This window comes from Micromonospora sp. BQ11 (assembly GCF_052068135.1).
Lineage (GTDB): Bacteria > Actinomycetota > Actinomycetes > Mycobacteriales > Micromonosporaceae > Micromonospora.
In genome coordinates, this window is sequence record NZ_JBQHDB010000004.1 from 1 (window position 1) to 115343 (window position 115343).

Below are 115343 nucleotides of genomic sequence, written 5' to 3' on the forward strand. Positions count from 1 at the left end.
GGCGACACAAGGGTGCGCGGCACCATCAGGCGCTCAGAAGACTTTCGGGGGATCGGCACACGCTGCACCGAGCAGGGGGGGTGCTCGTCTGCGGTGCCAGGGGGATGTAACGACCGGCTACCCGCCGTCATTCCCGGGGGCCGGGGGACCGCAGGTCGGCCCGTCTGGGGCCGGGGGTGCTGCGATCGTCGTGGGGATTCAACGACCGGCCGGCCACCATCATTCCCGGGGCCCGGGCACCCGCGGCCGGAGGCTGCGTGTCCTGCTCGATCGTCCACCTGATGTAACGACCCCCGGCCAGCCACGATTCCGCCGCCGGGATGCCCCCGGTCACACCCCGAAACCGGACAGCCCGCCCAGGGCCGGACATGCGCACCCAGACCCCGGCGGGGATCGGCGAGCCGGGGTGCCCAGCGCTGACCCGCCGGTCCCGGCGGGGTGCCCGGAGATCTTGGTACGTAATGGCCCCCTCAGGGGCCGTTTCCTACCAAGATCTCCCCGGATCCCGGTGGTCGGGAGCCGAATCCCGACAGGTGGCGGCGACCGGCTCGCGTCCCGACTGACCCATCCGAGCCGGCAGAACCGGCCGCCGCCGGCCGAGTCGGCCGACGCCGGCGAGGCGGCACGTCGACAGGTGTCGCATCGACGCGTAAATGCGTTGAGCGGGTGGGTCGTGGCGGGCGAGGCTGGTTGTTCCGCCACCGTCGTGCCGTAAGGGGTCCACCATGCGTCTGCTCCGTGACATGTGGGCCACCTCGCCTCGCCGGATGGCCCTCGTGGCCTGCCTGATCGTGCTCGGCGGGGGCGGGCAGGCGGCGGCGGCCGCGCTGGCCGGGCCGGTCCTCGTGCACCGGTCGGTGGGCTTCTTCACCCTGCTCGCGGTGGCGCTGGTCGCCGCCGTGGTGAGCGACCTCGTGATCAGCCTGGTCATGGCCGGGGTGACCGCCGACTGGTCCGCCGACGTCCGCCGACGGCTGTGCCGGGTCGCCTTCGGCCAGGATCTGCCGACGCTGGAGACCACACCGGTCGGCGAGCTGCTCGACCGCATCGACGGCGACGTCTACCAGGTGGCGTCGGCGGTGCGCGCCCAGGGCGTACGCATCGTGCAGATGCTGGCGGTCGGCGTGCTGTCGATCTTCGTCGCCCTCGCCGTGTGGTGGCCGGCGGGTGTCGCGATGCTGGTGCTCGCGGTGTCGCTGGCGATCGGCCTGCGCAAACCCACCGCTCGCATCGTCCCGGCCCGGATGTCCGAGGAGGAGGCCTGGTCCGACCTCGCCGCGGTGATGGAGGAGGCGATCCACGGCCAGGACGACGTACGCACCAGCCTGGCCCGCCCGTACGTCCTGCGCCTCTACGCCCGGCGCGCGGCGGCCGTGCTCTCCCGCGGCCTGGTGGTGTGGCGGATGTCGGCGAAGGTGACCACGATCGCCGGCGCGGTCAACCGGGGCGGCATCGCGGCGGTCGTGCTCGGCGGCGCGTGGGCGCTGGCCGCCGGCCGGATCGACGGCGCGCGGCTGACCGCGGTGTGGCTGCTCGCGCTCGCGTTCGGCGCGACCGTCGAGCACGTGAGCCGGATGGTCCCCGAACTCCAGTACGCGCTGGGCGCCTGGGGCCGGGTGCAGCTGCTCCAGGACTCGCCGCAGGAGCCCACCGGCGGTGTCGCCCCCACCGACGGTGACGTGGTGGTACGGGGGCTGACCTTCCACTACCCGAGCGCCGACGGCGCACCGCGGGCCGCGCTGCGCGACGTCGACCTGACGTTCCGCCGTGGGCTGTCGTACGCGCTGGTCGGTCGGACCGGGTCGGGCAAGTCGACCCTGACCAAGGTGCTCACCCGGGCCGTCGACCTGCCAGCCGGGACGGTGTTCCTCGCCGGGCGGGACCTGCTCGACCTCGACGTGGAGGAGCTGCGCCGCTGGATCGCCGTGGTGCCGCAGCGCACCGAGATCCTCGCCGGCACGCTCGCCGAGAACGTCGCGCTGTTCGACCCGGACCTGCTCGACCACGCCGCCCGGGCGCTCGACGAGCTGGGCCTGACCGCCTGGGTCGACGAGCTGCCCGACGGTCTGGGGACCCGACTCGGCGAGGGTGGGCACGCGTTGTCCGCGGGTCAGGAGCAGCTCGTCGCCTTCGCCCGGATCCTGGTGCGCGACCCGCGCGTGGTGATCCTGGACGAGGCCACCGCGCGGCTCGACCCGGTGACCGAGGCACGGGTGCAACGGGCCACCGAGCGCCTGCTGCGCGACCGGATCGGCATCGTCATCGCCCACCGGCTCTCCTCGGTGCGGCACTGCGACGAGGTCGTGGTCATGGCCGACGGGGCGGTGGTCGAGGCGGGGCCGCTGCGCGAGTCGGAGCGGTTCGCCGAGCTGCTGGCCACCAGCCACGCCGGCGCGCTGGCCGGCGCGGGCGCACCGGGTCGGTCGGTGGTGGGCGTGGACCTGCTGGACGAGTGGGCCGACGGTGCTCTGGCGCCGACCACCGGTCCGCGCGACCCGTGGTCGTCGCCCGTACCCGGATCGTCGGATCGGAAGCCCGACGTGGCGACCCCGGCCGAGCCGGCCGCCGACGCCGCGCCGGTCGAGGCCGCGACCGACCGGGCCGCCGACGGCCCGCCGCCGACGGCGACGCTCGGCCGGACGCTGCGGGAGATCGTGCGGCTGGTCCTCAACGACCCACGGTACGGGCTGGCCGCGCTCGTGCTGTTCCTCGTCATGGTCCTCGTCGGCCTGGACGGCCCGCTGCTGCCCTGGCTGTGGGCCGACCTGGTCGACGGCGTCGGCGAGCCGTGGCTGCCGGCGGCCGGAATCGTCGCCGGGTTGCTGGTCACGCTGCCGCTGCCCTGGTACACGAGCATCTGGTTCCCGCAGTGGTGGGTACGGCAGATGCTGCGGATCAGCCTGCGTCTGGTGCACGGCCAGACCGGCCAACGCCGCGTCGGCCGGTACACCCCGGCCGAGGTGGTGGCCCAGGGCGGCGACACCGAACGGGTGGTGCAGCTCGCCGACAACGTGCTGGACCAGCTGGCGGCGATCCTCCTGGCGGTGGCCATGACGGCGATCACCGGCAGCATCGTCCCGGCGCTGTTCTTCGCCGGGACGATGGTGGTCTCCGGCCTGGTGGCGACCCTGTTCGGCCCGCGGCTGGAACGCTCCGCCCGGGCCACCGTCACCGCCCGCGCCGCGTTCGCCACCGCCCTGGTCTCCGCGCTCTCCGCGGCCCGCACCGTCAAGCTGGCCGGTGCCACCCGACCGGTGCTGGCGCACCTCGCGGCCCTCGACGTCGTCCGCAGCGACCGGCAGCGGCGGGAGATCTCCGTCCAGGTGTGGTCGCGGTCCACGCCGTCGGTGGTCAGTGGCCTGCTCCCGATCGGGGCGTGGGCGCTCCTGCTCGCCGGAGGTCTCTCCGCCGGCGCCACGCTGGTCGTGGTCTCCACCCTGGCCGCGGCGCGCTGGTTCGCGTGGACGACGGCGTCGCTGATCTCGCAGGTCCCGTCGGCCCGGGTGTGGACCCACCGCACGGCCGCGATGACCGGCATGACGGCCTACTCGGCGGCGGTCCCCGACGTGGACCTCGGCGCCGGGACCGCACCCGCGCCGGTCGTACCGCCCCGGCACCCGCTGCGGCGGCTGGAGCTGACCGGCTTCGGCGTACGCCACACCGACGGCATGACGGCCGTCCGGGACGTCGACCTGACGGTGACCCGGGGACAGCTGGTGCTGGTGGTCGGGCCGGTCGGGTCGGGCAAGTCGTCGCTGCTGCGCGCCCTCGCCGGCATCGCCCCGCACACCGGCCTGCTCACCTGGAACGGCGAGCCGGTGACCGAGCCGGAGCTGTTCCTGCGCCCGCAGCAGGTCGGGTACGTCGGGCAGCTGCCCCGGGTGCTCTCCGGGACGGTGGCCGACAACATCACCCTTGGCCACCAGGTGGACGCGGCGGCGGCGGTGTCGACCGCCCAGCTCGACCACGACCTGGCGGCCACCGGGGGCGGTCTCGGACTGCTCATCGGGCACAAGGGCACCCGGCTCTCCGGCGGGCAGCTCCAGCGCCTGGCGCTGGCCCGGGCCCTCGCCCCGCGTACCGAGCTGCTGGTCGCCGACGACGTGTCCTCGGCGCTGGACGTCACCACCGAGCTGGCGCTGTGGCAGGCGCTACGCGAGCACGGGGTGACGGTGGTCGGCTCCACCTCGAAGCGGGCGGCGCTGGTCCGCGCCGACCACGTGGTGGTGCTCCAGTCCGGCCGCGTCGCCGCCCAGGGCCCCTGGCGCGACCTGGAGGCAAACTGGTCCCACCTCGCCGGCTGAGGATGTAAGGAAGGGCCCCCCGTTAACGCCTCGCGTTGTACAGGGGGCCCTTCTTAACGGCTGAGCAGCCCTACAGGGCCCGCGTGTACTGGACGGGCCAGGCGGCGGCGGCACCGAGCTTCGCGGCGGCGCGGTGCGGCCAGTACGGGTCGCGGAGCAGTTCGCGCCCGAGCAGCACCAGGTCCGCCTCGCCGGCGGCGACGATCGCCTCGGCCTGCTCCGGCTCCACGATCAGGCCGACCGCGCCGGTGGCCACGCCGGCCTCCCGGCGTACGCGGGCGGCGAGCGGCACCTGGTAGCCGGGGCCGACGGGGACACTCGCGGTCGCCGACGCGCCGCCGGAGGAGCAGTCCACCAGGTCCACGCCGGCGCCGGCCAGCTCGGCGGCGAGCGCGACGCTGTCCTCCACCGTCCAGCCGCCGTCGACCCAGTCGGTGGCGGAGATCCGGGCCAGCACGGGGACGTCCTCGCCGACCGCCGCACGGACCGCCCGGGCGACGTCCAGGGTGAGCCGCATGCGTCCGGTCCGGTCGCCGCCCCAGGCGTCGTCACGGTGGTTGGTCAGCGGGGAGAGGAACTCGTGCAGCAGGTAGCCGTGCGCGGCGTGGATCTCCACCGCCGCGAAGCCGGCGTCGACGGCCCGGGCGGCCGCCGCGCCGAACGACTCCACCACGCGGGCGATGCCGGCCTCGTCGAGGGCGGTCGGCACCCGGTAGTCGGGCACGAACGGCTCGCCACCGGGTCCGACGGGTGTCCAGCCGCCCTCGGCGTCCGGCACGCCGCCCCGGCGCGGTGCCCACGGTCGGTACGTCGACGCCTTGAACCCGGCGTGCGCCAGTTGCACCGCCGGGACCGACCCGTGGGCGGCGACGAACGCGGTCACCGGGCGCCAGGCGTCCACGTGCGCGTCGGACCACAGGCCGGTGTCCTGGGGGGTGATCCGCCCCTCGGGCACGACGGCGGTCGCCTCGGTCAGGACCAGCCCGGCACCGCCGACGGCGCGGGTGCCGAGGTGCACCAGGTGCCAGCCGGTGGGCAGGCCGTCCGGCCCGGCCGAGTACTGGCACATCGGGGCCAGGGCGACCCGGTTCGGCAGCGTCACGGTGCGCAGCGCGAGGGGGGTGAACAGGGTGCTCATCTCGTCATCCTCTCGACACGGCCGCGGCGGGACCCAGGGGGCCCCGCCGTGGCCGTGGATCGTCAGGCCGGTACGGGGGCGAGGTCCCCGTCGCGGCTCGGCTGCCGGTCGGTCGGGACGGGCTCGGTGATCTCCCGCCGCCCGGCCGCCTCGTACGCCTCCCGGTCGAGGGTGCCCTCGCGGGCGGCGACCAGGGTCGGGACGAGCGCCTGCCCGGCCACGTTCGTGGCGGTGCGGATCATGTCCAGGATCGGGTCGATGGCCAGCAGCAGGCCCGCACCGGCCAGCGGGAGGCCCAGCGTGCTCAGGGTCAGGGTGAGCATGACGATCGCGCCGGTCAGGCCGGCGGTGGCGGCCGAGCCGACCACCGAGACGAAGGCGATCAGCAGGTAGTCGGTGACGCCCAGGTCGACCCCGAAGACCTGCGCCACGAAGATCGCGGCGAGGGCCGGGTAGATGGCGGCGCAGCCGTCCATCTTCGTGGTGGCACCGAACGGCACCGCGAAGGAGGCGTACTCGCGGGGGACGCCGAGGCGCTCGACGGAGCGCTGGGTCACCGGCATGGTGCCCACCGAGGAGCGGGAGACGAACGCCAGCTCGATCGCCGGCCAGGCGCCGGCGAAGAAGCGCAGCGGGTTGAGCCGGCCGGCCAGCACCAGCAGCAGCGGGTACACGACGAACAGCACGATGGCGCAGCCGACGTACACGGCGGTGGTGAACTTCGCGAGCGGGGCCAGCAGGTCCCAGCCGTACGAGGCGACGGCGTTGCCGATCAGGCCGAGCGTGCCGATCGGGGCGAGCCGGATCACCCACCACAGCGCCTTCTGCACGATGGCGAGAACCGACCGGTTGAACGCGACGAACGGCTCGGCGGCCTCGCCGACGAGCAGCGCGGCGGCGCCGACCACCAGGGCAAGGAAGACGATCTGGAGGACGTTGCCCTCGACGAACGCGCCGACCGGGTTGGTCGGGACGATGCCGGTGAGGAAGTCGGTCCAGGAGCCGGTCTTCTGCGGCGCGGTGGCGCCGGCGGTGTCCAGGGTGACGCCGCGGCCGGGGTCGGTGAGCAGGCCGAGGCCGATGCCGATGCCCACCGCGATCAGCGCGGTGACGCCGAACCACACCAGGGTCTTCAGGGCGAGCCGGGCGGCGTTGGCGACGCCGCGCAGGCTCACCACGCTGACCACGATCGCGGTGAAGACCAGCGGCGGTACGGCCAGCTTGAGCAGCTGGACGAAGAGACCGCCGACGGTGTCGAGGGTGCTGGTCAGCCAGGCGAGGTCGTTGGCACGGGCCAGGAAGCCGAGCGCCACGCCGAGGACGAGGCCGAGCAGGATCTGTACGGAGAAGGGGATCTTGCGCAGGGCGGAAGGCATGAGGTGTCCGGTGTCTGGAGGTCGGAACGGGGCAGCGTCAGGAGAGCGGCTGCGCCGGACAGATGCCGCTGGCCTGCAGTCGGAGGTCGACGTACAGGCGCACGGTGAGGTGCCAGACATTGGTCATCGCCGCCCGAAACTACTCGCACGACCGGACAAGTGGAAGGAGCGTCGGTCGTGACGCTCCTTACAGGCGGTGTTAAGCGGGGGCCCTTCCTCTACCGGAGGCGTTAAGCGGGGGCCCTTCCTTGCACCCTTACCGGCGGAGGGCGATGGCGGTGGCGGTGGCGACGCCCCAGAGCACGCAGACCAGGAGCAGCAGCCGCTCCAGGGCGGCGGTCAGGCCGCCGCGGCCGACGGCGAGCAGGGCCAGGGCCGTCCCGGCGGACAGCGGCAACGCCACACCGGCCGCCACGGCGGCCACCCGCCGTAGCACCGTCGGCGCGCCGGGCGTGCGGACGATCCCCACCATCGCGAGCACGAGCGCGGCCACCGCCGCGATGCTCGCCCCGCCGTGCACCAGGTCCGCGGTGGTGGCCCGCTCGTAGGGCGGCAGCGGACATCCCGCGCTGCACGCCACGGCACCGGAGACCAGCGCGAGGACGCTGCCGGCGGCGAGCAGCCCCGCGACCACCCGCAGCACCGGGGGCAGGGCCGCGGCCAGCAGCAGCACCCCGGCGGCCAGGGCGAAGACCCCGATCCGGTACGCGGCCGCGTACGGGCTGTCGGTGACGCCCGCCTCGCTCACGTACCCGGTCAGACCCGGACCCGGACCGGCGGCCACGGCGACGATCACCGCCACCGCGCCGGCCAGCGTGCTGCCGGCGGCGGCCGACGCGGCGGCGACCCGGGGCGCGCCCGGGCCCGCCGGCGGCGGTGTGGTGGTCGGGGCGCCCCGCCGCCGGTCAGCCACGCCCGTGCGGCGTGGTCCAGCCGGACAGGTCCGGGCCGAGCGGCACGATGCCGGTCGGATTGATCTGCTTGTGCGTGGCGTAGTAGTGCCGCTTGATGTGGTCGAAGTCGACCGTTTCGGAGAAACCCGGCGTCTGGAACAGTTCCCGGGCGTACGACCACAGCACCGGCATCTCGGTCAGCTTCTGCCGGTTGCACTTGAAGTGCCCGTGGTACGCCACGTCGAAGCGGACCAGGGTGGTGAAGAGCCGGACGTCGGCCTCGGTGATCGTGTCCCCCATCAGGTAGCGCCGGTCGGAGAGCCGCCCGGACAGCGCGTCCAGCCGGGCGAACAGCGCCCGGAACGCCTCGTCGTACGCCTCCTGCGAGGTGGCGAAGCCGCACCGGTAGACGCCGTTGTTCACGTCGCGGTGGATCTCGGTCATCAGCGCGTCCATCTCCGGGCGCAGCTCGACCGGGTAGAGGTCCGGCGCGTCGGGGGAGTGGAACCGCCGCCACTCGGTGGACAGGTCGAGGGTGAGCTGCGGGTAGTCGTTCGTGACCACCCGGCCGGTGACGGTGTCGACCAGCGCCGGCACGGTGACCCGGCCGGTGTAGTCGGGGTCCGTCGCCAGGTACGCCTCGGAGAGGAAGCCGATGCCGAGCACCGGGTCGAACGCGTCCTGATCGAGGCTGAACCGCCAGCCCCGCTCGTCCCGGATCGGGTCGACGGTGCCGAGTGAGATCGCGTCCTCGAGGCCGAGCAGGGTGCGCACGATCCGTGCCCGGTGCGCCCACGGGCACGCCCGGCACCAGATCAGCCGGTATCGGCCCGCCTCCAGCGGCCAGCGTCCCTCGTCGTCCGGACCTCCGCCGGGCGGGGAGGTCGAGTGCGGGGTGACCCGGCCGGTGAACCGGTTGGGTTGCCGCACGAACGCTCCGCCGCCGCTGGTCTCTGCGCTGAACTGGGCCCGGGCCATGTGGCCAAACCTATCGGCTGCCGGCGCGGATATCCTGGCGGTCGGGCGTCCCCCGCGACCCGGTGGCCGCTGCCGACCCCTCCCTTCCCACCCCCGCGAAGGACCTGACGATGACCGTGGCATACCTGGTGGCCGGTGTCCGCACCCCGATCGGCCGGTACGGCGGCGCCCTGGCCGGCGTACGCCCCGACGACCTGGCCGCCCACGTGATCCGTGAGCTGGTGGCCCGCCACCCGTCGGTCGACTGGGCCCGGGTGGACGACGTGGTGCTGGGCTGCGCCAACCAGGCCGGCGAGGACAACCGCAACGTCGCCCGCATGGCGGCGCTGCTCGGTGGCCTGCCCGAGGAGGTTCCGGGCAGCACGGTCAACCGGCTCTGCGGCTCCGGGCTGGACGCCCTCGCCTCCGCCGCCCGGTCCATCGTGGCCGGCGAGGCCGACCTGCTGGTGGCCGGTGGCGTGGAGAGCATGAGCCGGGCGCCGTTCGTGGTGCCCAAGGCGACGACCGCGTTCTCCCGCGCTGCCGAGATGTACGACACCACCATCGGCTGGCGACTGGTCAACCCGCTCATGGAGAAGGGGTGGGGCATCGACTCGATGCCGGAGACCGCTGAGAACGTCGCCGCCGAGTACGGCGTCGGCCGCTCCGAGCAGGACGAGTTCGCGTACCGCTCGCAGCAGCGCGCGGCGAAGGCCCAGGCCGACGGCCGTCTCGCCGAGGAGATCGTGCCGGTGACCGTGCCGGCCGGGCGGCGCGGCACGGCGCTCGTCGAGGTCGACGAGCACCCCCGGGAGACCTCGCTGGAGAAGCTCGCCGCGCTGCCCACCCCGTTCCGCGCCGGGGGCACGGTGACCGCCGGCAACTCCTCCGGCGTCAACGACGGCGCGGTCGCGTTGCTGGTCGCCTCCGAGGCGGCCGTCGCGCGGTACGGCCTGACGCCGCTGGCCCGGATCGGTGGTGCGGCGGCGGCCGGTGTGCCACCGCGGACCATGGGGATGGGTCCGGTGCCGGCCACCCGGAGGCTGCTCGACCGGCGCGGTCTCGCGATCGCCGACGTCGACGTGCTGGAGCTGAACGAGGCGTTCGCCGCACAGGCCGTCGCGGTGCTGCGCGAGCTGGGCCTGCCCGAGGACGCCGAGCACGTCAACACCAACGGCGGCGCCATCGCGCTGGGGCACCCGCTCGGCGCGAGCGGCGCCCGGCTGGCGCTGACCGCCGCGCTGGAGCTGCGCCGGCGCGGTGGCCGGCGGGCCCTCGCGACCATGTGCGTCGGGGTCGGCCAGGGCATCTCGCTGCTGCTGGAGAGCCCCTCCTGACGGCCGTCGTCCGCCGACCGGGACGGTTGCCGTCAGCGGCGGGTGACGACCCGGTTCCGCAGCGTCGTCACCCGCCGTCGGGGGTGGGACAGTGGCGGAAAGGGATCTCCCGTAGTGCTGCGCGACGGGCCTAGAGTGGTGACCACCACACGATCCGCGGGTCGGCCGGCCGGTCGTCGCGTGCTGGCACGCGCCGGCGCCGGTTCCCTCCCGCACCGCGGCGAGACATGGGGTAACGAAGTGCAGATGCCGGACGGACTTCCCGCCGAGATCGACCTCTCCCGGCCCAGCGCGGCCCGGGTCTACGACTACTTCCTCGGCGGCGCGCACAACTTCGAGATCGACCGGCAGCTCGCCGAGCAGATCGCCGGCATGACCCCGAACCTGGCGGCCACCATGCGGGCCGGTCGCGAGTTCCTGCGCCGGGCCGTGCGGGTGCTGCTGGAGGACGGCATCGACCAGTTCCTCGACATCGGCTCCGGCATCCCCACCGTCGGCAACGTCCACGAGGTCGCGCAGAACGCCAACCCCAAGGCGCGGGTGATCTACGTCGACATCGACCCGGTCGCGGTGGCCCACAGCCGGGAGCTGCTGGCGGGCAACGACCTGACCGGCGTGATCCACGCCGACCTGCGGGAGCCCGAGCGCATCCTCGCCGAGGCCCGCGAGCTGGGCCTGCTCGACTTCAACCGGCCCATGGGCATCCTCCTCGCCGGCGTCGTGCACTTCATCCCGCCGGCCGACCGGCCCGGCGACATCCTGGCGACCCTGCGGGCCGCCGCCGCGCCCGGCAGTTACCTGGTCGTCTCGCACTCCACCTTCGAGGACCAGCCGCAGGAGATGCTGGACGCGCAGCGGCTCTCCGCGCGTACCGACACCGAGATCACCCTGCGGTCCCGCGCCGAGGTCACCAGCTTCTTCGGCGACTGGACGATCCTCGAGCCCGGTGTGGTGCACATGCCGCTGTGGCGCCCCGACTCCCCGTCGGACGTGGACGAGAACCCGGAGCGGTTCGGCGCGTTCGGCGGCGTCGCCCGGTACGACCAGTCCGCCGGCTGATCCCATGGTCGCCCTCGGAGATCCCGGCGGGCACGACGCCAGCAGGGCGGGCGTCCAGCGGTACGCGGCCGAGTGGGCCCGCGCCGTACGCCGACTCGGTTTCGTGCCGCTCAGCGCGGTCGAGACCGAGCGGCTGCTGCACCTGCACACCGTCCGGTTGGCAGGGGCGCTGCTCGCCGAGCCGTTCTCGCCCGCTCCGGCGGAGGAGGTCGGGCGGGCCCTGGTGCAGGCGCACCTGACGGATCCCGCCGTGCTGGAGTGGTCGGTGTGCGCGCTCGGCGACGGCTTCCTCGCCCGGATCCTGCCCGACCGCGCGCACGACGACGCCCTGGCGGAGCGGGTGGCCGCGTTGCAGGGCGGGCTCGCCGCCGGTTTCGCCCGCGCCCTGCGCGACCGCACCTTCGCGCAGCAGGAACGCATCGCGCGGTCGGCGTGGCAGGCGCGGGACGAGGTCGAGCAGGCGCTGCGGGACAGCGAGGCCCGCTTCCGGGCGGTCTTCAGCGGCGCGGCCATCGGCATCGGCATCGCCGGGATCGACGGGCAGGTCATCGAGGTCAACCAGGCGTTCGCCGACATGCTCGGCTACACGACGGAGGAGTTGCGCCGGATCAACGTCGCCGCCCTGTTCCACCCGGACGACGCGGCCGGCATGTGGGAGCTGTACCAGGAGCTGATCGAGGGCAAGCACGAGAGCGTGCGGGTCGAGAAGCGCTACTACCGCAAGGACGGCACCGTGGTCTGGACCGACCTGGCCGTCTCGCTGGTCCGGCACGACGACGGCCGGCCCCGCTTCACCGTGGCGATGATCGAGGACATCACCGAGCGGTACGAGCTCCAGCAGCGGCTGCGCTTCCAGGCGCTGCACGACCCGCTCACCGGGCTGCCCAACCGCACCCTGTTCTTCGAGACCCTGGGTCTGGTCTTCGACGCCCCCGGCCCCACACGCCGGGTCGGGGTCTGCTTCCTGGACCTGGACGGGTTCAAGGCGGTCAACGACAGCCTCGGTCACGACCTCGGTGACCGGCTGCTGGTCGTCATCGCCCAGCGGCTCGCCGGGTGCGTGGCCGCCAGCGGGCACCTGGTGGCGCGGATGGGTGGCGACGAGTTCGTCATCCTGGTCGACGACGGCCCGGGTACCGACGAGGTGGTGGCCGTGGCGAAGGCGGCCCTCGCCGCGGTCTCCGCCCCGGTGCCGGTCGGCGACAAGCAGCTCGTGGTGTCGGCCAGCGTCGGCGTCGTCGAGTGCCCGGTGAGCGAGACCAGCGCGTCGGACCTGATGAAGGCCGCCGACACCACGCTCTACTGGGCGAAGGCGGAGGGCCGCGGCCGGTGGGCGGTGTACGACCCGGAGCGCAGCGCCCGGGACATCGCCCGGTCGGCGCTGGTCGCCGGGCTTCCCGCGGCCCTGGACCGGGGCGAGTTCGTGCTGCACTACCAGCCCATCGTGTCCCTGCTGGGCGGCACCATGCTCGCCGTCGAGGCGCTGGTCCGCTGGCAGCACCCCGAGCTGGGGCTCATCGGTCCGGACCGGTTCATCGGGCTGGCCGAGGAGACCGGCCTCATCGTCCGGCTGGGCGAGTGGGTGCTGCGGCGGGCCTGCCACGACGCCGAGGAGTGGCGGCGGCAGTTCCCGCAGGCCCGCCTGGTCGTCAGTGTCAACCTCGCTGCCCGCCAGGCCGACGACCCGGCCATCGTGGACGTCGTCGCCGACGCGCTGGAGTGCAGTGGCCTCCCGGCCGACCTGCTGCAACTGGAGCTGACCGAGAGCGCCGTGATGGGCACCGCGGGGGAGCCGCTGCGGTCGCTGCACCGGCTGGCCGCGCTGGGCGTACGGCTGGCGATCGACGACTTCGGCACCGGTTACTCGAACCTGGCGTACCTGCGCCGGTTGCCGATCCACTGCCTGAAGCTGGCCGGGCCCTTCGTGGAGGGGATTCGCGGTGACGGGCCGGATCCGTCGACCGACCACCGGGACGAGCGGATCGTGGACGCGCTGGTCCGGCTCGCGCACGCGCTGGAGCTGTGGGTCACCGCCGAGGCGGTGGAGACCAGGACGCAGGCCGAGCGGCTGCGCGCGTTGCGCTGCGACACCGGCCAGGGTCGCTGGTTCGGTGCGCCGGCCCCGGCCGAGGAGATCACGGCCCGACTGCGCGCGGCGGAGGCACCCGGATGAGCGTGACCGATTCGCAGGCGGTGGTCTCGGTGGTCGCCGCGCTGGCCATCCTCGCCGGCCTGGCCGGTGTGGTGGTCCCCGGCCTGCCCGCCCTTCCGCTCTGCTGGGGCGGGGTGCTGGTCTGGGCGGTCTTCGGCGGCGCGGGTAACGGCCGCTGGGCGGTGCTCGCCGCCGCCACCGTGGTCGCCGCCGGCGGCACCGTCGTCAAGTACGCGTGGCCGGGGCGGAACCTCAAGCGGACCGGGGTGCCCACCTCGTCGCTGCTGGCCGGCGGGCTGCTGGGGTTGGTCGGGTTCTTCGTCGTACCGGTGGTGGGCCTGGTGCTCGGCTTTGTCGCCGGGGTGTGGGCGGCGGAGCGGCTGCGCCTCGGTGACTCCCGGCTGGCCTGGCCGGCCACGAAGCAGGCGGTCGCCGCCGCCGGGCTGGCCATGCTTGTCGAGTTCCTCGCCGGCGCGGTCATCGCCGGCGTGTGGGTCCTCGGCCTCCTGCTCACCTGACCAGCCCACCCACCCACCCCCCCACCCCTCCGCCGGGGGGCGGCAGTCCGGTCGAGGTGTGGCGGCGCGGGGCGGTGTCGGTTCGGGTGAGAGAGAGGTGACGTGCCCCGCGCCGCCGCGGTGCCGGGCGTTGCCGAGCGCCCGGCCGGTGGCCCGTCGCGATCGGGCCTGGTCACGAGGTCAAGGATGCGGCGCAGAACTTTGCCCGGCAATGCAATTAGCGCGAATCCCGCACCGTACGCATTGACCACCTTGATCCACGGGGCGAGACTTCGCGCACTCGCAACCGGGGAACCACCGCAAGGAGGTGTCCAGTGGCCGCCACGCCCGCGCCGACCGCAGAGCAACCGATGGACGACGACTCCCGACGGCTCGCCGAACTCGGCTACCAGCAGGAACTCCGCCGCAAGTGGAGCGGCTTCTCCAACTTCGCCATCTCGTTCTCCATCATCTCGATCCTGGCCGGCTGTTTCACCACCTTCGGCCAGGCGTGGAACAACGGCGGCCCGGTCGCCGTCTCGTGGGGTTGGCCGCTCATCTCGCTGTTCATCCTGATCATCGGGTTCTGCCTGGCCGAGTTGGTGTCGGCGTACCCGACGGCGGGAGGGATCTACTGGTGGGCGGCGCGGATGGGCCGCCCGGTGCACGGGTGGTTCACCGGCTGGCTCAACCTGATCGGGCTGATCGCGGTGACCGCCTCGGTCGACTACGGCTGCGCCACGTTCCTCAACCTCACCCTGTCCGCCCTGTTCGACGGGTGGGAGGGGACGCTGCGGCAGACGTTCATGCTCTTCGTGATCATCCTCGTGCTGCACGGTCTGATCAACATCTTCGGGCACCGGATCATCGACGTCCTCCAGAACGTCTCGGTCTGGTGGCACGTGGCCGGCGCGACGGCCGTGGTGGCGATCCTGGTATTCGTGCCGAACGACCACCAGAGCTTCCAGTTCGTCTTCACCGAGCGGTTCAACAACTCCGGCTTCGCCGGCGGGGACACCGGCGGGTTGACCTTCTGGTTCTACGTGCTGCCGCTGGGTTTCCTGCTCACCCAGTACACGATCACCGGCTTCGACGCCTGCGCGCACGTCTCGGAGGAGACCCGGGGGGCCTCGAAGGCCGCCGCGCAGGGGCTGTGGCGGTCCATCTTCTACTCGGCGATCGGCGGCTGGATCCTGCTGCTGGCGTTCCTCTTCGCCGCCACCGACGTGGAGGCGGTCAACGCCGCGGGTGGCTTCTCCGGGGCGATCTTCGAATCCGCGTTGACGCCGTTCTTCTTCAAGACGGTCATCATCATCTCCACCATCGGCCAGTTCTTCTGCGGCATGAGCTGCGTGACGTCGATGTCGCGCATGGCGTACGCCTTCAGTCGGGACCGGGCGGTGCCCGGCTGGCGGCTCTGGTCGAAGGTGGACCGCAACGGCACGCCGGCCAACGCGATCATCGGTGCCACCGTCGCCGGGCTGGTGCTCACCCTGCCGGCGCTGTTCCCGAACGCGGCCGGCATCCCGGTCGCCTTCTACGCGGTGGTCTCGGTGGCGGTGATCGGCCTGTACCTGTCGTTCTTCATCCCGATCGCGCTGCGGCTGCGGATGGGCGACCGCTTCGAGCCGGGGCCGTGGACGCTGGGCCGCCGGTACCGGCTGCTCGGCTGGATCGCGGTGGTCGAGATCGCGGTGATCTCGATCTACTTCGTGCTGCCGATCGTTCCCGCCGGGGTCCCCGGCAACCCGGACTTCACCTGGTCGGCGGTGAACTACGCGCCGATCGCGGTGGGCGGGGTGCTGCTCGGCGTGGGGCTGTGGTGGTGGCTGTCGGCACGAAAGTGGTTCACCGGGCCGGTGCGTACCGTCGACCTGCCGAGCCCACGGTCCCCGGAGGCCGCGCGCGCCGACGAGCCGGCCTGACCCGCGCCGGTCGCCGGCCCCGCACCGCGCGGGGCCGGCGACCGTGCTCAGCGTGCCGCGGGCGCCGGGAACACCGGAGGCTGTGGCGTCCGACCGCCGGGCGTGAAGCGCAGGATGCGGTCGTCGTCCGGCCTCGGCGTGGTGCGGCCGTCGCGGTTGCTGGTGGCCACCCAGAGGGAGCCGTCCGGTGCCAGTTCGACCGTCCGGAGCCGGCCGAACGTCCCGACCAGCGCAGCGGCCGGTACGCCCACCCGACCGGCGTCGTCGACCGGTACGGCCCACAGCCGGGCGCCCCGCAGGGCGGCGACGTAGAGGGTGCCGGCGGCGAAGGTCGCGCCGCTGGGAGACGCCTCGGCCGGCGACCAGACCACCACCGGGTTCCGGAAGCGGGGGTCGGTGCCGACGCCCTCGACCACCGGCCAGCCGTAGTTGCCGCCGGGGACGATCCGGTTCACCTCGTCCCACCGGCCCGCGCCCAGTTCGGTGGCGAACAACCGGCCCCGCGCGTCCCAGGCGAGACCCTGCACGTTGCGGTGGCCGTAGCTGTAGACCGGCGAGCCGGGGAACGGGTTGTCCGCCGGCACCCCGCCGTCCGGGCGGATCCGCAGGATCTTGCCGTTGCGGCTGGCCAGGTCCTGCGCCAGAGCCGGCACCAGGGCGTCGCCGGTGCCGACGTAGAGCATGCCGTCGGGGCCGAACGCGATCCGGCCCCCGTCGTGGGCGCTGGCCCGGGCGACGCCGCTGAGGATCACCTGGGCCGACGACGGCCGACCCAGCCGGAACCGGACGACCCGCAGGTCCGAGGCGGTGGTGAAGCAGACGTAGACCAGCCGGTCCCGATTGAAGGTGGGGGAGACGGCCAGGCCCAGCAGACCGGCCTCCCCGCCGGCGACGACACCGGGGATCCGGGCCACCTCGCGGGGCGGGCGGCCGGGCCGGATCCGCAGGACGGTGCCCTGGTTCCGCTGGGCGACCAGCGCGCTGCCGTCCGGCAGGAAGTCCAGCCCCCAGGGCACCTCCAGGCCGGTGGCGACGACCTGCGGCCGGCTGAAGTCGTACCCGCCGGTCGCCGCCGGGGCGACACGGCCCGACGCGGGTGGCGGCTGCGCGTCCGCGCCGGCCGGCGTGAGTGGTCGGTCGGTCGCCTGGGCGTGGGCGGTGCCCAGGCCGAACGCGAGGGCGGTGACGACGGCGAGGGCGGCGGTTCGGCGCATGATGACTCCTCGGCATTGACGGTGATCGCGGGAGCGAGTAGACCTTGGTGATGGAGACCCGCTGATGAGCAGAACGCCGTTGACGCTGGAACAGTTGCGGGTCGCCGTCGCCGATGGCGAGATCGACACCGTGGTGCTCGCCCTGGTCGACATGCAGGGGCGTATGCAGGGCAAACGCTTCTACGCTCCCTACTTCCTCGATCAGGTCGTCGCCCACGGGAGCGAGGGCTGCAACTACCTGCTCGCCGTCGACGTCGACATGAACACGGTCGACGGTTACGACATGTCGAGTTGGGAACGCGGCTACGGCGACTTCGCGATGGTGCCGGACTTCGGCACGCTGCGCCGGGTGCCGTGGCAGCCGGGCACGGCACTGCTCCTGGCCGACCTGGAGTGGCTGGACGGCTCCGGCCCGGTGGTCGCCTCGCCCCGGCAGGTCCTCCGCCGCCAGCTGGAGCGGCTCGCCGCCCACGGCCTGACCGCGTACGCGGGCACCGAGCTGGAGTTCGTGCTCTTCCGCGACTCGTACGAGGAAGCCTGGCGCAGTGGTTACCGGGACCTGACCCCGGCCAACCAGTACAACGTGGACTACTCGCTGCTGGGCACCGCCCGTGTCGAGCCGCTGCTGCGCCGGATCCGCACCGAGATGGCCGGTGCCGGGCTGACGCCGGAGAGCGCCAAGGGGGAGTGCAACCTCGGCCAGCACGAGATCGCCTTCCGGTACGACGAGGCGGTGACCTGCGCCGACCACCACGTCATCTACAAGAACGGGTCAAAGGAGATCGCCGCCCAGGAGGGCGTGTCGATCACCTTCATGGCGAAGCCCAACGCGCGGGAGGGCAACTCCTGCCACATCCACTTCTCGCTGCGGGACGCCTCCGGCTCCTCGGCGATGCTCGGCGACGGGCCGGCGCACCTGAGCGTGACCGGGCAGCGGGTGCTGGCCGGACTGCTCGCCACGATGCGCGAGTTCAGCCTGCTCTTCGCCCCGAACATCAACTCCTACAAGCGGTACCAGCCCGGCTCGTTCGCCCCGACCGCGCTGCGCTGGGGGACCGACAACCGCACCTGCGCACTGCGGCTGGTCGGTCACGGGCAGGGCATGCGGGTGGAGAACCGGGTGCCCGGTGCCGACGTCAACCCGTACCTGGCGATCGCCGGCCTGGTCGCGGGGGCGGTGCACGGCATCGAGCGCGAGCTGGAGCTGGGCGAGGAGTGCACCGGCAACGCGTACGACGACGCCACGGCCGAGCGGGTCCCGGGCACCCTCCGCGACGCCCTGACCCTCTGGCAGTCCTCCGGCGTCGCGGAGGAGGCGTTCGGCCCGGAGGTGGTCGCCCACTACGCCAACGCCGCCCGGGTGGAACTCGCCGCCTTCGACGCGGCGGTGACCGACTGGGAGCTGTTCCGTGGCTTCGAACGCCTGTAAGGCACCCCCCGCGCCCCCACCCTTCTCCGCGATCTTGCACTTTATGCCGGTGCGAATGCTGCGTACCGTCATCAATCAGCAACCGGAAGTGCATGATCGCAGGGGTGCGGCGTGACGGACGTGGTGAACCCGGCCACCGGGGAGGTCGTCGCGCGGGTCGCGGCGACCTCGCTCGGGGAGACGGACGCCGCCATCGCACGGGCGGCGCGGGCGTACGAGTCGTGGCGGAACGTCGCGCCGGGGGACCGGGCCCGGCTGCTGCGGCGGTTCGCGGCCGTGGTCGACGACCACGTCGAGGAGTTGGCGGCGCTGGAGGTGCGCAACTCCGGGCACACCGTCGGCAACGCGCGCTGGGAGGCGGGCAACGTCCGGGACGTGCTCGACTACTACGCGGGCGCGCCGGAGCGGCTGACCGGCCGGCAGATCCCCGTGCCGGGTGGCCTCGACGTGACCTTCCACGAGCCGCTCGGCGTGGTCGGGGTGATCGTGCCGTGGAACTTCCCGATGCCGATCGCGGCCTGGGGCTTCGCCCCCGCCCTGGCGGCCGGCAACACGGTCGTGCTCAAGCCCGCCGAGCTGACCCCGCTCACCGCGTTGCGGCTGGCCGAGCTGGCCCACGAGGCCGGCCTGCCGGAGGGCGTGTTCACCGTGCTGCCGGGCGCGGGAAGCGTGGTGGGCGAGCGATTCGTCACCCACCCCGCCGTCCGCAAGGTGTGCTTCACCGGTTCCACCGAGGTCGGCACCCGGATCATGGCCGGCTGCGCCGCACAGGTGAAGCGGGTGACGTTGGAGCTGGGCGGCAAGAGCGCCAACCTGGTCTTCGCCGACGCGGACCTGGCGAAGGCGGCGGCCACCGCGCCGTACGCCGTCTTCGACAACGCCGGCCAGGACTGCTGCGCCCGCTCCCGGATCCTGGTCCAGCGACCGGTGTACGACCGCTTCCTGGAACTGCTCGAACCGGCCGTGCGCGCCCTGCGGGTGGAGGACCCGGCCGCCGAGACCGCCGAGATGGGCCCGCTGATCTCGGCGGGTCAGCGCGACCGGGTCGCCGGCTACGTCGACGACGCGACCGTCGCGTTCACCGGCTCCCGCCCGGACGGCCCCGGCTTCTGGTACGCCCCGACGGTCCTGCTCGCCGACTCACCCGCGGACCGGCACTGGCGGGAGGAGGTCTTCGGCCCGGTCGTCTCGGTGCTGCCGTTCGACGACGAGGCCGAGGCGGTCCGGCTCGCCAACGACACCGAGTACGGGCTGTCCGGCTCCATCTGGACCCGGGACGTGGGCCGGGCGATCCGGGTGGCGCGGGCGGTCGAGTCCGGCAACCTCAGCGTCAACTCGCACTCCTCGGTGCGGTACTGGACCCCGTTCGGCGGAATGAAGCGCTCCGGGCTCGGCCGCGAACTGGGACCGGACGCGCTGCACGCCTTCACCGACGTCAAGAACGTCTTCATCGCCACGGAGGAGTGAGCAACGTGCAGGGACGCCTGGAGGACCGGGTCGCCGTCGTGACCGGGGCGGGCAGCGGGATCGGGTTGGCCACCGTCCGGCGGTTCGCCGCCGAGGGGGCGCGGGTGGTCTGCGTCGACATCGACACCGCGGCCGGCGAGCGGGCCGCCGGCGAGGTGGGCGGCGAGTTCGTCGCGGCCGACGTCGCCGACGAGGCGTCCGTGCGGGACCTCTTCGACGGGGTGGTCGCCCGGCACGGGCGGGTGGACGTCGCCTTCAACAACGCCGGCATCTCACCGCCGGACGACGACTCGATCCTGGAGACCGGCCTGGACGCGTGGGAGCGGGTGCTGCGGGTCAACACCACCAGCGTCTACCTCTGCTGCCGGTACGTGATCCCGCACATGCGGCGGCAGGGCAAGGGCTCGATCATCAACACCGCGTCGTTCGTGGCTCTCATGGGGGCGGCGACCTCGCAGATCGCGTACACCGCCAGCAAGGGCGGCGTGCTGGCGATGACCCGGGAGCTGGGGGTGCAGTTCGCCCGGGAGGGCATCCGGGTCAACGCGCTCTGCCCCGGCCCGGTCGCCACCCCGCTGCTGCTGGAACTCTTCGCGGCCGATCCGGAGCGGGCCGCCCGCCGGCTGGTGCACGTGCCGATGGGGCGGTTCGGTGAGCCGGAGGAGATCGCCGCCGCGGTCGCCTTCCTGGCCAGCGACGACTCGTCCTTCATGACGGCCGCCCAGTTCGTGGTGGACGGGGGCATCACCGGTGCGTACGTGACGCCCCTGTGAACGCGAGGAGTGAGCCGGGTCTGCGAGCCCCGCAGTCGCGAACGGCGCCGGTCCGGTGAGCGCGAGGAGTGAGCCGGGTCTGCGAGCCCCGCAGTCGCGAACGGCGCCGGTCCGGTGAGCGCGAGGAGTGAGCCGGGTCTGCGAGCCCCGCAGTCGCGAACGGCGCCGGTCCGGTGAGCGCGAGGAGTGAGCCGGGTCTGCGAGCCCCGCAGTCGCGAACGGCGCCGGTCCGGTGAGGCCCGTCATCGGCGTCACCGCGTACGTCGAGCCGGCGAGCTGGGCGGTGTGGCGCGACGTGCCGGCGGTGCTGGTTCCGGAGGCGTACGTCCGGGCGGTGACCGCGGCGGGCGGACGGGCCGTGGTGCTGCCGCCCGACGAGCGGGACCCCGACGTGCTGGAGGTCGTCGACGGGCTGCTGCTGGCCGGGGGCGCCGACGTCGACCCGGCCCGGTACGGCCAGCTTCCCGCCCCCCGCACCGAGAGTCGCCCGGTCCGGGACGCCGGTGAGCTGACGCTGGTCGCCGGTGCGCTCGCCACCGACCTGCCGGTGCTCGGCGTGTGCCGGGGGATGCAGCTGCTCGCGGTCGCCACCGGCGGTGCCCTGCACCAGCACCTGCCCGACGTGGTCGGACACGACCGGCACCGCCCCGCCCCGGGCGTCTACGGGGAGCACCCGGTGCGCTTCGCCCCGGACACCCTGGCCGGGCGGGTGATGGCCGGGACGGACATGGTCAACTCGTACCACCACCAAGCGGTCGCCGACCCCGGACGGCTCACGGTGACCGGCTGGTCCGACGACGGGGTGGTGGAGGCGCTGGAGGACCCCGACCGACCCTTCCTCCTCGGGGTGCAGTGGCATCCGGAGAACGAGCCGGATCCGCGGCCGATCGCGGCCCTGGTCGACGCCGCCCGGGAGTGGAGCGACCGGCGACCGACCGGCCACCGGTCGCACGTGGGGCGGACGTAGGGCCGGAGACGCCTCCTGTGCTCGACTTCACATCGTGGCCCGGTCGATGGCGTGTATCCGGCCGCCAGGAACGCCGGGGCGGTCGATACGCCGACACGTTGCGGGCGCGTGACGCCGCGACGAGGCGGACGTAACCAGCGCTCTCCGCGTCGTATGCGTTACGTTGCTGGTCGGTTCGGGTAGAAGGCGGTCACGCCGATGGATCTCGGTGGGACGTGCCCGGGGGATCAACGGGCCGGGTGGGACAAGGCCGGAGCGGGAGGCTGCATGAGCTCGGTCCAGCGGGGCGCGGAGCGGGGAGGACCCTCTCTCGGCGCCGGTGACCGGGCCCTGCCGCCGCTGCTCGCCGCCGCTTTCGCCGGTGGGGGTGAGATGGGTGAGCGGCTGCGGGCCTTCGACTGGTCGACCACCCCGCTCGGCACCCCGGACACCTGGCCCTCGGCGCTGTGCCACGCGGTCAGCACGATGCTCGCCTCCCGGTCGCAGATCGCGATGTTCTGGGGTCCGGACCACCTGACCTTCTACAACGACGCCTACCTGCCCACGATCGGCGCCAAGCACCCGGCGGTGATCGGGCAGCCCGCGCGGGAGCACTGGGTGGAGACCTGGGACGTGCTCGGGCCGGTGCTGGAGGGCGTCCGCCGCACCGGCCAGCCGTACTACGGCCAGGACCACCCGTTCGTCATCGACCGGTACGGCTTCCTGGAGGACGTCTACTTCGACGTCTCGTACGACCCCGTCCGGGACCTCGACGGCGGCGTCAACGGCGTCTTCTGCATCGTCTCGGAGACCACCGGGCGAGTGCTCGGCGAGCGCCGGCTGCGCGCCCTGGCCGAGTTGGGCGGCGAGCTCGCGGAGGTCGGCAGCACCGCCGAGCTGGGTCGGTCCGCGGCGCGGGTCTTCGACCGGCACCGGGTGGATGTGCCGTTCACGCTGATCTACCTGCGGGACGCCGACGGCGGCTTCGGCCTCGCCGGTTCCAGCGGCCTCGGTGCGGACACCGCCGTCGTGCCGTCGCCGGTGTTGCTGACCGAGATCGCCGTGGACGGCGCGACCGCCACGGTCGCCGTGACGGACCTGCTCGACGCCGTGCCCCCGGACGCCGACGAGCGGGCCCTCGTGCTGCCGGTCACGGCCGCCAACGAGACGGTGGGCACGCTGGTGGCCGGTGTCTCACGCCGGCTGTCGCTCACCGACGACTACCGCAACTTCTTCGACCTGGCCGCCGCCCAGCTCTCCCGGGCCGTCGGCAAGCAGTTGGCGTACGAGCACGAGCGGGCCCGGGCCGCGGAACTGGCCGCGCTGGACCGGGCGAAGACCAACTTCTTCGCCAACGTCAGCCACGAGTTCCGCACCCCGCTGACCCTGGTGCTCGGCCCGCTGGAGGACCTGCTCGTCGACCCGGCGCTGCCCGCGCCGTACACGGATCGGCTGACCGTGATGCATCGCAACGCACTGCGGCTGCTGAAGCTGGTCAACACGGTCCTCGACTTCTCCCGGCTGGAGTCCGGCCGGCTCGCCGCCCGCTACCAACCGACCGACCTGGCCGGCTACACCGCCCGGCTGGCCAGCACGTTCCGTTCCTCCGTCGAACGGGCCGGACTACGGCTGACGGTGGACTGCCCGCCGCTGCACGCGCCGGTCCATGTGGACCGCGACATGTGGGAGAAGATCGTCCTCAACCTGGTCTCGAACGCGGTGAAGTTCACCTTCGACGGCGAGATCCGGGTGCGCGTGGGGACGGTCGGCGGGCAGGCCCGGCTGGAGGTCACCGACACCGGCGTGGGCATCCTTGCCGAGGAGCTGCCGCACGTCTTCGAACGCTTCCACCGGGTGCCGGGGGTGCGCTCGCGGACGCACGAGGGCACCGGGATCGGCCTGGCGCTGGTGCGGGAACTGGTCGAGATGCACGGCGGCCGGGTCGACGCGACCAGCCGGGTCGACGAGGGCAGCACCTTCACGGTGACCCTGCCGTTCGGCTCCGCGCACCTGCCCGCCGACCGGGTGAGCGACGTCGCGTCCGCGAGCGCGCACGAGCTGGCCCAGGCCGACCTGTACGTCGCGGAGACCGCGTTCTGGACCGACGCCGAGGGGACCGGTGCGGCAGGGGCCGCCGGAGTTGCCGGCGTGGCGTCCGCCCCGGCCGGGCGGATCCTCGTCGCCGACGACAACGTCGACCTGCGCGCGCACGTCACCCGGCTGCTCGCCCCGTCCTGGGAGGTCGTCACGGCCGCCGACGGCCTGGAGGCGCTGCGGCTCGCCGTCGAGAGCTCCTTCGACCTGGTGCTGACCGACGTGATGATGCCCCGGCTGGACGGCTTCGGTCTGGTCGCGTCTCTGCGCGCGGACCCGCGGACCCGGCACGTGCCGATCGTGCTCCTCTCCGCCCGGGCCGGCTCGGCCGAGGCGGTCGCCGGCCTCTCTGCGGGCGCGGACGACTACCTCACCAAGCCCTTCTCCGGCCAGGAGCTGATCGCCCGGGTCCGCGCGAACGTCGAGCTGGGCCAGCTGCGCGGCCAGATCATCCGCCGGCTGCGCGCCCTGGCCGACGCGGCGGTCGCGGTCAACACCGCCCGCTCCACCGCCGACGTGCTCCAGGTCGCCGCGCGGCACGCGCTGAGCCTGGCCGAGGCCGCCCGGGTCGTGGTCGACGCCGCCGGCGCGCGGTACGAGGCCGACGGCGGCGGAATCACCTCCATCGAGCCGTCCCTCCTGCTGCCGCTGACCGGCACCGCCGGGGCGCAGCTCGGCGAGCTGCGGGTCTGGCGCCAGGAGTGTGACGGCGGTGACACCGACGAGGCGGCCCTCACACAGCTGGCCCGGCTGGTCGGCGCACGGCTGGAGAACGCCCAGCTCTACGAGGCCGAGCACCGCATCGCCACCACGCTCCAGCACAGCCTGCTGCCCCGCTCCCTGCCGCAGCTTCCCGGCGCGGTGGTGGCCAGCCGCTATCTGCCCGGCAGCGCCGACGTGGAGGTGGGCGGCGACTGGTACGACGTCGTGGCGCTTCCCGACGACGAGTTGGTGCTCGTGATCGGCGACGTGGTCGGCAAGGGCGTACGGGCCGCCGCCGCGATGGGTCAGCTCCGCAACGCGCTGCGGGCGTACATCCTGGAGGGCTTCGACCCCGGCGCGTCGCTGACCCGGCTCAACCGGTTGGTCGGGTCGACCGAGGACCGGTCCTTCGCCACCGTCGTGTGCCTCTGGTTCAGTCCCCGTACCGGCCGGCTGCGGTATGCCAACGCCGGCCACCCGTCCCCACTTCTGATCCGAGGAGACGACGTGGCGTTCCTCCACGACCGGGCTCTCGGCCCGCCGGTCGGCGCGATCCCGGACACCGTCTACCGGACGGTCGAGGGAGAGCTGACACCGGGGAGCCGGCTGTTGCTCTTCACCGACGGCCTGGTCGAGGACCGGCAGCGGGGCATCGACGAGGCGCTGGCGCAGCTGCGGTCCGACGCGGCCGGCTTCGGCGACCACGTGGCGGATCTGGTCGACGCGGTCGTGGAGCGCGTCGCCGGGCGACCCCTGCGCGACGACGTGGCGGTGCTCGCCCTGGAGGCCGCCGAGCTGAACCGGTTCGCGCTGCGGCTGCCCGCCGACCCGACCCGGTTGAGCGTGCTGCGCAAGCGGCTGGAGGACTTCCTCGTGGCGCACGCCGTCGATGAGACCGACCTGTTCGATCTCACCGTGGCGGTCTCGGAGGCCGCCGCCAACGCCATCGAGCACCCGGTCGACCCGGTCGAGCCGACGATCGCCGTCGAGGTGACCATGGAGGACCGGACCGTGGTGGCCACGGTCCGGGACACCGGTCGGTGGCGGCAGTCCACCGGCACCGGTTTCCGTGGGCGCGGGCTCTCGCTGATCCGGGCGTTGGGGGAACTGTCGGTCCGTCGTACCGAGCAGGGGACGGAAGTGACGTTGCGCCGGCGGCTGCGCGGCTGAGCCCGGCCCCGGCGGTGGTCCGCCGGGTCGCCGCCCGCGGACCGGTCAGGCGCCGCGGAGCCAGGCCTGGTCGCCCAGGCCGGAGATCTCCAGCACCCGGCCGACCTGGCGCGACGGCAGCACGTCGAGTGTGCCGGGGTATTGCTGGGCGAGCCGTACGACGGCGTGGATGGCGGCCGAGTCGAAGAAGGTGACCGCGCGCAGGTCGAGCGTGACCTGTCGGGCCGGCTCGCGCAGGACGGTCTGCAGCATCGTGTCGGCGGTGGCCATGTCCACCTCGCCGGTCACCACGACACGGAGGTGATCACCGTCGAGCTCCGCGCTCGCGGAGAAGACGGGAGGTGCGCCCCCTTGATCCACGGTGACACCATGGCACAGCGGACCTGGCGGGGCAACAACCGCCAGCGGTCGGCGGTGGCGCGGGTCACCCGGAAGGCCGGCGATAGGCTTGGGTCATGACCGTCCGTGCGCCGCTGACCCCAGGCACGCTCTCCCCCTGGCGGCCTGTGCCCGCCCACATCCCGCGACCGGAGTACGTGGGCAAGTCACGTCCCCGGGAGTGGCGTGGCTCGCACGTGCAGACGGCGGAGACCATCGAGAAGATGCGCGTCGCCGGGCGGCTCGCGGCGCGGGCGACCCAGCTCGCCGGGGAGTACTGCAAGCCGGGGGTGACCACCGACGAGATCGACCGGGTGGTGCACGAGTTCCTCTGCGACCACGGCGCGTACCCCTCGACGCTGGGCTACAAGGGCTTCCCCAAGTCCTGCTGCACCAGCCTCAACGAGGTGATCTGCCACGGCATCCCGGACTCCACGGTGCTCCGGGACGGCGACATCATCAACGTGGACGTCACGGCGTACCTCGACGGGGTGCACGGCGACACCGACGCCACCTTCTGCGTGGGCGAGGTGAGCGAGGAGGCGCGCCTGCTGGTCGAGCGCACCCACGAGGCGATGATGCGCGGGATCCGGGCGGTGGCGCCGGGCCGTCAGATCAACGTGATCGGCCGCGTGATCGAGTCGTACGCGAAGCGCTTCGGCTACGGCGTGGTCCGGGACTTCACCGGCCACGGCATCGGGGAGGCGTTCCACAGTGGGCTCTTCGTGCCGCACTACGACAGCCCACGGCCCACCGACGTCATGGAACCGGGCATGACGTTCACCATCGAGCCGATGATCACCCTCGGCACCTACCAGTACGACATGTGGGACGACGGGTGGACCGTGGTGACCAAGGACCGGAAGTGGACCGCGCAGTTCGAGCACACGATCGTGGTGACCGAGGACGGCCACGAGATCCTGACCCTGCCGTGACCGACGCACCGGCGGCGCTGCGGGAGGCGCACCACGCGGACGTGTCCGGCGGCTGGTTGCGGCCGGCGGTGTTCGGCGCGATGGACGGTCTGGTCACCAACATCGCCCTGATCGCGGGCGTGGGCGGCGGCGGTGTCTCGCCCCGCAGCATCGTGCTCACCGGCACCGCGGGCCTGGTGGCCGGCGCCATCTCCATGGGCCTGGGGGAGTACACGAGCGTCCGCTCGGCCAACGAGCAGGTGGCCGCCGAGGTGGCCAAGGAGCGCCGGGAGCTGGAACGGCACCCGGAGGCGGAGGCGCGTGAGCTGGCCGAGGCGTGGGTGGCCCGGGGCCTCCCCCGGGACCTCGCCATGCAGGTCGCCGAGGCGGTGCGGCGCAACCCGGAGGAGGCCCTGCGGGTCCACGTCCGGGAGGAGCTGGGCGTCGACCCCGACGACCAGCCCAGCCCCCGGGCGGCGGCGATCTCGTCGTTCCTGTTCTTCTCCGTCGGTGCCCTGGTGCCGCTGCTGACGTACCTGTTCGGCGCGACCAGCCTGTGGCTGGCGCTGGCCGTCGGCGGGGTGGGCCTGTTCGTCGCCGGTGCCGTCGTCGCCCGCTTCACCGCCCGGTCCTGGCTGCTCAGCGGCCTGCGTCAGCTCCTGCTCGGCGCGCTGGCCGCCGCCGCCACGTACGGGATCGGCACCCTGATCGGCGTCCAGGGCGGGCTGTAGGACCGGTCAGCCGTCGAGCAGGTCGTCGACGGTGCCGTCCACCGGACGGCCCCGCGCGGCCAGCTCATCGGCCTGGCGGGCCAGCACCGCGCCCACCTCGGTCATGTCCGCGCCGGCCAGCCCGGTGCGCCGTACCGCGTCACCGGGGTCGCGGAAGTAGGTGCGGCTGAGCAGGCCGTGCACCGTCGCCGCGGCCAGTCGGGCCTCGCCGAGCATCAGCAGTGCCTGGTCCGTCTCGTACCACTCGGCCAGCCGGGCGGCCCGGGCGTGCGCCGCGCTACCCCGGTACCAGGCCCGGCGGGCGGCGGTGCTGAACTCGCCCGGTCGCGCCCGGGCCAGCCGGCCGAGGTGCTCGTCGCGCAGCGTCCGCAGCCAGCCGGTCGGGTCGTGCAGGGCCCGGGTGGTGACGTACCGGTCGGCGGTCAGCGGCCACAGCGCCGTGATCACCTGTGCCTGCCGGAGGTAGTCGTCCGCGGCCGTCACGGTCAGGTCGACCAGGACACCGTCGACGCGTCGGGTCGACGCGGGTGGTCCGCCGCCGGGCCGGTACGTCGCCACCAGCAGCCCGACCTCGCCGTCGCCCCCGCCGTCGTCGTCGCCGTGGGCCAGCGGGCCGTGCACCGCCACGGCCAGCACGTCGGCGGGGAAACGCCGCCGTACGGCGGCGGCGACCCGTTCCGCCACCGTCCACCGTGGATCGTCGAGGTACGCCTCGTCGGCCCCGTCCCGCACGTCCACGCCGCTCACCTCACGCCGGCTCGGACCGCCCGGCCCGCTGCACGGCCACGCCGGGGACGCCGTCGGTCACCGCACCAGCCTAGTCGCGGGCGTCCGGTCCGGTCGGGGCGCCGCGCCCGGTCGGCACCAGCCGGAAGATGCGGATCTCCCGGCCGCCGGCACGCTGGACGTACGTGCGGTAGGCGGGCCACTCGGCGACCAGGAGCTGCCACAGCCGTTCCCGTTCGGCGCCCGTGGCGACCTCGGCGCGCACCGGCAGCCGGCGCCCCTTGACGTCCACCTCGGCCGACGGGTCGGCGAGCAGGTTCATGGCCCAGCCGGGCTGGTGCGTCTGGCCCCAGTTGGAGCCGATCACCACGTACGCGTCGCCGTCCGGCACGTACAGCAGGGGGTTGCTGCGCGGCACGCCGGAGCGGCGGCCGGTGGTCGTGATGACCAGCGAGGGGATGAGCCCCAGTGCGACCACCCGACCCCGGGTGAGCCGGCCGACCAGACGGTCGGCGGGGACGAGCAGGCGGGCGGCGGCGCCGAACCAGCGGTGGTGACCGACGCGGCGGGTGAGGGTTCCCAGTACGGACACGGGTGTCAGTGTGCCGGTTGGCCGACCCGGGCGGCACCCCCGGAACCGGGTCCTCTCGCGGCGTCAGTCGAGACGGCGCTCGACCGGCAGCCGGGAGCGGGTGAACAGGCCGGCGCCCAGCATGGCGACCATCGGCACCACGACCAGCACGCTGAGCGTGCTCCACGGGACCACCAGCGGAAACGCGGGCTCGACCGGCCAGGTGCCGGAGTGGTGGCGGTTGAGGGCGGTCAGGATGATCAGGGCCGTTCCCAGGCCGGCGACGATCCCGAGCAGCGACCCGACCGTGGCGATCACCCCGGCCTGGCAGAGGGAGAGGACCCGGCGTACGCCCGGTCCGGCACCGACCGCCGCGAGGGTGGACAGGTCGGCGCGGCCCTCGGCCGCCGCGAGGCCGGTGGCCGCACCGGTGGCACCCACCGCGATCACCCCGGCCGCCGCGGCCAGTAGGAGCAGGAAGGGGCGGACGGGGGTCTGGACGTCCTCCTCGGCCGTCACGTGCACCCCGCCGAGCGGCCGGAGCGCGGTGGCGAACCGCTCCCGTCGCTCCGGGTCGACCACACCGTCGGCGCTGAACGCCCACCCCGTGTGCTGCGGAGTCAGGCTCAGCCGTTCGGCGGCCGGGCGGGAGAGCACGAGGCGTGGCAGGGCGAGGTCGACGTCCACCGCGTACCCGGGGACGGTGGTGGTGTCGGTGGCCGTCACCTCCGGGTTGGCCGTGCGATCCACGCCGACCGTCAACCGCCCGTCGACCACGTACCGCGGATCGGTCACCACCGCCCCTCCGGCCCGCAGCACGGCCGTGCCGGCCGCCGTCGCGGACGGATCGGCGCCGAGGAGGATCGGCAGGGACGCGCCGTCGTCCACGGTCACCTCGAAGTAGCCCCCGTAGACATCCTCCAGGTCGCCCCGGCAGCGCTCGTCCGCCCGGGCCCGCCGGCGATCGCCCTCGCTCAGCTCGACCCCCGGAAACCACGGGCAGGCCCGGTCCGGCGGCAGCACCGGCAACACCTGGCAGGCATTGCTGTCGGTGCCGCAGCCGGCCTGCACCATCGGTACGGGAGTCACCGCGCTGCCCAGGTGCGCCCGGGCGGCCTCGACGACCCGGGCCCGGTCGGGTGGGCCGGTCGGGTACCCCGGGTCCGTCCGGCTGACCAGCACGCTCCCGGCCGGCAGGTGCGGCTCGTACACCCGCGTGTTGCGGGCGTCCTCGCTGGCGATGTAGGCGCCGAGGGTGACGCTCGCGGCCACCGCCGCCATCACCGCCGAGATGGCCGGGGCGGCCGAGGACCGGTTGCGGCTGGCGTCGCGCAGGGCGATCCGGAGCGCGACCGGCAGGGCGTGGCCGAGGCGCGCTATCAGCCCGACCAGTGCCGGGGTGGCACAGACCAGGCCGAGTTCGCCGAGGACCAGGCCGGCGAGGACCACCGTCGGCGACGTCCGGTTCGCGCCCACGGCGGCGATGCCGGCACCGACCGCGACGAGCGCCGCGCCGAGTACCGGCCACCAATGCCGGTACGCCGCCGGGCTGCGCCGCCCGGCCAGTCCTGCCAACACGTCCTGCCGGGCGGCCGTCCACGCCGGCACCAGCGCGGCGAGCACGCCGGCCAGGACCGCGACGGCGGCGATCAGCAGCAGCGCCTCCGGCATGAAGCGGTATCCGCCGAAGCGCGCCTGGAACAGGTACCGCTCGCTCAGCGGTCGGACCGCGACGGCGGCGGCGACGCCGAGCAGCACGCCCACGGCGGCGCCGACCGCACCCAGCACCAGCCCGTCGGCCAGGACGATCCGACGCAGGTGAACGGCGTCCCCACCGGCCACCGCGACCAGCGCGAGGTCCCGGCGTCGTCGGCGTACGCCCACCGCGAAGGCGGGTCCGACGAGCAGCACGACCTCCAGCAGCCCGAGCCCGCCGACGAGCACGGCGGTGCTCATGCCCTCCAGGTCCATCGTCGAGGCGAACTCCCCGTACCGGGTCGCCGTACCGGGCACCGTACCGGGCGCGGGAGTACGGGCCTTCACCACGAAGCCGTGGTCGTTCAGCCGCCGGACCAGGTCGGCGTCGACGGCGCCGGGCAGGTCGACCAGCAGGGTGTGCTCCACGCCTCCCGGTCGTGCCGGTGCCTCCGGCGGCAGCGCCACGACCGGGCCGAGCTGGTCCGGGAACTCGACCACCCCGACGACCGTCCAGGTGCGGGAGCCGTCCCCGGAGGTCACCCGGTCCCCGAGGCGGACCCGGAGCCGGTCCGACGCGGCGTCGTTGACCGCGATCTCGTCCGGGCCGACCGGTGCCCGGCCGCGCAGGGACCGGGTCAGCCCACGCCCGAGCGGGTCGGTCAGATCGACGGCCCGCGCCGCCACGGTGTCGTCGACACGGTCGCCGACCAGGGCGTCGAAATAGGCCTGTCGCTGCACCGGCAGCATCCGGGACCCGGCCGGGAGCAGTTCGGCGGCCGTCGCGGGATCGACCGCACCGGTGGACACGCTCTCGCTGTCGCGTGGGCCCCACCCGTCACCCCACGCGGTCTGCACGACCGGCACCGACATGACCGGCAGCAGCTCCGCGTCGGCGGCGCCGAGCTGCTGGTCGATCCGCTCCGCCCGGGTGAGGTTCGACATGTCCCAGGTCGCCGCGGTGAACGACAGGCCGAGCACCGGCAGGACGATCATCACCAGGATCATCGCCGTACGCCCGCCTGCCCGGCGCGCCTCCCGCCGGGCCACCCGCAGCGCGACCCGCCACGACGCGACCGTGCCGGTGAACCGGGCCGGCCTCACCGACCGCTGCCGGTGAGCAGTTGCGTGACGTCGCCCAGGGGTGCGGTCGAGTCGACCAGCACCCCGTCCCGCAGGAACACCACCCGGTCCGCCCACGCGGCGTGCCGGGCCTCGTGGGTGACCAGCACCCCGGCTGCCCCGGCGTCGACCCGCTGTCGCAGCAGGTGCAGCACGGCCTCGCCGGTCTGCGAGTCCAGGGCGCCGGTCGGCTCGTCGGCGAGGACCAGCCGGCGCTCGCCGACCAGGGCCCGGGCGATGGCGACCCGCTGCTGCTGACCGCCGGAGAGCTGGTCCGGGAAGCGGTCGCCCAGGTCGGGCAGGCCCACCTCGGTCAGCGCGTCGAGGGCGAGGCGGCGGGCCTGTCGGACGCCGGTCCCGTCCAGTTCGAGGGGGAGCGCGACGTTCTCCGCCGCGGTGAGGCTGGCGATCAGGTTGAGGTTCTGGAAGATGTAGCCGACCCGACGGCGGCGCAGCTGCGCGAGGCGGCGTCGGTCCAGGTCGCCGAGCAGCTGTCCGTCCACGCGTACCTGGCCGGCGCTCGGGCTGTCCAGACCGCCGGCTAGGGCCAGCAGGGTCGACTTGCCCGACCCGGAGGGACCCATGACGGCGACCAGTTCGCCCGGCGCGACGGTGAGGCTGACCCCGCGCAGCGCGTGCACGGCCGCCGGACCGGCGCCGTGGGTGCGGTGCACCTCGCGGACGTCGAGGACCGCGCCGTCGGTCGTGGTCACCGTCGTGCCTCCTCGTCCGTACGCTCCACCGCCCCGGTGGCTCCGGCCGTCGGCGTCGTCACGGGGGAGCCGGTCACGGTCGGGCGGTGTCGCACCAGGCTGCTCTCGCAGTGGTCCAGCCAGCGGACCTCCGCCTCGGCCTGGAACACCATCGCGTCCAGCACCAGCCGCCAGGGTAGGTCCTCCGGCCGGTCGCTGGCGTACTTGAGCCGCGTCAATTCCTGGAGCGTCCGCATGGTGGCGCTGCGCTGGGTCTGCACCACCGACCGCACGTCGACGCCGGGGGTGGTGAGGGCCAGCGCGAGCTTGATGGCCAGCTCGTCCCGGGGACGGTCGGTGCGACTGATCGGGGTGGCGAACCACAGGGTCAGGTCGGCTCGGCCGGCGTCGGTGATCTCGTACGGGCGCTGCCCCGCCTCGCTCTCCGGCAACGAGCGGACCAGCCCGTCGCGTTCCAGCCGGGCGAGGGTGGTGTAGACCTGCCCGATGTTCAGCGGCCAGGTGGAACCGGTCGACTCCTCGAACGCGGCGCGCAACTGGTAGCCGTACATCTGGCCGCGCTCGAGCAGGGCGAGCAGGCCGTGGCGGATGGACATGCTCACGGAGTATGCATACCTGGTATGCGGACCGCAACCGGAGCGCTGCGCGGCGGGCGACCCGGCGTCAGGTGGGACGGCCGGGGAACGCCACCGTCGACGGGGTGATCCCCGCGATCCGCCGGAACCGGGTCGCCCGGACCGCGTAGTCCACCAGGGCGGCGAGGGCGCGGTCCCGGTCCGGGCCGGTGGTCGCCGCGACGGCCGCCCGCCAGAACGCGGCCGTGCGCTCCTCCACCTCCACCGCCAGTCGCAGCGCGCTCGTCCGGTCCGTCACCGGGTACGGCAGCGTGTACCCGGCGCGGTCCGCCGGGACGGTGCCACCGGAGGTGCTGAGCTGCACCACCAGGGCGTCGCGGCGGCGCCGGTGCGCGGCCTCCGCCTCCCGCGCGGCGGTGCGGGCGGCGTCGGTGAGGCGTACGCCGATCGGGCCGTAGGCCCAGATGGCCGCGTACTCGGCGGTCAGCGCGGCGCCGAGCGCCTCGGCGGGCCCGGTCGGCGCGGTCATCGCAGCACCTCCAGGTGCGTGGCGCGGGCGGCGACGATGGACGCGAGCAGTGCGGCGCGGTCCGCCGGAGCCTCCGCGCAGGCCTTCGTCGCGCTCTCCCGACCGGCGCGCTCGCGCTCCCGCAGGGCGGCCAGCGCGGCGGCCGGAGCACCCCCGGTCGCCGGCGACGCCGGGGCGGACGCCGTCGGCGGCGTGGTGCGGGACAGGCTCGCCAGTTCGGCGGCGTGCGCGCGGTGGGCCTCGGCGATCGGCGTGAGCCGGCCGGCGAGCGTGGGGTGCGCGGCGGCGGCGTCGGTGTGGGCCGCGGCGAGCGCGAGCGCCTCCTCGACCAGGGGCGCGAGAGGGTCGACCACCGGCGCCGGGTCCCCGTCGCGGTCGAAAGGATCACAGCCGGTCAGCGAAGCCGTCGCGCCGCCGAGCGCCAACAGGGCGCCGGCTCGCAGCAGATCACGCCGCGAATGTCCGGTTGCGCCGTCGCGCTCTGTCGTTCTTCCCGTCGCCACCGGACAAGTCAACACCATCCTGGCCGGTCCCGGGGTCATCGGCGTCGGTGCGCCGCCCGGGCCGGTGCCGGACCGGCGCGTTACGCTCTGCACGCCACCGGCGCGATCGCTCCGGTGGTGTACCGGCATGGCGTCCGACCGGACGCCGCGAGCAGGAGAAGGGTGCGCCAGATGACGCAGCGTGGCCGGGCCACCAGGCCGACGGGGCCGACCGGGCGACCGCGGCGTCCCGAGGGCCCCCGTGGCGGGGAGCGCGGACCGCGCGGCGACCTCGCCGCCCGCCGTGCCCGCCTGCGCGAGGTCATCGAACCCGTGGTCGTCGCGGCCGGTTACGACCTCGAGGACCTCTCCGTCTCCCGGGCCGGTCGCCGGCACGTCGTGCGGGTGATCGTGGACGCGGACGGCGGCGTCAACCTGGACGCGGTCGCCGACGTCTCGCGGGCCGTCTCCGCCGCGCTGGACGAGGCCGAGGAGGCCGGCGGCGACATCGTGGCCGGCGAGTACCAGCTCGAGGTGAGTTCCCCCGGCGTGGACCGGCCGCTGACGCTGCCCCGGCACTGGCGGCGCAACGTCGGCCGGCTGGTCAAGGTGACCGCCCGTGCCGCGCAGGGCGGCGACCGGCAGGTCACCGGCCGGATCCTGGCCGCGGACGACGAGCGGGTGACGCTGGAGACCGAGGGCGGCCAGGCCGATTTCACCCACTCCGCGCTCGGCCCCGGCCGCGTGCAGGTGGAGTTCACCCGCCTCGACGACGCGGTGGACGGGGCCGACGACACTGAAGATCTTGACGACTTTGACGACGACGATGATGTGGAGGACGAGGAGAGGTGAACATCGACCTCGCGGCGCTGCGCGCACTCGAGCGCGAGCGGGAGATCCCGTTCGACACGATCCTCGCGGCGATCGAGACCGCGTTGCTGACCGCCTACCGGCACACCGAGGGTGCGGAGTCCCACGCCCGGGTGGAGATCGACCGTAAGACCGGCGCGGCCCTGGTGTACGCGCAGGAGATGGACGACGACGGCACCGTGGTGCGGGAGTGGGACGACACCCCGCACGACTTCGGCCGGATCGCCGCCATGACCGCCAAGCAGGTGATCCTCCAGCGACTGCGGGAGGCCACCGACGAGGTGCACTTCGGCGAGTACGTGGGCCGCGACGGCGACCTGGTGACCGGCGTCGTGCAGGCGCACGAGGCGCGGGCGGAGAAGGGCATCGTCAGCGTCGACCTGGGCAAGCTGGAGGGCGTGCTGCCGCAGTCGGAGCAGGTGCCCGGCGAGCGGTACGCCCACGGCGAGCGGATCCGCTGCGTGGTGGTGCACGTGGCCAAGGGGATGCGCGGGCCGCAGATCACGCTGTCCCGGTCGCATCCGGCGCTGGTGAAGAAGCTCTTCGCCCTGGAGGTGCCGGAGATCGCCGACGGCACGGTGGAGATCGGCGCCATCGCGCGTGAGGCAGGTCACCGTACGAAGATCGCGGTCCGGTCCACCACCCCCGGCGTGAACGCCAAGGGCGCCTGCATCGGCCCCATGGGGCAGCGGGTGCGCGCGGTGATGAGCGAGCTGCACGGTGAGAAGATCGACATCATCGACTGGTCGGACGACCCGGCGACCTTCGTCGGCAACGCGCTCTCGCCGGCCAAGGCCCTGCGGGTCGAGGTGGTCGACCTGGCCGGTCGGGCCGCGAGGGTGACCGTTCCGGACTTCCAACTCTCGCTGGCGATCGGCCGGGAGGGGCAGAATGCCCGTCTTGCCGCCCGTCTGACCGGTTGGCGGATCGACATTCGGTCCGACGCGGAGCAGGCGGGTGCGGCAAACCGGAGCGGAGCTGATCACGTCCCGGAGCCGGGCGGAGCGATCTCGGGCAGCTAGGGGTAGACTTTCACCAGTGGTACGACGCGTGGCGCCGGTGCGCACCTGTGTGGGTTGCCGGCGACGTGCGCCGGCCAGCGAATTGTTGCGGATCGTCGCGGTTGGTGACGAGGCTGGACACAGCCTCCGACCTGATCCGGCCCGCATACTGCCGGGTCGGGGAGCGAACATGCACCCGGATCCGGCCTGCTTTGCGCAGGCGGTGCGGCGGCGCGCCTTCGGGCGGGCGCTGCGCGTAACCGGGGTCCCTGACCACCGGGAGCTGGCGGAGCACGTCGATGCGCCAACCACTACGTCCGGTCAACCCGAGCGGACGAGGGTCGCTAGCAAGGTAGGACGACCGACATGAGCACACGATGAAGTCCCTGAAATGACCAGGCTTCAAGTGCAGGAGTGAGGTCGCTGCGGGTGCTGCCCGCACGACCTCGGAGTGAGGAGTGCAGTGGCAGGTAAGGCCCGCGTACACGAGCTAGCCAAGGAGCTCGGGGTCGAAAGCAAGACCGTTCTCGCCAAACTCAAGGAGATGGGCGAGTTCGTCAAGTCAGCGTCCAGCACCGTCGAGGCGCCCGTCGCCCGACGGCTGCGTGGCGCTTTCGTCGCGTCCGCCGGTGGTTCCTCGGCGCCGACCGCCACGCCGGCGGCGGCCTCGAGCCCGGCATCGACCCCGACGCCGTCCCCGTCCCCGGGCGCGCCCCGGGTCTCGGCCAAGCCGATGCCGCCCCGGCGGCCGGCCGCGCCGGCACCCGGTCCGAAGCCCAAGGGTCCGGTTCCCGGCCCGCCGCAGCCGGCGGCCCCGGTCGCCAAGCCGGCGAGCGCACACGACATCGAGGTGGCGGCCGCGGAGGCGCGTGCCGCCGCGCTGAAGGCCGAGCAGGAGGCCGCGGTCAAGGCCGCGCAGGCCGCTCGCCAGCAGCAGCGTGAGAACGTCCGGCGGGAGCCCCCCACCGAGGGTGGTCCCCGTCCGGGTCCGCGTCCGGGCCCGAACGCGGTTCCCTCGCGTCCCGGTACGCCGGCCGCCGGTCGTCCCGGCGCGCCGACCCCGGGTCCGGGTGCCCGTCCGGGCGGTCGTCCGCCGGCGCGCGGCGCCGGTAACAACCCGTTCGGCATCCAGGGCGGCCAGCAGCGGCCGCCGGCCGCTGGTGCCGGTGGCCCCCGGCCCAGCCCGGCGGGCATGCCGCCGCGGCCGAGCCCGGCCTCCATGCCCCCGCGGCCGAGCCCGGCTTCCATGCCGAGTCAGCGTCCGACCACGGGTCGCCCCGGCGGTCCCGGTGGCGGTCGTGGCGGTCCCGGTGGCGGCGCGGGTCGTCCCGGTGGCGGCGGCGGTGGCTTCCGCGGCGGTCCCGGTGGCGGCGGCGGTGCCGGCGGTGGCGGTGGCTTCCGTGGCGGTCCCGGTGGCGGCGGCGGTGCCGGCGGTGGCGGTGGCTACCGTGGCGGTCCCGGCGGCGGTGGCGGTGCTCCCGGCGGCGGTTTCCGTCCGGGTGCCCCGGCCGGTGGCGGCGGTCGTCCCGGTGGCGGCGGTCGTGGCCGTGGCGGCGGTGCCGCGGGTGCCTTCGGGCGTCCGGGTGGCCGGCCGACCCGCGGTCGCAAGTCCAAGAAGCAGCGCAGACAGGAGTTCGACAACCTGTCGGCCCCGACCATGAGCTCGGGTGCTCCCCGGGGTCAGGGTCAGGTCGTCCGGCTCTCCCGTGGCGCCTCGCTGTCGGACTTCGCCGACAAGATCAACGCCAACCCGGGTTCGCTGGTCCAGGAGATGTTCAACCTGGGCGAGATGGTGACGGCGACCCAGTCGTGCTCCGACGACACCCTGCTGCTGCTGGGTGAGCACCTCGGTTTCGACGTGCAGATCGTCAGCCCGGAGGACGAGGACCGCGAGCTGCTCGCGCAGTTCAACATCGACCTCGACGCCGAGGTCGCCGAGGAGCGCCTGGTCACCCGTGCGCCGGTCGTGACCGTCATGGGTCACGTCGACCACGGTAAGACCAAGCTGCTCGACGCGATCCGTAAGGCGAACGTCGTGGCCGGCGAGGCGGGTGGCATCACCCAGCACATCGGTGCCTACCAGGTCCACGTCCCGCACGAGGGCAACGACCGCGCGGTGACCTTCATCGACACCCCGGGTCACGAGGCGTTCACCGCCATGCGTGCCCGTGGTGCCCAGGTGACGGACGTCGTGATCCTGGTGGTCGCGGCGGACGACGGCGTCATGCCGCAGACGATCGAGGCGTTGAACCACGCCAAGGCGGCCGACGTGCCGATCGTGGTGGCGGTCAACAAGGTCGACAAGCCGGAGGCGAACCCGGACAAGGTCCGCCAGCAACTGACCGAGTACGGCCTGGTCGCCGAGGAGTACGGCGGCGAGACCATGTTCGTCAACGTGGCGGCCAAGCCGGGCATCGGCATCGAGGAGCTTCTCGAGGCCGTCCTGCTGACCGCCGACGCGTCGCTGGAGCTGACCGCTCCGATCGACGGGCCGGCGCAGGGTGTGGCCATCGAGGCGCACCTGGACAAGGGCCGCGGTGCGGTGGCGACGGTGCTCGTGCAGAAGGGCACCCTGCGGGCGGGCGACTCGATCGTCGCCGGTGGGGCGCACGGCCGGGTCCGGGCGATGCTCGACGAGAACGGCAACCAGGTCGCCGAGGCAGGTCCGGCACGTCCGGTCCTGGTCCTGGGTCTGACCGCGGTGCCGAGCGCCGGCGACACCTTCCTCGCCGCGGCGGACGACCGCACGGTGCGGCAGATCGCCGAGCAGCGGCAGGCGCGGCGGCGGGCGGCGGCATTCGCCAACTCCCGTGGCCGGGCGACTCTCGAGACGCTCATGGAGCAGCTCAAGGAGGGCGAGAAGACCTCGCTCAACCTGGTGCTCAAGGGCGACGTCTCCGGTTCGGTGGAGGCGCTCGAGGACGCGCTGTTCAACCTCGACATCCCCGAGGAGGTCCAGCTCAAGGTCCTCGACCGGGGTGTCGGCGCGATCACCGAGAGCAACGTCATGCTGGCCAGCGCCTCGTCGGAGCCGGTCACGATCATCGGCTTCAACGTGCGGGCCTCCAACAAGGTCCGTGAGATGGCCGACCGCGAGGGCGTGGAGATCCGGTACTACACCGTCATCTACCAGGCCATCGAGGAGATCGAGGCGGCGCTCAAGGGCCTGCTCAAGCCGGAGTACGAGGAGGTCGAGCTGGGCACCGCGGAGATCCGCGACGTGTTCCGTTCGTCCAAGATCGGCAACATCTCCGGCTGCATCGTCCGGTCGGGTGTCATCCGGCGCAACGCCAAGGCGCGCCTGCTGCGCGACGGGGCGGTGGTGGCGGACAACCTCACCGTGAGCTCGCTCAAGCGGTTCAAGGACGACGCCACGGAGGTTCGCGAGGGCTTCGAGTGTGGTCTGACCCTGGGTGGTTACAACAACGTCCAGGTCGGCGACATCATCGAGACCTTCGAGATGCGGGAGAAGGTTCGCGCCTGATCCGCGGCTGACAACAGTGGTCGAGGGGTTTACGCCGGTCTGGCGTAAACCCCTTGATCATGTCCGGGGTTGTCCGTAACGTCGGTGGTGATGTTCACCGGAACCGCGGTCTTCGACCTGCTCCTGCCGGGCGACTCCCGGTCGCTCAAGGCCAAGAGATCATATGTACGGCCGATCGTCGCGGCGCTGCGTCGCTTCGAGGTGTCGGCCGCCGAGGTGGGTGCGCTCGACCTGCACGGCCGGGCGGAGATCGCCGTGGCGGTGGTGGCCGCCGAGGCGGCGCACGTCCGCGAGGTGCTCGATTCCTGTGAGCGCCTGGTGGCCGGTCGGCCCGAGGCCGAGCTGCTCTCGGTGCGCCGGCGCCTCTACGGCGAGGACGACTAGTCCGGTCGGGACCGGCCCCCGCCGGGGCCCGTCCCGACCGGCGTCACCGGGTGTGACGCCGCGACCGGGCGCGGACGTGTTGGGGTCACCGGGACGGGCGTGGTCCGAGACACCGACGGTGACGCCCGGGGGTGCGGGCCGCGAAGGTAGTGTTCGAGTTGTTGGCCGGTCGGCCGGTGACGCTGCGCGTCGTCCGGCGGCCGGGAGCGGGACGCCGTGGAGGTGGCGAGATGTCGGATCCGGCCAAGGTACGCCGGCACGCGGAGCGGGTGCGCGAACTGGTCGCGTCGGTGGTGCGGAGCCAGATCAAGGATCCGCGGCTCGGCATGATCACCATCACCGACGCCCGGATCACCGCTGACCTGCGCGACGCCACCGTCTTCTACACGGTGCTCGGCGACGCGGCGGCCCAGGCGGGCACGGCGGCGGCCCTGGAGAGTGCGAAGGGCATGCTGCGCAGCACCGTCGGCAAGGCCCTCGGGCTGCGGCACTCGCCGACCCTGACCTTCGTCCTGGACGACGTGCAGGACCAGGTCAAGCACATCGACGACCTGCTGGCGCAGGCGCGCAACGCCGACGCCGAGGTCCAGCGGCTGGCCGCCCGGGCCGAGTACGCGGGCGAGGCCCAGCCGTACAAGGTCGACGAGGACGAGGACACCGAGGACGCCGACGAGGACGCCGAGGACGACACCGCGCCCCGGGCCGGGCGGTGACCAGCGCCGCGGCCGGCTCGACCGGCCTCACGGTCGACCGCGCCCCGGCGGGGGCGATCCCGCCCGGGGCCGGTCCGACGGAGGCCGAGTGGGCCGCCGCGGTGGCCGCTGTCCGGGACCTGCCCCCGGACGGCCGGGTGCAGTTGATCTGCCACGTCAACCCCGACGGCGATGCGCTGGGCAGCATGCTCGGCTTCGGCCTGGGTCTGCGTCACCAGGGTGTCCGGCAACTGCGGGCGACGTTCCCCGGCCCGCCCGAGGTGCCGGAGCCGTTCCGCGGCCTGCCCGGTCTGGACCTGCTGGTGCCGGCGAGCGAGGCGTACCCGGACCCGGACCTCGTGGTCTGCTTCGACGCGGCGAGCGAGTCCCGCCTCGGTGAGCTGGTCGACCGGCTGGAGACCGCCGGCACCGCGCTGGTGCTCGACCACCACGCGTCCAACACGCGTTTCGGCGGCGTCAACCTGGTGGACCCGTACGCCGCGGCCACGTCGGTGGTCGTCGAGGAACTGCTCACCCGCCTCGGGGTGCCGCTGGACGCCAGCATCGCGGAGTGCCTGTACGTGGCGCTCAGCACGGACACCGGTTCCTTCCGCTTCGAGGCGACCACACCGGCGGTGCACGCGATGGCGGCCCGGCTGCTGGCTACCGGCATCCGCCCCGGCGACATCTCCCGGCGTGTCTTCGACACCCGGCCGTTCGGCGCCGTCCGCCTCTTCGGCGAGGTGCTGAGCCGGGCCCGGTTGGAGCCTGCCGCCGCCGCCGGGCACGGTCTCGTCTGGACGTACGCGACCCTCGACGACCTGACCCGGCACGACCAGCGCCCGTACATCCTGGAGGCGTTGATCGACTCGGTGCGGTGCACCGCCGAGGCGGACGTGAGCTGCGTGGTCAAGCAGACCGGTCCGGGCGAGTGGGCGGTGTCGATGCGCAGCAAGGGCGCCGTCGACGTGTCCCGGGTCGCGGTCGCGCTGGGCGGCGGCGGCCACCGGTTCGCCGCCGGCTTCACGGGGCGCGGCACCGCCGAGGAGGTCGTGGGGAGCATTCGCGCCGAACTCGGCGCCGCTCTCCTCACGCCCGGCCCCGCCTGAGCCCGGGAAGATCAGGGACAGCTCCGGGGAGTGTCCGTCTTCCCGACGTGTCGGAACGCGGGGAGAATCACGGGATGGAGCAACCCCACGACCTCACCGTCGAGGCGCCCCGCGCCTGGGACCGGCCGGCCGTGGCCGTGCCGGTGCTCGTCTGCCTCTCCTTGGTCGGCGGCCGGTTCGCGTCCTTCTCGACCGAGGCGAATCTCTACACGCTCGGCACCGGCGGCGTACTGATCTGGCTCGGTCTGAGCAACCGGGTGCCGCGCCGTCCCGCACCGCACCGGCTCGGGGCCGGGGCGGCCTGGTGGGCCCTGCCGGTGGTGGTCTTCGTGGTCTTCGAGGGCGCCACCTTCGTGATGGCGGCGGGGGACGACTTCCCCACCTTCTCCCGGCTGGCCGACCCCCTGCTGGAGGACCGGCTGGTCCGGTCCGCGGCCTGGCTGGGCTGGCTGTCCGCGTTCTGGGGCCTGGTGCGGCGATGATGCGGACCCTGGCGATCGGCGGCTTCCTGGCCTCGCTCGTGCTCTTCGCCGCGGTGGAGTGGGCGGCGCGCCGGGAGGGCTCGCGGATCCCGACCCTCGGCGACGTGTGCGCCTACGTGACGCGCTACGAGGTGGGTTCGGTGCCGGTGGGCCGGATCGGACTCCTGGGCTTCTGGTGGTGGCTGGGCTGGCACTTCCTGGCCCGGTGAGCCGGCGTTCCGGCTGTCCGAATGGCGGGAAGCACCGCGAACCATGTGGACCTGAACGATAGCTTGGGAACTGGCCGGCGCCTCTGACGGCGCCCGGTCACGGGCGGTGGGGCCGCACCCGGCGTCGCCTCCCTCCAGGGTCGGACCGACCCCGGCTAGCGCCGCCCATCGGCCGCTCCGGTGATCCCGGACCGCTGCGGGCGCACAGCAGCAGGACGACTCCGTGCGTGTCGCCGTCGGGTGACCCACGCCCTGGAAGGGACCACCACCATGCCGAGCAAGCCCAAGCCCGAGACCACCGACGAGGCCCGTGAGCAGATGCGCCGCGCGCTGCAGACCTCGATGGACACCCGTCAGTGACCATGACGTCGATCGGTTGACGCCCGGCCGGACGGCTCGCACGCCGTCGGAGCCGGGCGTCGACCATGTTCGGCGATCCCCACCGGGAAACACGCCCCGGTAAGCACTGCGGCTTGTTGCGTCCCTTACTCGGCGCGTGCCAGGATCGGCGGCGATGAGTCAGCCCGCCGTCACCGCCACCCCACCCGCGTCGCCGCGGCGGATCGCCGCGCTCGCCCTGCCGGCCCTCGTGGTGCTGGCCGCCGAGCCGCTCTACGTCCTGGTCGACACGGCCGTCGTCGGCCACCTCGGTCAGGTTCCCCTCGCCGCGCTCGCCGTCGGCGGCACGGTGCTGACCCTCGTCGCGTGGCTCGGTGCCATCGTCGCGTACGGCACCACGGGGCGGTCGGCCCGCCGCTTCGGTGCCGGTGACCGGGCCTCCGCGGTGGCCGAGGGCGTCCAGGCGTCCTGGCTTGCCCTGGGCATCGGGGTGCTGGTTGCGGTCGGGATGCAGGTCGGCGGCGGCACGCTGGCGCGTACCCTCGCCGGCGAGGACGGCGCGGTGGCCGACGCCGCCGCGCAGTGGCTGCGCGTCGCGGCGCTGGGCGCCCCCGGGCTGCTGCTCGCCGCCGCCGGCAACGGGTGGCTGCGCGGCGTCCAGGACACGCGGCGCCCCCTGTGGTTCGTCCTCGGGCCCAACCTGCTCTCCGCGCTGCTCTGCCCGCTGCTGGTCTACCCGGCCGGGCTCGGCCTGGTCGGCTCGGCGGTGGCCAACGTGACCGCCCAGACGCTCTCCGGCGTGCTCTTCGTCAGCGCGCTGGCCGCCGAACGGGTCGCGCTGCGTCCCCGGCCGACGGTGATCGGGCAGCAACTCGTGCTCAGCCGCGACCTGCTGATCCGGGGCGTCGCGTTCCAGGCCAGCTTCCTCTCGGCCACCGCCGTCGCCGCGCGCTTCGGCGCCGCCGCGGTCGGCGCCCACCAGATCGCCGTGCAACTGTTCTTCTTCGCCGCCCTGGTGCTCGACGCCCTCGCCATCGCCGCCCAGGCGCTGGTCGGCGCCGCGCTGGGCGCCGGTGACGACGTCGGCGCGCGCGCCCTCGCCCGCCGGATCGGCCTGCTCGGTGCCGTCTGCGGCACCGCGTTCGCCCTCCTCGTCGCCGCGGGCGCCGGTGTCGTCCCCGGGTGGTTCAGCTCCGATCCCCAGGTACGCGAACAGGCCATGGTGGCGTGGCCGTGGTTCGTCGGGATGCTCCCGCTGGCCGGTGTGGTCTTCGCCCTCGACGGCGTGCTGATCGGTGCCGGTGACGTGCGCTACCTGCGCAACCTCACGATCGTCGCGGCCGTGGGCGGGTTCCTGCCGGCGATCTGGCTGACGTACCTGCTCGACCTCGGGCTCGGCGGCATCTGGGCCGGGCTCACCCTCTTCGTGGTGATCCGGCTGGTCGCCCTGCTGCTGCGGCTGCGCTCCGGCGGCTGGGCCGTGGTCGGCGCGGTCCGCGCCTGACCGGGGACCGCCCGCCGCCGGCCCCGGTCAGGCCATCTGGGAGAGCCCGTAGACGGCGAGCACGAGGAACAGCGCGATCGCCCAGCAGAGGAAGAAGGCGACGACCTTCACCGTGTTGGGGTAGCGCTGGTAGAGCTTCCGCCGCTGCTGCCAGGCCCACCAGCGCTCGCGCAGCCGCCGCGCGCCGGGCAGCGCCTCGACGGTCTCCGCGACCCGCACGCCGAGGGTGCGCCGTGGAGGCGGCGGGTCGAGCATCCAGCCGGGCAGGGCGGACGGCTGCTGCGGGGTCCGCTGCCAGCGTGGGCCGTCGCCGGTGTGGCTGCCGCGTGTGCGTCGCATCGATGTCCTCCCGTGGTCCGGACGCCCGGCGTACCGACGGACGTCGTTACGGACATCGTCGCAGCGCCTCGCCAGATGCGTCGCCCCGCTTCTGCGGCGTACCGGGGCGGGTCGGCGTGCGGCGGTCTGGCAGGCTTGGCGGTCGTGAGCACTGACGGTCTGATCGTGGTGGACAAGCCGGGCGGCATGACGTCGCACGACGTGGTGGCGCGGATCCGCCGGCTGGCGCGTACCCGCCGGGTGGGCCACGGCGGCACGCTCGACCCGATGGCCACCGGAGTGCTGGTGATCGGCGTCGGTCGGGCCACCCGCCTGCTGACGTACGTGATCGGGGCCGGCAAGAGCTACGCCGCCACCGTCCGCCTGGGACAGGCCACGGTCACCGACGACGCCGAGGGTGACGTCATCGCCACCACGCCCGCCGGCACGGTGACCGACGAGGCGGTCCACGCCGCGTTCGCCGCCCTCACCGGCGAGATCGACCAGGTGCCCAGCGCGGTCAGCGCGATCAAGATCGACGGCCAGCGGGCGTACAAGCGGGTCCGCGAGGGGGAGAGCGTCGAGCTGCCCGCCCGCCGGGTCACCGTCTCCCGGCTGGACGTGCTGGCGATCCGCCGGGACCAGCCCGACGTGGTCGACGTGGACGTCGACGTGACCTGCTCGTCCGGCACGTACATCCGGGCCCTGGCCCGGGACGCCGGCCTGGCGCTCGGCGTCGGGGGCCACCTGACCGCGCTGCGGCGTACCGCGGTCGGGGGCTTCACCCTCGCGGAGGCCGCCACCCTCGACGACCTGGAGTCCCGCGCGCCGGAGGTGGTCAACCTGCCGCTCGCCGCGGCGGCCGGGCGGTTCTTCCCGCGTCGCGACGCCGACGCCGCCGAGGCCGCGACGCTCTCCCACGGCGGGCCGCTCGACCCGGTCGGGATCGCCGGTCCCTACGCGGTGTTCGACCCGGCCGGTGGGCTGCTCGCTATCGTCAGCGAGCGGGGCGGTCGGGCCCGCGCGGAGATCGTGCTCGCTCCGGCCTGACGGCCGGGCTCGGGTGTCGTCACCGCCGGCGGGTCACGGCCGGCGGGGAGCAGGGGAGGAGAGCAATGCAGCGGTGGCGGGGGTACGACGCGGCGCCCGGTGGCTGGGGGCGGTCCGTCGTCACCATCGGCGTCTTCGACGGCGTGCACAAGGGGCACCAGGCGACCATCGGGCACACCGTCGCGCGGGCCCGCGAGCTGGGCGTCCAGTCCGTGGTGGTGACCTTCGACCCGCACCCGGCCGAGGTGGTCCGCCCCGGCTCGCACCCGGCCGTGCTCACCGAGCCGGCCCGCAAGGCGGAGCTGATCGAGGCGCTCGGCGCCGACGTGCTCTGCGTGGTGCCGTTCACTCCTGAGTTCTCCCGGCTGCCCGCGGAGGCGTTCGTGCACGACATCCTCGTCGAGCACCTGCACGCCGCCGGGGTCGTGGTCGGCGGCAACTTCCGCTTCGGGCACCGGGCGGCCGGCGACGTGGCGCTGCTGGAACGGCTCGGCCGCACGTTCGGCTTCGGCGTCGAGGGCGCGCCCCTGGTCGCCGAGTCGGGCACCGTCTTCTCCTCCACCTACATCCGCTCCTGCGTGGACGCGGGCGACGTGGGGGCGGCGGCCGCCGCGCTGGGCCGGCCACACCGCCTGGAGGGGGTCGTGGTCCGGGGCGACCAGCGCGGGCGGGAGCTGGGCTTCCCCACCGCCAACCTGCTCTGCCACCGGTACGCGGCGGTGCCCGCCGACGGCATCTACGCGGCCCGCCTGGTGCGTCGGGGTCGGCCCGAGCCGCTGATGGCGGCCGTGTCGATCGGCACCAACCCCACCTTCTCCGGGCGGGAGCGGCGGGTCGAGGCGTACGTGCTGGACTTCGACGGCGACCTCTACGGCGAGCGGCTGGCCCTGGACTTCGTGGCGCACCTGCGCGGACAGGTCCGCTACGAGGGGGTCGAGCCGCTGATCGCCCAGATCCGCCAGGACGTCGAGCGGACCCGGCGGGCGCTGGCCTGAGCGGTCCCGACTGCCGTCTGCGCCGGCCTGGTACGGACGATCCGGACGTGCTGGTAGTGTGGTGGAGACGTCGGCTGACCGACGTGGTGCCTCGCGTGCCTGCACGACGCCGCGGGTGCGAGGAACCAGTCCGTTTCTCCGGTGCGAAAGCCCGACACGACGGACACCAATGGACAACCCACTGAAACAGGGAGAACATGGCGCTCGACCAGGAAGCCAAGGCCACGATCCGCGCGGAGTACGCGACCGCCGAGGGCGACACCGGTTCGCCGGAGGTGCAGGTCGCGGTCCTCACCAAGCGGATCGCCGAGCTCACCGAGCACCTGAAGGTGCACAAGCACGACCACCACAGCCGTCGTGGGCTGCTGCTGCTGGTCGGCCGTCGCCGTCGGCTGCTCAACTACGTCCAGAAGAAGGACATCAACCGCTACCGGTCGCTCATCGAGCGGCTCGGCCTGCGCCGATGACGTGACGGGGGAGTGGCCACCGGGCCGCTCCCCCGTTCCAGTGCTACACAGGTAACAACCACGGGCCGCGCGACCAACCCGAAACGGGAGCCGGTCAGCGTACCGGTCTCCGGTAGTGGCCCCCGGGCACCCCGGCACCTCGCCGGCCACCCGGGCGCTTCGATCGAAGACCGGCCGTCTGAGCAGTTCCCCCGTCGTGGGCCCACGACGCGAAGGAGCACTACCGCAGATGACCGAGAGCAACCTCGGCACCGAATCCCGCACCGCCGTGATCGACAACGGGTCCTTCGGCACCCGTGAGGTCACCTTCTCCACCGGCCGGCTGGCCCGTCAGGCCGCCGGCTCCGTCGTCGCCCAGCTCGGCGAGACGGTCGTCCTCTCCGCCACCACCGCCGGCAAGCAGCCGAAGGAGCAGTTCGACTTCTTCCCGCTGACCGTCGACGTCGAGGAGCGGATGTACGCCGCGGGCCGGATCCCCGGCTCGTTCTTCCGCCGTGAGGGCCGGCCCAGCGAGGACGCGATCCTCACCTGCCGCCTGATCGACCGGCCGCTGCGCCCGTCGTTCGTCAAGGGCCTGCGCAACGAGGTCCAGGTCGTCGAGACCATCCTCGCGCTCGACCCGCAGCACCCGTACGACGTGGTGGCCATCAACGCCGCCTCCATGTCGACCAAGCTGTCCGGCCTGCCGTTCTCCGGCCCGATCGGCGCGACCCGGGTCGCGCACGTCGACGGCCAGTGGGTGGCCTTCCCGACCCTGGAGGAGCTGGCCCGCGCCACCTTCGACATGGTCGTCGCCGGCCGCGCCCTCGCCGACGGCGACGTCGCGATCATGATGGTCGAGGCCGAGGCGACGCCGAACGCCGTGACCCTGATCGCGGGTGGCGCCACCGCGCCGACCGAGGAGATCGTCGCCAGCGGCCTGGAGGCCGCCAAGCCGGCGATCCGCGAGCTGTGCCGTGCGCAGAGCGAGCTGGCCGAGGTGGCCGCCAAGCCGGTCGCCGAGTTCCCGGTCTTCCTGGACTACCAGGACGACGTGTACGACGCGGTCGCCGAGCTGGTCCGCAGCGAGGTGGCCGAGGCGATCACCATCGCCGGCAAGGCCGACCGCGAGGAGGCCCTGGACCGGGTCAAGGCTCGTGTCGCCCAGGAGCTGACCGGTCGGTTCGAGGGCCGGGAGAAGGAGCTCAGCGCCGCCTTCCGGTCGCTGACCAAGTCGGAGGTGCGCAACCGCGTACTGCGCGAGCAGGTCCGCATGGACGGCCGCGGCCCGCGGGACATCCGCCCGCTGACCGCCGAGGTCGGCGTGCTGCCGCGGGTGCACGGCTCGGCGCTGTTCGAGCGGGGCGAGACCCAGATCCTGGGCGTCACCACGCTCAACATGCTGCGCATGGAGCAGATGGTCGACACCCTCTCTCCGGAGAACCGCAAGCGCTACATGCACAACTACAACTTCCCGCCTTACTCCACCGGTGAGACCGGTCGGGTGGGTTCGCCGAAGCGGCGCGAGATCGGCCACGGTGCCCTCGCCGAGCGGGCGCTGATCCCGGTGCTGCCGTCGCGCGAGGAGTTCCCGTACGCCATCCGGCAGGTCTCCGAGGCGCTCGGCTCCAACGGCTCCACCTCGATGGGTTCGGTCTGCGCCTCGACGCTGGGCCTGCTCAGCGCCGGTGTGCCGCTGAAGGCGTCGGTCGCCGGCATCGCCATGGGCCTCATCTCCGACGAGGTGGACGGCAAGACCCAGTACGTGACGCTGACCGACATCCTCGGTGCCGAGGACGCGTTCGGTGACATGGACTTCAAGGTCGCCGGCACGCGGGACTTCGTGACCGCGCTCCAGCTCGACACCAAGCTCGACGGCATCCCGTCGGACGTGCTGGCCGCCGCGCTGCAGCAGGCCAACGAGGCCCGGCAGACGATCCTCGACGTGATGCAGGCGGCGATCGAGTCCCCGGCCGAGATGTCGGAGTACGCGCCGCGGGTCACCACCGTCAAGATCCCGGTGGACAAGATCGGCATGGTGATCGGCCCGAAGGGTCAGACCATCAACGCCATCCAGGACGAGACCGGCGCCGAGATCTCCATCGAGGACGACGGCACGATCTACGTCGGCGCCACCAACGGGCCGTCCGCCCAGGCGGCGGTCGACCGGATCAACGGCATCGCCAACCCGACCCTGCCGAAGACCGGGGAGCGGTTCCTCGGCACGGTGGTCAAGACCGCCGCGTTCGGCGCGTTCATCTCGCTGCTGCCGGGCCGCGACGGCCTGCTGCACATCTCCAAGGTGGGCGACGGCAAGCGGGTCGAGAAGGTCGAGGACTTCCTCAACGTCGGCGACAAGGTCGAGGTCGAGATCGCGGACATCGACGCCCGCGGCAAGATCTACCTGGACAAGGTCCGCCCGGAGGGCGCCGAGGCGCCGGCCGCCGGCGAGGCCGAGACCGAGGGTGGCGAGCGTCCGCCCGCGCGTGACCGTGGTGACCGGGGCCCGCGTGACCGCGGTGACCGGGAGCGCGGCGGCGACCGGGGCGGTCGTGCCCCGGGCGGCGGCGAGCGCGGTCCCGGCGGCGGCGAGCGCGGTCCGGGTGGCGGCGAGGGTGGCGAGGGCGGCGAGCGTCCGCGTCGCCGCACCCGGCACAGCTGACCCGTAGCACCAGCACCACCCACCCCTCGTCGATCTGGGAGCAACACGTGAGTCGGGCCAGTCGTGCGCCGTTTCCGCCGGATCGACGGGGGGTGGCGTCGTTCCCGGGTACGGGCGCGGCGTACCGCGGCACCGGGGCGGCCCGCCCCGGCGCCACCGGCCGGGCGGTGACCCGGACGCTGAGTGACGACCCGCTGGGTGGCACGGTCCGCCGGACCGTGCTGCCCAGCGGGCTCCGCGTGCTCACCGAGGCCATCCCGACGATGCGCAGCGTCTCGTTCGGCATCTGGGTGGCGGTCGGCTCCCGCGACGAGACCGGTCCGCAGGCCGGCGCGGCGCACTTCCTGGAACACCTGCTCTTCAAGGGCACCAACAAGCGCGGCGCGCTGGAGATCTCCTCCTCGATCGAGGCGGTGGGCGGTGAGACGAACGCCTTCACCACCAAGGAGTACACCTGCTACTACGCGCGGGTGCTCGACGAGGACCTGCCGCTGGCCATCGACGTCATGTGCGACCTGGTGGCCGACTCGGTGCTGGCCCCGGCCGACGTGGAGACCGAGCGGGGCGTGATCCTCGAGGAGATCGCCATGCACGACGACGAGCCCGGCGACGAGGTGCACGACCTCTTCGCCCGGGCCGTCTACGGCGACCATCCGCTGGGCCGGCTGATCTCCGGCACCGAGGAGACGGTCACCCCGATGAGCCGCCGGTTGATCCAGAGCTTCTACCGGCGTCGCTACGTGGCGCCGCAGATCGTCATCGCCGCCGCCGGCAACCTGGACCACGCCGCCGTGATCCGGCTGGTCCGCCAGGCGCTGCGCGGCACGCCCCTGGACAGCGACCCGGCCGCGCCGGCGCCGCACCGGTCCAGCGCCTCGACGGTACGGACGAAGCCGGCGACCACCGTGGTCGAGGCGAAGGAGACCGAGCAGGCGCACGTGATCCTCGGTTGCCCCGGCATCGACCGGCTCGACGAGCGGCGCTTCGCCCTCGGGGTGCTCAACAACGTCCTCGGCGGCGGCATGTCCAGCCGCCTGTTCCAGGAGATCCGCGAGCAGCGCGGCCTGGCCTACTCCGTCTACTCCTACGCCAGCCAGTACGCCGACAGCGGCCTCTTCGCCGTCTACGCCGGCTGCGCCCCGGGCAAGGTCGACGAGGTGCTGGACCTGACCCGGGCGGAGCTGTCCCGGGTGGCCGCCGAGGGGATCACCGAGAACGAGCTGGCCCGCGGCAAGGGCATGAGTAAGGGATCGTTCGTGCTGGGCCTGGAGGACACCGGCTCCCGGATGAGCCGGCTCGCCAAGGGTGAGCTGCTCTACGGCGACCTGATGCCGGTCGACGAGCTGCTGGCCCGGGTCGACGCGGTCACCCTGGACGATGTGAACTCGCTCGCCGCCGAGCTGCTGAGCCGGCCGATGTCCCTTGCCGTGGTCGGGCCGTTCGGCGCGGGCGACTTCGTCGCTTCCTGACTTGTGGTCCTCCCCGGCCGGCGCGCTGGCCGAGCGGGTAGGTTGTGCCGGTGACTGACGAGCAGGACAAGAACGCGGACGAGCCGATCCGCGTCGGCGTGCTGGGAGCGCGCGGCCGGATGGGCGTCGAGGTGTGCAGGGCGGTCGACGCGGCAGCCGACATGGACCTGGTGGCCATGATCGACCAGGGGGACTGGCTGTTCAACGCCTCCGACGCCGGCGCCGAGGTGGTTGTCGACTTCACCACCCCGGACGTCGTCATGGACAACCTGCACTGGTGCATCGACCAGGGCATCAGCGCGGTGGTCGGCACCACCGGCTTCACCGAGCAGCGCCTGGACCGGGTGCGGGGTTGGCTGGAGCGCAAGCCCGGCGTCGGTGTGGTGATCGCCCCCAACTTCGGCATCGGGGCCGTGCTGATGATGCAGTTCGCCGCCCGCGCCGCCCGGCACTTCGAGTCGGTCGAGATCATCGAGCAGCACCACCCGCGCAAGCTGGACGCGCCCAGTGGCACCGCCACGCACACCGCGCGGCTGATCGCCGCCGCCCGTGCCGACGCCGGCCTGGGCTCCACGCCGGACGCCACCAAGGACGAGGTGGCCGGTGCCCGCGGCGCCGACATCGAGGGCGTACGCGTGCACGCCGTCCGGGCGACCGGCCTCGTCGCGCACCAGGAGGTGCTGTTCGGCACCACCGGTGAGACGCTCACCATCCGGCACGACTCGTACGACCGGGCGTCCTTCATGCCCGGCGTGCTGCTGGCGGTCCGCGCGGTGCGCAACCGCCCCGGCCTCACCATCGGCCTGGACGCCCTGCTCGACTGAAACCGGTTCGTCGGATCGTTCCCGGCGGCCCAGCTGCCGGGGATGATCGACTCCGGACTGCGCGACCGGGCCGGGCGGCGGGTCACCCTGCGCCCGGTCGACGACAACTGGCGGGCGGTGGCGGACGTCGCCCCCGCGACGACCAGCGGGCCTGGGTCGCCGCGCTGGCCGCCCGCTACCTGCTGCTGAGCACGCGCTCGGAGGTCTGGACGTCCCTGGCCGTGTACGCCGACGAGACCGTCGTCGGGCACGTGATGTGGGGTGTCGACGACGATGGGTCGCGGTGGATCGGCGGCATGGTGATCGACGCCACCGAACAGGGCGGCGGCGTCGGCCGTGCCACGGTCCTCACGCTCGCCGACTGGCTGGCGGGGCAGGACGGCGGCCCCCACCCGGTGCGGCTGTCGTACCACCCGGGCAACGGCGCGGCGGCCCGCCTCTACACCGGGCTGGGCTTCCTCCCCACCGGGGCGACGGAGGACGACGAGATCGTCGTCGAACTCGTCGCCCGGACCGGTGACGCCTGAGCCGTGCGGCACGCCGGTCACCGCACCGCTGAGCCGTCACCGACCCTCGGCCGTCCTCACGGGACCCGGTGGGGCGGGGCGCGGGGTGGGGACGGAGGCTCCGGTGAGCCGGAGCCCCGCCGGCAGGCCGGCCACCGAGGCGGTGCCGTCCCGGTCGACCGCGACATCCGCCGACGAGCCCGCGACGCGCAGGCCGGAGACCGAGACCGCGCCCAACTCCGGTCCGGCCAGCGGGGCCAGGCGTACCGCACCGGCCGGGACGTCCGGGTAGAGACCGGTCGCCGCCTGGAGCAGGAGCACCGCGCTCGCCGCCGACCAGGCCTGCGGCCGGCACGCGGCCGGGTACGGCACCGGTCGGCCGAGCAGGTCACGGTCGTCGCCGCCGTACAGCTCGGGCAGGCGGTAGTCGAACGCCTCCGCCGCCGCGAGCAGGCGGTCGGCGAAGCCGAGCGCGGCGTGCCGGAAGCCCGCCCTGGCCAGGCCCGCGAGCACGATCGCGGTGTCGTGGGTCCAGATCGACCCGCAGTGGTACGACAGCGGACCGAACGCGGCGTCGTCGGTGGACATGGTCCGCAGGCCGAACCCGCCGGCCAGGGCGTCGGTGGTGAGCAGCCGGGCGACCCGCGCCTCCTCGTCGGCGTCCAGCAGGCCGGTGCCGAGCAGGTGGCCGATGTTGCTGGTCAGCGAGTCGACGGGGCGCTTGTCCCGGTCGAGGGCGAGGGCGGGCTGCGGGCCGTGCGGGCCGTCGACCCAGAAGGAGGCGCGGAACCGGGCCGCGAGGCGTTCGCGGTAGGAGTGCCAACGGTCGGCGCCCGGCCGGCCGAAGGCGTCGAGCAGGGCGCCCCCGCTGCGGGCGGCCTCGTACGCGTACCCCTGCACCTCGGCCAGCACGATCGGTGCCTCGGCCCGTCGGCCGTCGCGGAACCGGACCGCGTCGCCGGAGTCCTTCCAGCCCTGGTTGGACAGCCCGTGCCCGGTGCTGTCGACGTACTCGACCAGGCCGTCGCCGTCGGCGTCGGCGTGCTCCGCGAGCCAGCCCAGCGCCGCCTCCAGGTGCGGCAGGAGCGGCTCGACCTGGTCGTCGGGCAGTCCCCAGCGCCACGCGTCGTGCAGCAGGTTGACCCACAGCATGGTGGCGTCGACCGTGCCGTAGTAGGCCGGGGGCAGGCGCAGTGTGTCGCCGAGCAGCGCGAACTCGTGCCGCCGCAGCTCGTGCAGGATCTTGCCCGGTGCCTCCCCGGTGGCCGGGTCGACGTGGGTGCCCTGCCGGCGGGCGAGCACCCGCAGCGTGCCGGCCGCCAGGTCGGTGCCGAGCGGCAGCATCATCCGGGCCGCCCAGAGGCTGTCGCGCCCGAACAGGGTGAGGAACCACGGCACCCCGGCGCCGAGGAAGACGTCGTGCGGGGCGTCGGGGTCGGCCAGCCGCAGTGCGCGCAGGTCGGCCAGGGACCGGTCGAGCAGACGGGTGAGGCGGTGGTCGTCGGCGCGTACCTCCGGACGGGCCCACGCCGGCTCGTCGGGCGGGCAGACCACGACGGCGTGCGGGTCCTCGACGGTCATCCGCCAGCGCAGGGCGACGGTCCCGCCCGGCCCCAGCGTGACCGGCCAGGCCAGCCGGGGCGCGATGGCCCGGCCGCCGGACGCGTCGACGTCCGCGCCCTCGGCGGTGACCGTGACGGTGGTGCCGTCGCCGGACCAGGACAGCTGGCCCGGCCCACCGGTCTTGGCCTCCAGCGCCGGTGTGGTGCCGCCGGACTTGACCACCTCGATCGGGGCCAGGTCGCAGCCGAGGTCGACGGTGACGGTGGTCCGGACCGCGACGGTGGCGGTGGAGACGATCCGTAGCTCCTCGGTCAGTCCCCGGGGGTCGAGCCGGCGGGTCCGGTCGACGCGCACGGTCGGGTCGGGCGTCGCGTCGCCGAGCCAGCGGACCAGGCCGACGAACCGGGCACCGTGCGGCCCGGCCGCGCCGCTGGCCACGCCCTCCGGCTCACGATCGTCGACCAGCAGCTCGGCGCGGGTGAGGACCCGGGTGTCGGCGTGGAAGACGCCCTGGACACCGACGGGGCGGATCTGCCCGGCCGCGTCCCCCAGCGCACTGGTGGGGGCGAGGACCACCCCCACCAGGTCGTGCAGGAGGGGTTGCAGGTGGCGCTCGGTCACGACGCGGCTCCAGATCCTTCTCGACGGGTACCGATCTCTTGACACACGGTCCCAGGCGGTGCAAAGTGCGAAACATTCCAGCAACTTGAACGATCCAATCCTGCCTCATCCGAATTGGATCGTTCAAGACCGCGAAAGGGATCACGTGGCCGAGAAGGTGACCATCGCGACGGTGGCCCGGCATGCCCGGGTCAGCCGGCAGACCGTCTCCAACGTGCTCAACGCGCCGCACATCGTGCGCGAGGAGACCCGGATGCGGGTGCAGGAGGCCATCAGCGCGCTCGGCTACCGGGCCAACCAGGCCGCCCGCCAGATGCGTACCGGCCGGTCGCGGCTCATCGCCGTACGCATCGAGCCGACCCGGGACGGCATCAACGGCTCGGTGCTGGACCGGTTCCTGCACGGGCTCACCGAGACCGCCGAGACCGCCGGCTACCGCACCATGCTCTACACCGCCACGGACGACCAGCGGGAGATCGCCACCTACGACGACCTGCTCAGCTCCTACGAGCTGGACGGGTTCGTGCTGACCGGCACCGATCACGGCGACCCGCGTACCGCCTGGTTGGCGGCCAACGGCGTGCCGTTCGTGACGTTCGGCCGGCCGTGGGACGACCCGGAGTCCCACCCCTGGGTCGACGTCGACGGCGCGGCCGGCACCGCCGCGGCCACCGCCCACCTGCTGGCCGCCGGCCACCGGCGCATCGGCTTCATCGGCTGGCCGGCCGGCTCCGGCGTGGGCGACGACCGGCGCGCGGGCTGGCGCCGGTCGCTGATCGCCGCCGGCGTCGACACCACCGGCCTGGCCTGGCAGACCGTCGACGGCATCGCCGAGGGGGAGCGGGCCGCCCGGGACCTCCTCGCCGGGGCGGCACCGACCGCCCTCGTCTGCGCCAGCGACTCCCTCGCCCTCGGCGCCCTCCAGTCCGTCCGGGCCCACGCGCCGGCTGTGCCGGTGATCGGCTTCGACGACACCCCGGTCGCGGCGGCGATCGGCCTGACCAGCGTCAGCCAGCCCCTCGGCGAGGCCGCCGCCCGCTGCGTCGACCTCCTCACCGCCGTCCTCGACGGCACCCGGCGCACCCCCGACCACGTCCTGCTCCAGCCCTCGCTGGTGCTTCGCCACACCGCCTGAATCCCGTCCCCCACCAGGAGAACCCGATGGCACCTCGATCCCTCACCCGAGCGGCCGTGGCCGGCCTCGCCACCGTCGCCCTGCTCGGAACCGCCGCCTGCGGCAGCGGCTTCGACGACTCCTCCGGCGACGCCGGCCAGTCCAGCGGGCCCGCCAACCTCCAGATCCTCATCGGCTCCTCGGGCGACGCCGAGACCAAGTCGGTGCAGGACGCCGCCGCCAAGTGGGCGTCGGCGTCGGGCAACCAGGCCACGGTCACCCCCGCCCAGGACCTCACCCAGCAGCTCGGCCAGGCCTTCGCCGGAGGCAACCCGCCGGACGTCTTCTACGTGCCGGCCGTCCGGTTCGCCGACTACGCGAGCGTCGGCGCGCTGGAGCCGTACGGAGACAGGATCAGCAACCCGGACGACTTCTACCAGGGCCTGCGGGAGACGTTCACCTACGACGGCAAGTACTACTGCGCACCCAAGGACTTCTCCACCCTCGCCCTGCAGATCAACACCGACCTGTGGGCCAAGGCCGGTCTGACCGACGCCGACGTGCCGACCACCTGGGACCAGCTCACCGCGACCGCCCAGAAGATCAAGGCGAAGGGTCAGGTGCCGCTGGTCATCGGCGACACCCGCGACCGGGTCGGCGCCTTCATGGTGCAGGCCGGTGGCTGGATCACCAGCCCGGACGGCAAGCAGGCCACCGCGGACAGCCCGGAGAACCTCCAGGCCCTCCAGTACGTCAAGGGCCTGCTCACCGACGGCCTCGCGCGGTTCCCGAAGGAGCTGGACTCCGGCTGGGCGGGTGAGGCGTTCGGCAAGGGCCGGGCCGTCATGACGATCGAGGGCAACTGGATCACCGGCGCGCTGAAGAACGACTTCCCGAACGTCAAGTACACCGTCGCGCCGCTGCCGGCCGGCCCGAAGGGTCCCGGCACGCTCTCCTTCACCAACTGCTGGGGCATCGCGGCCAAGAGCAGCCAGAAGGACGCGGCGGTGAAGTTCGTCGAGGCGATGACCGCCGTCGACCAGCAGATGGCCTTCGCCACCGCGTTCGGCGTCATGCCGTCGCGCCAGTCCGCCAAGGACGCGTACGTGCAGGCGTTCCCGGCCGACAAGTCTTTCATCGAGGCCGTCGAGACGGCTCAGGGCCCGGTCAACGCACCCAAGATGGACTCCGTCCTGGCCGACTTCGACACCGGTATCCAGGGCCTGCGCACCGGGGACCCGAAGGCGCTGCTCGCCCGCGTGCAGAAGAACACCGCCGCCGCGCTGGGCGGTAGCTGACCTGTTAACGGGGGCCCCTTCCTCTACGCGAGGCGTTAAGAAGGGGCCCTTCCTTTCAGGAGGGAGGGGAGATGGCGATCGATGCGATCGCGGCGCCGGCCACCTCGCCGGGCAGCGTGCCCCGGCGGCGTCGTGGCGGCGTACGCGGACGGGAGAATCTGGCCGGCTGGATCTTCGTGGCCCCGGTGGTGGTGATCCTCGGGCTGTTCCTGCTGCTGCCGATCCTGATGGCGTTCTGGGTGAGCCTCACCGGTTGGAACGGCCAGGGCAGCCCGTTCCGGTCCGGCGTGCCGTTCGTGGGCGCGGACAACTACACGCGGATGTTCACCGTCGACGGGCTGGCCCGCCAGGACTTCATGACCAGCCTTCGGAACAACTTCTACTACGTGCTGCTCGTGGTGCCGGCGCAGACCGTCCTGGCGCTGTCGCTCGCGCTGGTCGTCAACAACCGGATGCTGCGCGGCAAGTCGTTCTTCCGCACCGCGTTCTACTTCCCGTCGGTCACCAGTTCGGTGGCGATCAGCATCGTCTTCCTCTTCATGTTCTCCAGCTCCGGTGCGGTCAACAGCCTGCTCGCCATGCTGGGCCTCGACGGTCCGCAGTGGTTCGCCGACTCCCGGGGCGTGCTGCACCTGCTGCTCGGCGCGGTCGGCCTGGACTCGCCACCCGCCGCCCTCTCCGGCGGGGGACCGGGCGGACTGACCTGGTGGGACTGGCTCGCCGGGCCGAGCGTCGCGATGATCTCGATCATCTCGCTGGTGGTGTGGACCACCTCCGGCACCTTCATGCTGATGTTCCTCGCCGCTCTCCAGGGCGTCCCGGTCGCCCTCGACGAGGCCAGCACCCTCGACGGGGCGAGCCGCTGGCAGCGGTTCCGCCACGTCACCCTGCCGATGATCAGGCCGACCATGTTCCTGGTGCTCACCCTCGGCCTGATCGGCTCCTGGCAGGTCTTCGACCAGGTGTACGTCATGAGCCAGGGCAACCCGGCGAAGACCACCCTGACCCCGGCGTACCTGTCGTACCGCACCGCGTTCCAGGACTTCGACTACGGCCGGGGCGCGGCGATCTCCTTCGTGCTGTTCCTGATCATCATCGTGCTGACGCTCGCCCAGCGCACTCTGCTGCGGGAGCGCGAGGCGCCTCGGCGCGGCTGGCTGCGGCGACGCGTACCGGGGAGGTCCTGACATGGCCGTGGTGACCGAACCGCCGCGGGTCCCGACCCGGCCGACCCCCGCGGGCCCGGGCCGCCGCCGTGAGCCGCGCGGCCTGGTGACGACCTTCGTCGGGTACGCCATCCTGGTCTTCTTCGCGCTGGTCTTCCTGTACCCGTTCGTGATCCAGATCGGCAACGCGTTCAAGACCGAGCCGGACGCGGCGGCGAACCCGCTGTCCCCGGTGCCCTCCCCGCTGGACCTGACCAGCTTCGAGCGCATCTTCGACGGCACGTCGTTTCCGCTCTGGATGGGCAACTCGCTGCTGGTGACCGTCCTGGTCACGGTCGGACGGGTGTTCTTCGACTCGCTCGCCGGGTACGCGCTGGCCCGGCTGCGGTTCCGGGGCCGCTCCGGGCTGTTCGTGGCGGTCATCGCGGTGATGGCGGTCCCCGGCGTGGTGCTCCTGATCCCGAAGTTCCTGGTCCTCAACCAGATCGGCATCTACGACAGCTACGCGGCCCTGGTCGTGCCGCTGCTGGCCGACGCGGCCGGCGTGTTCATCATGAAGCAGTTCTTCGAGTCGATCCCGGTCAGCATGGAGGAGGCGGCGCGGATCGACGGAGCCGGTGTCTTCCGCACCTTCTGGTCGGTGGTGCTCCCGATGGCGAAGCCGGCGCTGATCACCCTCACCATCCTGTCGTTCCAGGGGTCGTGGAACGAGTTCCCGCACACCCTCGTCGCGGTGCAGGACCCCAGCCTGTTCACCCTGCCCCGGGGCCTGGCCGACCTGGTCACCGGCTCGCTGGGTTCGGGTACCCAGTACCCCCTCAAGCTCGGCGCGGCGCTGCTCGCCACCATCCCGGTGGCGATCATCTTCGTGATCTTCCAGCGGTACTTCGTCCGCGACTCCTCGGAGGGCGCGGAGAAGGGCTGACGGGTGGCGGTTCCCGGAACGCCCGGGAACCGCCCCTGCAGGTCACTGCTGTTCGAGTACCGACAGGACGTTCCCGGCCGGGTCGGTGAACCAGGCGATCGACGGACCGTTGCCGCGCATGACGCCCTTGTCGTCCTGCGGCATCCCGTCGTACCGGGCGAAGCGCACGCCCCGCGCGGTCAACTCGTCCACGGCGCGGTCGATGTCGTCAACCGGGAAGTTCAACACCGTGTACGACGCGGGCACGTGGTCCGCCTTCGGGTAGACCAGGATGTCCCGGTCCCCGGCGAGGTGCAACGTCAGCATGCCGCCCATCGCGTCGTCCTTCGACACGCGCAGACCGAGTGTGTCGGCGTAGAAGCGCATGGCGCGGTCGGTGTCGTCCACCGAGAAGCCACTGAACGCCCTGGTGTCCCTGAACATCGTCGTCTCCTCGTCGTCGTCTCCGTCACGTCTTCCCTCTCGTGGCGTGTCGAGGGGTGGACGACGCCGGGGTGCGGAACTCATCGGCAGGGTCAGGGCAACCGGTCGGGCAGCCCGAAGCGGGGGAAGAGCCCGGTGTCCAGGAAGGTGGTCAGGCGGGTGATCCGCCCGGCGGCGGTCTCGACGAGCTGGATCGAGAACGGGCGGTGCCCGCCGGCCGGGTCGATCCGGTAGTGACCGAAGGCGGTGTCGCCGTTGGCCGCGACCGGCACCAGGCGCGACCCTCGGCACTCCGCGCCCGGACCACGCATCCAGGCGGCGATGTCCGCCGGCCCGCGCAGCCAGAGCCGAAAGGGTGGCATGCTCTGCACGGCGTCCTCCCGCAGGAGGGCGACCAGGGCGTCGACGTCGTAGCGCTGGAAGACCTCGACGTACCGGTCGAGCAGCGCACGGTGCTCGGCATCGAGCGCGGGTGCGGCCGGACCGTCGTCGCTGCCGGCCATCGTCGCGCGGGCGCGTTGCAGGGCGCTGTTGACCGCCGCGACCGATCCGTCGAGCAGCTCCGCCACCTCGTCGGCCCGCCACCGCAGGACGTCGCGCAGGATCAGCACGGCACGCTGCCGGGGCGGGAGGCGCTGGAGCGCGGCGACGAACGCCAGCCGTACCGACTCCCGGGCCACCGCGACCTCCGCCGGGTCGTCCCGGCCGGGCAGCACCGCCGCGTCCGGTGCGGGCTCCAGCCATCCCGGCTCGGGCGAGCCCAGCGACGACGCGACGGGTGGGGACGCCGGACCGAGGTCCATCGGCAGAGCGCGCCGCCCGCGCCCGCGCAGCAGGTCCAGACAGACGTTGGTGGCGATGCGGTAGAGCCAGGTGCGCACGCTCGACCGGCCGGTGAAGCCGTCCCACCCGCGCCAGGCGCGCAGCAGGGTCTCCTGCACCGCGTCCTCGGCGTCGAAGATCGAACCCAGCATGCGGTAGCAGTAGCCGGTGAGCTCGACGCGGTGCTCCTCCAGCCCGGTGGGAGCCGCCGTGCCGGTTGCCGTCGTCACGGTCATGGACCCACCGTAGGCGAGTCCCCCGACACTTCCCGGGGATCCGGGTCAGGCCGGCTCGGCGGGTGCGACGGGTTCGGCCGGGACGGTGGAGTCCGGCGGGGCGACGGGCTCGGTGGGAACGGCGACGTGCAGCCGCACCTGGGGGACCAGCATGTCGTCCACGTCCAGCGCGCGGCCGGCGCCGTCCAGCTCCCAGCCGGTGCTGGTGAGGAACGTCCGGGTCGCCGCGTCGGCGTCGAAGGCCCAGGCCACCGCACGCGCGAAGCCGTCGGACCGCCACAGGTCGACGCAGGCGGCGAGGAGCCGGCTGCCGTGGCCGCGCCGGCCCCAGCGCGGCTCGACCAGCAGGTCGGTCACCGCCACCACGTCCGATCCCAGCGTCTCGGCCGGCTCACCGGGAGCGAGCGCCTCCGCGTCGGCCGGACCGGAGGCCGCGAACCCCACCAGATAGGATTGCTCGGCCTGTTCGACGGCGACCAGCACCCGGTGGGTGCCGGAGGGCGGCTCCTGCACCGCGGCACTCCACCGCCGGGCGAGCCACGCCTCGTCCAGGTTGTCGAGCACGTGCCGGGGCAGGATCCGGCGGTACGCGACCCGCCAGGTCGCGAGCTGGATGCGTGCGATCTCGCCGGCGTCTTCCGGACGCGCCGGGCGGACGTACCCGAGAGCCATGGCACGGAAGCCTACGCAGGGCGAGGGAGGCGACGGTGACGCAGGGTGCCGCACGCACGGCCGGGCAGGTCGTGAGCGTGGTGGGTCTCGCCCTCGCGGTGGCCCTCTTCCTGTCGGTGGCGGCGGTGCGGCACGGCTTCTTCGACCTCCAGGTCTACTACGGCGCGCTGACCTGGTGGGTGCACGACGGCGGCGAGATCTACGACTACCTGCGCCCGTTCACCCAGTACGGCTTCACCTACCCGCCCTTCGCGGCCCTGGCCATGCTGCCGATGGCGTACCTGCCGTGGGCGGCGGCGATCGTGGTGAGCGTGACCGCCACCGTGGTGGTCACCGTCCTGGTGTTCCACTGGATGATCGACCCGATCTCGCGCCGGGCCGGCTGGACCCGCTGGTACGCCCTGGCGGTGGCGCTCTGCCTCGCTGCCGCGTACGAGCCGATGCGCGAGACGGTCAACTTCGGCCAGGTCAACATGCTGCTGCTCTTCCTGGTCGCGGTCGATTTGCTGCGGCTGCTCCCGCGCGGCAACCGCTGGGCCGGGGTGGGCATCGGCCTGGCCACCGCGATCAAGCTGACCCCCGGCATCTTCATCGTCTACCTGCTGGTCACCCGCCGGTGGCGGGCCGCGTTCACCGCGATGGGCGCCGCGACCGGTGCCACCCTGCTGGCCGGCGCCCTCTTCCCGGACGCCTCCCGCGAGTTCTGGACGGAGGCGCTGTGGAACACCAGCCGGGTGGGTGAGCTGGCCTTCGTCTCCAACCAGTCGCTGCAGGGGGTGGTGGCCCGGCTCGACCCCCAGGAGCCCAGCACGCTGGCCTGGCTGGTGCTGGTGGCGGCCACTCTCGCGGTGTGGGTGTGGCGGTCCCGGCGGGCCGCCGCGGCCGGCGACGAGGCGGCCGGGCTGGCGCTGACCGGTGCGGTGATGTGCCTGGTCAGTCCGGTGACCTGGGTGCACCACCTGGTGTGGCTGCTGCCGGCGCTGATCCTGCTGGTCGACAACGCGGTGGCGGCGTCCGCCGGCGGCCGCCGGCGACGGACTCTGCTGGCCGCCGCGGTCGTCGCGTACGCGCTCCTGATCAGTCGGATCGTGTGGGCCTGGGAGAAGGACTTCACCGGGTTGGACGGGTTCCTCGGCAGCAACACCTACGTGTGGATCAGCCTCGCGGTGCTGGCGTTCCTGCCGCTGCGCCACGGCTGGACGGCCGTGGGGTCAACGCTCGAGCCGCCCGGTGTACCGCAGCTCGGCGAGGCCGACCGGGGGACGCCCGCCGGAGAGCGGCACGGAGTAGGTCGACCGGACGCCGTCCGCTGACAGGCCGGCCCGCTCGTAGAAGCGGCGGGCCCGTCGGTTGTCCTCCAGGACCCACAGCCGGTACTCGTCCAGGCCCCGGGCGGCCAGCCCGTCCTGGGCGGCGGCGAGCAGGGCGCGCGCTGTGCCGTCGCCCCAGTGCGCCGGCTCGACGTACATCGCGACCACCTCGCCGTACGTCGGGTCGAGGTCGCTCCGGTCCTGGTCGTTGCGGTACGGCCCGAACGTCGTGAAGCCGACGACGGTGCCGTCGTGCTCGACGAGCAGCGTGGTGAACGGGTGTTCCGGGTCGGCGGTGCCGAGGTCGCGGCGGCGCTGCGCCCAGGCGACCACGTTGAGCCGACGCAGCACCTCGTCGGGGATGATCCCCGCGTATCCGGCCTGCCAGCCGTGGACGTGCACCCGCGCGACCGCCTCCGCGTCCTCGGGCTCTTCGCGGCGGATCGTGAGCATGTGTCTGTTCTATGCCCCGTCGGGGGATCGGTCCAGCTGCCGCTCCGATGTCGTACGCCTCAAATAGGGTGCCGGGCGATGGCCGCACCGGAATCGCTCTCGCTCGCCCAGGCCCGGCGGATCGCGCTGGCCGCCCAGGGCTTCACCGACCCGCCGCCCGCCGGCGTGCCCACCCGCCGGCACCTGCGCCGGGTGCTCGACCGGGTCGGGTTGATCCAGATGGACTCGGTCAACGTGCTGCAACGCGCGCACTACCTGCCGCTGTACAGCCGGCTGGGTCCGTACCCGACCGGCCTGCTGGACGCCGCCGCCTACCGGCGACCCCGCGACCTCTTCGAGTACTGGGGGCACGAGGCGTCGCTGGTGCCGGTCGACCTGCACGCGGCGCTGCGCTGGCGGATGGCCAAGGCCCACGCGGAGGCCTGGGGCAACATGCGGCGGATCGCCCAGGAGCAGCCCGGCCTGGTCGCCTGGGTCCGCGACGAGGTGGCCGCCCGGGGCCCGCTGACCGCCGCCGAGATCGAGCACGACGCCCCCCGGGAGACCGGCCACTGGGGCTGGAACTGGTCGACGGTCAAACAGGCCCTGGAGTTCCTGTTCTGGGCCGGCGAGGTGAGCGCCGCCGAGCGCACCACCTCCTTCGCCCGCCGCTACGACCTGCCCGAGCGGGTGCTGCCCGCCGCCGTGCTGGCCGCGCCGACGCCGAGCGACGCCGAGGCGTACCGCACGCTGGTCGCCGTGGCCGCCCGATCGCTCGGGGTGGCGGCGGAGCCCGAGCTGCGGGACTACTTCCGGTTGCCGGTGGCCGGGGCACGGGCGGCGATCGCCGAGCTGGCCGAGGCCGGCGAGCTGCTGCCGGTCACCGTGCAGGGCTGGCGGCAACCGGCCTGGCTGCACGCCGGGGCCCGGTTGCCCCGTTGGGTCCGGGCCAACACCCTGGTCAGCCCGTTCGACCCACTGGTCTGGGAACGGGCGCGCACCGAGCGGCTCTTCGGCTTCAGCTACCGGATCGAGATCTACGTGCCCGCGCCACAGCGCGTGTACGGCTACTACGTGCTGCCGTTCCTGCAGGGCGAGCGGTTCACCGCCCGGGTCGACCTCAAGGCCGACCGCCGGGCCGGCGTGCTGCTCGTGCCGGCGGCGTGGGTCGAGCCGGGCGTCGACCCGGGCGAGACCGCCGTGGCGCTCGCCGCCGAGCTGCACCGGCTCGCCGGCTGGCTCGGTCTGGACGCCGTGGCGCCGCCCGCGGCCGGCGATCTGGCCGCGCCGCTGGCCGCCGCCCTGGCTGGTGTCGCCGGTGTACGGTGAGCGGTGTGACGCGCGTTGACCGACCGGCCCTCCAGCCGCCTCCGTCCGCCGACGCCGCCGACGGGTCCGACCCCGGTACTCCGGCCGGCTGGCCGGCGGGCCCGGTGCCGACGGCCTACCCGTATCCCGCGCCCGAACAGGACCGGCTGACCCGCTTCGTGGTCCGGCTCTACGACCGGGCACCCCGCTGGGCGGTGCCCCTGGCCGCCGTCGGCTGCGTCGGTCTCGGCATCGCGTACACGCTGGTCAGCGATCCGACCCGGTCCGCGCCGGACGCCGCACCGACCTGTCTGCTCAAGCTGACCACCGGCCTGGACTGCCCGGGCTGTGGCGGCACCCGCGCGTTGTGGTACCTGCTGCACGCCGACCTGCCGGCGGCCGCGCGGCACCACTTCCTGTTCGTCTTCACCGTGCCGTTCCTGGCCTACCTCTTCGTGGCCTGGGCCGGGAAGCAGGCGTTCGGCTGGCGCCTGCCCGAGCTGCGGCTCAGCCCGAAGGTGCTCGGCGGTTTCCTGGCCGTGTGGTTCGCCTTCTCGGTGCTGCGCAACCTGCCGTGGGCCCCGTTCACCTCCCTCTACGTCTGACCCCTCGTCGCGCCGACGCGTGATCGACGTTGCAGCCGGCGAGCCTGGCTTGGGTCGGGCGGGGGCCCGCCACTACAGTCCGAGACATGCCGGACATGGTGCAGCCCCAGGTGAAGCTCGTCGCGTGGACCCAGTTCGAGGCGCCGGACGACGTGCCCTGGTCGACCGACGCCGAGGGTGGTCAGGCCCTCGCCGAGTTCGCCGGCCGGGCCTGCTACCAGAGCTGGAAGAAGCCCAACCCGGCCACCGCCACCAACGCCGGCTACCTCGCGCACATCCTGGAGGTCGGCCACCTCAGCGTGCTGGAGCACGGCTCGGTGAGCTTCTACTTCACCGGGGTGTCCCGGTCGTTCACGCACGAGCTGATCCGGCACCGGCACTTCTCGTACTCGCAGCTGTCGCAGCGGTACGTGCCCGAGCGGGACGCCGCCATGGTCGAGCCGACCGTGATCGCCGAGGACCCGGAGCTGCACAAGAAGTTCGTCGAGGCCGCCGAAGCCAGCGTGCGGGCGTACACCGAGCTGCTGGAGGGCCTGGAGCAGCGCTTCGCCGACGAGCCCAACCCGACGCTGCGCCGCAAGCAGGCCCGGCAGGCGGCGCGCGCCGTGCTGCCCAACGCCACCGAGACCCGGATCGTGGTCACCGGCAACTACCGCGCCTGGCGGCACTTCATCGCCATGCGCGCCACCGAGCACGCCGACGTGGAGATCCGCGAGCTGGCCGTGGAGTGCCTGCGCCAGCTCCAGCGGGTCGCGCCGAACGTCTTCGCCGACTTCGTCGTCTCGACCCTGCCCGACGGCACCGAGGTGGCGGCGAGCCCGCACGCCGAGCAGTCCTGAGCCCTTCCCCGCCAGGGGGTCGCTGGTCGTCCGCTAGGTTGGTGGCATGACGCACGACCACCCTGACACTCGCGCCCGGGCGGTGTCCCGCCCCTTCGGGCGGTTGCTGACGGCAATGGTGACCCCGTTCACCGCCGACGGCTCGCTCGACCTCGACGGCGCCGCGCAGCTGGCGGCCTACCTGGTCGACGAGCAGGGCAACGACGCGCTGGTGGTCAACGGCACCACCGGCGAGTCGCCGACCACCACCGACGCGGAGAAGGAGCGCCTGATCCGCGCCGTCGTGGAGGCCGTGGGCGACCGGGCGCAGGTGGTGGCCGGGGTGGGCACCAACGACACCCGGCACACCATCGAGCTGGCCGCCGGGGCGGAGAAGGCCGGCGCGCACGGGTTGCTCGTGGTGACGCCGTACTACAACAAGCCGCCGCAGAGCGGCCTGCTGCGTCACTTCACCGCCGTCGCCGACGCCAGCGGCCTGCCGATCATGCTCTACGACATCCCGCACCGCGCGGGTGTGGCGATCGACACGGAGACGCTGGTCCGCCTGGCCGCGCACGAGAGGATCGTGGCGGTGAAGGACGCCAAGGGCGACCTGACCGCCACCAGCTGGGTGACCAGTCGCACCGACCTCGCCTTCTACAGCGGCGAGGACTCGCTGACCCTGCCGGCGCTGGCCGTCGGCTCGGTGGGTGTGGTCGGCACGTCGACCCACTTCACCGGCGCGCTCACGAAGCGGATGATCGAGGCGTACGACGCGGGGGACACCGCGACCGCGCTCAGCCTGCACCGGCGGCTGCTGCCCCTGTACACCGGTATCTTCCGGACCCAGGGCGTGATCCTGGTGAAGGCGGGCCTGGCGGCCTCCGGGCTGCCGGCCGGCCCGGTCCGCCCGCCGCTGGTGGACGCGGGAGAAGACGAAATCGCCCAGCTCCGCGCCGACTGCGCGGCAGCGGGCCTGGAACTGCCCCAATGATCGAACGACACGACGGACGCCGGGTAACGGCGTCGCAGAATGAGGTGGACGCGTGACCGAGGCGCACATCGAGGCGGACATGCCCCCGCCGCTGCCGGAAGGTGGGCTGCGGATCATCCCGCTCGGCGGGCTCGGCGCCATCGGTCGGAACATGACCGTCTTCGAGTACGACGGCAAGCTGCTCATCGTCGACTGCGGGGTGCTCTTCCCGGACGTCGAGCAGCCCGGCGTCGACCTGATCCTGCCGGACTTCGCCCCGATCCTGGACCGGCTCGGCGACGTACAGGCGATCGTGCTCACCCACGGTCACGAGGACCACATCGGCGCGGTGCCGTACCTGCTCGCCCACAAGCCGGACATCCCGCTGGTCGGCTCGCAGTTCACCCTGGCCCTGGTCGAGGCGAAGCTCGCCGAGCGACGGATCCAGCCGTACACGCTGACCGTGCGTGAGGGGGGTCGGGAGCGGCTCGGGCCGTTCGAGTGCGAGTTCTTCGCGGTCAACCACTCGATCCCGGACGCCCTGGCGGTGGCCATCCGTACGCCGGCCGGCCTGGTGCTGCACACCGGCGACTTCAAGATGGACCAGCTCCCGCTGGACGGGCGGATCACCGACCTGGCCGGGTTCGCCCGGCTCGGTGCCGAGGGCGTGGACCTGCTGCTGTCGGACTCCACCAACGCGGAGATCCCCGGCTTCGTCACCCCGGAGCGGGAGATCGGCCCCGTGCTGGACTCGATCTTCGCGAAGGCCACGGGGCGGATCATCGTCGCCTCGTTCGCCTCGCACGTGCACCGGGTGCAGCAGGTCTTCGACTCCGCGGCCGAGCACGGCCGCAAGGTCGCCCTGATCGGCCGGTCCATGGTCCGCAACATGGGCATCGCGCGGGACCTGGGCCTGCTGAACATCCCGGCCGGGCTGGTCATCGGCATCGAGGAGGCCACCAACCTCCCACCCGAGCAGATCGTGCTGATGTCCACCGGCTCGCAGGGCGAGCCGATGAGCGCCCTCGGCCGGATGGCCAGCGGGGACCACCGGCACATCACCATCGCGCCGGGCGACACCGTGGTGCTGGCGTCCTCGCTGGTGCCGGGGAACGAGACCTCCGTCTACCGGGTGATCAACCGGTTGGCCCGGGCCGGCGCGGTCGTCGTGCACAAGGACGTCGCCAAGGTGCACGTGTCCGGGCACGCCCCGGCCGGTGAGCTGCTCTACCTGCTCAACGTGGTCCGTCCCAGCAACCTCATGCCGGTGCACGGCGAGTGGCGGCACCTGCGGGCGCACGCCCGGCTCGGCATCGAGTCCGGCGTCGCGCCGGACCGGGTGGTGCTCTGCGAGGACGGCGACGTGGTCGACCTCGTGGAGGGCCGCGCCAGCCTGGTCGGCCACGTGAAGAGCCGGTACGTCTACGTGGACGGCCTGGCCGTCGGTGACGTGAGCGAGTCGCTGCTCACCGAGCGGCGGATCCTCGGCGACGGTGGCTTCATCGCCACCACCGTGGTGGTGGACTCGGTCACCGGCAAGGTGGTGGGCGGTCCGACCCTGTCGGCGAAGGGCTTCTCCGAGGACCCGGAGGCGTTCAGCCCGGTGATCCCGCTGGTCACCGAGGCGCTGAACCGGGCCGCCGCGGACGGGATCACCGACCCGCACCAGCTCCAGCAGATCGTCCGGCGCACGGTGGGTCGGTGGGTCAACGACGCGTACCGGCGTCGGCCCATGATCGTCCCCACCGTCGTGGAGGTCTGACCTCCGCTCGTCCACCGGCCCGCCTCCCTCCGGGGACGCGGGCCGGTGTCGTGCGATCGTCGAGGGTCGATTCAACCTTTCGGGTGCGGTGTCCGTACTCCCGGCCGGCAGGCGTGACCGCGCCGGCCGGGAGGAGCGTGGCGGATGGACCGCAGACGGATGACAGCCATCGGCGTGATGGTCGTGACGGTGGGCGCCGCGGCGGCGGTGACCCTGCCGTCGTTCGCCGGTGAGGGCACGACCCCGCCGGGCGGGTCGGCCCAGCCGGCGGCCGGGGGCGTCGCGCCGGAGGTGGTCGACGCGATGCGTCGCGACCTCTCGCTGAGCGCCGGGCAGGTGGCGGCGCGGCTGAAGACCGAGCGGTGGGCGACCGGGGTGGTCGCCGACCTGCGGACGGAGCTGGGCGCGGACTACGGCGGGAGCTGGCTGGGCGCGGACGGCACGACGCTCAACGTCGCGGTCGCCGACCGGGCCGACGCGGCCCGGGTCCGTGCCGCCGGCGCGGTGCCGAAGGTGGTGCAACGGGGTGTCGGCCAGCTCGACGCGTGGAAGACCCGACTGGACCGGGCCGGCGGGTCGGCGTCCGAGGCGGTGGCCGGCTGGTACGTCGACGTCGCCGACAACTCCCTCGTGGTGCTCGCGCAGCCCGGCGCGCAGGACGCCGCATGGCGGCTGGTCGACCGGACCGGCGTACCCCGGCAGGCGGTCCGGGTGGACGCCTCGACGGAGTCGCCGCGGCTGCTGTTCGACGTACGGGGCGGCGACGCGTTCACGATCGACGGCTCGGGCCGCTGCTCGGTCGGCTTCTCGGTGGTCGGCGGCTTCGTCACCGCCGGTCACTGCGGCCAGGAGGGTTCCCGGACGGCCGGGGCGAACGGGGTCGGCCAGGGCGTCTTCCGGGCGTCCTCCTTCCCCGGCGACGACTGGGCCTTCGTCGAGACCAACAACGCCTGGACGCCACAGCCGGTGGTGAACGACTTCAACGGCGGGACGGTTCCGGTGGCCGGTGCGCAGGAGGTGCCGGTGGGCGCCTCGATCTGCCGGTCCGGCTCCACCACCGGCGCCCGCTGCGGGATCGTGCAGGCCCGCAACGCGACGGTGCGCTACCCCGAGGGGACCGTCACCGGCCTGGTCCGGACCAACGCCTGCGCCGAGCCCGGCGACTCCGGCGGGTCCTGGATCTCCGGGGACCAGGCGCAGGGCGTCACCTCCGGCGGCTCCGGGGACTGCACCCGCGGCGGTGTGACCTTCTTCCAGCCGCTCGCCGAGATCCTGGAGGTCAACGACCTCACCCTGGTCACCACCGGCAACCAGGGCACCCCGTAGCCGTGCCGGACGCCGGCGGGCCCCGCACCACCGGGCCGCCGGCGTCCGCGGCTCAGGCCGACAGCGCGTTCAGCTCACCGTAGGGCAGGGGATCGGCGAGCGAGTCGTACGAGCCCCGCGTGAGGGCCTCCGTCGCCGCCCGCCGCGCCAGACCGTACGCGGCCTCGGCCAGGTTCGAGCCGAGGCTGACCCGGGCCACCCCCAGCTCGGCCAGGACTCCGACCGGCGGGGAACCGGGGCCGGCGAGCACGTTGACCGGCGCGTCGATTCCCGCCACCAGCGCACCGATGGTCGCCGGGTCCGCGACCCCCGGTACGAAGATCCCGTCCGCGCCCGCGGCCCGGTACGCCGCAGCCCGGCGCAGCGTCTCGGCCAGCCGGTCCTCGGGAGCGCCCACCGCGCGCAGGTACACGTCGACGCGGGCGTTGACGAACAGTCGCACCCCGGCCGCGTCGGCCGTCTCCCGGGCCGCCCGTAGTCGCGCGCATTGGTCGTCGACGGCCCGCAGCGGCTCCGCCGCGCCCGACCGGGCGTCCTCGACGTTGACGCCGACCGCCCCGGCGGCGAGCACCGCGGCCACCGTCTCGGCGACCCCGGCCGGATCGGCGCCGAACCCGCTCTCGATGTCGGCGGTGACCGGGACGGTGACCGCGGCGGCGATCCGGGCGACCGCCGCCACCGCCGACTCCCGGTCCAGCGCGTCGCCGTCCGGCCGACCCAGGCTCCACGCGACCCCGGCGCTGGTGGTGGCGACGGCAGCCGCGCCGCAGGCGGCGACGATCCGGGCGCTGGCCACGTCCCACGCGTTGGGGAGCACGAGCGGGGAGCCGGGGCGGTGCAGGTCGTGGAGGAGCAGGGCACGGTCGTAAGACGAGGTCGTCATGCGGGTAGTCCACCAGCCGGTCGGGCGGCCGGTCGAGCGACTTCCGGACCGCACCGTCGCCGCGCGGTTCAGGGCAGGGCGGCCACCGCGTCGGCGTACGCGACCCCGGTCCGGACCGCCGCGTCGATCAGCACGGTGAGCTGCGCCGGGGCCACCCCGCGCCCCAGGTCGGTGCTGACGTCGCCGGCCAGCACCAGCTGAGCACCCAGGTCGTGCACGTACGCCTTCGGCAGCAGCCGGTCGTGGTTCCACGCGTTGCAGAAGGCGTACGCCTCGGTCAGCCGAACGGTCGGGAGCCGGCGGCTCGCGACGCACCGCGCCTGGAGGACGTCGCCATGCTCCCCGGCGGTGCGGAACTGGATCAGCGCCGCACCCCACCGGCCGACCACGGTGCCGGCCGCGTCCACCGCGTAGTGGTCCCCCCGCCGGTCCAGCGCGGCGGTGATCAGCCCGAGGGTGAGCGGTGCCAGGTCGTCGTCCGCCGGTGCGTCGCCCGGCCCGGCGTGGGCGTGCTCCGCGTCGGCCGGGTCCTCCTCCGGCGGCAGCGGGACCGGCGCGGCGAGGGCCCGCTCGGTGAGCCAGGCGGCGATCCGCCCGGACTGGTGGCCGGTGCCGTTGCGTGCGTCGAAGCTGCCGGCCAGGCCCGTGGCCAGGTCCAGCAGGCTCGCGCCCAGCGTGGCGACGTCGACCTCGGCGGCCGGCCGGTCCCCGTACGCCGGGCGGGGCACCCGACGCCCGCCCAGTCCCACCTCGCCGGCCACCGCGCAGACCAGGGCCCCGGCGGCGGCGAACTCCATCGCGGCCAGGTCGTCGGTCGGCCGGTCCAGCCGGGGCAACTGCTCGGCGAGGATGTCCAGTCCCCGGCCGGGGTGTCCGGCCAGCGCGCACCACCGCAGGTGCGCGGCGAGAGCGCCGAAGGCGGACGGCTCGCGCCGGTGCCGCCGGTACGCCCGCACGTGCGCCGCGGCGGCCCGTTCCGGCTCACCCGCGCGCAGCCACGGCAGCAGAGCGGCGGCGAGGGCACGTTCCGGCTGGTCGGTGCAGTTCACCCGGCCGTCGAGCACCTCCCGCAGCTCGTCCAGCGCCGCCCGCCAGTCGCCCCACCCGGCGAGCAGGTCCGCCCGGCGGGCCGGGGCGCAGCCGGGGCAGCCGCCGGCCGGGCCGGGCTCGGCGGCCACCCAGTGTGCGTACCACCGCCGGGCGGCCGGTTCGTCGCCGAGGTGGTCGGCGATGCGGCAGCGCAACTCGGCGACCACCTCGGCGTGGCCCGCGTCGTCGTCGCCGGCTGCCGGGCCGTCGCCCGTCGCCGGTGCATCCGCGCCGGGCGGCGCGCCAGACCGCGCGGTCAGGTCGTCCAGCAGTGCGCGGGCCTGGTCCAGACCCACCCGTGGCGTGCCCAGCAGCGCCTCCACCGCGTACCGCTGGTAGCGCAGAAGCAGCCGCCGGTCGGCCTCCGGCAGCAGGTCGGGCCGGCGGTCGAGCGCGGCCGCGCACCGGCGGACCAACTCGACCAGCCGCCAGCGTTCCCCGTGCAGCAGGTACGCCTCGATCAGCGCGAACCGGGCCGCCACGGCCGACCGGTCGTCGCCGGTCGCGTCGGCGTGCGCGGCGATCCGTTCCAGCTCCGCGCTGCGTGCCTCGCCGTCGGGGGAGTCCCGGGCGTCGGTGAGCGCGTCGGCCAGGGCGCGGACGTCGTCGCCGGTACGCCGCCGGCCGGGCAGCCGGCCCGGCCACCCGAACGGGTCCAGCCCCCGGCCGGTGAGGTCCCCGCTCACGTCACCACCCCGCCCGGCAGCCCGGCGACCTCGGCGGCGAGCTGGCAGCCGGTGGCGATGCCACAGCGGAGGAGCCGGTCGAGCTGGTGCGGCGTCACCCCGTGTTCCAGGTCGGTGATGACCTCGCCGCAGATCCGGGCCCGCCCGTCGTCCTCGACGTGCACGAACGCCTTCGGCCACAGGTGGTCGTGGTTCCAGGCGTTGCAGAAGGCGTGCAGCGCGGGGACGTACTCGATGCCGAACGACGGCGCGGCCACCGTACGGACCTGGAGGAGCTCGCCCGCGGTGCCCGGGCGCAGGAACCAGATGAGACTGTCGGCCCAGCGCCCGACGAGGTCACCGGCCGGATCGGTCTGCACCGCGTACCCCCGGGAGGCCAGCACCGCGGCGACGAGAGCGCCGGTCAGGGGCCGCAACTCGTCCGGGTGCCCGGCCAGGGGGTCGGCCCGACCGTCCCCGGTACCCGGCGACGCCATGGGGGCATCCCTTCTGCGGCGAATATCACGACGGATGGCGGATCCACACGGCGACGCGCGGACACGACCCGGAAAAGCGGCGATCTGCCGGGTCCCGCCGTTAAGTTGATGCTATGGCGGGCCGTACCTCTCAGGCGAGCCGGCGGCGCGGCGCGTCGCCGCGCGGCACCACGAACAGTCGTGCCCGCCAGCCGGCGAAGAAGACCCGTGCGCCGGCCCGGCGCCGGACGACCGCCCGGCCGGGGCCGGCGGTCTACGTCGGACGGGCCGTCGGTGCCCTGTGGATGGGCCTGGCGCACGGGGTGGGCTGGACGGTCCGCGCCGCCGGCCGCCAGGCCGCCTCCGCCCGGGACCTCGACCCCGAGCACCGCCGCGACGGTGCCGGCCTCCTCGTCTTCGGGCTCGCGCTGCTCAGCGCGGCGGGCATCTGGTTCTCCGCCGCCGGCCCGATGGGGGCACGGCTCGCGGACACGGTCCGGCTGTTCCTCGGGGCGATCGCCATCGTGGTGCCGGTCCTGCTGATGATCGGCGCGTGGCGGCTGATGCGGCAGCCGGCCGACCCGGACCATCGCGGACGCGGCCTGGTCGGCTGGGGATCGATGCTGGTGGCCACCGCCGCGATGCTGCACATCGGACAGGCCCCGGTCGACGACGTCCAGCGCGACTTCGCCGGCGGCCTGGTCGGCGCGGGCGTCGGCAGCGTGCTGGAACGCGCGGTCACCGCCTGGGTGGCGGTGCCGCTGCTGATCCTGCTGCTCGTCTTCGGTCTGCTCGTCGTCACCGCGACGCCGATCAACAAGATTCCCGAGCGGCTCGGCCTGTTGGCCGGTGCCGTGGTCGGCGCCCCGCCCGCCACCGAGGACGAGGCCGACGAGGAGCCCGCGAAGCCCGCCCGCCGGAAGCCGGCGAAGCGGATGCCGCCCCCGCTGGACCCGGACGACTTCGACGACGTGGAGGGCGTGGACCTCCAGGACACCGTCGTGCTGCCCCGGAAGCCGCCGGCGAAGGTGCCGGCGAGCCGCCGGCCGGTCGAGCCGCCGGAGCACTCGACGCCGCCCACCCGCGCCGAGCAGTTGGCCCTGACCGGCCTGGCCGGCGACTACACGCTGCCGCCGGCGAACCTGCTCGGCAGCGGTCCGGCCGCGAAGACCCGGAGCAAGGCCAACGACGAGGTGATCGCGGCGCTGACCGGCGTCTTCGACCAGTTCGACGTGGACGCCGCCGTCACCGGCTTCACCCGGGGGCCCACCGTGACCCGGTACGAGGTCGAGCTGGGGTCGGGCGTCAAGGTCGAGCGGATCACCCAGCTGTCGCGCAACATCGCGTACGCGGTGAAGTCCCCGGACGTCCGCATCCTGAGCCCGATCCCGGGCAAGAGCGCGGTCGGCGTGGAGATTCCGAACACCGACCCGGAGAACGTCTCCCTCGGCGACGTGCTGCGGTCGCGGGCGGCGACCAGCGACCACCACCCGATGGTGGTGGCACTGGGCAAGGACATCGAGGGCGGCTACGTGGTGGCCAACCTCGCGAAGATGCCGCACATCCTGATCGCCGGCGCCACCGGCGCGGGCAAGTCGTCCTGCCTGAACACGCTGCTGGTGTCGATCCTGACCCGGGCCACGCCGGACGAGGTGCGGCTGCTGCTGATCGACCCGAAGCGGGTCGAGATGACCGGCTACGAGGGCATCCCGCACCTGGTCACCCCGATCGTGACCAACGCCAAGAAGGCGGCCGACTCGCTGGAGTGGGTCGTCCGCGAGATGGACATGCGCTACGACGACCTCGCGGCCAACGGGGTCCGGCACATCGACGACTTCAACCGCAAGGTGCGCAACGGCGAGATCAAGGCCCCGCCCGGCAGCGAGCGGGAGATGCGTCCGTACCCGTACCTGCTGGTGATCGTGGACGAGCTGGCCGACCTGATGATGGTGGCGCCGCGCGACGTGGAGGACTCGGTCGTCCGGATCACCCAGCTCGCCCGGGCCGCCGGCATCCACCTGGTGCTCGCCACCCAGCGGCCCTCGGTCGACGTGGTCACCGGCCTCATCAAGGCCAACGTGCCGTCCCGGCTGGCGTTCGCCACCTCGTCGTTGGCCGACTCGCGGGTCATCCTGGACCAGCCGGGCGCCGAGAAGCTGCTCGGCCGGGGTGACGGTCTCTTCCTGCCGATGGGCGCGTCCAAGCCCATCCGCATCCAGGGCGCCTGGGTGACCGAGCGCGAGATCGCCGACGTGGTGAAGTTCTGCAAGGACCAGCGGGAGCCGGAGTTCCGCCCGGACGTGCTCGCCCCCGCGCAGGACAGCAAGAAGAAGATCGACGAGGACATCGGCGACGACCTGGACCTGCTGGTGCAGGCGGTCGAGCTGGTGGTCACCTCGCAGTTCGGCTCGACGTCGATGCTCCAGCGCAAGCTGCGGGTCGGCTTCGCCAAGGCGGGCCGCCTGATGGACCTGATGGAGACCCGGGGCGTGGTCGGCCCGTCCGAGGGCTCCAAGGCGCGCGACGTGCTGGTGAAGCCGGACGAGCTGGAGGAGGTCCTGGTCGGTCTGCGCGGCGCGGACGAGTGACGCCGGACCCCTCGGCCGGCGACCCCGGACACACCGCGGGCCCGCCGGTGAACCGGCGGGCCCGTACGTGCGGGGTGGCGGAGGTCAGTTGTTGAGGATCGCCGCCAGGATCACCAGGTTGATCACGATGGCGGCCACGTTGGCGATCGCCGCGTACCAGCCGAGCGGCTTGTCACCGAGGACCGCGCCGACGATGCCCAGCACCAGGCCGACGAGGCCGAAGATGATCGGGTTGAGCAGCAGCGCGAGGACCGCGAAGACGAAGCTCACGATCGTGCAGATGCGGGCGGCGTTGGTACGGGGACGGGCGCTGCTGTGCATGTTGGCCATGACTGCCTCCGGTGGTGAGAGCCTGGGGTGCCACCCGATCTCTACCCACTGTGGCTGGTCGTCACGCCTCAGCCACTCCACGCGGCGGCCTTCCGACCGTCGGGCGATCTGCGCGGTGCGGTTCAGTGGTAGATCTTCAGGCCGACCACGCCGGCCACCACCAGCAGCAGGCAGACGATGCGGGGGAGGCTGGCCGACTCGTTGAGCGCCAGCATCCCGACCAGGGCGGTGCCCACCGCGCCGATGCCGACCCACACGACGTAGCCGGTGCCGACCGGGATCTCGCGCAGCGCGTACGCCAGGCCGAGCATGCTGAGGATCAGGGTGACCACGAAGACGACCGTCGGCAGGGGTCGGCTGAAGCCGGCGCTGCGGTCCAGGGCGATCGCCCAGGCGGTCTCGAGAAGTCCGGAGATCACGAGCACGATCCAGGCCACGGCGGCACCTCGGCGGGAGACGGTCCCGGACGCGGGCCGGGACGACGGTTTCGGTCTCGGGGCGTCTTGTCGTGCCGGGTACGCCCACCGCTCGTCCGGGCGGCCGGAGCCGCTGCCGCCGACGCTAGCACCCGGCCCGGCAGTAGGACGGTGATCTCGCACACCGCATGTTGAGTTGACGTCAGCTTCAGGTTGCATGCTGAACCGATGACCATGCTTGTCACCGACCGGGAGGTCGCCGACGTCCTCGACGCCACCACCACCGTGACGGCGATGCGGGAGGCGCTGCTCGCCGCGTACGACGGCCGGCTCGTCGCCCCGCCCCGGGCGTCCGCCCCGCTGGACGGTGGGCGGATGGTGCTGACCGCCGGTCATCTCCGTGGCGACTGGTACGGCTTCCGCTCGTACGACACCCTCGGGCTGCCGGAGCCGGAGCAGCTCGTGGTGCTGCACGACGCGCGCACCGGGGCGGTACGGGCCGTCGCCGTCGGCGAGGAACTGGGCTCCCGGCGGACCGGGGGACTGGGCGGGGCGGCGGTCGACGCCCTCGCCCGCCCCGACGCGACCACCCTCGCCGTGATCGGCTCCGGCCGGCAGGCGTGGACCCAGGTCTGGGCCGCCGCCGCGGTGCGCCCGCTGCGACAGATCAGGGTGCAGAGCCGTTCTGCTGCCCGGCGGGCGGCGTTCGCCGAGCGGGTCCGTGCCGAGCTCGGCGTACCGGCCGAACCGGTGGACTCCGCCCGCGAGGCGGTCGCCGGCGCCGACATCGTGGTCCTCGCCACCACCAGCGTCACCCCGGTGCTCGACGCGGCCGACCTGGCCCCGGGCACTCATGTCAACGCCGTCGGCTTCAAGCAGACCGACCGGCACGAGTTCGGCACCGACCTGCTGGACCGGGCGGACCTGCTGGTCACCGATTCACCCGCCCAGGCCGCCGCGTACGCCCCGCCGATGCTCGCCGCCGTCGAGCCGTACGCCCGACGGCTGCACGACCTGGGCGCGGTGCTCGCCGGGGCGGTCCCGGGCAGGACCGACGCGGACCAGGTGTCGGTCTTCTGCTCCACCGGCCTGGCCGGTACGGAGGTCTTCCTCCTGGACCGGCTGGTCCGGGTGGGCGCCGCGGCGCTCTGACCTGCCACCGGGGCCGGCGCGAACGGGGGTGGGATGTGAGCCGGCCGATGTCCGTGGCCCGCCGTCGCCGGGCCACGCCGGCGCGCCCGGTACCCTCGGATGGTGTCTGCCACCTCCCCTGCCTCTGACGGCCGCCGTGTCGCCCTGCTGACCCTGGGCTGTGCCCGCAACGAGGTCGACTCGGAGGAGCTGGCCGCCCGGCTGCACGCCGACGGCTGGCAGGTGACCACCGACGGCGAGGGCGCCGACGTGGTGGTCGTCAACACCTGCGGCTTCGTGGAGAAGGCCAAGCAGGACTCCATCCAGACGCTGCTCGCCGCCGCCGACACCGGGGCGAAGGTCGTGGCGGCCGGGTGCATGGCCGAGCGGTACGGGCGGGAACTGGCCGACAACCTTCCCGAGGCGCAGGCGGTGCTGAGCTTCGACGACTACCCGGACATCGCGGCCCGGCTGGACGCGGTCGTCGCCGGCGAGACGATCGACGCGCACACCCCGCGCGACCGTCGCGAGCTGCTGCCGCTGACCCCGGTCAAGCGCCGGGACGCCGCGGTGTCGCTGCCCGGCCACGGCACCGGGAAGCGGGCCACCGTGGAGACCGACGAGCACACGCCGGCCCACCTGCGGCAGGTGCTGCGGCACCGGCTCGACACCGGGCCGGTCGCGTCGCTCAAGCTCGCCAGCGGCTGCGACCGACGCTGCGCGTTCTGCGCCATCCCCGCCTTCCGCGGCGCCTTCGTCTCGCGTACGCCCGACGAGCTGCTCGCGGAGGCCGAGTGGCTCGCCAAGACCGGCGTCCGGGAGCTGGTGCTGGTCAGCGAGAACTCCACCTCCTACGGCAAGGACCTGGGCGACCCCCGCGCGCTGGAGAAGCTGCTGCCGCAGCTCGCCGCCATCGACGGCATCGTGCGGGTGCGCGCGAGTTACCTCCAGCCCGCCGAGACCCGGCCCGGCCTGGTCGAGGCGATCGCCACCACGCCGGGCGTCGCCGCGTACTTCGACCTGTCGTTCCAGCACTCCAGCGAGCCGGTGCTGCGCCGGATGCGTCGTTTCGGCTCCACCGACCGGTTCCTGGAGCTGCTGGCCGGTGCCCGCGCCCTGGCGCCGGAGGCGGGTGCACGCAGCAACTTCATCGTCGGCTTTCCCGGGGAGACGCGTGCCGACGTGGAGGAACTGGTGCGGTTCCTGACCGAGGCGCGGCTCGACGCGATCGGCATGTTCGACTACAGCGACGAGGACGGCACCGAGGCCGCCGGGCTGACCGGCAAGGTCTCCGCGGCCACCATCAAGCGCCGGTACGACAAGCTCAGCGCACTCGCCGACGAGCTGTGCTCGCAGCGCGCCGAGGAGCGACTCGGCTCCACGGTCGAGGTGCTCGTCGACTCGGTCGACGACGGGGTGGTCGAGGGGCGGGCGGCCCACCAGGCGCCCGAGGTCGACGGCTCGACGACCCTGGTCGCCCCGGCCGACGGAGGGGTCGACCTGGCCGCCCTGCGCCCGGGCGACCTGGTCCGGGCCACGGTCACCGCGACCGAAGGGGTGGACCTGGTGGCGGTGCCGGATGAGATGATCTCGGCCGCGCCCGGCGCGGTACGGTGACGGCGGGCCCGGATCGAGCGAGGGAGTCACGTGGTGAGGGGTCAGGTGCGCCACGGCGACCGGAGCGGGACGCGGCGGTGACCGGAGCGACGGAGTCCACGGCACCGACGGTGGTCGCCCGCGTGCCCGTGCTCAACGCGGCCAACGCGCTCACCCTCCTGCGGCTGGTGCTGGTGCCGATCTTCGCGGCCTCGGTGGTCATCTCCGAGATGACCCACGCGGGCTGGCGGATCGCCGCCTGCCTGATCTTCGCGGTGGCCTCGGCGACGGACCTGGTCGACGGCTGGATCGCCCGCCGGTTCGGGCTGGTCACCTCGGTCGGCAAGGTCGCCGACCCGATCGCCGACAAGGCGCTCACCGGGGCCGCGCTGCTGCTGCTGTCCTGGTACGACCGGCTGCCCTGGTGGGTGACGGCGGTCATCCTGGCCCGTGAGCTGGGCATCACCGCTCTGCGGTTCTGGGTGATCCGGCACGGTGTCATCGCGGCCAGCCGGGGCGGCAAGATCAAGACTGCGCTCCAGATCCTCGCCATCACGTGGTACCTCTGGCCGATGCCGGCCGCCCTGGCCGCCGTCGGCCCGTGGATCATGGCCGTCGCGGTCGCCGTGACGCTGATCACCGGGTTCGACTACGTCGCCCAGGCCCTCCGCCTCCGCCGCCCCACCCGGTGACCCCCTTCCGGGCAACCTCCCGCACGGCGAGGGATCGGGCGTGCGGGGCAGGATGTGTCAGGAGCCTCGGGTAGGGAAGAGGATCGGCATGGACACGGAGACCGACGCGGACGGGGTCCGGCCGGTGGGATCCCCGGCGGCGGGCGTCGTGCACGCCCTCGCCGAGCGGCAGGAGACCCTGGCCACCATCGAGTCGCTGACCGGCGGACTGCTGGCCGCCTCGATCGTCGAGATCGCCGGGGTGAGCGGCGTCTACCGGGGTGGGCTGGTGGTCTACGCCACCGAGCTGAAGGCGCACCTGGCGGGCGTACCGGAGGATCTGCTCGACGAGCGCGGCCCGATCGACCCGGACGTCGCCGTGGCGCTCGCCGAGGGCGGGCGCCGGCGCTGCGGGGCCGACTGGGGCCTGGCCACCACCGGTGTGGCCGGCCCGGAACCGCAGGACGGCAAGCCGGTCGGCCTGGTGTACGCGGCGGTGGCCGGCCCGCTCGGCACCGACGTGCGGCGGTTCGACCTGGACGGCGGGCGGGACCACATCCGCTCCGCCGCGGTGATCGAGGCGCTGCGGCTGCTCGCCGAGCGGGTCCACGCGGCCGACCGGGACGCCGCCCGGGCCGGCAGCGCGGCCTGAGGACGGGCGATCGTGGGCCCGTCCGCGGATTCGACAGGCGGGGCGGGATGTCGGCCGGGCCGCCACCGGGTACGGTTGCGGGAAGGCTCCGGCGGTCGGGTTCGGCGCGGTTGACCGTGCCGGATCGGATTGCCGTGGTGACGAGGTGTCCCCCAGGGGAGGTGCGATGGTCCTGCTACGCCGGGTGATCGGTGACGCGCTGCGGGCACGCCGGCAGGGGCAGCACCGCACCCTGCGCGAGGTCTCCTCCGCCGCCAACGTCAGCCTCGGCTACCTGTCCGAGATCGAGCGGGGCCAGAAGGAGCCGTCGAGCGAGCTCCTCGCCGCCATCTGCGACGCCCTCGGCGCCCGTCTCTCCGAGCTTCTCCGCGAGGTGAGCGACACCGTGGCGCTGGCCGAGCAGATGCCGGGCGTGCTGGTCCCGGTGGCCGACGAGCAGGTCGAGCCGACCCCCGTCGCCGCCGCCGTGCGCAAGGCCACCAACCGCGGCGTACGCCAGGTCACCTCCGACGGCACCGTCTCCGTCCAGGTCCGCCAGGACTCCCCGCTCAAGGCGACGCTGCGCAGCACCCGGGTCCGCCCCGGCGACCGCGACGTGGTCTGCGCCGCCTGAGCCCCGCCGCCCTCCGGGCCCCCGGTCGACCCTGAGCCCGGGGTCGGTGACATCCCGGATCCGCTCTCCGTCGCATGGCCGCTGTCTCCTACGCCGCGTAGGGTTGATCGCAGTCGGTGTCGGCTCACGCCCCGCTCGCCGCGTACGGATGCTCGGGTGGCATCCGGCTGGGACGATGGAGCCACTGCCGCGCCGGCGGCCGGTCGCCAGCGGGCCGGCCCAGGCGGAGTGACGCTACTGAGGGGATACCGCGGAAATGGCGAACCCGTTCGTCAAGGGTTGGAACTACCTGATGGCGCTGTTCGGTGCCAAGATCGACGAGCATGCCGATCCCAAGGTGCAGATCCAGCAGGCCATCGAGGAGGCGCAGCGCCAGCACCAGGCGCTCGTCCAGCAGGCAGCCGCGGTGATCGGCAACCAGCGGCAGCTGGAGATGAAGCTCTCCCGGCAGATGACCGAGGTCGAGCGACTCCAGGGCAACGCCCGCCAGGCCCTCGTCCTGGCCGACCAGGCCCGCGCCCGCGGCGACGAGGCCGAGGCCACCAGGTACGAGCAGTCGGCCCAGACGCTCGCCACCCAGCTCGTCTCCGCCGAGCAGGCCACCGAGGACCTGAAGACGCTGCACGACCAGGCGCTCGGCGCCGCCGCGCAGGCCCGCAAGGCGGTCGAGAACAACTCGATGATCCTCCAGCAGAAGCTCGCCGAGCGCACCCGCCTGCTCAGCCAGCTGGAGCAGGCCCGGATGCAGGAGAGCGTGGCCGCCTCGTTGGAGTCGATGTCGGCGCTGACCGCCCCGGGCAACACCCCCAGCCTGGACGAGGTGCGCGACCGCATCGAGCGGCGCTACGCCAACGCGATGGGCCGAGCCGAGCTGGCCGGCAACTCCGCCGAAGGCCGGATGCTGGAGATCCAGAAGGCGACACTGGACTCGGCCGGCTCCGCCCGGCTGGAACAGATCCGGTCGAGCATGGCCGGCGAGCAGCTCGGCGGCACGAAGGAACGCCCCGCCGTGCGGCCGACCGGGCCGGTCGCCGACCCGGCGGCCGCCGCGAAGCTCGACGAGATCCGGGCCAGCATGGCCCGGGACCGGGGCACCGGAGACAGCACGGCCGCCGGTTGAGCGGCCCGGTCGAGGAGGCACAGGTGGCAGACGAGCGCACGCGGTACTTCCGCCGGTTGGGCCGGCTGCGCCGGTCCGCGCGGCGGTGGAGCGTCACGTCCGGCGGGCTCGCGGGGGCGGCGGCCGTGCTGACCCCGTACGCCGGCCTGGGCCTGCCGGACGCGGCCTGGGCCGCCGGGGCGGGCGGCGCGTTGGTGCTCACCGCCTGGCGCTGGCTCGACCTGCGGGCGCTGGCTGCCCAGCCCGCACCGCCCGCGCTCGACCCGGCCGAGGCGGCCGCCCGTTCCCGGGCCCGCCTGGTCGCCGCCGTGGAGCGGCTGCCCGTCGGCCCCGGCGTGCTCGCCGAGGTCCGCCGCGTCCGTTCCCGGGTGGCACTGCGTGGCACCTCCGCCGCCGAGCCGTGGACCCGGCTGGACCGGGCCTCCCTCACCCTCGCCGGCCTGACCAGCCGGCTCACCGGCCTGGCCGGACCGGTCGTGTCGGAGGCCGCCGCCGCGGACCGCTCCCTGCGGGACCTCGCGGCGCGGGTGGCCAGCGTGGAGCGCGCGCTGCGACTCGCCCCGGTCGACGCCCGACCGCCGCTGGCCGAGGCGCACGCGGCGCTGACCGCGCAACTGGAGAGCGGCGTCGCCGCGTACGAGCGGCTGGTGGTGGCCGCCGCCGGCTACGTGGCGGAGGACGCACGCCCGGGCACCGAGCACGCCGCGGCGGCCCGCCTGGTCGAGGCGACCGACCTGCTGCACGGCGTCTCGTCGGCGCTGGCCGAGCTGCGCGCCGTCGGCGCACCCCTGCGCACGCCCTGACGCCACGCCGGCCTCTTCCCGCGGGTCACGCGGGCGTCGTCACCGGGATCGGGCCGGTGAACGCCGAGGTGCCGACGACGTTGAACGACCGGATGCGGTAGTGGTAGGTGACCCCCCGGGCCAGACCGGTGTTGGTGAAGCCGCGCCCGGTCACCATGAAGGTGGCCAGTTCGCGGGTGAACGTCGGGTCCAGCGCGCGTTGCACGACGAAACCCGCGCCCGGCCCGGCCGGTGTGCTCGCCGCCCAGCCGAGATTCACCGTCGCGGTGTCCGGCCCCGGCGCGCTGGAGACGACCGTGAGCGCGGTGGGTGGGGCCGGCCGCGGCGGCGTGGTCACCTGTGCGACCGTCGACCAGGGTGAGGCGGCGCCGAGGTACGTCGTCCGCACCCGGTAGTAGTACGTGGTGTCCGGTGCGACGGCGGCGTCCAGGTGGTTGTCGCCGACCCCGATCGCGGTGGTTCCGGGGCCGCTGCTGAAGGTCGGATTGGTGGCCCGCTGCACGTCGATGCCGGTGGCGAACGACCGGTTGGTCCAGCGCAGCGCCACCCGCAGTGGCGCCGCCGGGGGCACCACCGCGCCGAGGCCGGTCGGCGCGGTCAGGTGCACCGCGGCGGGGACGCTGTTGGACCAGGTGGAGCAGCTGACCGCGTTCTCGGCACGGATGCGGTAGTGGTAGGTGACGCCCGGGATGACGCTGGCGTCGGTCCACCGGGTCGCGTTCGCCGCCACGGTGATCGACGTCAGGCCGGTGGTGAAGGTGGCGTCGGTGGCCCGCTGGAGGAGGTGGCTGGTGGCCGGCGGGCGGCTGCCGTTGCCGGTCCAGGTCAGCGCGATCGCCGGCAGTGCGGTGGCGGATCCGGGCGCCGGGGTGGCGGTCAGGCCGGTGGGTGCCTTCGGGGCGACCCGCAGCACCAGGGGGCGGCTCATCCCCAGGTCCCGGTAGCCGGCGAGCTGGGTGTGCCAGCGGTACTCCCAGCCCAGGTTCACGAGCTGGTTCATCACCTGCGCGGGCCGGCCGTCGAACGGGCTGACCGGTGTCGAGCCGGTCATGGCGCCGACGCGCCGCGCCGGGTCCAGCATCCGTACGCTGTCGCCGATCTTGAACGGCAGAGCGGGCGCGACGGGCCGGAGGGCCACGACGACGTCCTCCCGGGGGTTGACCCGGACCACCTGCTTCCAGCCCAGCTCGTTCGGGTGCGGCCGGCGCAGTGTGCCGTCCCACCCGACCCGGTTGACCAGTTGCACGTCGCAGCCGTCCAGCCGGACCGGCTGGGTCCGCCGGCCGTCGCCCCGGATGCGCCACACCTGTGTCCCGTCCGCGGGAACGCCCACCGGCAGCGCCGGGTCGCTGACGTGCACCACCTCGGTGGCCGGGTCCGTCGGGCCGAGCGGCAGGGCGGTCGGCGCGAGTGGCCCGGGGTTCGGGTAACCGACGCCGAGCCGTCCGGCCAGCCGGCCGTGGTCCGGTTCGAAGACCTGCTGCACCGTCTTGACCGCGAGCGGCAGGATGACCGGCGTGCTGCCGCCGGCCGGGACGAACGTGACCGTGGTGGCGTGCACCGGGACGACGGTCTCCCGAGCGGTCCGGGTGCCGAAGGCCGTGTCGTACGCCGGCTGCGGCACGATCGGCGGGCGTTGGCTGGCCGCGTACGCGCCGGGCAGCCGTTCCCGCAGACGGGCCAGGTCGTACGGCGGGGACGGCTCGCCGGTCACCCGGAACTGGAGCAGGGTGCGGGTGTTCGGCCCGTACCCCGGCCGGCTGGGCGGTGTGCCGCCCTCGGCGGTGAGGTCCGGGGCGTGGGTGTGGTGGTCGTACCGGGGGTCGAAGTCGGGCAGCGGGGCCGGCGCGTCGTTGTAGAGGATCAGCGTGGCACCGGGGGCGACGGTGGAGAAGTCGACCAGCACGTCGGCCTGCTCCCCGGGAGAGACCAGCAGGGCGTGCCCGTCCACGTTGAGCACCGTCGGGTCGCGGCGGTCGTACCGGTAGGTCACCGGCCGACTGGCGATCACCGCGGGGGCGGGCAGGAGCCCGGCCTCGTTGCCGATCTGCACGAAGTCCGGTCCGACGGCGGCCGGGTCGGGCACGCCGCCGTCGCGCCCGTCCGTCGGCCACCCCGCCGGCCGGTCCGGCGCGCGCACGGCGTCCACCATGGGCACCTCGCTCACGCTCCGGTCGTCCCCGGCGGAGCGGGCCCGGTAGAGCTGGAGGTTGAGGCTGCGGTCGGTGCAGGCGTTGAGGATCCGGAACCGGTACGTCCGGGGCGCGACCGACAGCCACGGGTAGGCGACCCCGTTGACCACCACGGTGTCGCCGAAGGTCTCCGGCACCGCGGACGGGTGCGGCACGCCGGGCGTCGTCGGCGGCTCGTCCGGCGCGGTCACCGGGTCGTGGTGCGGGTTCGGCATCGGCCCCGGGAGGTCCGCCCGTCCGGTGCCGCCGCCGTCCACGGCGGCGTCGGCGGCGTCGGCGGCGGTACGCGACCACGGCCCGTAGTCCCAGCGTCCGGTCGGGTTGGTGCCGCCGTCCCGGTACGGGTTCTGCCGAGGCTGGTAGACGTGCGGGTGCCAGAGGCTGCCCCGGGCACCCCACCGGTCCCGGTCCCAGGTGGGGTCCTCAACGGCGAGCTGGCTGTCGTCCGGTACGAACGTCTTGTCCTCGAACACCAGCGGGATCTGCGCGGCCGGCAGCACCCCGTCGGCGACCAGCTCGTCCTCGACCGGGTCGGTGAGCAGGTAGAGCGCCACCTGTCCGGAGTAGACGGTCAGGCGGGACAGGCCGGCGGTGTTGTCGTGGAACCACAGCAGCCGGCCGCTCTGGTCGTTCGGGTAGTAGAACGTCGTCGCCCCGGCGCCGGGTTGCGGCATGTCCGGCACGTGGCTCAGCCCGGCGCCGGTCGGGTACGGGGTGATCTCACCCGCCGGAGTGATCCACTGCCACGGGTTGCCGGCGCTGATCCAGCCGGTCTCCGCGCCGGCCAGGTGCAGCACCGCCCGGTTCTGCGGGTAGGGCGCCGGGCCGTCGAGCGGACCGACGCCGGCGCCGCCGAGGGTGGTGTCCACGGGTAGGAAGAGGTCTCCGGCCCGGCCGGTGGGAAGTTGGTTGATGAACTTCACCCGGACCGGCCGCCCACGCCGGGCCACGATCACCGGCCCGAGGTGCCACGGGCGCTCCGGCGGGGTCACGGTGTTGTGTCCGGTGGTGTCGGTGCCCAGGTTGAGTTGCCGGTAGCCGCGCAGCCGGGTCGCCGGCAGGTCCCGGTGCAGGCGTTGCGCGTACTCCTGGAGGCCGATCTCGTAGTAGTCGCACCCCGGGTAGGTGACGGTGTCCGGCACCGCCACCGGCAGCGTGGCGGCCGGTCCGGTGCCGGCCGGGACGGCGGCGCCCAGGGTGGGCAGCGGGTCGACGAACGTGCGCAGACCGGTGCCCGGGACCATCCGCCCGTCGGTGTCGACGACCGGCAGCGGGCTGTGGGCGAAGTTCGGCACCGTGCCGAAGCAGCGCGGCAGGGCCGTCGGGTCGAGACTGGTCGTGGTCGGGGCCGCCGTCGCATCGGGGTCCGGCGACTCCTCGCCACGGCGGGCGGCGGGTACGGCCGTGGGGGGCACGTGACCGTCGGCGGTCTCGGGGGCGGCACGGGCTGCCTGGTTCGGCCGGGTCACCCGCAGTCTGCGGAACATGTCCATGGCTCTCCCCGAGGTCGGGGCGCGGTGACCGCCACTCCGGCGTGGTGGCCCCGGTCGCGCTGACGATGCGTGAGCACTCAAGCGCAGCATGTACCGGGATGCCGACGTGGAGGAAGTACCCAATCGTCCGGATCTGTGGGGTCGATCCGTTCCTCCGGAGTGTCCACGGCGACACGCCGCCGCTCGCGCGCTCGACGCGTTCCGGGCGGGACCGGTGCCGCTCAGGACCCGCTCCAAGAACCAAGATCCACTCGACATCACTGACATCGGGGTATCGCGATGCCCCGGACACCCCGATGTCACTGATGTCGAGTGGATCATGTCCGGGAGGTGCCCAGTATTGGGTCGGACAGGTCGTCACTCTCGGTGCCGGATAGGCGGGGTCAGCCCGGTGGGGCGGCCGGGTGGTCCGGTTGGCAGACCGGGCACCAGTAGGTGACCCGCTCGCCCAGTTCCTCCTTGCGGATCGCGGTCCCGCAGCGACGGCAGGGCTGCGCCCGACGGCCGTACACGTAACTGGTCTGACCCCGGTGCAGGGAGCCGGTGCTGCTCTGCGTCCAGCGGCCCCGGTTGGCGGCCAGCAGCCTCTGCGCGAGGGCGACCGTGCCGGCGAGGTCCGGGACCGCGCCGACCGGCGTCCACGGCGAGACGCCGCGCAGGAACAGCACCTCGCACTTGTACAGGTTGCCGACCCCCGCCAGGTTGCGCTGGTCGAGCAGCGCCTCGCCGATGGTGGTGTCGGGGTGGGCGGCGAGCCGGCGCACCGCCTCGTCCGCGTCCCAGTCCGGGCCGAGCAGGTCCGGCCCCAGGTGGCCGACGAGGGTGTGCTCCTCGGCGGTCGGCACCAGGGCGAGGTCGTGCAGGTGGTAGCCGACGGCGACCGCCGTCGTGCTGCGCAGGACCGCGCGGATCAGGTGCGCCGGGCGGGCGGCCCAGCGCTCACCCGGGGCGTACGCCCGCCAGGCTCCGTCCATCCGCAGGTGCGAGTGCAGGGTGCGGTGTTCGTCCGTTTCCGGGTCGGCGAAGCGCAGGAGCAGGTGCTTGCCCCGGCTGGCCGACTCGCGCACCGTCCAGCCGGCGAGGTCGGCGCCGGCGAGCTGGGGCACCCGGAAGTCGCTGCCGGTGAGCCGTGCGCCGGCGAGCGCCCGGTGCAGGACGCGGGCGGTGTTCCAGACGGTGTCGCCTTCGGGCACCTCTCCATTCTCCCTCCTGCGAGCCATATTCGCATGTGTCGCTATTTGTACCGCGGTTCCTCTGGATCTCCTGACAACGGCACTATCAGGGAGTTCTGAGGAGAATGCCCATGAGTCGTACCCGACGACCTGCCCGACCCGCCATCCTCGCCGCCATTCTCTCCCTCGCCCTGCTCCCGCTCGCCGCGCCCGCCTCGGCCGCGCCCGCTGGCGTCGACCGGTGGGCCACCGACCTGTCCGTCGTCGGCTCCGACGACGTCAACGTCCGCCACACCCGCGCCGGGCTCCATCTGGCCGACCTCCGGCCCGCGCCGACGCCCGCGGGGCGCAGCCCGCACAGCGCGGTGGCCGAGGGGCTGTTCGTCGCCGCCCCGTACCGTCTCGCCCGGCCGGCCACCCGGGTTCGCGCCGAGGTCACGGCCCGCGTGCCGGGCGGGGCCACCGTGGAGGCCCAGGTGCGCGGCTGGCGCGCCACCGGCTGGACCGAGTGGCGGACGGCCACGGCCGGCGCCGTCTTCGACGGGCCGGTCAGCCGGGTCCAGCTCCGCGTGGTGCTCACCGCCGCCTCCGGGGCAACCGCGCAGGTACGCGCCGTACGCCTCACCGCCGACCGCGCCGCCGTCGCACCCGCCGCCGTCTCCGGCGCCACGCCCGGCCTGGTGTACCGGGTGTACGCCACCCGGATCGGTCTGGTCGGCGAGGTGACGGCCAACGGGCACACCGTCGTGCCGCGCGACCACTTCGTGTCGCTACCGTCCCGGCGCGCTCTGGCGCCGCGCGCCACCGGCGACTACACGGTCCGGGTCTGCACCACCACCGGCAGCCGGTGCGAGTACGCCCCGGTCTGGGACGTCGGCCCCTGGAACACCCGGGACGACTACTGGAACATCAGCGCCGTCCGGGAGAACTGGAAGGACCTGCCGCAGGGGCGGCCCCAGGCGCAGGCGGCCTACCAGTACGGCTACAACGGCGGGAGGGACCAGTTCGGCCGGACCGTGCTCAACCCGGCGGGCATCGACCTCGCCGACGGCACGTTCTGGGACGGGTTGCGGCTCACCGACAATGCCTGGGTCGACGTGGCGTACCTGTGGACCGGCGCGGGCCCGCGTGGCGTGGTCGGCGACGGTCCGCTCAACATCCGTGCCGGCGCCAGCACCGGGTACGCGACCCGCGGGCTCGCCGCCCGGTACGCGCACGTCCCGATCCAGTGCTACGTGATCGGCCAGACGGTTGCCGGGCCGTACCGGACGACCAACCGCTGGAACCGGCTCGCCACCGGACAGTTCGTCAGCCACGCGTACATCTCGGCGGTGTACGGCGGCACGGTGCCGCTCTGCTGACCGCGTCAGACGCGCTCGTCGGGGCGGGCCGGGCGGACCATGTCCTGGTAGCGGGGGTGGCTCGCGCCGTAGACGGCGAAGTTGAGCCGGGCGTGCGTCAGACTGAGGTCCCCGTTCGGCCCGCCGCGCACCACGTCGGCATCGGTGTCGCCCTGGCCGTCATCGGTCCAGAAGCACACCGGGCACGTGCCGCCCCCGGTCCGCGCGCCGCAGCAGGGACAGGGCACCGGAACCCATCGCTCACCCACCCCGGCAGCATTCCACAGTCCATCCAGGTACGCGGGTCCGGGAGCCGTCCGTTTCAGCCCTTGGTCCGAAGGGGAATCAGCCCGCCACCACGCGCAGCAGATCGCCGGGCGACACACCCAGCACGTCCACCGCCCGACCCCGGTTCACCGCCACCGCCACCAGTCCGGCCGAGTCGGGGTGCACCACCAGAGCACCCGGTGCGGCGTCGCCGAACGTCCGCCCGCGTACCGCCGCCCGGTCGGCGACCCGCACCCGGTGCGGCAGCGGCTCCAGCAGCGTGGCCGGGGCGGCGAGCTGCACGTTGCCGAAGTGGTCCACGGTGAGCACCTCGGCGGTGAACCCGTCCGCCGCCGGCCGGACCACCGGTGCCGGCGCCCGCACCAGGCCGTCCGGGTCCACGGTCGGGCCCGCCCCGGTCAGCGGCGCGCCCAGCGCCAGCCGGGCGGCCACCGGTGCGAACACGTCCCGCCCGTGGAACGTGGCGGACACGCGTGGGGCGAACCACTCCGGATTGGTCAGCTCGACCGCCACCCGGATCCCGCCCAGCGCCGCCGCCGCGTCGAGGAGCAGGCCGTTGTCCGGTCCGACCAGCAGCCCGTCCGGGGTGTCGAGGACGATCCCCCGCCGCTCGGTGCCCACGCCCGGGTCGACGACCGCGACGTGCACCCCGGCGGGCAGGTACGGCACGGTCTGCGCGAGCACGGTCGCGCCCCGGCGTACGTCGGCCGCCGGAACCAGGTGGGTCACGTCGATCACCCGGGCGGTCGGCGCGAGCCGGGCGATCATCCCGTGGCAGGCGGCCACGAAACCGTCGGCCAGACCGTAGTCGGTGGTCAGCGAGATCCAGGATGTCGGCGCCATGCGGCACACGCTAGTCGCGCAGGCGCCGCTCCAGGACCAGCTCGTCGTGCAGCGGGATCCCGTCCTCGCCCACCTGCGGGATGCCGGGCTTGAGCCGCCGGGCGCGGTCGACGGCCCCGGGATCCACGCCGACCAGCCGCAGGCCGCGCCGCTGGTAGAAACGCAGCGCCCGTAGGTTGTCGTTCGTGGTGATGAGCCACAGCCGGTCCCGGCCCTCGGCCCGGGCCACCTCCGCCGCGGCGGCCAGCAGCGCGGTGCCCGCGCCGCCACCGCGCGCCGCGGCGACGATGCTGACCACCTCCAGGCCGTCACCGTCGGAGTGGTACGCGAGCGCACCGGCCACCGTGCCGTCACCGGCCACCGCGACCAACGTCGGCAGCGTGCGCAGGTCGTAGCGCGTGTCGTGGGCGATGACGTACGGACCACCCCACTCACGTTCGTGCAGCGCATCGACCGTGTCCCGGTCGCCCGCCCGCATCGCCCGAGTCGTGATCCCGTGCACCGTCGTTCCCTCCGCCCGAGCCGGATGGTAGCCGCAGGTGGACACGTTGGTCAGCCGCGCAGGCGCAGCCCGCGCGGCGTGGCCCGGAAGCCGGCGGCGGTCAACGCGTCGCGCAGCGGCGACGAGTGCACCGCCTCGCCGTCGGCCCGCTCGACCGACATCGCGCCCAACGCTCCGGAGTGGACGGCGTCGGCGAGGGCCTTGCCGGCCGCGGCCAGGGCGTCGGTGTCGTCGGTGAAGGAGAGGATCGTCCGGCCGCCCCGTTCGACGTACAGCACCAGGTCACCGGCGACCAGCACCACCAGGGCGCCGGCCTTGCGGCCCGCCCGGTGCCCGGTCGCCGGTGCCGCGCCGTCGCCGGAGTCGACGACCCGCTCCGGCCAGGGCAGTGCCGCCCCGTACGGGTTGGCCGGGTCGGTGGCGGCGAGCACCAGCGTGGGCCCGCCCCGGCCCCGCCCGCCGTCGGCGGGCTCGGCGAGGGCCCGGATCCGGTCGACCGCTCCGGGCACCGCGAACTGGGCCGCTCCCAGACCCTCCACGAAGTAGCCCCGGCGGGCGGCACCGCGTTCCTCCAGAGCGGACAGCACCGGGTAGACCGCGGCGAAGCCGCCGGTGACCTGTTCGGCCATGACCGCGCCGCGGGTCACCACACCGTGCCGTTCGAGCAGCACGTCGGCGAGCGCCGCGGCCCGCCGGGTGGGGTCGGTGTCCCGCTCCGGAAGGCGTGACCAGCGACCGGCGACCGTCGGGGGGCCGCCGCGACTGGGCAGGGCCACCCGGCCGGGCCGCCGGTAGCGGGTACGCGGAGCGGTCGGGCGGGACCGGTGCGCCCCGCCGCCGCCCAGCACGGCACGCAGCGGCGCGAGGGTGTCGTTGGTGAGGTGCCCGGCCCACACCAGGTCCCAGATGGCGCTGGTCAGCGCGGCGTCGTCGGTCGAGCCGACCCGGTCGGCGAGCGGCCGGAAGAACAGCGCCTGCCCCTCGGCCAGCGCCTCCAGCACCGCCTCGTGCAACGGGGTGAGGGTCAACGCGTCGTCGGTCGGGGGCAGCAGCAGCGGGGCGGTGTCCGCGTACGCCAGGGTGACCCAGCCGTCACCGCCGGAGATCGCCCCGGAACCGGCCCAGAACACCTCGCCGCTGGCGCACAGCTCGTCGAGCTGGGCGGGGGAGTAGTCGGCGACCCGGCCGGGCAGCACGAGACGTTCGAGTGCGGACGCCGGCACCGCCGCGCCCTGCAACTGCTCGACGGCCGCGGCGACGGCCTCCACGCCCCGCGCCGAGGAGCCGACCTGCTGCCACCGGGGCAGGAACGCGGCCAGCGCGCGCGGCGGCACCGGCTCGATCTCCCGGCGCAGAGCGGCCAGGGACCGCCGGCGCAGCAGGCGCAGCACCTCGGCGTCGCACCACTGGGTGCCCACGGTGTCCGGAGCGAACTCGCCGGAGACGACCCGGCCGGTGGCGGCGAGCCGGCGCAGCGCCTGCTCCACGACGAACACGCCGAGTCCGAAGCGCGCCGCGCAGGTGGCGGCGGCGAACGGGCCGTGGGTGCGGGCGTACCGGGCGACCAGGTCGCCGAGGGGATCCGCCACCGGTGCCAGGTACGCCTCGGCGATCCCGACCGGCATGGCCACCCCGAGCGCGTCCCGCAGCCGGGCGGCGTCCTCCACGACGACCCACCGGTCCTGGCCGGCGATCCGGAGGCGCAGGACCCGACGGGCGGACTCCAGACCGGTCAGCCACTCGACGGGGGCGCCGCGCTCGGCCAGCTCGTCGGCGCTGAGATCGCCGACCACCCGCAGCAGCTCCACCACGTCCTCGGCGTCGCGGGGCCGGCGCTGGTCGGTGCGCCAGCGCAGCTGCCGCTCGGTCTCGGCGAGCACCGCCGGGTCCAGCAACTCCCGCAGGTCGACCCGGCCGAGCAGCTCGCCGAGCAGGGCCGAGTCCAGTGCGAGGGCGGCGGCACGTCGCTCGGCGAGGGGAGCGTCCCCCTCGTAGAGGAACGCGCCCACATAGCCGAACAGCAGGGACCGGGCGAACGGCGACGGACGCTCGCTCTCCACCTCGACCAGGCGCACCTTGCGGGCGGCCAGGTCACGCATCAGCGTGGCCAGGGCGGGCTGGTCGAAGACGTCCTGGAGGCACTCCCGGGCGGCCTCCAGGGTGACCGGGAAGTCGGCGTACTCCCGAGCCACGTCGAGCAGCTGTGCGGCGCGCTGGCGCTGCTGCCACAGCGGCTGGCGGCGACGCGGGTCGCGGCGGGGCAGCAGCAGCGACCGGGCGGCGCACTCCCGGAACCGGGACGCGAACAGCGCGGACGTGCCGACGGACTCCTCCACCAGCTGGGCGATCTCGTCGGGCTCGAAGACCACCACGTCCGCGCCGGGCGGCTCGTCGGCGGTGTCGGGCAGCCGCACCACGATCCCGTCGTCGGAGGGCATGACCTGGGCGTCCACCCCGTACCGCTCGGCGAGCCGGCGGCCGATCGCCAGAGCCCACGGCCCGTTGACCCGGGCTCCGAGGACGCTGTGCACGGCGAGCCGCCAGTCGCCCAGCTCGTCGCGGAACCGCTCCACGACGACGGTGCGGTCGTCGGGGAGCGACCGGGTGGCGGCCTTCTGCTCGCGCAGATACGCCATCAGGTTGCCGGCGGCCCAGTCGTCGAGCCCGCCCGCGCGCAGGGCGGCGACCGCGTCGGCGTCACTCTGCCGCAGCAGGGCACGCACCCGGGCGCCGATGGCCCGCCCCAGCTCCACCGGCCGGCCGAGCTGGTCGCCCTTCCAGAAGGGCATCTTCGCCGCCTGGCCGGGCGCGGGGGAGACCAGCACCCGGTCCGGGGTGATCTCCTCGATGCGCCAGGAGGAGGAGCCGAGCAGGAAGACGTCACCCACCCGGGACTCGTAGACCATCTCCTCGTCCAGCTCGCCGACCCGGGCGGCACGCTCCGCGCCGGCCAGGAAGACCCCGAAGAGCCCCCGGTCGGGGATCGTGCCGCCGCTGGTGACCGCCAGCCGTTGCGCGCCCGGACGGCCGGTGAGGGTGTCGGTGGCCCGGTCCCACACGAGCCGGGGCCGCAGCTCGGCGAAGGCGGTGGACGGGTAGCGCCCGGAGAGCATGTCGAGCACCGCGTGCAGCGCCGAGTCGGGCAGCTCGGCGAAGGGCGCGGCCCGCCGGACGAGCACGGCCAGGTCGCCGATCCGCCACGGCTCCAGCGCGACCATGGCGACGATCTGCTGGGCCAGCACGTCGAGCGGGTTGCGCGGGTAGTGCAGCTCCTCGATGGCGCCGCAGCTCATCCGCTCCGCCACCACCGTGCAGGAGAGCAGGTCGCCCCGGTGCTTGGGGAAGACCACGCCCCGGGACACCGCGCCGACCTGGTGCCCGGCCCGACCGACCCGTTGCAGGCCGGCGGCCACGCTGGGCGGAGCCTCGATCTGCACCACGAGGTCGACGGCGCCCATGTCGATGCCCAGCTCCAGGCTGGAGGTGGCGACCACGGCGGGTAGCTGCCCGGACTTCAGCGCCTCCTCGATGTGCTTGCGCTCCTCCCGGGAGACGCTGCCGTGGTGGGCGCGGGCGATCACCGGTGGCGCGCCGGCCGCCGCGCCCGCCTGCGCCATCAGGTCGGCGGGCGTCCGGCCGGCCCGGACCGGCCCGACCGGCCCACCCCAGGCGTCCGCACCCCGTGCCGCGCCGTCCCGCTCCGACGCCTCCCCGGGTACGCCCCGAGCCGCGCTCGCGGGTCCGTCCCGGCCGCTCTCGGTGCCGCCCGGACCGGCAGCCGCCTCGATCTCCTCGGCGGCCAGCTCGTTGAGCCGGGCGCAGAGGCGTTCGGCCGAGCGTCGCGAGTTGGTGAAGACGATCGTCGAGCGGTGCGCCCGGATCAGCGAGAAGACCCGCTCCTCGACGGCGGGCCAGATCGACGCCCGGCGGGAGCCCAACCCCCCGAGGTCGTCCTCCGGCGGCTCCTGCTCGTCGAGGCGGGTCATGTCCTCCACCGGGACCTGGACGCTGACCTCGATCGCCTTGGCGGTGGGCGGGGCCACCACGTCGACCGGCCGGGCGCCGCCCAGGAACCGGGCGCATGCGTCGACCGGCCGAACCGTCGCGGAGAGACCGATCCGCTGTGCCGGGGTGGGCAGCAGCTCGTCGAGACGCTCCAGGGAGAGCGCGAGGTGTGCACCGCGCTTGGTGCCGGCGACCGCGTGCACCTCGTCGATGATCACGGTCTCGATGCCCCGCAGCGAGTCCCGAGCCGCGGAGGTGAGCAGCAGGAACAGTGACTCGGGGGTGGTGATGAGGATGTCCGGCGGGGTGCGGGCGAAGGCTCGCCGCTCGTCGGCGGGGGTGTCGCCGGTACGCATGCCGACGGTGATCTCCGGTGGGGCGACGCCCAGCCGGGTGGCCGCCTGCCGGATGCCGGTCAGCGGGGTGCGCAGGTTGCGCTCCACGTCGACGGCGAGGGCCTTGAGAGGGCTGACGTAGAGGACCCGGCAGCGGCGCCGGGGGTCGGTCGGCGCCGGCTCCCGGGCCAGCCGGTCGAGCGACCAGAGGAAGGCGGCGAGTGTCTTGCCGGAACCGGTCGGTGCCACCACCAGGGCGTTGTGGCCGGCGGCGATCGAACTCCACGCCCCGGTCTGCGCCGCGGTGGGCGCGGCGAAGGCGGCGGTGAACCACTCGCGGGTGGCCGCACCGAAACCCGCCATCACATCCGTCACGCCCTCCATCCTGCCTCGCCGGTGTGACACTCACCGACGGGCGAACGCTGATTCTGTCCAGGTCCGGCGCTTAAGTGATGGATGTGGCAACGAACGCGGTACGTCCCACTTAACTGCTTGCTTCTGCCGCACAACATAAAGTAACTTCACTCGCAACGTGGCGGGTGGAGGGGATCGGATGACGGTCGAGAGACGGAGTGTCGAGCCCGGCACCGACGTGCTCATCCGCAAGGTCGATGGTCATCTCGCCGCGCTCCGCACCGGCCTCACCGGTGCGGACCTCGCCCTCGCCGAGGGGCTCGCCCACGCCCTGCGCGAGCTCGTCGTCTCCACCGCGCAGGCCAGCGCCGCCGACCGGGGGCAGGTGCGTGCCGCGGTGCACTTCTTCGTCCTGCGGCGCGAGAGCCGGGGCCGCCTGCTCTCGGTGCGCTCGCTCGCGGCGGCCCAGCGCGTGGTCAACCGGGTCGTCCTGCAGTTGGGCCGGCCCGACCTGCTGGTCGAGTCGCGCCGCGAGTGGTCGACCCGCGAGGCCACGCTGCCCGCCGACGCCGCCGTCTCCTGACCGAACACGCGACGTCTTCCGCCAATTACGGCAAAACGCCTTCGGCGGACGGCGAACTGGCGTCTGATCGCACCTAGGTGCCGTCACCACCGGACGGCTCGCGCGGCGCGGCCCGCCCGTCTCCGGCGCGCGCCGCTGCAACTCGACCGGGAGTGCGGGTGCTCGTACTGCTGATCCTCCACCTCGTGGCGGCCCTCGTCGCGCCGCTGTTCGTCCGGTGGTGGGGGCCGCGTGCCTGCTATCCGCTCGCCCTCGCCCCGGCCGCCGCGTTCGCCTGGGCCGTGGCCCGCACACCGGCCGTACGCGACGGCGGGGCGGTCGTCGAGACGTACCCGTGGATCCGGCAGCTCGGCCTCGACCTCGCGTTCCGCATGACGACGCTGTCCTGGCTGATGACCCTGCTCGTCGGCGGTGTCGGCGCCCTGGTGCTGGTCTACAGCGCCCGCTACTTCCGCCCCGGCTCGCTCGGGCTGGGCCGCTTCGTCGCGGTGCTGGTGGCGTTCGCCGGTGCGATGCTCGGCCTCGTCCTCGCCGACGACCTGCTGCTGCTCTACGTCTGCTGGGAACTCACGACCATCTTCTCGTACCTGCTGATCGGCCACAGCACCGAGCGACGCTCCAGCCGCTGGGCGGCCGCCCAGGCGCTGATCGTCACCACCTTCGGCGGGCTGGCCATGCTGGTCGGATTCATCATGCTCGGCGAACACGCCGGCACCTACCGCTGGTCGGCCATCGCGGAACGGCCCCTGCCCGGGGGTGCCTACCTGGTCACGGCGGTGGTGCTGATCCTGGCCGGCGCGTTGTCCAAGTCGGCGGTGCTGCCGTTCCAGTCCTGGCTGCCGGTGGCGATGGCGGCGCCCACTCCGGTCAGCGCGTACCTGCACGCCGCGGCCATGGTCAAGGCGGGCGTGTACCTGCTCGGGCTGCTCGCGCCGGCGCTGGCGGCGGTGGGACCGTGGCGGCCGGTGGTGACGGTCGCCGGCCTGGCCGGCCTGCTGGTCGGTGGCTGGGCGGCGTTGCGGCAGACCGACCTCAAGCTGCTGCTGGCGTACGGCACCGTCAGCCAGCTCGGCCTGCTCGCCGTGGTGCTCGGTGCGGGTACCGCGGACGCCGCGCTGGCCGGCGTGGGGATGCTGCTGGCGCACGCCCTGTTCAAGGCGGCGCTCTTCCTCGTCGTGGGCATCGTGGACCACGGAGCCGGCACCCGGGACCTGCGCGAGCTGTCCGGGCTGGGCCGGCGGGCCCCGCTGCTGGCCGCCGTCTCGCTGGTCGCGGCCGCGTCGATGGCCGGGCTGCCGCCCCTGGTCGGTTTCGTGGCGAAGGAAGCGGTCTTCGCCGCGTTCACCGACCGCCCGGTGGTCCTCACCGGTCTGGTGGCGGGTACCGCGTTGACCGTCGCCTACAGCGCGCGCTTCGTCTGGGGCGCGTTCGCCACCCGCCCCGGGGTGACACTCACCGACGTCGGGCGGGTCGCCCCGGCAATGCTCACACCGCCGGCCGTGCTGGCCGGGGCCGGGCTGGTCGCCGGTCCCGTCGCCGGGGTCCTGGACGGCCTGCTCAGCCCGTACGCGAAGATCTTCGGCGCGGTGGACTACCACCTGGCGCTGTGGCACGGCCTCAGCCCCGCGCTGGGTCTCTCCGCCCTCGCCGTGGCCGGCGGAGGGGCGCTGTTCGCGCTACGCGGCCCGCTGGCCCCGGCGCTGGCCCGGCTCCGCGCGCCGATGAGCGGCAACCAGGGGTACGAGTGGCTGACCCGCCGCTTCGACCGGGTCGCCGTCGAGGTGACCGGCGCCACCCAGCGGGGTTCGCTCCCGCAGTACCTCGGCACCATCCTGGTCACCCTCGCGGTGGTGACCGGCGCGGCGCTGCTGGCCACCGAGCCCTGGCGGCAGCGGGTCGTCCCGTGGGACACCCCGTTGCAGGTCGTGGTGGTGGCGGTGGTCTCCGTCGCGGCGTTCCTCGCGGTGGGCGCCCGACGGCGGCTCACCGCGATGCTGCTGGTCGGGACGACCGGGTACGGCACCGCGATGCTCTTCGTGCTGTACGGGGCACCGGACCTCGCGCTGACGCAGTTCCTCGTGGAGACGGCCACGATCGCGGTGTTCGTGCTCGTGCTGCGGCGGCTCCCGGACCGCTTCTCGGCCCGCCCGCTGCGACGCAGCCGCTGGGTACGCCGGGGAATCGGCGTCGCGGTCGGGGTCGTCACCGCCGGGCTGGCGCTGACCGCTGCGGCCTCCCGGTCGGCGCCCGCCATCTCCGGCGCGTTCCCGGAGTTGGCGGTCGAGCAGGGGTACGGCCGCAACGTGGTCAACGTGACCCTGGTCGACATCCGGGCCTGGGACACGATGGGGGAGCTGGCCGTGCTGGTGGTGGCCGCGACCGGCGTGGCCAGCCTGATCTTCCAGCGCTCCCGGACCGGCCCCCGGCCCCGCCGGCCGGAGCCGTCGAGCCGAGGGAACCGGCCCGGTCGGCCGGTCTGGCTGCGCGGCGGGGCGAGTCTGGAGGAGCGGCGCCGCTCGATCGTGCTGGAGGTGGTCACCCGGCTGCTCTTCCACACCGTGGTGGTCTTCTCCCTCTTCCTGCTCTTCTCCGGGCACAACGCACCCGGCGGCGGCTTCGCCGGCGGCCTGGTGGCGAGCCTCGCGCTGGCCGTGCGCTACCTCGCCGGTGGCCGGTACGAGCTGGCCGAGGCCGCCCCGGTCGGCGCGGGCACCGTCCTCGGCGCCGGCCTGGCGATCTCGGTCGGCACCGGGGTCGTGGGGCTGGCCCTCGGCGCGCCGGTTCTCTCCAGCGCCAAGGTCGACGTGTCGCTGCCCCTGATCGGCGACTTCTACGTGGTCACGTCGCTGATCTTCGACGTCGGGGTCTACCTGGTGGTGGTCGGGCTGGCGCTGGACATCCTGCGCAGCCTCGGCGCCGAGGTGGACCGGCACATCGAGGCCGCCGGACGTTCGGGCGAGGCCCTGCCGATGCACCGGACCGGAGAATCCCCATGAGTGCGAGCAATGAGCCGTTCCGGTCGCGGACACGGGTGGTCCCGTGACGGGCGGCGGCGCGGGACCGGCCCTGGCGCTGGTCGTCGCCGTCGGCGTCCTGGTCGGCTGCGGGGTGACCTTGCTGCTGGAGCGCAGCCTGAGCCGGATCCTGCTCGGCGTCATCCTGCTCGGCAACGGGGTCAACCTGCTCATCCTGCTGGGCGGTCGGCCCGGGGCGGCACCCCTGGTGGGTACCGCCCCGACCGGGGAGCTGAGCGACTCACTGCCGCAGGCGATGGTGCTCACCGCCATCGTGATCACGTTCGGGCTGACCGCGTTCCTGCTGGCGGTGAGCTACCGCGCCTGGTACCTCACGGGCGACGACGAGGTGCCCGACGACCTGGAGGACCGACAGGTGGTACGCCAGGCCGAACGCAACGAGGTGACCACCGCCGACTTCGGCGGCGAGGGCCCGGACGCGGACCCCGAGCAGGTCGACCCCGGACCCGCGCGCCGCCGGCGACCCGGACGCGAGGAGGGGCCCCGGTGAGTCAGCTTCTGCCGCTGCCGGTGGTGGTGCCCCTGCTGGGTGCCGCGCTGACCCTGCTGCTGGCGCGGTGGCCGAACCTGCAACGCGCGGTCAGCGTCGTCTGCCTGACCACCACCCTCGCCGTGGCGGTGGCGCTGCTCGTGCAGGCGTACCGGCACGGGCCGGTGGTGGTGCAGGTCGGCGGGTGGCCGGCACCGGTCGGCATCGTGCTGGTCGCCGACCAACTGGCGGCGTTGATGCTCGTGGTCTCGTCGGCGGTGACCCTCTGCGTGCTCTTCTACTCCATCGGACAGGGCCAGAGCGACACCGGCGAGAGCTCGCCGGTGACCATCTACCACCCGACCTACCTGGTGCTGACCGCCGGCGTGACCAGCGCCTTCCTCGCCGGCGACCTGTTCAACCTCTTCGTCGGCTTCGAGATCCTGCTCGCCGCGAGCTTCGTGCTGATCACCCTCGGCGGCACGGAGACGCGGATCCGCACCGGCTCGACGTACGTGGTGGTCAGCATCCTGTCGTCGATGACGTTCCTGACCGCGGTCGGTCTGGTGTACGCGGCCACCGGCACGCTCAACATGGCCCAGCTCGCCCAGCGACTCGACGCGCTGCCCGCCGGCGTACGGCTGGTCCTCCAGCTCATGCTGCTGCTGGCCTTCGCGATCAAGGCGGCGGTGTTCCCGCTGTCGGCGTGGTTGCCGGACAGCTACCCGACCGCGCCGGCCCCGGTGACGGCGGTCTTCGCCGGCCTGCTCACCAAGGTCGGCGTGTACGCGATCATCCGGACCGAGACGCTGCTCTTCCCGGACGGGCGGGTCAACGGATTCCTGCTCGTGGCGGCCGGGCTGACCATGGTGGTGGGCATCCTGGGCGCGGTCGCCCAGTCCGACATGAAGCGGCTCTTCTCGTTCACCCTGGTCAGCCACATCGGCTACATGATCTTCGGGGTGGCGGTGGGCACCGTCGCCGGTCTCTCCGGCGCGATCTTCTACGTGGTGCACCACATCACCATCCAGACCACGCTCTTCCTCGTCGCCGGTCTGGTCGAGGAACGGGCCGGCAGCACCGACCTGCGCCGCCTCGGCGGGTTGGCCCGGGTGGCACCGCTGCTCGGCGTGCTCTTCTTCGTACCCGCGATGAACCTCGCCGGAGTGCCGCCGTTCTCCGGGTTCCTCGGCAAGCTCGGCCTCCTCCAGGCCGGCGTCGCCGCCGGTGGCCCGCTGCCCGGGGCGCTCGTCGCGGCCGGGGCGCTCACCAGCCTGCTCACCCTCTACGTCGCGTCCCGGGTGTGGAACATCGCCTTCTGGCGGGCGCCGCGGCTGGCCACCGCCGAGCCGGCCGTACGGCTGCCGGCGCTGATGGTCGGCGCGACGATCGCCCTGGTGGTGCTCGGTCTGGCGCTGACCGTGGTGGCCGGACCGCTGTTCGAGGTGACCGCCGACGCGGCCGCTGACCTGCGCGACCGTGGCCCGTACGTCCGCTCGGTCCTTCCCGGGGCGACGCCGTGAGCGCGAGGAGTGAGCCGGTCCTGCGAGCCCCGCAGTCGCGAACAGGGAGGGTTCCGTGAGCGCGAGGAGTGAGCCGGTCCTGCGAGCCCCGCAGTCGCGAACAGGGAGGGTTCCGTGAGCGCGAGGAGTGAGCCGGTCCTGCGAGCCCCGCAGTCGCGAACAGGGAGGGTTCCGTGAGCGCGAGGAGTGAGCCGCGTGGCCGGATCGGGCGGGGGCGTGACCGGCTCGTGGCCGTCGGCTGGTTGGTGCTGCTGTGGAACCTGCTCTGGGGTGACGTCTCGTGGGGCAACCTGGTGGGCGGCGTGCTGGTCGCCGGTGCGGTGCTGCTGTTCTTCCCGCTGCCCCCGGTGACCTTCGGCGGGCGGGTACGACCCCGGGCCGTGCTGGTCCTCCTGCTCCGCTTCGCCGGAGAGCTGGTCACCGCCAGCGCGAACGTGGCCCGGATCGCCGTGCGACCCGGCTACCGGCCCCGGGGGGCGATCATCGCGGTGCGGATGCGGGTGCGCACCGACCTGAACCTTGCGCTCACCGCCGAGGTGCTGTCGCTGGTGCCGGGCACGCTGGTCGTCGAGGTGGACCGGGACGCCGGAGTGATCTACGTACACGTGCTGGACGTGCGCGACCCCTCCGACCTGGTCGACAGCCGGGACCGCATCCACGCCGTCGAGCGGCGGCTGGTCCGCGCGTTCGGCTCCGCCGCCGAGGTACGCCTCGTGGAGAGCGCCACCATCGAGAAGGGAACCTGACGTGACCATCGTCCTCGCCGTCGTCCTGACCGGCCTGTTCTCGGTGACCGCGCTGCTCGCGCTGGCCCGGCTCTATCGTGGCCCGTCCCTGCTCGACCGGGTGGTGGCCGCGGACATGCTGCTGGCCACCATGGTCGGCGCGGTCGGCGCGGAGGCCGCCGTGAACCGGCACTCCACCACGCTGCCCGTGCTGGTGGCGCTCTCCCTGCTCGGCTTCGTCGGATCGGTGGCGTTGGTCCGGTTCGCCGCCCGGGACGGGTCCTGATGTTCGCCACGGCGGCCGACTGGCTCGGCGCCGGGTGCCTGGTGGCCGGTGCGATGCTCAGCCTCGCCGCCGGCATCGGGGTCCTGCGCTTCCCGGACACGCTGAGCCGCATGCACGCCGCGACGAAGCCGCAGACGCTCGGGGTGCTGCTGCTGGTGGCGGGCTTGGCGCTGCGCCTGCGGACCTCCGGTGACCTCGGCATGATCGGGCTGGTCGCGCTCTTCCAGTTGGCGACGGCCCCGGTCGCGGCCCAGATGATCGGCCGCGCCGCCTACCGCTCCGGCGCCGTCGACGAGACCCTCCTCGACCCCGACGAGTTGCGGTAAGGAAGGGCCCCCGCTTAACGCCTCCGGTAGAGGAAGGGTCCCTTCTTAACAGTCGGGGAGGACCCGTCCCAATTCCGGATGGGCGGCGATTCTGCCGTCTTGCGTCTTGCCCGGGGTGGGCTTCGGATGCACCCTTCGCAGTGACATTCGTCGATCAATGGATGTCACCGCGGTTGCCGCCGGACCGGCGCGACCGGGGACCCCGCCCGTACCCCGGAGGACCCATGAGACCCCGTACCCCTCGCTCCGCCTGGCTGGCCGTGCTGGCCGCCGCGGCCGCGACGGCCCTGACCGCCTCCTCGGCCGCCGCCGCCCCCACCGCACCGGCGCGCGCCGTCGCCTCGCCGGCGGCCCTCGCCGCCCCGGACATCCCGCTGGCGAACGTCAAGGCGCACCTGACCCAGTTCCAGTCCATCGCCACCGCCAACGGCGGCAACCGGGCCCACGGTCGGCCGGGGTACCTGGCGTCGGTCAACTACGTGAAGGGCCAACTGGACGCGGTGGGCTTCACCACGACCGTGCAGTCGTTCACCTACAACGGCGCCACCGGCTACAACCTGATCGCCGACTGGCCCGGAGGCGACCCGAACGCCGTGGTGATGAGCGGGGCCCACCTGGACAGCGTCGCCTCCGGACCGGGCATCAACGACAACGGGTCCGGGTCGGCGGCCATCCTGGAGGTGGCGCTCGCCGTGGCGCGCAGCGGCTTCACCCCCACGAAGCACCTGCGCTTCGGCTGGTGGGGCGCGGAGGAGCTGGGTCTGCGCGGATCGACGTACTACGTGAACAACCTGCCGACGGCCGAGCGCTCGAAGATCAAGCAGTACCTCAACTTCGACATGGTCGGCTCGCCCAACGCCGGCTACTTCGTGTACGACGGCGACAACTCCGACGGCGTGGGCTCCGGCCCCGGCCCGGCCGGCTCCGCCCAGATCGAGCAGACCATCCAGGCGTACTTCACCTCGATCGGGGTGCCGACCCGGGGCACCGACTTCGACGGCCGCAGCGACTACGGGCCGTTCATCCGCGTCGGCATCCCGGCCGGCGGCACGTTCACCGGCGCGGAGGGCACCAAGACCAGCGCCCAGGCGTCGCTGTGGGGAGGTACGGCGGGACAGGCGTTCGATCCCTGCTACCACCGCTCCTGCGACACCAGCGTCAACATCAACGACACGGCGTTGGACCGCAACGCCGACGCGATCGCGTACACGGTGTGGACCCTCGCAGGAGCTTCGACCCCACCGGGTACGACGATCTACAGCGACACCTTCGAGACCGCGACCGGCTGGACGACCAACCCGGCCGGCACCGACACCGCGACCCTCGGACGGTGGGAGCGCGGCGACCCGGCGGCCACCAGCTCCGGCGTCGCAACCCAGCTCGGCACCACCGTCAGCGGCAGCTTCGACCTCGTCACCGGGCCGCTGGCCGGCAGCAGCGCCGGGGCATACGACCTCGACGGCGGGGTGAGCACGATCCAGTCCCCGGCGATCACGCTGCCCTCGACCGGGTCGCTGAACCTCTCCCTCTCCTGGTACCTCGCCCACCTCAACAACTCCAGCAGCGCGGACTACCTGCGCGTACGGGTCGTCGGCGGAAGTACCGTGACGGTCCTGAACGCGACGGGGGCGGCGACCGACCGGGCGGCCGCGTGGCAGACCGCCGGTGCGGACATCTCGGCCCTGCGGGGACAGACGGTACGGATCGTCATCGACGCGGCGGACGCCAGCGGCGCCAGCCTGGTCGAGGCGGCCGTCGACGACGTGAAGATCACCCAGAGCTGACGCGTTGTTAAGAAGGGCCCCCTCCTCTACACGAGGCGTTAAGAGGGGGCCCTTCCTTACACCTTCAGCGGACGTTCAGCGTTCTTGGATAAAATGGCGGCATGATCGACTCGTCTGCCCAGGAGGGCAGCAGTAGCAAGCCGGGCCCGGCCCGGCTTCCCTCGACCCCGACGACCCCGGGAGCCCTGAGCGACCCGTGTTGATCGTCGTTGGCCTCCTGCTCATCATCGTTCTCACCGCCGCCACCGGCTACTTCGTGGCCCAGGAGTTCGGTTACGTCGCCGTGGACCGCGGCAAGCTCAAGCAGCTCGCCGACGACGGGGACAAGGCCGCGGCCCGGGCCCTGGAGGTGACCGGCCGGCTGTCGTTCATGCTGTCCGGCGCCCAGCTCGGCATCACCGTCACCGCCCTGCTGGTCGGTTACGTCGCCCAGCCGTACCTGGGCGCCGGTCTGGCCGACCTGTTCGACGTGGCCGGGGTCTCCACCGCGGTCAGCCTGCCCCTGGCGGTGGTGCTGGCCCTGCTCATCGCCACCGTCGTCCAGATGGTCCTGGGCGAGCTGGCGCCGAAGAACCTGGCCATCGCCCGCGCCGAATCGCTGGCCCGGGCGCTGAGCCGTTCCACCCTGATGTACCTGCGGGTGGCCGGCCCGGTCATCACGCTCTTCGACCGCGCCGCCGTCCGGCTGCTCCGCCGGGTCGGCATCGAGCCGATCGAGGAACTGCCCAGCGGTGCCACCCCGGAGGACCTGGAGCAGATCATCGCCGAGTCCCGGGAGGAGGGGCACCTCACCGCCGAGATGTCCACCCTGCTGGACCGGGGGCTCGACTTCCGCGAGCTGACCGCCGGGGAGGTCATGGTGCCCCGGGTCGACGTGCACACCGTACGCGCGCACGAGCCGGTCAGCCGGGTCGTCGAGCTGCTAAACACCGGCCGCTCCCGCTTCCCCGTACGCGGCACCGAGGGCGTCGACGACCTGGTCGGCGTCGTGGGTATCGCCGACGTGCTGGGGGTGCCCCTGGAACGTCGCGCGACCACCCCGGTGAGCGACGTGGCCGTACCGCCGCTGCTGGTGCCCGAGACGCTGCCGCTGCCGACGGTGCTGGACCGGCTGCGGTCCGGACACCGGCAGCTCGCCTGCGTGGTCGACGAGTACGGCGGCTTCGCCGGCGTCATCACGCTGGAGGACATCGCCGAGGAACTGGTCGGCCCGATCCGCGACGAGGACGACCCGCCCGAGCGGACCCCGACCCGCCAGGACGACGGTTCCTGGGTGGTGCCGGCCCGCTGGCGGATCGACGAGGTCGCCGACAGCACCGGCATCGCGCTGCCCGAGGCCCCGGAGTACGACACTCTCTCCGGCCTGGTCATGCGTGAGCTGGGTCGGGTTCCCGAGGTCGGTGACCGGCTGGAGATCAACCTGCCGGTCGACGGGGACGACGTGCCCGCCGGCTCCCGGGCCCTGGTCGAGGTGCTCGCGGTCGACCGGCACGTGGCCGACTCGGTGCGGCTCCGGCTCGCCGGCGTGGGCGCCGGCCCGAACGGCGAGGAGCGGTCATGAGCCCGGGGATCGCGCTGTTCACGTCGGTGATCCTGCTGGCCCTGAACGGGTTCTTCGTGGCGGCCGAGTTCGCGCTGATCGCCAGCAAGCGCTACCGGCTGGAGCACGCGGCGGCCGGCGGTGGCCGGGCGGCGAAGGCGGCCCTGGACGGCGTCCGGGAGCTGTCCCTGATGCTGGCCGGGGCGCAGCTCGGCATCACCCTCTGCACGCTGGGTCTCGGCGCGCTCGCCGAGCCGGCGATCGAGCACCTGCTCAGTCCGCTGCTGCACGGGGTGGGCCTGCCCGACGCGGCGAGCCACGCGATCGCGCTGGTGTTCGCTCTCGGCCTCGTCACGTTCCTGCACCTGGTGGTCGGCGAGATGGCCCCGAAGTCGTGGGCGATCACCGACGCCGAACGTTCCGCGTTGCTGCTGGCGCTGCCGTTCCGGGCGTTCGCCCGGCTCGCCCGCCCGGTGCTGTCCGTGCTGAACGCCCTGGCCAACGGCATCCTGCGGCTGCTCAAGGTGAACCCGCAGGACCAGTTGGCCCAGGTGCACGGCCCCGACGAGCTGCGCATCCTGCTGGAGCAGTCCCGCGAGCACGGGACGCTCGGCGCGGAGCAGCACAGGCTGCTGACCAGCATGCTGGAGCTGCAGGGCACCACGGTCGCGCAGGTGATGGAGCCGTTCAGCCGGATGGTGACGGTCCGCTGCGACGACGACGCCGGCCGGATCGAGCAGGTCAGCCGGGACAGCGGACGCTCCCGCCTGGCGGTGCTGGACGCCGCCGGTGACGTCTGTGGCCTGGTGCACGTACGGGAGGCGGTGCGGGCCACGGCCACCCGGCCGACGGCCACCGCCGGTGACCTGATGACGAACGCCTTCACCCTGCCGGCGGCGGCGACCGTCAGCGAGGCGGTGGCGGCGATGCGGGCCCGGCAGTCGCAGTTGGCGCTGGTGCGCAACGGCGGCGGGCCGACCCGGCCGATCGGATTCGTCGCGCTGGAGGACCTGCTGGAGGAGGTCATCGGCGAGTTCGACGACGAGACCGACCCGGTGCCGCGCGGGCGCCGCCTGCGCTGACCTGGCGCGCCGATCCCGGTGGTTGCGCGGGGTCCTTCAGGGGTAAGCCGCGGCGGGACCGGACGGTCCCGCCGCGGCACCCGGGCGGTGCCGCGTCCGCCGGAACGGGGAGCGCGGTGCGGCTGACAGGCGTGTCACCGGAGTCGGGCAGGACGGGCCTGACGGTGCGTACCGCCCTGGCCAACGCGAGCACCCGGCCCGGCCTCCGCCTGCCCGGCCGGGTGACCGTCACGGCCGGGTCCACGGACGTACCGGTGCGGCACGTCCGGCTCGGCCTGGTCGCCACCGCCGAACCGGACGACCCGGAGGCGCCCAAGCGTCTGGTGCAGTTCCACCAGGCGCAGGTCGCCGAGGGCTTCGTGCTGCGCGCCCGGCGGGCCCGCACGATCCCGTTCGAGTTCCCGCTGCCCTGGGAGACCCCGGTGACGATCTTCGGCGGGGTGCCGTTGCTCAGCATGCGGACGGGGCTGCGGACCGAGGTGGCGATCGACCCGTCAATGGACCAGGGCGCCATGGTGCCGGTCTTCGTCCATCCCCTCCCCACGCAGGCGCACGTCCTCGCCGCGCTGGACACTCTCGGCTTCAGCATGCGTCAGGCCGGTCTCGTGGACAGCCGGCTGCCCGGTGTGGAGCAGATCCTGCCGGTGCACCAGCGGTTGGGCTTCTGGGCGGCGCCCATCTACGCCGGGCCGATCACGGAGATGGAGGTGACCTTCGTGGCCAGCGCGGCGGGCCTGGAGGTGATCCTGTGGATGGACCGGCGGTTGTCGCTGGCCGGGATCACCCACCAGAGCATCAGCCGGTTCCGGGTGTGGCACACCGGCGCGGAACAGCGGGACTGGGTGGCCACCGTCGACGGCTGGTTGCGCGAGGCGATCAACCGGCACGCCGCCGCGGCGGCCCACGCCGACTGGTCTGCGACCATCACCGAGTCGGCGCACGTCAGCCGCCGCCCGGACCAGCCCATCGCGCCGGGTTACGGCCTGGGCGGCGTCGCCGGCGGTGCCGGGATCGGTGGCGGCGGTGGCGGAGGCGGAGGCGGAGGCGACGGCACCTGACCGTGCGCCGGTGAGGTCAGACGCTGGCGGTGGCGAGCTTGACGCTGAAGCCCAGGAAGAGGGCCGCCACGCCGGTGGTGGCGCCGGCGGCGAGGCGGCGGCGCTGGCGGAACTGCGCCGCCAGGAACGTGCCCGCGAAGATCAGCATGGTCAGGTAGAGCGCGCTGGTGACCTGGGCGATCAGCCCGAGCAGCAGGAACGACAGCGCCGGCCACGCGTAGCCCGGGTCGACGAACTGGATGAAGAACGAGATGAAGAACAGGATCGCCTTCGGGTTGAGCAGGCTGATCACCAGCGCCTTGCGGAACGGACTGCGCATCGCCGCCGGCTCCGCGGCGTCGATGAGCCGCGGCGCGGTCGGGTCGTTGCGCGTCCGCCAGCGCCGCCAGGCCCCGCGGAGCATCGTCAACCCGACATAGCCCAGGTACGCGGCGCCCGCGTACTTGATCACCAGGAAGAGCGGCGGGTACGCCTTCAGCAGCGACGCCACTCCGGCGGCGGAGAGGAACATCAGCACTCCGTCGCCGACGAACACCCCGCCCGCGGCCCGGTACCCGGCACCCACGCCCCGCCGCGCGGCGGTGGAGAGCACGAAGAGCGAGTTGGGTCCGGGTAACAGAATGATCGCCACGGTGCCCAGGACGTACGTCCAGATGTCGGTGATGCCCAGCACGCCCGCCATCATCACGCCACGGGTGCCGTCGGGCGAAGCCTTTCCCGCAGCCTGGCCTGTGCGTTCGGCCACTCGTCGGCGAGCATCGAGTAGAGCGCCGACTCCCGCCAGGAGCCGTCCGCCCGGCGCCGGTTGGCGCGCAGGGTGCCCTCGCGGGTGGCGCCGAGACGCTCGATGGCCCGCTGCGAGCGCTCGTTCTGCGTGCTCGTCTGCCAGGTGACCCGAACCGCGCCCAGGTCCTCGAAGGCCCGGGTGAGCAGCAGCAGCTTCGCCTCGGTGTTGATCCCGGTGCGCCACCAGTCCCGACCGATCTGGGTGAAGCCGATCTCCAGCGACCGCAGCTCCTCGTCCGGCTCGTAGTAGGAGGTGGTGCCGACCACCGCCCCGGTCGCCGCGCACCGTTGCACCCACGGCACCCGGACACCCCGCCGGTGGGCGTCGAGCGCGGTGCGGACGTACCCGGCCATGTCGTCGGCCGAGCGGGGGCGAGAGCTGCCCACGTGCCGCCACACCTCCGGGTCGTCGAGGGCCGCGTACAGCTCCTCGGTGTGGGTGAGGTCCAGCGGCTCCAGCACCACGTGCTCCCCGCGCAGCACCGCCGGATCCCGCCAGGGGGAGCGGGCCGGTCGGAGGTACGCCGGAACGGGCGCGACGACCCCGTCGGCCGGCTCGGCCGCCCCGGCCGTCAGGCGCAGCGGTACCACCCCGGCCCAGTGGGGCAGGTCGAGGTCGGCCGGCTCCTCGCTGACCCCGCCGGTGCGGGACCGGGTGGACACCTCCCGCAGCGGCAGCGCCAGCACGGCGGTCTCGGCCAGCTCGCGTCGGCTCGGCGGCCGGCTCTCCGCGCTGCGCCCGGCGCCCACCTTCTCCACCAGCGCGGTCATCGCGGCGGCCTTCTCCCGCTCGTCGGTGACCAGATGGGCCGTGCCGTGTGCGACCACCGAGCGGTAGTTGGCGCTGTGGTGGAACTGCGAGCGCGCGTAGACCAGGCCGTCGAGCAGGGTGACCGCCACGCAGACCGGCAGCCCGTCGCCCCGGGCGGCGAGCAGTGGCCGGCTGCCGGTGGAGCCGTGCAGGTAGAGGGTGTCGCCGACGCGCACGTGCAGGGTGGGCAGTGCCCGCGGCTCGCCGTCGACGGTGAAGGTCAGCACACAGTGGTACGCCTCGTCGAGCACGGCGTGGGCCGCGTCGGCGTCGTAGCTCATCCGGTCGCGCGTGCGGGTGGCGGTGGTGCGGGGAGTCGGAGGGTACATGCGACAAGCCGCCTTTGTTCTAGTACAATCTCTCAACTGTGGCAGCACATTATCAGATCACCGGCGCGACGTCGGCCGCGATTTCGGCCAGCGTGGAATCCGGCGTCCGCTCCGGCGCGCTGTCCCCCGGCGCCGCCCTGCCGGCGGTCCGCGTCCTCGCGGCCGACCTGGCGGTCAGCCCGGCCACCGTGGCACGCGCCTACCAGGAGCTGCGCCAGCGCGGCCTGGTCGTCACCGCCGGCCGGCACGGCACCCGGGTGCGCCCCCGTCCGCCGGTGGCGGGCCGCCGGTCCGCTCTGCTGCGGCCGACCCCGCCCGGGGTCCGCGACCTGTCGCTCGGCCAACCCGACCCCCGGCTGCTGCCGCCGCTCGGTCCGCACCTGGCGGCGCTCGCGGCGCAGGTCGGACCCCCCACCGGGTACGCGGGCCGCACGGTCCTGCCCGCGTTCGCCGAGGCCGCCCGGGAGCGGCTGGCCGCCGACGGCGTCCCGGCCGACGACATCACCGTCACCGGAGGGGCGTTGGACGGCATCGAGCGTCTGCTCGCCGCCCACCTGCGGCCGGGGGACGCGGTCGCGGTGGAGGACCCGGGCTGGGCCAACCTGCTCGACCTGGTGGCCGCGCTCGGGCTGCGGCCGATCGGTGTCCCGGTGGACGACGAAGGCCCGACCGAGGCCGGCGTGGCCGCCGCGCTGACCCTCGGCGCACGGGCGCTGGTCGTGACCAGCCGTGCCCAGAACCCGACCGGCGCCGCGCTCTCCGCCGAGCGGGCCGGGCGGCTGCGGACGCTGCTCGCCGGCCGGGAGGACCTTCTGGTCATCGAGGACGACCACGCCGCGGAGCTGGCCCGCGTACCGTTGCGTCCGCTCGCCGGGGCGACTCCGGCGTGGGCCTTCGTCCGGTCGGTGAGCAAGCCGTTCGGGCCCGACCTGCGGCTCGCGGTGGTAGCCGGCGACGAGGCGACCGTCGCCCGGGTGGCCGGCCGGCTGCGGGTCGGCGCCGGCTGGGTGTCCACCGTGCTGCAACGTCTCGTGCTCACCCTCTGGTCCGACCCGGCCGTGGCCGAGCGGGTGAGGCGGGCAGGGGAGAGCTACGAGCGCCGCCGCGCCGGGCTGCTCGCCGAGCTGGCCGACCGGGGCGTCCCGGCCCGGGGGCGCAGCGGCATCAACGTCTGGGTGCCGGTGCTCGACGAGACCAGCGTGGTCACCGCCCTGCGGGACGCCGGGTGGGCGGTCGCCCCGGGCGGGCTCTACCGGATCGGCGCCGAGCCGGCGGTCCGACTCACCGTCAGCACGCTCGACGACGCCGACCTGGCTCCGCTGGCGGACGCGGTCGCCCGCGCCGTCCGGCCGGGCGCCGCCGCGAGCTTCTCCACCTGACCCGGCGGGCGTGGCGGGCCGGCGTGAGTGGGCCGGAACGGGGTAGAACGGTCGTCATGGCCGAGACCGACACCGCCCCCGGTGCGCAGCAGTTCATCCCGCCGCAGGCCGACACGCTCGACGAGCTGCGCGCGGCGGCCACCGGCTGCCGAGGGTGCGAGCTGTACCGGGACGCCTCGCAGACGGTCTTCGGCCGGGGCGACGAGAGCGCGCGGGTGGTGCTGGTGGGGGAGCAGCCCGGCGACATGGAGGACCAGAAGGGGCTTCCCTTCGTCGGTCCCGCCGGGCGGCTGCTGCGCAGGGCGGTCGACGACGCCGGCCTGGACCCGGGGCACATCTACCTGACCAACGCCGTCAAGCACTTCCGCTTCGAGCTGCGGGGCAAGCGGCGCATCCACCAGACCCCGGACCGGGTGCACATCACCGCCTGCCGTCCCTGGCTGGTCGCCGAGTTCGCCCGGCTCCGTCCGGAGATCGTGGTGGTGCTCGGGGCGACCGCGGCGAAGGCGCTGCTCGGCCCGACCTTCCGAGTCACCCGGCAGCGCGGCGAGCTGCTGCCCTGGCCGGCCTCGGCCCAGCATCCGGAGGACTTCGCCCGGGTGCCGGTGGACAACGCCGGGACGGTGGCGGACGCCCTGGAGGCCCGCCTGCTGGCCACCATCCACCCGTCCGCGGTGCTGCGCGCCGACGACCAGGACGCGGCGTACGACGGACTGGTCGCCGACCTGACCGTGGCCGCCCGCGGCCTCGCCTGACCGTCACGCCCCTGGGCAGGGGCGGTGAGCGGTGCCACACTTGCCGCCATGGAGCAGCATCTCTACGAGCGTGACCACGCCGAGTTCCGTGACCTGTGCCGCGAGTTCCTGGCCCGCGAGGCGGTGCCGCACCACGAGCGCTGGGAGGCCGAGGGGATCGTCGACCGCGAGGTGTGGCGCAAGGCCGGCCGGGCCGGGCTGCTGGGCATGGACGTCGATCCCGAGTACGGCGGCGGCGGCCAGCAGGACTTCCGGTTCAACGCGGTGCTGGTCGAGGAAATCGTCTCCGCGGGCTGCTCCGGCCTCGGGTTCGGGCTGCACAACGACGTCGTGGCCCCGTACCTCACCGAGCTGACCAGCGACGACCAGCGCAAGCGGTGGCTGCCCGGCTTCTGCTCCGGTGACCTGGTGACCGCGATCGCGATGAGCGAACCGGGCGCCGGCTCGGACCTGGCCGGGATCCGCACCACCGCCGTACGGGACGGGGACTCGCTGGTCCTCAACGGCCAGAAGACGTTCATCACCAACGGTGAGATGGCGGACCTGGTACTGGTGGTGGCCCGGACGGCGGACCAGGGCGCGCACGGGGTGAGCCTGGTGGCGGTGGAGGCGGGCACTCCCGGTTTCACCCGGGGTCGGCGGCTGGCCAAGGTGGGTCTGAAGGCCAACGACACGGCGGAGCTGTTCTTCGACGACTGTCGGGTGCCGGCGGAAAACCTGATCGGCACCGAGAATCACGGCTTCTACCACCTGATGGGGAACCTGCCCCGGGAACGGCTCAGCATCGCGGTCTCGGCGGTGGCGGCGGCGGAGAAGCTGCTCGCGGTCACCCTGGACTACGCCCGTTCCCGGGAGGCGTTCGGCCGGCCGATCGGGAAGTTCCAGCACAACCGGTTCCTGCTGGCCGAGCTGGACACCGAGGTCACCATCGCCCGGACGTTCGTCAACCACTGCGTCGCCGAGTTCAACGCGGGGCGGCTGTCGGTCACCGACGCGGCGAAGGCGAAGTGGTGGACCACCGAGCTGCAGAACCGCGTCGCGGACCGCTGCGTGCAGTTGCACGGCGGCTACGGCTTCATGCTGGAGTACCCGGTGGCGAAGGCGTGGCTGGACGGCCGCGTGCAGACGATCTACGGCGGCACCACCGAGATCATGAAGGAGATCATCGGCCGGGGCCTGGGCCTCTAGCGAAACCGGGTCCCGGGGAGCAGGGTGGATGCGCAAGGATGGGTGCGCCGTTCACCCCTTACCGCTCCGGGAGCCCGCCGATGGCCACCGACCTGACCGCGCCGGTCCGCGACGCGTCCGACGTCGCCCCGATCCAGCGACGGACGCTGCGCCTGCTGTTCGTCACCCAGATCATCGGCGGGATCGGGGTGACCATCGGCATCGCGGTGGGGGCGCTGCTCGCCGCCCGGGTCGCCGGCACCGCGGTCGCCGGGTTGGCGCAGAGCGCCGCCGTCGTGGGCGGGGCGCTGCTGGCCGTCCCGGTCACCCGGATCATGAACGGGCACGGCCGCCGGCCGGGGCTGGCGGTGGCCTACCTGGCCGGAGCGGTCGGCGCCGTGCTGGTGGTGGTCGCCACGGTGACCCGTTCCGTGCCGCTGCTCTTCCTCGGCATGCTCTTCTTCGGTGGCGGGACGGCGGCCAACCTCCAGGCCCGCTACACCGCGGTCGACCTCGCCGAGCCGGCCCGGCGGGGCCGACAACTGTCCCTGATCGTCTGGGCCACGACCATCGGGGCGGTGGCCGCGCCGAACTTCGCCGCGCTCGCCGACCACACCACCTCCGGCTGGGGCCTGCCGCCGCTGGCCGGCCCGTTCGCCTTCAGCGCCGCCGCGTTCGTGCTCGCCGCCGTCGTACTCCTGGTCCTGCTGCGACCCGACCCGCTGCTCACCGCGCGCCGGCTGGCGGCGGCCGAGGCCCCGATGCCGGCCGCCGCCGCTCCGCCGGACCTGACCCCGCCGGCGGAGGCCGTGACCACCCCGGCCCCGACGGCCCGGCGCGGCGCCGGGATGCGGGCGGCCTGGCAGGTGGTACGCGGCCGTCCGGCCGCCCGGTTGGGCATCGCGGCGGTGGCGGTGGGCCACGTGGTGATGGTGGCGGTGATGTCGATGACGCCGGTGCACCTCGGCGACTCGCACGGCGACGCCGACGTGCTGCGGGTGGTCGGCATCGTGTTGAGCCTGCACATCGCCGGCATGTACGCCCTCAGCCCGGTGGTGGGGTGGCTCACCGACCGGGCGGGCCGGCGCGCGGTCATCCTCGGCGGCGTCGGGCTGCTGCTCGCGGCGTGCGCGGTCGCCGGCACCGCCGGGCACGACACGGTCCTGCTCTCGGTCGGCCTGGTCCTGCTCGGGCTGGGCTGGTCGGGCACCATGGTGGCCGGTTCCACCCTGCTGTCGGAGTCGGTGCCGGCGGCGGTCCGCCCGAGTGTGCAGGGCTTCTCCGACCTGACGATGGGGCTGGCCGGCGCGGGAGCCGCCGCGCTGAGCGGGTTTGTCATGCGGGGGCCCGGCTATGCGGTGCTCACCCTGCTGGCGGCGATCGCGGTCGTGCCCCTGGTGGCGCTAGCGTTGCGTCCGGTGCCGGTGGGGGCACCCGACGAGGAGGACTGATCACGTGCGGCTGACCGACTTCTGGGCGCGGCTGGAGGAGGCGTTCGGCCCCGGGTACGCGGCCAGCATCGCCCGCGACCAGGTGCTGTCCCAGCTCGGCGGGCGGACCATCGAGCAGGCGTTCGCCGCGGGGGAGCAGACGCACGTGGTGTGGCGGGCCGTCGTCGCCGCCTACCCCGACCGGGTGCCCGCGCGACTACGGTGAGCAGTCGTTTCGTCGCTTCCGCGTGTCGCTTGCCGACTCGTACACCTGTTCGGCTATTGTCCACAGCGGGGTGCTTGTCCACAGCTCGCGGCATGGCCGCTGGTTTTCTGTCGGACCCAGCGCCTAGCGTGTCCGCGTGACGCGAAGCTCAGGAAAGACGCCGGCGAAGGCAGGGGTGGCAAACATGGCCGCAGGGCCCGATCGGGAGAAGGCACTCGACCTTGCTCTCGCTCAGATCGACAAGCAGTTCGGCAAGGGTTCGGTGATGCGGCTGGGCGAGCGGCCGGTCGTCCAGACCTCGGTCATCACCACCGGTTCCATCGCGCTCGACGTGGCGCTCGGTGTGGGTGGTCTCCCCCGGGGCCGGGTCGTCGAGATCTACGGTCCGGAGTCCAGCGGTAAGACGACGGTCGCGCTGCACGCGGTGGCCAACGCCCAGCGGGCCGGCGGCATCGCCGCGTTCGTCGACGCCGAGCACGCGCTCGACCCGGAGTACGCGAAGGCCCTCGGCGTCGACACCGACGCCCTGCTGGTCTCCCAGCCGGACACCGGCGAGCAGGCGCTGGAGATCGTGGACATGCTGGTCCGCTCCGGCGCGCTCGACATCATCGTCATCGACTCGGTGGCGGCCCTGGTGCCGCGCGCCGAGATCGAGGGCGAGATGGGCGACAGCCACGTGGGTCTCCAGGCCCGACTGATGAGCCAGGCGCTGCGGAAGATCACCGGTGTGCTCAACAACACCGGCACCACGGCGATCTTCATCAACCAGCTCCGCGAGAAGATCGGCGTGATGTTCGGCAGCCCGGAGACCACGACCGGTGGCCGGGCGCTGAAGTTCTACGCCTCGGTCCGGCTCGACGTGCGGCGCATCGAGAGCCTCAAGGACGGCACCGACGTGGTCGGTA

General features: G+C 73.7%; 100 protein-coding genes and 1 riboswitch (1 of these 101 running past the window's edge). Of the genes, 68 read left to right on the forward strand and 32 right to left on the reverse strand.

Translation table 11 applies throughout. From position 1 onward, the window contains the following. The first annotated feature begins 725 nt into the window (after positions 1 to 725). Positions 726 to 4304 (forward strand): ATP-binding cassette domain-containing protein, encoded by a 3579-nt coding sequence (locus ACTMSW_RS09650; protein ID WP_441180201.1) that lies wholly within the window; start codon positions 726 to 728, stop codon positions 4302 to 4304. Between the two features lie 70 nt (positions 4305 to 4374). Here ACTMSW_RS09650 and ACTMSW_RS09655 read toward each other — a convergent pair whose 3' ends face one another. From ACTMSW_RS09655 to ACTMSW_RS09670, 4 genes are all read right to left on the reverse strand, one after another. Then, positions 4375 to 5442 carry an NADH:flavin oxidoreductase/NADH oxidase gene (locus tag ACTMSW_RS09655; RefSeq protein ID WP_441180202.1) on the reverse strand — a complete coding sequence of 356 codons (1068 nt, stop codon included), beginning with the start codon at positions 5440 to 5442 and terminating at the stop codon, positions 4375 to 4377. Positions 5443 to 5504: 62 nt separating this feature from the next. Beyond that, positions 5505 to 6806, reverse strand: coding sequence for a dicarboxylate/amino acid:cation symporter (locus tag ACTMSW_RS09660; protein ID WP_441180621.1), 1302 nt, complete (start codon positions 6804 to 6806; stop codon positions 5505 to 5507). A gap of 268 nt (positions 6807 to 7074) precedes the next feature. After that, positions 7075 to 7731, reverse strand: coding sequence for a DUF998 domain-containing protein (locus tag ACTMSW_RS09665; protein WP_441180203.1), 657 nt, complete (start codon positions 7729 to 7731; stop codon positions 7075 to 7077). Beyond that, a complete protein-coding gene (locus ACTMSW_RS09670; RefSeq protein WP_441180204.1) occupies positions 7724 to 8689 on the reverse strand; it encodes a glutathione S-transferase family protein in 966 nt (321 codons plus the stop codon). The genes ACTMSW_RS09665 and ACTMSW_RS09670 overlap by 8 nt, the downstream gene beginning before the upstream one ends. A 110-nt stretch (positions 8690 to 8799) precedes the next feature. Here ACTMSW_RS09670 and pcaF point away from each other — a divergent pair, with 110 nt between their 5' ends. From pcaF to ACTMSW_RS09695, 5 genes are all read left to right on the forward strand, one after another. Continuing rightward, positions 8800 to 10005: a 3-oxoadipyl-CoA thiolase gene (gene pcaF, locus ACTMSW_RS09675; protein ID WP_441180205.1), complete on the forward strand. Its 1206-nt coding sequence runs from the start codon at positions 8800 to 8802 to the stop codon at positions 10003 to 10005. A gap of 240 nt (positions 10006 to 10245) precedes the next feature. Continuing rightward, positions 10246 to 11064, forward strand: a complete 819-nt coding sequence (locus tag ACTMSW_RS09680; protein WP_441180206.1) for an SAM-dependent methyltransferase — start codon at positions 10246 to 10248, stop codon at positions 11062 to 11064. A 4-nt stretch (positions 11065 to 11068) separates the two neighbouring features. Next, positions 11069 to 13237 carry a putative bifunctional diguanylate cyclase/phosphodiesterase gene (locus ACTMSW_RS09685; protein WP_441180207.1) on the forward strand — a complete coding sequence of 723 codons (2169 nt, stop codon included), beginning with the start codon at positions 11069 to 11071 and terminating at the stop codon, positions 13235 to 13237. Then, complete coding sequence (locus tag ACTMSW_RS09690) at positions 13234 to 13734, forward strand: DUF456 domain-containing protein (protein WP_441180208.1); 501 nt, start codon at positions 13234 to 13236, stop codon at positions 13732 to 13734. The genes ACTMSW_RS09685 and ACTMSW_RS09690 overlap by 4 nt, the downstream gene beginning before the upstream one ends. Before the next feature lie 314 nt (positions 13735 to 14048). Continuing rightward, a complete protein-coding gene (locus ACTMSW_RS09695; protein ID WP_441180209.1) occupies positions 14049 to 15638 on the forward strand; it encodes an amino acid permease in 1590 nt (529 codons plus the stop codon). Positions 15639 to 15685: 47 nt separating this feature from the next. Here ACTMSW_RS09695 and ACTMSW_RS09700 read toward each other — a convergent pair whose 3' ends face one another. Further along, the gene (locus tag ACTMSW_RS09700) at positions 15686 to 16852 is read right to left on the reverse strand and encodes a PQQ-dependent sugar dehydrogenase (RefSeq protein WP_441180210.1); all 1167 of its coding nucleotides are present in this window, start codon (positions 16850 to 16852) and stop codon (positions 15686 to 15688) included. 64 nt (positions 16853 to 16916) lie between these two features. On the opposite strand from ACTMSW_RS09700, the gene ACTMSW_RS09705 reads away from it, so the two are divergent. The 5 genes from ACTMSW_RS09705 (at position 16917) to ACTMSW_RS09725 (ending at position 25433) form a co-directional block, all read left to right on the forward strand. Then, on the forward strand, positions 16917 to 18281 hold the full coding sequence (locus tag ACTMSW_RS09705) for a glutamine synthetase family protein (RefSeq protein ID WP_441180211.1): 1365 nt from the start codon (positions 16917 to 16919) through the stop codon (positions 18279 to 18281). A 120-nt stretch (positions 18282 to 18401) separates the two neighbouring features. Then, complete coding sequence (locus ACTMSW_RS09710) at positions 18402 to 19748, forward strand: aldehyde dehydrogenase family protein (protein WP_441180622.1); 1347 nt, start codon at positions 18402 to 18404, stop codon at positions 19746 to 19748. A gap of 5 nt (positions 19749 to 19753) precedes the next feature. Continuing rightward, positions 19754 to 20521 (forward strand): 3-oxoacyl-ACP reductase, encoded by a 768-nt coding sequence (locus ACTMSW_RS09715; protein WP_441180212.1) that lies wholly within the window; start codon positions 19754 to 19756, stop codon positions 20519 to 20521. A 232-nt stretch (positions 20522 to 20753) separates the two neighbouring features. Next, positions 20754 to 21488 (forward strand): gamma-glutamyl-gamma-aminobutyrate hydrolase family protein, encoded by a 735-nt coding sequence (locus ACTMSW_RS09720; protein WP_441180213.1) that lies wholly within the window; start codon positions 20754 to 20756, stop codon positions 21486 to 21488. A gap of 267 nt (positions 21489 to 21755) precedes the next feature. After that, positions 21756 to 25433, forward strand: a complete 3678-nt coding sequence (locus tag ACTMSW_RS09725; RefSeq protein ID WP_441180214.1) for a SpoIIE family protein phosphatase — start codon at positions 21756 to 21758, stop codon at positions 25431 to 25433. A 45-nt stretch (positions 25434 to 25478) separates the two neighbouring features. Here ACTMSW_RS09725 and ACTMSW_RS09730 read toward each other — a convergent pair whose 3' ends face one another. Further along, positions 25479 to 25793 carry an STAS domain-containing protein gene (locus ACTMSW_RS09730; protein WP_441180215.1) on the reverse strand — a complete coding sequence of 105 codons (315 nt, stop codon included), beginning with the start codon at positions 25791 to 25793 and terminating at the stop codon, positions 25479 to 25481. 95 nt (positions 25794 to 25888) lie between these two features. Between ACTMSW_RS09730 and map the strand changes: the two genes are divergently transcribed. Then, complete coding sequence (map, locus tag ACTMSW_RS09735) at positions 25889 to 26746, forward strand: type I methionyl aminopeptidase (RefSeq protein WP_441180216.1); 858 nt, start codon at positions 25889 to 25891, stop codon at positions 26744 to 26746. Further along, entirely contained in the window at positions 26743 to 27456 is a 714-nt protein-coding gene (locus ACTMSW_RS09740) for a VIT1/CCC1 transporter family protein (RefSeq protein WP_441180217.1), read from the forward strand. The genes map and ACTMSW_RS09740 overlap by 4 nt, the downstream gene beginning before the upstream one ends. A 6-nt stretch (positions 27457 to 27462) precedes the next feature. Here ACTMSW_RS09740 and ACTMSW_RS09745 read toward each other — a convergent pair whose 3' ends face one another. The 7 genes from ACTMSW_RS09745 to ACTMSW_RS09775 form a co-directional block, all read right to left on the reverse strand. Further along, positions 27463 to 28188, reverse strand: a complete 726-nt coding sequence (locus ACTMSW_RS09745) for a nucleotidyltransferase domain-containing protein (RefSeq protein WP_441180623.1) — start codon at positions 28186 to 28188, stop codon at positions 27463 to 27465. Positions 28189 to 28273: 85 nt separating this feature from the next. Further along, complete coding sequence (locus tag ACTMSW_RS09750; protein WP_441180218.1) at positions 28274 to 28774, reverse strand: nitroreductase/quinone reductase family protein; 501 nt, start codon at positions 28772 to 28774, stop codon at positions 28274 to 28276. A 63-nt stretch (positions 28775 to 28837) separates the two neighbouring features. Next, on the reverse strand, positions 28838 to 31552 hold the full coding sequence (locus tag ACTMSW_RS09755) for an FtsX-like permease family protein (RefSeq protein ID WP_441180219.1): 2715 nt from the start codon (positions 31550 to 31552) through the stop codon (positions 28838 to 28840). Then, a complete protein-coding gene (locus ACTMSW_RS09760) occupies positions 31549 to 32283 on the reverse strand; it encodes an ABC transporter ATP-binding protein (protein ID WP_441180220.1) in 735 nt (244 codons plus the stop codon). Before ACTMSW_RS09760 ends, ACTMSW_RS09755 begins: the two co-directional genes overlap by 4 nt. Next, the gene (locus ACTMSW_RS09765; protein WP_441180221.1) at positions 32280 to 32879 is read right to left on the reverse strand and encodes a PadR family transcriptional regulator; all 600 of its coding nucleotides are present in this window, start codon (positions 32877 to 32879) and stop codon (positions 32280 to 32282) included. Before ACTMSW_RS09765 ends, ACTMSW_RS09760 begins: the two co-directional genes overlap by 4 nt. A gap of 67 nt (positions 32880 to 32946) precedes the next feature. Further along, on the reverse strand, positions 32947 to 33387 hold the full coding sequence (locus tag ACTMSW_RS09770) for a ferritin-like domain-containing protein (RefSeq protein ID WP_441180222.1): 441 nt from the start codon (positions 33385 to 33387) through the stop codon (positions 32947 to 32949). Beyond that, positions 33384 to 33833 carry a hypothetical protein gene (locus ACTMSW_RS09775; RefSeq protein ID WP_441180624.1) on the reverse strand — a complete coding sequence of 150 codons (450 nt, stop codon included), beginning with the start codon at positions 33831 to 33833 and terminating at the stop codon, positions 33384 to 33386. Before ACTMSW_RS09775 ends, ACTMSW_RS09770 begins: the two co-directional genes overlap by 4 nt. A 228-nt stretch (positions 33834 to 34061) precedes the next feature. On the opposite strand from ACTMSW_RS09775, the gene rimP reads away from it, so the two are divergent. The 10 genes from rimP to ACTMSW_RS09825 all read left to right on the forward strand — a co-directional run bounded on the left by rimP (position 34062) and on the right by ACTMSW_RS09825 (position 43943). Continuing rightward, complete coding sequence (rimP, locus tag ACTMSW_RS09780; RefSeq protein WP_441180223.1) at positions 34062 to 34721, forward strand: ribosome maturation factor RimP; 660 nt, start codon at positions 34062 to 34064, stop codon at positions 34719 to 34721. After that, positions 34718 to 35761 carry a transcription termination factor NusA gene (nusA, locus tag ACTMSW_RS09785; RefSeq protein ID WP_441180224.1) on the forward strand — a complete coding sequence of 348 codons (1044 nt, stop codon included), beginning with the start codon at positions 34718 to 34720 and terminating at the stop codon, positions 35759 to 35761. The genes rimP and nusA overlap by 4 nt, the downstream gene beginning before the upstream one ends. Positions 35762 to 35777: 16 nt before the next feature. Next, positions 35778 to 36110 carry a YlxR family protein gene (locus ACTMSW_RS09790; RefSeq protein ID WP_357041181.1) on the forward strand — a complete coding sequence of 111 codons (333 nt, stop codon included), beginning with the start codon at positions 35778 to 35780 and terminating at the stop codon, positions 36108 to 36110. Positions 36111 to 36203: 93 nt separating this feature from the next. Further along, entirely contained in the window at positions 36204 to 39224 is a 3021-nt protein-coding gene (infB, locus tag ACTMSW_RS09795; protein ID WP_441180225.1) for a translation initiation factor IF-2, read from the forward strand. A 90-nt stretch (positions 39225 to 39314) separates the two neighbouring features. After that, entirely contained in the window at positions 39315 to 39608 is a 294-nt protein-coding gene (locus ACTMSW_RS09800) for a DUF503 domain-containing protein (RefSeq protein WP_357037782.1), read from the forward strand. Positions 39609 to 39838: 230 nt separating this feature from the next. Further along, positions 39839 to 40321, forward strand: a complete 483-nt coding sequence (rbfA, locus tag ACTMSW_RS09805) for a 30S ribosome-binding factor RbfA (protein ID WP_441180226.1) — start codon at positions 39839 to 39841, stop codon at positions 40319 to 40321. A gap of 56 nt (positions 40322 to 40377) precedes the next feature. Then, positions 40378 to 41409, forward strand: coding sequence for a DHH family phosphoesterase (locus ACTMSW_RS09810; protein ID WP_441180625.1), 1032 nt, complete (start codon positions 40378 to 40380; stop codon positions 41407 to 41409). A 74-nt stretch (positions 41410 to 41483) separates the two neighbouring features. Further along, positions 41484 to 41891 (forward strand): hypothetical protein, encoded by a 408-nt coding sequence (locus ACTMSW_RS09815; RefSeq protein ID WP_357037788.1) that lies wholly within the window; start codon positions 41484 to 41486, stop codon positions 41889 to 41891. Continuing rightward, on the forward strand, positions 41891 to 42100 hold the full coding sequence (locus ACTMSW_RS09820; protein ID WP_441180626.1) for a DUF6186 family protein: 210 nt from the start codon (positions 41891 to 41893) through the stop codon (positions 42098 to 42100). The genes ACTMSW_RS09815 and ACTMSW_RS09820 overlap by 1 nt, the downstream gene beginning before the upstream one ends. Positions 42101 to 42614: 514 nt before the next feature. Continuing rightward, positions 42615 to 43943 carry an MATE family efflux transporter gene (locus tag ACTMSW_RS09825; RefSeq protein WP_441180227.1) on the forward strand — a complete coding sequence of 443 codons (1329 nt, stop codon included), beginning with the start codon at positions 42615 to 42617 and terminating at the stop codon, positions 43941 to 43943. Positions 43944 to 43970: 27 nt separating this feature from the next. Here the strand turns inward: ACTMSW_RS09825 and ACTMSW_RS09830 are convergent, their stop codons facing one another. After that, the gene (locus ACTMSW_RS09830) at positions 43971 to 44282 is read right to left on the reverse strand and encodes a hypothetical protein (protein ID WP_441180228.1); all 312 of its coding nucleotides are present in this window, start codon (positions 44280 to 44282) and stop codon (positions 43971 to 43973) included. Between the two features lie 75 nt (positions 44283 to 44357). On the opposite strand from ACTMSW_RS09830, the gene truB reads away from it, so the two are divergent. From truB to ACTMSW_RS09870, 8 genes are all read left to right on the forward strand, one after another. Next, on the forward strand, positions 44358 to 45311 hold the full coding sequence (gene truB / locus ACTMSW_RS09835; protein ID WP_441180229.1) for a tRNA pseudouridine(55) synthase TruB: 954 nt from the start codon (positions 44358 to 44360) through the stop codon (positions 45309 to 45311). Positions 45312 to 45376: 65 nt separating this feature from the next. Next, positions 45377 to 46306: a bifunctional riboflavin kinase/FAD synthetase gene (locus ACTMSW_RS09840; RefSeq protein ID WP_441180230.1), complete on the forward strand. Its 930-nt coding sequence runs from the start codon at positions 45377 to 45379 to the stop codon at positions 46304 to 46306. Positions 46307 to 46503: 197 nt separating this feature from the next. Next, positions 46504 to 46773, forward strand: coding sequence for a 30S ribosomal protein S15 (gene rpsO / locus ACTMSW_RS09845; protein WP_088963411.1), 270 nt, complete (start codon positions 46504 to 46506; stop codon positions 46771 to 46773). 229 nt (positions 46774 to 47002) lie between these two features. Then, the gene (locus ACTMSW_RS09850; protein ID WP_441180231.1) at positions 47003 to 49414 is read left to right on the forward strand and encodes a polyribonucleotide nucleotidyltransferase; all 2412 of its coding nucleotides are present in this window, start codon (positions 47003 to 47005) and stop codon (positions 49412 to 49414) included. Between the two features lie 47 nt (positions 49415 to 49461). Continuing rightward, entirely contained in the window at positions 49462 to 50883 is a 1422-nt protein-coding gene (locus tag ACTMSW_RS09855; RefSeq protein ID WP_441180232.1) for a M16 family metallopeptidase, read from the forward strand. 50 nt (positions 50884 to 50933) lie between these two features. Then, entirely contained in the window at positions 50934 to 51707 is a 774-nt protein-coding gene (dapB, locus tag ACTMSW_RS09860; RefSeq protein ID WP_441180233.1) for a 4-hydroxy-tetrahydrodipicolinate reductase, read from the forward strand. A 42-nt stretch (positions 51708 to 51749) separates the two neighbouring features. Further along, the gene (locus ACTMSW_RS09865; protein ID WP_441180234.1) at positions 51750 to 51896 is read left to right on the forward strand and encodes a hypothetical protein; all 147 of its coding nucleotides are present in this window, start codon (positions 51750 to 51752) and stop codon (positions 51894 to 51896) included. Positions 51897 to 51928: 32 nt separating this feature from the next. Next, on the forward strand, positions 51929 to 52234 hold the full coding sequence (locus ACTMSW_RS09870) for a GNAT family N-acetyltransferase (protein WP_441180235.1): 306 nt from the start codon (positions 51929 to 51931) through the stop codon (positions 52232 to 52234). A gap of 36 nt (positions 52235 to 52270) precedes the next feature. On the opposite strand, the gene ACTMSW_RS09875 is transcribed toward ACTMSW_RS09870, so the two are convergent. Then, positions 52271 to 54397 (reverse strand): amylo-alpha-1,6-glucosidase, encoded by a 2127-nt coding sequence (locus ACTMSW_RS09875; protein ID WP_441180236.1) that lies wholly within the window; start codon positions 54395 to 54397, stop codon positions 52271 to 52273. 145 nt (positions 54398 to 54542) lie between these two features. Here ACTMSW_RS09875 and ACTMSW_RS09880 point away from each other — a divergent pair, with 145 nt between their 5' ends. From ACTMSW_RS09880 to ACTMSW_RS09895, 4 genes are all read left to right on the forward strand, one after another. Beyond that, complete coding sequence (locus ACTMSW_RS09880; RefSeq protein ID WP_441180237.1) at positions 54543 to 55532, forward strand: LacI family DNA-binding transcriptional regulator; 990 nt, start codon at positions 54543 to 54545, stop codon at positions 55530 to 55532. A gap of 26 nt (positions 55533 to 55558) precedes the next feature. Then, positions 55559 to 56809 carry a sugar ABC transporter substrate-binding protein gene (locus tag ACTMSW_RS09885; RefSeq protein ID WP_441180238.1) on the forward strand — a complete coding sequence of 417 codons (1251 nt, stop codon included), beginning with the start codon at positions 55559 to 55561 and terminating at the stop codon, positions 56807 to 56809. A 71-nt stretch (positions 56810 to 56880) separates the two neighbouring features. Continuing rightward, a complete protein-coding gene (locus ACTMSW_RS09890) occupies positions 56881 to 57996 on the forward strand; it encodes a carbohydrate ABC transporter permease (RefSeq protein ID WP_441180239.1) in 1116 nt (371 codons plus the stop codon). Between the two features lies 1 nt (position 57997). Beyond that, positions 57998 to 58900 (forward strand): carbohydrate ABC transporter permease, encoded by a 903-nt coding sequence (locus ACTMSW_RS09895; protein WP_441180240.1) that lies wholly within the window; start codon positions 57998 to 58000, stop codon positions 58898 to 58900. Between the two features lie 42 nt (positions 58901 to 58942). Here the strand turns inward: ACTMSW_RS09895 and ACTMSW_RS09900 are convergent, their stop codons facing one another. The 3 genes from ACTMSW_RS09900 to ACTMSW_RS09910 all read right to left on the reverse strand — a co-directional run bounded on the left by ACTMSW_RS09900 (position 58943) and on the right by ACTMSW_RS09910 (position 61053). After that, the gene (locus ACTMSW_RS09900) at positions 58943 to 59323 is read right to left on the reverse strand and encodes a VOC family protein (protein ID WP_441180241.1); all 381 of its coding nucleotides are present in this window, start codon (positions 59321 to 59323) and stop codon (positions 58943 to 58945) included. Positions 59324 to 59415: 92 nt separating this feature from the next. Then, entirely contained in the window at positions 59416 to 60381 is a 966-nt protein-coding gene (locus ACTMSW_RS09905; RefSeq protein ID WP_441180242.1) for a sigma-70 family RNA polymerase sigma factor, read from the reverse strand. A 45-nt stretch (positions 60382 to 60426) separates the two neighbouring features. Further along, positions 60427 to 61053 (reverse strand): N-acetyltransferase family protein, encoded by a 627-nt coding sequence (locus ACTMSW_RS09910; RefSeq protein ID WP_441180243.1) that lies wholly within the window; start codon positions 61051 to 61053, stop codon positions 60427 to 60429. A gap of 35 nt (positions 61054 to 61088) precedes the next feature. Here ACTMSW_RS09910 and ACTMSW_RS09915 point away from each other — a divergent pair, with 35 nt between their 5' ends. Beyond that, positions 61089 to 62366: a glycosyltransferase family 87 protein gene (locus tag ACTMSW_RS09915; protein ID WP_441180244.1), complete on the forward strand. Its 1278-nt coding sequence runs from the start codon at positions 61089 to 61091 to the stop codon at positions 62364 to 62366. On the opposite strand, the gene ACTMSW_RS09920 is transcribed toward ACTMSW_RS09915, so the two are convergent. After that, entirely contained in the window at positions 62265 to 62816 is a 552-nt protein-coding gene (locus tag ACTMSW_RS09920; RefSeq protein WP_441180245.1) for an N-acetyltransferase family protein, read from the reverse strand. The two genes, ACTMSW_RS09915 and ACTMSW_RS09920, sit on opposite strands and share 102 nt — an antisense overlap. Before the next feature lie 78 nt (positions 62817 to 62894). On the opposite strand from ACTMSW_RS09920, the gene ACTMSW_RS09925 reads away from it, so the two are divergent. From ACTMSW_RS09925 to ACTMSW_RS09950, 6 genes are all read left to right on the forward strand, one after another. Next, positions 62895 to 64124: a winged helix-turn-helix domain-containing protein gene (locus tag ACTMSW_RS09925; RefSeq protein WP_441180246.1), complete on the forward strand. Its 1230-nt coding sequence runs from the start codon at positions 62895 to 62897 to the stop codon at positions 64122 to 64124. Beyond that, positions 64121 to 64708, forward strand: coding sequence for a DUF2752 domain-containing protein (locus ACTMSW_RS09930; protein WP_441180247.1), 588 nt, complete (start codon positions 64121 to 64123; stop codon positions 64706 to 64708). Before ACTMSW_RS09925 ends, ACTMSW_RS09930 begins: the two co-directional genes overlap by 4 nt. Positions 64709 to 64803: 95 nt before the next feature. Beyond that, on the forward strand, positions 64804 to 65547 hold the full coding sequence (thyX, locus tag ACTMSW_RS09935) for an FAD-dependent thymidylate synthase (RefSeq protein ID WP_357036230.1): 744 nt from the start codon (positions 64804 to 64806) through the stop codon (positions 65545 to 65547). Between the two features lie 46 nt (positions 65548 to 65593). After that, positions 65594 to 66520 carry a 4-hydroxy-tetrahydrodipicolinate synthase gene (dapA, locus tag ACTMSW_RS09940; RefSeq protein WP_441180248.1) on the forward strand — a complete coding sequence of 309 codons (927 nt, stop codon included), beginning with the start codon at positions 65594 to 65596 and terminating at the stop codon, positions 66518 to 66520. A gap of 52 nt (positions 66521 to 66572) precedes the next feature. Then, complete coding sequence (locus ACTMSW_RS09945; protein WP_441180249.1) at positions 66573 to 68261, forward strand: ribonuclease J; 1689 nt, start codon at positions 66573 to 66575, stop codon at positions 68259 to 68261. 144 nt (positions 68262 to 68405) lie between these two features. Further along, complete coding sequence (locus ACTMSW_RS09950) at positions 68406 to 69587, forward strand: S1 family peptidase (protein ID WP_441180250.1); 1182 nt, start codon at positions 68406 to 68408, stop codon at positions 69585 to 69587. A 52-nt stretch (positions 69588 to 69639) separates the two neighbouring features. Here ACTMSW_RS09950 and ACTMSW_RS09955 read toward each other — a convergent pair whose 3' ends face one another. The 3 genes from ACTMSW_RS09955 to ACTMSW_RS09965 all read right to left on the reverse strand — a co-directional run bounded on the left by ACTMSW_RS09955 (position 69640) and on the right by ACTMSW_RS09965 (position 72721). Continuing rightward, positions 69640 to 70470, reverse strand: coding sequence for an isocitrate lyase/PEP mutase family protein (locus tag ACTMSW_RS09955; RefSeq protein ID WP_441180251.1), 831 nt, complete (start codon positions 70468 to 70470; stop codon positions 69640 to 69642). 68 nt (positions 70471 to 70538) lie between these two features. Further along, entirely contained in the window at positions 70539 to 72245 is a 1707-nt protein-coding gene (locus ACTMSW_RS09960; protein WP_441180252.1) for a YbjN domain-containing protein, read from the reverse strand. Further along, entirely contained in the window at positions 72242 to 72721 is a 480-nt protein-coding gene (locus ACTMSW_RS09965; RefSeq protein WP_441180253.1) for a YbjN domain-containing protein, read from the reverse strand. Before ACTMSW_RS09965 ends, ACTMSW_RS09960 begins: the two co-directional genes overlap by 4 nt. Positions 72722 to 72834: 113 nt before the next feature. Here ACTMSW_RS09965 and ACTMSW_RS09970 point away from each other — a divergent pair, with 113 nt between their 5' ends. Next, complete coding sequence (locus ACTMSW_RS09970) at positions 72835 to 75288, forward strand: DNA translocase FtsK (protein WP_441180254.1); 2454 nt, start codon at positions 72835 to 72837, stop codon at positions 75286 to 75288. A gap of 84 nt (positions 75289 to 75372) precedes the next feature. Here the strand turns inward: ACTMSW_RS09970 and ACTMSW_RS09975 are convergent, their stop codons facing one another. Both ACTMSW_RS09975 and ACTMSW_RS09980 read right to left on the reverse strand, forming a co-directional pair. Next, positions 75373 to 75618 (reverse strand): hypothetical protein, encoded by a 246-nt coding sequence (locus ACTMSW_RS09975; protein WP_441180255.1) that lies wholly within the window; start codon positions 75616 to 75618, stop codon positions 75373 to 75375. A 122-nt stretch (positions 75619 to 75740) separates the two neighbouring features. After that, complete coding sequence (locus ACTMSW_RS09980; protein ID WP_441180256.1) at positions 75741 to 76055, reverse strand: DMT family transporter; 315 nt, start codon at positions 76053 to 76055, stop codon at positions 75741 to 75743. Between the two features lie 55 nt (positions 76056 to 76110). Continuing rightward, positions 76111 to 76171, reverse strand: a riboswitch (guanidine-III (ykkC-III) riboswitch). A gap of 91 nt (positions 76172 to 76262) precedes the next feature. Between ACTMSW_RS09980 and ACTMSW_RS09985 the strand changes: the two genes are divergently transcribed. From ACTMSW_RS09985 to pspM, 7 genes are all read left to right on the forward strand, one after another. Then, positions 76263 to 77186, forward strand: coding sequence for an ornithine cyclodeaminase family protein (locus tag ACTMSW_RS09985; RefSeq protein WP_441180257.1), 924 nt, complete (start codon positions 76263 to 76265; stop codon positions 77184 to 77186). Between the two features lie 99 nt (positions 77187 to 77285). Beyond that, positions 77286 to 78782, forward strand: coding sequence for a 30S ribosomal protein S12 methylthiotransferase RimO (gene rimO / locus ACTMSW_RS09990; protein WP_441180258.1), 1497 nt, complete (start codon positions 77286 to 77288; stop codon positions 78780 to 78782). A gap of 77 nt (positions 78783 to 78859) precedes the next feature. Continuing rightward, positions 78860 to 79453 (forward strand): CDP-diacylglycerol--glycerol-3-phosphate 3-phosphatidyltransferase, encoded by a 594-nt coding sequence (pgsA, locus tag ACTMSW_RS09995; protein ID WP_441180259.1) that lies wholly within the window; start codon positions 78860 to 78862, stop codon positions 79451 to 79453. 88 nt (positions 79454 to 79541) lie between these two features. Beyond that, positions 79542 to 80084: a CinA family protein gene (locus ACTMSW_RS10000; RefSeq protein ID WP_441180260.1), complete on the forward strand. Its 543-nt coding sequence runs from the start codon at positions 79542 to 79544 to the stop codon at positions 80082 to 80084. Between the two features lie 166 nt (positions 80085 to 80250). Continuing rightward, positions 80251 to 80697 carry a helix-turn-helix domain-containing protein gene (locus ACTMSW_RS10005; protein ID WP_441180261.1) on the forward strand — a complete coding sequence of 149 codons (447 nt, stop codon included), beginning with the start codon at positions 80251 to 80253 and terminating at the stop codon, positions 80695 to 80697. Between the two features lie 256 nt (positions 80698 to 80953). Continuing rightward, positions 80954 to 81817 carry a PspA/IM30 family protein gene (locus ACTMSW_RS10010; protein WP_441180262.1) on the forward strand — a complete coding sequence of 288 codons (864 nt, stop codon included), beginning with the start codon at positions 80954 to 80956 and terminating at the stop codon, positions 81815 to 81817. Positions 81818 to 81840: 23 nt separating this feature from the next. Continuing rightward, complete coding sequence (gene pspM / locus ACTMSW_RS10015) at positions 81841 to 82620, forward strand: phage shock envelope stress response protein PspM (RefSeq protein WP_441180263.1); 780 nt, start codon at positions 81841 to 81843, stop codon at positions 82618 to 82620. A 25-nt stretch (positions 82621 to 82645) separates the two neighbouring features. Here pspM and ACTMSW_RS10020 read toward each other — a convergent pair whose 3' ends face one another. Together ACTMSW_RS10020 and ACTMSW_RS10025 are read right to left on the reverse strand one after the other, a co-directional pair. Further along, positions 82646 to 86305: a hypothetical protein gene (locus ACTMSW_RS10020; RefSeq protein WP_441180264.1), complete on the reverse strand. Its 3660-nt coding sequence runs from the start codon at positions 86303 to 86305 to the stop codon at positions 82646 to 82648. A gap of 383 nt (positions 86306 to 86688) precedes the next feature. Next, positions 86689 to 87498, reverse strand: coding sequence for a DNA-formamidopyrimidine glycosylase family protein (locus ACTMSW_RS10025; RefSeq protein ID WP_441180265.1), 810 nt, complete (start codon positions 87496 to 87498; stop codon positions 86689 to 86691). 110 nt (positions 87499 to 87608) lie between these two features. Between ACTMSW_RS10025 and ACTMSW_RS10030 the strand changes: the two genes are divergently transcribed. After that, entirely contained in the window at positions 87609 to 88838 is a 1230-nt protein-coding gene (locus ACTMSW_RS10030; protein WP_441180266.1) for a hypothetical protein, read from the forward strand. Between the two features lie 5 nt (positions 88839 to 88843). Here the strand turns inward: ACTMSW_RS10030 and ACTMSW_RS10035 are convergent, their stop codons facing one another. The 4 genes from ACTMSW_RS10035 to ACTMSW_RS10050 are packed head-to-tail and all read right to left on the reverse strand — an operon-like array spanning position 88844 to position 95153. After that, on the reverse strand, positions 88844 to 89203 hold the full coding sequence (locus tag ACTMSW_RS10035; protein ID WP_441180267.1) for a CPCC family cysteine-rich protein: 360 nt from the start codon (positions 89201 to 89203) through the stop codon (positions 88844 to 88846). After that, the gene (locus ACTMSW_RS10040; RefSeq protein ID WP_441180268.1) at positions 89163 to 89948 is read right to left on the reverse strand and encodes an SAM hydrolase/SAM-dependent halogenase family protein; all 786 of its coding nucleotides are present in this window, start codon (positions 89946 to 89948) and stop codon (positions 89163 to 89165) included. The genes ACTMSW_RS10035 and ACTMSW_RS10040 overlap by 41 nt, the downstream gene beginning before the upstream one ends. A 10-nt stretch (positions 89949 to 89958) precedes the next feature. Continuing rightward, complete coding sequence (locus tag ACTMSW_RS10045) at positions 89959 to 90450, reverse strand: GNAT family N-acetyltransferase (RefSeq protein WP_441180269.1); 492 nt, start codon at positions 90448 to 90450, stop codon at positions 89959 to 89961. 50 nt (positions 90451 to 90500) lie between these two features. Beyond that, on the reverse strand, positions 90501 to 95153 hold the full coding sequence (locus ACTMSW_RS10050) for an Lhr family helicase (protein ID WP_441180627.1): 4653 nt from the start codon (positions 95151 to 95153) through the stop codon (positions 90501 to 90503). Between the two features lie 190 nt (positions 95154 to 95343). Here ACTMSW_RS10050 and ACTMSW_RS10055 point away from each other — a divergent pair, with 190 nt between their 5' ends. The 11 genes from ACTMSW_RS10055 (at position 95344) to ACTMSW_RS10105 (ending at position 107555) form a co-directional block, all read left to right on the forward strand. Next, positions 95344 to 95727, forward strand: coding sequence for a hypothetical protein (locus tag ACTMSW_RS10055; protein WP_441180270.1), 384 nt, complete (start codon positions 95344 to 95346; stop codon positions 95725 to 95727). 158 nt (positions 95728 to 95885) lie between these two features. After that, positions 95886 to 98723, forward strand: coding sequence for a Na+/H+ antiporter subunit A (locus ACTMSW_RS10060; RefSeq protein WP_441180271.1), 2838 nt, complete (start codon positions 95886 to 95888; stop codon positions 98721 to 98723). A gap of 43 nt (positions 98724 to 98766) precedes the next feature. Next, on the forward strand, positions 98767 to 99252 hold the full coding sequence (locus tag ACTMSW_RS10065) for a Na(+)/H(+) antiporter subunit C (RefSeq protein ID WP_441180272.1): 486 nt from the start codon (positions 98767 to 98769) through the stop codon (positions 99250 to 99252). Beyond that, positions 99249 to 100754 carry a Na+/H+ antiporter subunit D gene (locus tag ACTMSW_RS10070; RefSeq protein WP_441180273.1) on the forward strand — a complete coding sequence of 502 codons (1506 nt, stop codon included), beginning with the start codon at positions 99249 to 99251 and terminating at the stop codon, positions 100752 to 100754. The genes ACTMSW_RS10065 and ACTMSW_RS10070 overlap by 4 nt, the downstream gene beginning before the upstream one ends. 173 nt (positions 100755 to 100927) lie before the next feature. Continuing rightward, positions 100928 to 101500 carry a Na+/H+ antiporter subunit E gene (locus ACTMSW_RS10075; protein ID WP_441180274.1) on the forward strand — a complete coding sequence of 191 codons (573 nt, stop codon included), beginning with the start codon at positions 100928 to 100930 and terminating at the stop codon, positions 101498 to 101500. A 1-nt stretch (position 101501) separates the two neighbouring features. Further along, on the forward strand, positions 101502 to 101765 hold the full coding sequence (locus tag ACTMSW_RS10080; RefSeq protein ID WP_441180275.1) for a monovalent cation/H+ antiporter complex subunit F: 264 nt from the start codon (positions 101502 to 101504) through the stop codon (positions 101763 to 101765). After that, on the forward strand, positions 101765 to 102091 hold the full coding sequence (gene mnhG, locus ACTMSW_RS10085) for a monovalent cation/H(+) antiporter subunit G (RefSeq protein WP_441180276.1): 327 nt from the start codon (positions 101765 to 101767) through the stop codon (positions 102089 to 102091). Before ACTMSW_RS10080 ends, mnhG begins: the two co-directional genes overlap by 1 nt. Before the next feature lie 224 nt (positions 102092 to 102315). After that, on the forward strand, positions 102316 to 103875 hold the full coding sequence (locus ACTMSW_RS10090) for a M28 family metallopeptidase (protein ID WP_441180277.1): 1560 nt from the start codon (positions 102316 to 102318) through the stop codon (positions 103873 to 103875). A 196-nt stretch (positions 103876 to 104071) separates the two neighbouring features. Beyond that, on the forward strand, positions 104072 to 105436 hold the full coding sequence (locus ACTMSW_RS10095; protein WP_441180278.1) for a hemolysin family protein: 1365 nt from the start codon (positions 104072 to 104074) through the stop codon (positions 105434 to 105436). Further along, positions 105433 to 106497: a hemolysin family protein gene (locus ACTMSW_RS10100; RefSeq protein WP_441180279.1), complete on the forward strand. Its 1065-nt coding sequence runs from the start codon at positions 105433 to 105435 to the stop codon at positions 106495 to 106497. Before ACTMSW_RS10095 ends, ACTMSW_RS10100 begins: the two co-directional genes overlap by 4 nt. Positions 106498 to 106613: 116 nt before the next feature. Next, positions 106614 to 107555, forward strand: coding sequence for a sporulation protein (locus ACTMSW_RS10105; protein WP_441180280.1), 942 nt, complete (start codon positions 106614 to 106616; stop codon positions 107553 to 107555). Between the two features lie 16 nt (positions 107556 to 107571). Here ACTMSW_RS10105 and leuE read toward each other — a convergent pair whose 3' ends face one another. Then, positions 107572 to 108240, reverse strand: coding sequence for a leucine efflux protein LeuE (gene leuE / locus ACTMSW_RS10110; protein WP_441180281.1), 669 nt, complete (start codon positions 108238 to 108240; stop codon positions 107572 to 107574). Next, complete coding sequence (locus tag ACTMSW_RS10115; RefSeq protein ID WP_441180282.1) at positions 108240 to 109481, reverse strand: bifunctional pyridoxamine 5'-phosphate oxidase family protein/GNAT family N-acetyltransferase; 1242 nt, start codon at positions 109479 to 109481, stop codon at positions 108240 to 108242. The genes leuE and ACTMSW_RS10115 overlap by 1 nt, the downstream gene beginning before the upstream one ends. A 38-nt stretch (positions 109482 to 109519) precedes the next feature. On the opposite strand from ACTMSW_RS10115, the gene ACTMSW_RS10120 reads away from it, so the two are divergent. The 6 genes from ACTMSW_RS10120 to recA form a co-directional block, all read left to right on the forward strand. Then, a complete protein-coding gene (locus ACTMSW_RS10120; RefSeq protein ID WP_441180283.1) occupies positions 109520 to 110860 on the forward strand; it encodes an aminotransferase class I/II-fold pyridoxal phosphate-dependent enzyme in 1341 nt (446 codons plus the stop codon). Positions 110861 to 110916: 56 nt separating this feature from the next. Continuing rightward, on the forward strand, positions 110917 to 111615 hold the full coding sequence (locus ACTMSW_RS10125) for a UdgX family uracil-DNA binding protein (RefSeq protein ID WP_441180284.1): 699 nt from the start codon (positions 110917 to 110919) through the stop codon (positions 111613 to 111615). Between the two features lie 48 nt (positions 111616 to 111663). Further along, the gene (locus tag ACTMSW_RS10130) at positions 111664 to 112803 is read left to right on the forward strand and encodes an acyl-CoA dehydrogenase family protein (RefSeq protein WP_441180285.1); all 1140 of its coding nucleotides are present in this window, start codon (positions 111664 to 111666) and stop codon (positions 112801 to 112803) included. A gap of 80 nt (positions 112804 to 112883) precedes the next feature. After that, the gene (locus ACTMSW_RS10135; RefSeq protein ID WP_441180286.1) at positions 112884 to 114233 is read left to right on the forward strand and encodes an MFS transporter; all 1350 of its coding nucleotides are present in this window, start codon (positions 112884 to 112886) and stop codon (positions 114231 to 114233) included. Positions 114234 to 114237: 4 nt separating this feature from the next. Then, positions 114238 to 114438: a DUF3046 domain-containing protein gene (locus tag ACTMSW_RS10140; protein ID WP_441180287.1), complete on the forward strand. Its 201-nt coding sequence runs from the start codon at positions 114238 to 114240 to the stop codon at positions 114436 to 114438. Positions 114439 to 114622: 184 nt separating this feature from the next. Continuing rightward, positions 114623 to 115343: the 5' portion of a recombinase RecA gene (recA, locus tag ACTMSW_RS10145; protein WP_441180288.1), read on the forward strand. Its footprint extends 326 nt past the window's final position; 721 of the gene's 1047 nt are visible here — the first part of the coding sequence; its start codon is at positions 114623 to 114625; the stop codon falls past the right edge of the window.

Bases quoted from the DNA above. Each gene is read 5' to 3' on its own strand.
- ACTMSW_RS10030 (WP_441180266.1), top strand. From the start codon at position 87,609: ATGAGTCGTACCCGACGACCTGCCCGACCCGCCATCCTCGCCGCCATT.
- ACTMSW_RS09770 (WP_441180222.1), bottom strand. From the start codon at position 33,387: ATGACCGCGCCGACCGGGCCCGCCGAGGCGCTCGGCGCCGCGCTGACC.
- ACTMSW_RS09725 (WP_441180214.1), top strand. From the start codon at position 21,756: ATGAGCTCGGTCCAGCGGGGCGCGGAGCGGGGAGGACCCTCTCTCGGC.
- ACTMSW_RS09905 (WP_441180242.1), bottom strand. From the start codon at position 60,381: ATGACCGTGACGACGGCAACCGGCACGGCGGCTCCCACCGGGCTGGAG.
- ACTMSW_RS09985 (WP_441180257.1), top strand. From the start codon at position 76,263: ATGACCATGCTTGTCACCGACCGGGAGGTCGCCGACGTCCTCGACGCC.
- ACTMSW_RS09655 (WP_441180202.1), bottom strand. From the start codon at position 5,442: ATGAGCACCCTGTTCACCCCCCTCGCGCTGCGCACCGTGACGCTGCCG.
- pcaF (WP_441180205.1), top strand. From the start codon at position 8,800: ATGACCGTGGCATACCTGGTGGCCGGTGTCCGCACCCCGATCGGCCGG.
- ACTMSW_RS10010 (WP_441180262.1), top strand. From the start codon at position 80,954: ATGGCGAACCCGTTCGTCAAGGGTTGGAACTACCTGATGGCGCTGTTC.
- ACTMSW_RS10055 (WP_441180270.1), top strand. From the start codon at position 95,344: ATGACGGTCGAGAGACGGAGTGTCGAGCCCGGCACCGACGTGCTCATC.
- thyX (WP_357036230.1), top strand. From the start codon at position 64,804: ATGGTGCAGCCCCAGGTGAAGCTCGTCGCGTGGACCCAGTTCGAGGCG.
- ACTMSW_RS09970 (WP_441180254.1), top strand. From the start codon at position 72,835: ATGGCGGGCCGTACCTCTCAGGCGAGCCGGCGGCGCGGCGCGTCGCCG.
- ACTMSW_RS09765 (WP_441180221.1), bottom strand. From the start codon at position 32,879: ATGTCCATCCGCCACGGCCTGCTCGCCCTGCTCGAGCGCGGCCAGATG.
- ACTMSW_RS09865 (WP_441180234.1), top strand. From the start codon at position 51,750: ATGATCGACTCCGGACTGCGCGACCGGGCCGGGCGGCGGGTCACCCTG.
- rpsO (WP_088963411.1), top strand. From the start codon at position 46,504: ATGGCGCTCGACCAGGAAGCCAAGGCCACGATCCGCGCGGAGTACGCG.
- ACTMSW_RS09825 (WP_441180227.1), top strand. From the start codon at position 42,615: ATGAGTCAGCCCGCCGTCACCGCCACCCCACCCGCGTCGCCGCGGCGG.
- ACTMSW_RS09975 (WP_441180255.1), bottom strand. From the start codon at position 75,618: ATGGCCAACATGCACAGCAGCGCCCGTCCCCGTACCAACGCCGCCCGC.
- ACTMSW_RS10100 (WP_441180279.1), top strand. From the start codon at position 105,433: ATGAGCCCGGGGATCGCGCTGTTCACGTCGGTGATCCTGCTGGCCCTG.
- rbfA (WP_441180226.1), top strand. From the start codon at position 39,839: ATGTCGGATCCGGCCAAGGTACGCCGGCACGCGGAGCGGGTGCGCGAA.
- ACTMSW_RS09705 (WP_441180211.1), top strand. From the start codon at position 16,917: ATGAGCAGAACGCCGTTGACGCTGGAACAGTTGCGGGTCGCCGTCGCC.
- ACTMSW_RS09920 (WP_441180245.1), bottom strand. From the start codon at position 62,816: ATGCTCACGATCCGCCGCGAAGAGCCCGAGGACGCGGAGGCGGTCGCG.
- ACTMSW_RS09895 (WP_441180240.1), top strand. From the start codon at position 57,998: ATGGCCGTGGTGACCGAACCGCCGCGGGTCCCGACCCGGCCGACCCCC.
- ACTMSW_RS10000 (WP_441180260.1), top strand. From the start codon at position 79,542: ATGGACACGGAGACCGACGCGGACGGGGTCCGGCCGGTGGGATCCCCG.
- ACTMSW_RS09955 (WP_441180251.1), bottom strand. From the start codon at position 70,470: ATGACGACCTCGTCTTACGACCGTGCCCTGCTCCTCCACGACCTGCAC.
- ACTMSW_RS09670 (WP_441180204.1), bottom strand. From the start codon at position 8,689: ATGGCCCGGGCCCAGTTCAGCGCAGAGACCAGCGGCGGCGGAGCGTTC.
- ACTMSW_RS09815 (WP_357037788.1), top strand. From the start codon at position 41,484: ATGGAGCAACCCCACGACCTCACCGTCGAGGCGCCCCGCGCCTGGGAC.
- ACTMSW_RS10050 (WP_441180627.1), bottom strand. From the start codon at position 95,153: ATGGCGGGTTTCGGTGCGGCCACCCGCGAGTGGTTCACCGCCGCCTTC.
- truB (WP_441180229.1), top strand. From the start codon at position 44,358: ATGCGTCGCCCCGCTTCTGCGGCGTACCGGGGCGGGTCGGCGTGCGGC.
- ACTMSW_RS09965 (WP_441180253.1), bottom strand. From the start codon at position 72,721: ATGGCGTCGCCGGGTACCGGGGACGGTCGGGCCGACCCCCTGGCCGGG.
- ACTMSW_RS09950 (WP_441180250.1), top strand. From the start codon at position 68,406: ATGGACCGCAGACGGATGACAGCCATCGGCGTGATGGTCGTGACGGTG.
- ACTMSW_RS10135 (WP_441180286.1), top strand. From the start codon at position 112,884: ATGGCCACCGACCTGACCGCGCCGGTCCGCGACGCGTCCGACGTCGCC.
- ACTMSW_RS10130 (WP_441180285.1), top strand. From the start codon at position 111,664: ATGGAGCAGCATCTCTACGAGCGTGACCACGCCGAGTTCCGTGACCTG.
- rimO (WP_441180258.1), top strand. From the start codon at position 77,286: ATGGTGTCTGCCACCTCCCCTGCCTCTGACGGCCGCCGTGTCGCCCTG.
- ACTMSW_RS09850 (WP_441180231.1), top strand. From the start codon at position 47,003: ATGACCGAGAGCAACCTCGGCACCGAATCCCGCACCGCCGTGATCGAC.
- rimP (WP_441180223.1), top strand. From the start codon at position 34,062: ATGACGCAGCGTGGCCGGGCCACCAGGCCGACGGGGCCGACCGGGCGA.
- ACTMSW_RS10005 (WP_441180261.1), top strand. From the start codon at position 80,251: ATGGTCCTGCTACGCCGGGTGATCGGTGACGCGCTGCGGGCACGCCGG.
- ACTMSW_RS10115 (WP_441180282.1), bottom strand. From the start codon at position 109,481: ATGTACCCTCCGACTCCCCGCACCACCGCCACCCGCACGCGCGACCGG.
- ACTMSW_RS09690 (WP_441180208.1), top strand. From the start codon at position 13,234: ATGAGCGTGACCGATTCGCAGGCGGTGGTCTCGGTGGTCGCCGCGCTG.
- ACTMSW_RS09700 (WP_441180210.1), bottom strand. From the start codon at position 16,852: ATGCGCCGAACCGCCGCCCTCGCCGTCGTCACCGCCCTCGCGTTCGGC.
- dapA (WP_441180248.1), top strand. From the start codon at position 65,594: ATGACGCACGACCACCCTGACACTCGCGCCCGGGCGGTGTCCCGCCCC.
- ACTMSW_RS10040 (WP_441180268.1), bottom strand. From the start codon at position 89,948: ATGGCGCCGACATCCTGGATCTCGCTGACCACCGACTACGGTCTGGCC.
- ACTMSW_RS09830 (WP_441180228.1), bottom strand. From the start codon at position 44,282: ATGCGACGCACACGCGGCAGCCACACCGGCGACGGCCCACGCTGGCAG.
- ACTMSW_RS09900 (WP_441180241.1), bottom strand. From the start codon at position 59,323: ATGTTCAGGGACACCAGGGCGTTCAGTGGCTTCTCGGTGGACGACACC.
- ACTMSW_RS09925 (WP_441180246.1), top strand. From the start codon at position 62,895: ATGGCCGCACCGGAATCGCTCTCGCTCGCCCAGGCCCGGCGGATCGCG.
- ACTMSW_RS09650 (WP_441180201.1), top strand. From the start codon at position 726: ATGCGTCTGCTCCGTGACATGTGGGCCACCTCGCCTCGCCGGATGGCC.
- ACTMSW_RS09800 (WP_357037782.1), top strand. From the start codon at position 39,315: ATGTTCACCGGAACCGCGGTCTTCGACCTGCTCCTGCCGGGCGACTCC.
- ACTMSW_RS09685 (WP_441180207.1), top strand. From the start codon at position 11,069: ATGGTCGCCCTCGGAGATCCCGGCGGGCACGACGCCAGCAGGGCGGGC.
- ACTMSW_RS10020 (WP_441180264.1), bottom strand. From the start codon at position 86,305: ATGGACATGTTCCGCAGACTGCGGGTGACCCGGCCGAACCAGGCAGCC.
- ACTMSW_RS09890 (WP_441180239.1), top strand. From the start codon at position 56,881: ATGGCGATCGATGCGATCGCGGCGCCGGCCACCTCGCCGGGCAGCGTG.
- ACTMSW_RS09910 (WP_441180243.1), bottom strand. From the start codon at position 61,053: ATGGCTCTCGGGTACGTCCGCCCGGCGCGTCCGGAAGACGCCGGCGAG.
- ACTMSW_RS09885 (WP_441180238.1), top strand. From the start codon at position 55,559: ATGGCACCTCGATCCCTCACCCGAGCGGCCGTGGCCGGCCTCGCCACC.
- ACTMSW_RS09840 (WP_441180230.1), top strand. From the start codon at position 45,377: ATGCAGCGGTGGCGGGGGTACGACGCGGCGCCCGGTGGCTGGGGGCGG.
- ACTMSW_RS10090 (WP_441180277.1), top strand. From the start codon at position 102,316: ATGAGACCCCGTACCCCTCGCTCCGCCTGGCTGGCCGTGCTGGCCGCC.
- map (WP_441180216.1), top strand. From the start codon at position 25,889: ATGACCGTCCGTGCGCCGCTGACCCCAGGCACGCTCTCCCCCTGGCGG.
- ACTMSW_RS10125 (WP_441180284.1), top strand. From the start codon at position 110,917: ATGGCCGAGACCGACACCGCCCCCGGTGCGCAGCAGTTCATCCCGCCG.
- ACTMSW_RS09820 (WP_441180626.1), top strand. From the start codon at position 41,891: ATGCGGACCCTGGCGATCGGCGGCTTCCTGGCCTCGCTCGTGCTCTTC.
- leuE (WP_441180281.1), bottom strand. From the start codon at position 108,240: ATGATGGCGGGCGTGCTGGGCATCACCGACATCTGGACGTACGTCCTG.
- mnhG (WP_441180276.1), top strand. From the start codon at position 101,765: ATGTTCGCCACGGCGGCCGACTGGCTCGGCGCCGGGTGCCTGGTGGCC.